Source organism: Pseudovibrio denitrificans JCM 12308, from assembly GCF_001310815.1.
Lineage (GTDB): Bacteria > Pseudomonadota > Alphaproteobacteria > Rhizobiales > Stappiaceae > Pseudovibrio > Pseudovibrio denitrificans.
This window is the reverse complement of sequence record NZ_BAZK01000002.1, coordinates 57672-173014: the sequence shown is the minus strand read 5'-3', so window position 1 is coordinate 173014 and position 115343 is coordinate 57672. Positions and strand designations below refer to the sequence as shown.

The 115343-nt window shown below is 52.9% G+C and carries 92 protein-coding genes, 2 tRNA genes, 11 pseudogenes and 1 riboswitch (2 of these 106 cut by a window edge); of the genes and pseudogenes, 55 read left to right on the top strand and 50 right to left on the bottom strand.

Annotation, left to right across the window (positions count from 1 at the left end; genetic code table 11):
- A protein-coding gene (locus JCM12308_RS02445; RefSeq protein ID WP_008547501.1) for a flagellar basal body-associated FliL family protein crosses the window boundary here: on the bottom strand, positions 1 to 268 show its 5' portion. 230 nt of this gene lie to the left of the window's left edge; the window shows 268 of its 498 coding nt (coding positions 1-268); its start codon is at positions 266 to 268; the stop codon falls past the left edge of the window.
- A gap of 278 nt (positions 269 to 546) precedes the next feature.
- On the opposite strand from JCM12308_RS02445, the gene flgF reads away from it, so the two are divergent.
- From flgF to flgH, 4 genes are read left to right on the top strand one after another with little or no spacing between them, the layout of a single operon-like run.
- Positions 547 to 1287: a flagellar basal-body rod protein FlgF gene (gene flgF, locus JCM12308_RS02440; protein WP_054782754.1), complete on the top strand. Its 741-nt coding sequence runs from the start codon at positions 547 to 549 to the stop codon at positions 1285 to 1287.
- 11 nt (positions 1288 to 1298) lie between these two features.
- A complete protein-coding gene (gene flgG / locus JCM12308_RS02435; RefSeq protein ID WP_008547920.1) occupies positions 1299 to 2081 on the top strand; it encodes a flagellar basal-body rod protein FlgG in 783 nt (260 codons plus the stop codon).
- A 12-nt stretch (positions 2082 to 2093) separates the two neighbouring features.
- Positions 2094 to 3062, top strand: coding sequence for a flagellar basal body P-ring formation chaperone FlgA (gene flgA / locus JCM12308_RS02430; RefSeq protein WP_054782753.1), 969 nt, complete (start codon positions 2094 to 2096; stop codon positions 3060 to 3062).
- Positions 3062 to 3823 (top strand): flagellar basal body L-ring protein FlgH, encoded by a 762-nt coding sequence (gene flgH / locus JCM12308_RS02425; protein WP_054782752.1) that lies wholly within the window; start codon positions 3062 to 3064, stop codon positions 3821 to 3823. The genes flgA and flgH overlap by 1 nt, the downstream gene beginning before the upstream one ends.
- Positions 3824 to 4065: 242 nt before the next feature.
- On the opposite strand, the gene dksA is transcribed toward flgH, so the two are convergent.
- Both dksA and JCM12308_RS02415 read right to left on the bottom strand, forming a co-directional pair.
- Positions 4066 to 4482: an RNA polymerase-binding protein DksA gene (dksA, locus tag JCM12308_RS02420; RefSeq protein WP_008548072.1), complete on the bottom strand. Its 417-nt coding sequence runs from the start codon at positions 4480 to 4482 to the stop codon at positions 4066 to 4068.
- Positions 4483 to 4640: 158 nt separating this feature from the next.
- The gene (locus tag JCM12308_RS02415) at positions 4641 to 5078 is read right to left on the bottom strand and encodes a flagellar assembly protein FliX (RefSeq protein ID WP_051125942.1); all 438 of its coding nucleotides are present in this window, start codon (positions 5076 to 5078) and stop codon (positions 4641 to 4643) included.
- Positions 5079 to 5328: 250 nt separating this feature from the next.
- Between JCM12308_RS02415 and JCM12308_RS02410 the strand changes: the two genes are divergently transcribed.
- The 4 genes from JCM12308_RS02410 (at position 5329) to JCM12308_RS02395 (ending at position 7894) form a co-directional block, all read left to right on the top strand.
- Complete coding sequence (locus JCM12308_RS02410; RefSeq protein ID WP_054782751.1) at positions 5329 to 6447, top strand: flagellar basal body P-ring protein FlgI; 1119 nt, start codon at positions 5329 to 5331, stop codon at positions 6445 to 6447.
- A complete protein-coding gene (locus JCM12308_RS02405; RefSeq protein WP_054782750.1) occupies positions 6447 to 6776 on the top strand; it encodes a rod-binding protein in 330 nt (109 codons plus the stop codon). Before JCM12308_RS02410 ends, JCM12308_RS02405 begins: the two co-directional genes overlap by 1 nt.
- Positions 6773 to 7273 carry a hypothetical protein gene (locus JCM12308_RS02400; RefSeq protein WP_014286466.1) on the top strand — a complete coding sequence of 167 codons (501 nt, stop codon included), beginning with the start codon at positions 6773 to 6775 and terminating at the stop codon, positions 7271 to 7273. The genes JCM12308_RS02405 and JCM12308_RS02400 overlap by 4 nt, the downstream gene beginning before the upstream one ends.
- Positions 7274 to 7465: 192 nt before the next feature.
- On the top strand, positions 7466 to 7894 hold the full coding sequence (locus JCM12308_RS02395) for a hypothetical protein (RefSeq protein ID WP_208978197.1): 429 nt from the start codon (positions 7466 to 7468) through the stop codon (positions 7892 to 7894).
- A gap of 235 nt (positions 7895 to 8129) precedes the next feature.
- Here JCM12308_RS02395 and JCM12308_RS02390 read toward each other — a convergent pair whose 3' ends face one another.
- On the bottom strand, positions 8130 to 9674 hold the full coding sequence (locus JCM12308_RS02390; protein ID WP_054782749.1) for a flagellin N-terminal helical domain-containing protein: 1545 nt from the start codon (positions 9672 to 9674) through the stop codon (positions 8130 to 8132).
- Between the two features lie 446 nt (positions 9675 to 10120).
- On the opposite strand from JCM12308_RS02390, the gene JCM12308_RS02385 reads away from it, so the two are divergent.
- Both JCM12308_RS02385 and JCM12308_RS02380 read left to right on the top strand, forming a co-directional pair.
- Positions 10121 to 10576, top strand: coding sequence for a flagellar biosynthesis repressor FlbT (locus JCM12308_RS02385; RefSeq protein ID WP_054782748.1), 456 nt, complete (start codon positions 10121 to 10123; stop codon positions 10574 to 10576).
- A complete protein-coding gene (locus JCM12308_RS02380) occupies positions 10497 to 10883 on the top strand; it encodes a flagellar biosynthesis regulator FlaF (RefSeq protein ID WP_083416685.1) in 387 nt (128 codons plus the stop codon). The genes JCM12308_RS02385 and JCM12308_RS02380 overlap by 80 nt, the downstream gene beginning before the upstream one ends.
- A gap of 33 nt (positions 10884 to 10916) precedes the next feature.
- Here JCM12308_RS02380 and JCM12308_RS02375 read toward each other — a convergent pair whose 3' ends face one another.
- The 3 genes from JCM12308_RS02375 to JCM12308_RS02365 all read right to left on the bottom strand — a co-directional run bounded on the left by JCM12308_RS02375 (position 10917) and on the right by JCM12308_RS02365 (position 16076).
- Positions 10917 to 12440, bottom strand: a complete 1524-nt coding sequence (locus JCM12308_RS02375; protein ID WP_054782746.1) for a hypothetical protein — start codon at positions 12438 to 12440, stop codon at positions 10917 to 10919.
- A 62-nt stretch (positions 12441 to 12502) separates the two neighbouring features.
- On the bottom strand, positions 12503 to 14347 hold the full coding sequence (gene flgK / locus JCM12308_RS02370) for a flagellar hook-associated protein FlgK (protein ID WP_054782745.1): 1845 nt from the start codon (positions 14345 to 14347) through the stop codon (positions 12503 to 12505).
- A gap of 55 nt (positions 14348 to 14402) precedes the next feature.
- Positions 14403 to 16076: a flagellar hook-basal body complex protein gene (locus JCM12308_RS02365; RefSeq protein WP_054782744.1), complete on the bottom strand. Its 1674-nt coding sequence runs from the start codon at positions 16074 to 16076 to the stop codon at positions 14403 to 14405.
- A gap of 325 nt (positions 16077 to 16401) precedes the next feature.
- Here JCM12308_RS02365 and JCM12308_RS02360 point away from each other — a divergent pair, with 325 nt between their 5' ends.
- The 8 genes from JCM12308_RS02360 (at position 16402) to JCM12308_RS02325 (ending at position 25206) form a co-directional block, all read left to right on the top strand.
- Complete coding sequence (locus JCM12308_RS02360; protein ID WP_008547796.1) at positions 16402 to 17238, top strand: AAA family ATPase; 837 nt, start codon at positions 16402 to 16404, stop codon at positions 17236 to 17238.
- Positions 17239 to 17286: 48 nt separating this feature from the next.
- On the top strand, positions 17287 to 17886 hold the full coding sequence (locus JCM12308_RS02355; RefSeq protein ID WP_208978196.1) for a hypothetical protein: 600 nt from the start codon (positions 17287 to 17289) through the stop codon (positions 17884 to 17886).
- Positions 17887 to 18276: 390 nt separating this feature from the next.
- On the top strand, positions 18277 to 18807 hold the full coding sequence (locus JCM12308_RS02350) for a SixA phosphatase family protein (protein ID WP_008547393.1): 531 nt from the start codon (positions 18277 to 18279) through the stop codon (positions 18805 to 18807).
- Positions 18808 to 18900: 93 nt separating this feature from the next.
- Positions 18901 to 20397, top strand: a complete 1497-nt coding sequence (locus tag JCM12308_RS02345) for a YcjX family GTP-binding protein (RefSeq protein ID WP_054782742.1) — start codon at positions 18901 to 18903, stop codon at positions 20395 to 20397.
- A complete protein-coding gene (locus tag JCM12308_RS02340; RefSeq protein ID WP_054782741.1) occupies positions 20394 to 21455 on the top strand; it encodes a YcjF family protein in 1062 nt (353 codons plus the stop codon). Before JCM12308_RS02345 ends, JCM12308_RS02340 begins: the two co-directional genes overlap by 4 nt.
- Before the next feature lie 82 nt (positions 21456 to 21537).
- On the top strand, positions 21538 to 22062 hold the full coding sequence (locus tag JCM12308_RS02335) for a GrpB family protein (protein WP_054782740.1): 525 nt from the start codon (positions 21538 to 21540) through the stop codon (positions 22060 to 22062).
- A gap of 71 nt (positions 22063 to 22133) precedes the next feature.
- Positions 22134 to 23309, top strand: a complete 1176-nt coding sequence (locus JCM12308_RS02330; protein WP_054782739.1) for a vWA domain-containing protein — start codon at positions 22134 to 22136, stop codon at positions 23307 to 23309.
- 343 nt (positions 23310 to 23652) lie between these two features.
- Positions 23653 to 25206, top strand: coding sequence for a DUF3011 domain-containing protein (locus JCM12308_RS02325; RefSeq protein ID WP_208978222.1), 1554 nt, complete (start codon positions 23653 to 23655; stop codon positions 25204 to 25206).
- Positions 25207 to 25209: 3 nt separating this feature from the next.
- On the opposite strand, the gene JCM12308_RS02320 is transcribed toward JCM12308_RS02325, so the two are convergent.
- On the bottom strand, positions 25210 to 25995 hold the full coding sequence (locus JCM12308_RS02320) for an AraC family transcriptional regulator (protein WP_054782738.1): 786 nt from the start codon (positions 25993 to 25995) through the stop codon (positions 25210 to 25212).
- A 108-nt stretch (positions 25996 to 26103) separates the two neighbouring features.
- On the opposite strand from JCM12308_RS02320, the gene JCM12308_RS02315 reads away from it, so the two are divergent.
- The gene (locus tag JCM12308_RS02315; protein ID WP_054782737.1) at positions 26104 to 27321 is read left to right on the top strand and encodes an MFS transporter; all 1218 of its coding nucleotides are present in this window, start codon (positions 26104 to 26106) and stop codon (positions 27319 to 27321) included.
- A 75-nt stretch (positions 27322 to 27396) separates the two neighbouring features.
- Here the strand turns inward: JCM12308_RS02315 and JCM12308_RS02310 are convergent, their stop codons facing one another.
- Positions 27397 to 27717 carry a 2Fe-2S iron-sulfur cluster-binding protein gene (locus JCM12308_RS02310; RefSeq protein WP_008547474.1) on the bottom strand — a complete coding sequence of 107 codons (321 nt, stop codon included), beginning with the start codon at positions 27715 to 27717 and terminating at the stop codon, positions 27397 to 27399.
- A gap of 121 nt (positions 27718 to 27838) precedes the next feature.
- Entirely contained in the window at positions 27839 to 28123 is a 285-nt protein-coding gene (locus tag JCM12308_RS02305; protein ID WP_054782736.1) for an Hpt domain-containing protein, read from the bottom strand.
- Positions 28124 to 29140: 1017 nt separating this feature from the next.
- Between JCM12308_RS02305 and JCM12308_RS02300 the strand changes: the two genes are divergently transcribed.
- From JCM12308_RS02300 to JCM12308_RS02285, 4 genes are all read left to right on the top strand, one after another.
- Positions 29141 to 36277 carry an apolipoprotein A-IV repeat region-like domain-containing protein gene (locus JCM12308_RS02300; RefSeq protein WP_054782735.1) on the top strand — a complete coding sequence of 2379 codons (7137 nt, stop codon included), beginning with the start codon at positions 29141 to 29143 and terminating at the stop codon, positions 36275 to 36277.
- Positions 36278 to 36530: 253 nt separating this feature from the next.
- Entirely contained in the window at positions 36531 to 37547 is a 1017-nt protein-coding gene (locus JCM12308_RS02295; RefSeq protein ID WP_054782734.1) for a DUF5671 domain-containing protein, read from the top strand.
- Positions 37548 to 37912: 365 nt separating this feature from the next.
- A complete protein-coding gene (locus JCM12308_RS02290) occupies positions 37913 to 38854 on the top strand; it encodes a 3-hydroxyacyl-CoA dehydrogenase family protein (RefSeq protein ID WP_054782733.1) in 942 nt (313 codons plus the stop codon).
- Positions 38855 to 38944: 90 nt separating this feature from the next.
- Positions 38945 to 39253: a cupin domain-containing protein gene (locus JCM12308_RS02285; RefSeq protein ID WP_054782732.1), complete on the top strand. Its 309-nt coding sequence runs from the start codon at positions 38945 to 38947 to the stop codon at positions 39251 to 39253.
- 6 nt (positions 39254 to 39259) lie between these two features.
- Here the strand turns inward: JCM12308_RS02285 and JCM12308_RS02280 are convergent, their stop codons facing one another.
- The 4 genes from JCM12308_RS02280 to JCM12308_RS02265 are packed head-to-tail and all read right to left on the bottom strand — an operon-like array spanning position 39260 to position 43974.
- The gene (locus tag JCM12308_RS02280) at positions 39260 to 40048 is read right to left on the bottom strand and encodes an ABC-type transport auxiliary lipoprotein family protein (protein ID WP_208608818.1); all 789 of its coding nucleotides are present in this window, start codon (positions 40046 to 40048) and stop codon (positions 39260 to 39262) included.
- A 10-nt stretch (positions 40049 to 40058) separates the two neighbouring features.
- Positions 40059 to 41996, bottom strand: a complete 1938-nt coding sequence (locus JCM12308_RS02275; RefSeq protein ID WP_054782730.1) for an MlaD family protein — start codon at positions 41994 to 41996, stop codon at positions 40059 to 40061.
- Positions 41951 to 42796 (bottom strand): ABC transporter ATP-binding protein, encoded by an 846-nt coding sequence (locus JCM12308_RS02270; RefSeq protein ID WP_208978195.1) that lies wholly within the window; start codon positions 42794 to 42796, stop codon positions 41951 to 41953. The genes JCM12308_RS02275 and JCM12308_RS02270 overlap by 46 nt, the downstream gene beginning before the upstream one ends.
- 29 nt (positions 42797 to 42825) lie before the next feature.
- Positions 42826 to 43974, bottom strand: coding sequence for an ABC transporter permease (locus JCM12308_RS02265; RefSeq protein ID WP_054782729.1), 1149 nt, complete (start codon positions 43972 to 43974; stop codon positions 42826 to 42828).
- A 108-nt stretch (positions 43975 to 44082) separates the two neighbouring features.
- Between JCM12308_RS02265 and dgcN the strand changes: the two are divergent.
- Together dgcN and dgcA are read left to right on the top strand one after the other, a co-directional pair.
- Positions 44083 to 45095 (top strand): annotated as a pseudogene (dgcN, locus tag JCM12308_RS02260) (N-acetyltransferase DgcN).
- Positions 45092 to 46074: pseudogene (gene dgcA, locus JCM12308_RS02255) on the top strand (N-acetyl-D-Glu racemase DgcA). Before dgcN ends, dgcA begins: the two co-directional pseudogenes overlap by 4 nt.
- Before the next feature lie 41 nt (positions 46075 to 46115).
- On the opposite strand, the gene JCM12308_RS02250 reads toward dgcA, so the two are convergent.
- Positions 46116 to 47288, bottom strand: coding sequence for an MFS transporter (locus JCM12308_RS02250; RefSeq protein ID WP_244271823.1), 1173 nt, complete (start codon positions 47286 to 47288; stop codon positions 46116 to 46118).
- Positions 47289 to 47466: 178 nt separating this feature from the next.
- Between JCM12308_RS02250 and JCM12308_RS02245 the strand changes: the two genes are divergently transcribed.
- A complete protein-coding gene (locus tag JCM12308_RS02245) occupies positions 47467 to 48597 on the top strand; it encodes a protein phosphatase CheZ (RefSeq protein WP_208608816.1) in 1131 nt (376 codons plus the stop codon).
- A 66-nt stretch (positions 48598 to 48663) separates the two neighbouring features.
- Here JCM12308_RS02245 and JCM12308_RS02240 read toward each other — a convergent pair whose 3' ends face one another.
- The 3 genes from JCM12308_RS02240 to JCM12308_RS02230 all read right to left on the bottom strand — a co-directional run bounded on the left by JCM12308_RS02240 (position 48664) and on the right by JCM12308_RS02230 (position 51657).
- A complete protein-coding gene (locus JCM12308_RS02240) occupies positions 48664 to 49683 on the bottom strand; it encodes a threonine ammonia-lyase (protein WP_054782727.1) in 1020 nt (339 codons plus the stop codon).
- A 91-nt stretch (positions 49684 to 49774) separates the two neighbouring features.
- Complete coding sequence (locus JCM12308_RS02235) at positions 49775 to 50854, bottom strand: glycosyltransferase family 4 protein (RefSeq protein WP_054782726.1); 1080 nt, start codon at positions 50852 to 50854, stop codon at positions 49775 to 49777.
- Entirely contained in the window at positions 50851 to 51657 is an 807-nt protein-coding gene (locus tag JCM12308_RS02230) for a UDP-2,3-diacylglucosamine diphosphatase (protein WP_164845249.1), read from the bottom strand. Before JCM12308_RS02230 ends, JCM12308_RS02235 begins: the two co-directional genes overlap by 4 nt.
- Before the next feature lie 266 nt (positions 51658 to 51923).
- Between JCM12308_RS02230 and JCM12308_RS02225 the strand changes: the two genes are divergently transcribed.
- Entirely contained in the window at positions 51924 to 52703 is a 780-nt protein-coding gene (locus JCM12308_RS02225) for an SDR family oxidoreductase (protein ID WP_054782883.1), read from the top strand.
- A gap of 61 nt (positions 52704 to 52764) precedes the next feature.
- Here JCM12308_RS02225 and JCM12308_RS31250 read toward each other — a convergent pair whose 3' ends face one another.
- From JCM12308_RS31250 to JCM12308_RS02205, 5 genes and pseudogenes are all read right to left on the bottom strand, one after another.
- Entirely contained in the window at positions 52765 to 53676 is a 912-nt protein-coding gene (locus JCM12308_RS31250) for an OmpP1/FadL family transporter (RefSeq protein ID WP_280138353.1), read from the bottom strand.
- A gap of 161 nt (positions 53677 to 53837) precedes the next feature.
- Positions 53838 to 54032, bottom strand: a pseudogene (locus JCM12308_RS32080) (outer membrane protein transport protein); the annotation flags it as partial.
- A gap of 293 nt (positions 54033 to 54325) precedes the next feature.
- Positions 54326 to 55429 (bottom strand): TRAP transporter substrate-binding protein, encoded by a 1104-nt coding sequence (locus JCM12308_RS02215; protein WP_008547949.1) that lies wholly within the window; start codon positions 55427 to 55429, stop codon positions 54326 to 54328.
- A 12-nt stretch (positions 55430 to 55441) separates the two neighbouring features.
- On the bottom strand, positions 55442 to 56245 hold the full coding sequence (gene thiD, locus JCM12308_RS02210) for a bifunctional hydroxymethylpyrimidine kinase/phosphomethylpyrimidine kinase (protein WP_014286501.1): 804 nt from the start codon (positions 56243 to 56245) through the stop codon (positions 55442 to 55444).
- Positions 56245 to 57000, bottom strand: coding sequence for a hydroxyethylthiazole kinase (locus JCM12308_RS02205; protein ID WP_054782724.1), 756 nt, complete (start codon positions 56998 to 57000; stop codon positions 56245 to 56247). The genes thiD and JCM12308_RS02205 overlap by 1 nt, the downstream gene beginning before the upstream one ends.
- Positions 57001 to 57039: 39 nt before the next feature.
- Positions 57040 to 57148: riboswitch (TPP riboswitch) on the bottom strand.
- Positions 57149 to 57357: 209 nt separating this feature from the next.
- On the opposite strand from JCM12308_RS02205, the gene JCM12308_RS02200 reads away from it, so the two are divergent.
- A complete protein-coding gene (locus tag JCM12308_RS02200) occupies positions 57358 to 57594 on the top strand; it encodes an Lrp/AsnC ligand binding domain-containing protein (RefSeq protein ID WP_008547452.1) in 237 nt (78 codons plus the stop codon).
- A 70-nt stretch (positions 57595 to 57664) separates the two neighbouring features.
- Here the strand turns inward: JCM12308_RS02200 and JCM12308_RS02195 are convergent, their stop codons facing one another.
- Positions 57665 to 59968 carry a xanthine dehydrogenase family protein molybdopterin-binding subunit gene (locus JCM12308_RS02195; RefSeq protein ID WP_054782882.1) on the bottom strand — a complete coding sequence of 768 codons (2304 nt, stop codon included), beginning with the start codon at positions 59966 to 59968 and terminating at the stop codon, positions 57665 to 57667.
- Between the two features lie 404 nt (positions 59969 to 60372).
- Here JCM12308_RS02195 and JCM12308_RS02190 point away from each other — a divergent pair, with 404 nt between their 5' ends.
- Positions 60373 to 61347, top strand: a complete 975-nt coding sequence (locus JCM12308_RS02190) for a DMT family transporter (RefSeq protein ID WP_008547450.1) — start codon at positions 60373 to 60375, stop codon at positions 61345 to 61347.
- Between the two features lie 73 nt (positions 61348 to 61420).
- On the opposite strand, the gene JCM12308_RS02185 is transcribed toward JCM12308_RS02190, so the two are convergent.
- Together JCM12308_RS02185 and ade are read right to left on the bottom strand one after the other, a co-directional pair.
- Positions 61421 to 63088 (bottom strand): long-chain-fatty-acid--CoA ligase, encoded by a 1668-nt coding sequence (locus JCM12308_RS02185; protein ID WP_008548061.1) that lies wholly within the window; start codon positions 63086 to 63088, stop codon positions 61421 to 61423.
- A gap of 241 nt (positions 63089 to 63329) precedes the next feature.
- Positions 63330 to 65045 carry an adenine deaminase gene (gene ade / locus JCM12308_RS02180; RefSeq protein WP_054782723.1) on the bottom strand — a complete coding sequence of 572 codons (1716 nt, stop codon included), beginning with the start codon at positions 65043 to 65045 and terminating at the stop codon, positions 63330 to 63332.
- A gap of 483 nt (positions 65046 to 65528) precedes the next feature.
- Between ade and zwf the strand changes: the two are divergent.
- The 6 genes and pseudogenes from zwf to JCM12308_RS02150 all read left to right on the top strand — a co-directional run bounded on the left by zwf (position 65529) and on the right by JCM12308_RS02150 (position 72474).
- Positions 65529 to 66999, top strand: a pseudogene (zwf, locus tag JCM12308_RS02175) (glucose-6-phosphate dehydrogenase).
- A 239-nt stretch (positions 67000 to 67238) separates the two neighbouring features.
- Positions 67239 to 69111, top strand: a pseudogene (gene edd, locus JCM12308_RS02170) (phosphogluconate dehydratase).
- A complete protein-coding gene (gene eda, locus JCM12308_RS02165; RefSeq protein WP_054782722.1) occupies positions 69111 to 69752 on the top strand; it encodes a bifunctional 4-hydroxy-2-oxoglutarate aldolase/2-dehydro-3-deoxy-phosphogluconate aldolase in 642 nt (213 codons plus the stop codon). Before edd ends, eda begins: the two are co-directional and overlap by 1 nt.
- Before the next feature lie 231 nt (positions 69753 to 69983).
- Positions 69984 to 71626 (top strand): annotated as a pseudogene (pgi, locus tag JCM12308_RS02160) (glucose-6-phosphate isomerase).
- Between the two features lie 115 nt (positions 71627 to 71741).
- A complete protein-coding gene (locus JCM12308_RS02155; protein WP_037036170.1) occupies positions 71742 to 72017 on the top strand; it encodes a YMGG-like glycine zipper-containing protein in 276 nt (91 codons plus the stop codon).
- Between the two features lie 193 nt (positions 72018 to 72210).
- Positions 72211 to 72474 (top strand): YMGG-like glycine zipper-containing protein, encoded by a 264-nt coding sequence (locus JCM12308_RS02150; RefSeq protein WP_008547901.1) that lies wholly within the window; start codon positions 72211 to 72213, stop codon positions 72472 to 72474.
- 12 nt (positions 72475 to 72486) lie between these two features.
- On the opposite strand, the gene JCM12308_RS02145 is transcribed toward JCM12308_RS02150, so the two are convergent.
- The 3 genes and pseudogenes from JCM12308_RS02145 to ald all read right to left on the bottom strand — a co-directional run bounded on the left by JCM12308_RS02145 (position 72487) and on the right by ald (position 74739).
- Complete coding sequence (locus tag JCM12308_RS02145; RefSeq protein WP_208978193.1) at positions 72487 to 73128, bottom strand: hypothetical protein; 642 nt, start codon at positions 73126 to 73128, stop codon at positions 72487 to 72489.
- Positions 73129 to 73160: 32 nt separating this feature from the next.
- Positions 73161 to 73433, bottom strand: a complete 273-nt coding sequence (locus JCM12308_RS28825; RefSeq protein WP_208978192.1) for a hypothetical protein — start codon at positions 73431 to 73433, stop codon at positions 73161 to 73163.
- A 173-nt stretch (positions 73434 to 73606) separates the two neighbouring features.
- Positions 73607 to 74739, bottom strand: a pseudogene (ald, locus tag JCM12308_RS02140) (alanine dehydrogenase).
- Positions 74740 to 74895: 156 nt separating this feature from the next.
- Between ald and JCM12308_RS02135 the strand changes: the two are divergent.
- Together JCM12308_RS02135 and JCM12308_RS32920 are read left to right on the top strand one after the other, a co-directional pair.
- Positions 74896 to 75363: an Lrp/AsnC family transcriptional regulator gene (locus tag JCM12308_RS02135; protein WP_008547557.1), complete on the top strand. Its 468-nt coding sequence runs from the start codon at positions 74896 to 74898 to the stop codon at positions 75361 to 75363.
- Positions 75364 to 75489: 126 nt separating this feature from the next.
- A pseudogene (locus JCM12308_RS32920) lies at positions 75490 to 76364 on the top strand (SMP-30/gluconolactonase/LRE family protein).
- A 599-nt stretch (positions 76365 to 76963) separates the two neighbouring features.
- Here the strand turns inward: JCM12308_RS32920 and trhO are convergent.
- The 11 genes from trhO to JCM12308_RS02075 all read right to left on the bottom strand — a co-directional run bounded on the left by trhO (position 76964) and on the right by JCM12308_RS02075 (position 82932).
- Complete coding sequence (trhO, locus tag JCM12308_RS02125; protein ID WP_083416676.1) at positions 76964 to 77782, bottom strand: oxygen-dependent tRNA uridine(34) hydroxylase TrhO; 819 nt, start codon at positions 77780 to 77782, stop codon at positions 76964 to 76966.
- A 169-nt stretch (positions 77783 to 77951) separates the two neighbouring features.
- A complete protein-coding gene (locus tag JCM12308_RS02120; protein WP_037036168.1) occupies positions 77952 to 78278 on the bottom strand; it encodes a RebB family R body protein in 327 nt (108 codons plus the stop codon).
- A 139-nt stretch (positions 78279 to 78417) separates the two neighbouring features.
- Complete coding sequence (locus JCM12308_RS02115; protein WP_008547907.1) at positions 78418 to 78738, bottom strand: RebB family R body protein; 321 nt, start codon at positions 78736 to 78738, stop codon at positions 78418 to 78420.
- Between the two features lie 158 nt (positions 78739 to 78896).
- Entirely contained in the window at positions 78897 to 79193 is a 297-nt protein-coding gene (locus JCM12308_RS02110) for a RebB family R body protein (RefSeq protein ID WP_054782881.1), read from the bottom strand.
- Between the two features lie 357 nt (positions 79194 to 79550).
- Entirely contained in the window at positions 79551 to 79847 is a 297-nt protein-coding gene (locus JCM12308_RS02105; protein WP_208978191.1) for a RebB family R body protein, read from the bottom strand.
- 118 nt (positions 79848 to 79965) lie between these two features.
- Positions 79966 to 80619 carry a hypothetical protein gene (locus tag JCM12308_RS02100; protein WP_054782720.1) on the bottom strand — a complete coding sequence of 218 codons (654 nt, stop codon included), beginning with the start codon at positions 80617 to 80619 and terminating at the stop codon, positions 79966 to 79968.
- A gap of 23 nt (positions 80620 to 80642) precedes the next feature.
- On the bottom strand, positions 80643 to 81059 hold the full coding sequence (locus tag JCM12308_RS02095; RefSeq protein WP_054782719.1) for a hypothetical protein: 417 nt from the start codon (positions 81057 to 81059) through the stop codon (positions 80643 to 80645).
- A gap of 30 nt (positions 81060 to 81089) precedes the next feature.
- Complete coding sequence (locus JCM12308_RS28175) at positions 81090 to 81263, bottom strand: hypothetical protein (protein WP_164845248.1); 174 nt, start codon at positions 81261 to 81263, stop codon at positions 81090 to 81092.
- 19 nt (positions 81264 to 81282) lie between these two features.
- A complete protein-coding gene (locus JCM12308_RS02085; RefSeq protein ID WP_083416675.1) occupies positions 81283 to 81999 on the bottom strand; it encodes a hypothetical protein in 717 nt (238 codons plus the stop codon).
- 14 nt (positions 82000 to 82013) lie between these two features.
- A complete protein-coding gene (locus tag JCM12308_RS02080; protein WP_008547676.1) occupies positions 82014 to 82274 on the bottom strand; it encodes a RebB family R body protein in 261 nt (86 codons plus the stop codon).
- A gap of 76 nt (positions 82275 to 82350) precedes the next feature.
- On the bottom strand, positions 82351 to 82932 hold the full coding sequence (locus JCM12308_RS02075) for an RNA polymerase sigma factor (protein ID WP_054782717.1): 582 nt from the start codon (positions 82930 to 82932) through the stop codon (positions 82351 to 82353).
- A gap of 638 nt (positions 82933 to 83570) precedes the next feature.
- Here JCM12308_RS02075 and JCM12308_RS27630 point away from each other — a divergent pair.
- On the top strand, positions 83571 to 84341 hold the full coding sequence (locus JCM12308_RS27630) for a hypothetical protein (RefSeq protein WP_128647315.1): 771 nt from the start codon (positions 83571 to 83573) through the stop codon (positions 84339 to 84341).
- Between the two features lie 249 nt (positions 84342 to 84590).
- Here JCM12308_RS27630 and JCM12308_RS02070 read toward each other — a convergent pair.
- Positions 84591 to 84666: transfer RNA gene (locus tag JCM12308_RS02070), tRNA-Lys, on the bottom strand.
- 17 nt (positions 84667 to 84683) lie between these two features.
- A tRNA-Lys gene (locus JCM12308_RS02065) sits at positions 84684 to 84759 on the bottom strand.
- An 860-nt stretch (positions 84760 to 85619) separates the two neighbouring features.
- Here JCM12308_RS02065 and JCM12308_RS02060 point away from each other — a divergent pair.
- From JCM12308_RS02060 to JCM12308_RS02050, 3 genes and pseudogenes are all read left to right on the top strand, one after another.
- Positions 85620 to 87391, top strand: a pseudogene (locus JCM12308_RS02060) (acetolactate synthase 3 large subunit).
- Positions 87392 to 87412: 21 nt separating this feature from the next.
- Positions 87413 to 88006, top strand: a complete 594-nt coding sequence (gene ilvN / locus JCM12308_RS02055; protein WP_008547637.1) for an acetolactate synthase small subunit — start codon at positions 87413 to 87415, stop codon at positions 88004 to 88006.
- Between the two features lie 105 nt (positions 88007 to 88111).
- A pseudogene (locus tag JCM12308_RS02050) lies at positions 88112 to 88869 on the top strand (pyridoxine 5'-phosphate synthase).
- A gap of 71 nt (positions 88870 to 88940) precedes the next feature.
- Here JCM12308_RS02050 and JCM12308_RS02045 read toward each other — a convergent pair.
- From JCM12308_RS02045 to JCM12308_RS28490, 3 genes are all read right to left on the bottom strand, one after another.
- On the bottom strand, positions 88941 to 90347 hold the full coding sequence (locus tag JCM12308_RS02045) for a glutamine synthetase family protein (RefSeq protein WP_054782716.1): 1407 nt from the start codon (positions 90345 to 90347) through the stop codon (positions 88941 to 88943).
- Positions 90348 to 90866: 519 nt separating this feature from the next.
- A complete protein-coding gene (locus tag JCM12308_RS28495; RefSeq protein ID WP_174519167.1) occupies positions 90867 to 91016 on the bottom strand; it encodes a hypothetical protein in 150 nt (49 codons plus the stop codon).
- A 204-nt stretch (positions 91017 to 91220) separates the two neighbouring features.
- Positions 91221 to 91472, bottom strand: coding sequence for a hypothetical protein (locus tag JCM12308_RS28490; protein WP_174519166.1), 252 nt, complete (start codon positions 91470 to 91472; stop codon positions 91221 to 91223).
- A 227-nt stretch (positions 91473 to 91699) separates the two neighbouring features.
- Here JCM12308_RS28490 and JCM12308_RS02035 point away from each other — a divergent pair, with 227 nt between their 5' ends.
- Both JCM12308_RS02035 and JCM12308_RS02030 read left to right on the top strand, forming a co-directional pair.
- Positions 91700 to 92281 carry a DJ-1/PfpI family protein gene (locus tag JCM12308_RS02035; protein WP_054782715.1) on the top strand — a complete coding sequence of 194 codons (582 nt, stop codon included), beginning with the start codon at positions 91700 to 91702 and terminating at the stop codon, positions 92279 to 92281.
- 30 nt (positions 92282 to 92311) lie between these two features.
- On the top strand, positions 92312 to 92689 hold the full coding sequence (locus JCM12308_RS02030) for a ribbon-helix-helix domain-containing protein (RefSeq protein ID WP_054782714.1): 378 nt from the start codon (positions 92312 to 92314) through the stop codon (positions 92687 to 92689).
- Positions 92690 to 92728: 39 nt separating this feature from the next.
- Here the strand turns inward: JCM12308_RS02030 and JCM12308_RS33275 are convergent, their stop codons facing one another.
- Positions 92729 to 93064 (bottom strand): hypothetical protein, encoded by a 336-nt coding sequence (locus tag JCM12308_RS33275; RefSeq protein WP_506344894.1) that lies wholly within the window; start codon positions 93062 to 93064, stop codon positions 92729 to 92731.
- Positions 93065 to 94561: 1497 nt separating this feature from the next.
- On the opposite strand from JCM12308_RS33275, the gene JCM12308_RS02020 reads away from it, so the two are divergent.
- From JCM12308_RS02020 to JCM12308_RS01990, 7 genes are all read left to right on the top strand, one after another.
- Positions 94562 to 95083: a YeeE/YedE thiosulfate transporter family protein gene (locus tag JCM12308_RS02020; RefSeq protein ID WP_014286567.1), complete on the top strand. Its 522-nt coding sequence runs from the start codon at positions 94562 to 94564 to the stop codon at positions 95081 to 95083.
- A gap of 11 nt (positions 95084 to 95094) precedes the next feature.
- Positions 95095 to 95697 carry a YeeE/YedE thiosulfate transporter family protein gene (locus JCM12308_RS02015; protein ID WP_054782713.1) on the top strand — a complete coding sequence of 201 codons (603 nt, stop codon included), beginning with the start codon at positions 95095 to 95097 and terminating at the stop codon, positions 95695 to 95697.
- A 255-nt stretch (positions 95698 to 95952) separates the two neighbouring features.
- Entirely contained in the window at positions 95953 to 96582 is a 630-nt protein-coding gene (locus tag JCM12308_RS02010; protein WP_008547454.1) for a TetR/AcrR family transcriptional regulator, read from the top strand.
- Positions 96583 to 96635: 53 nt separating this feature from the next.
- A complete protein-coding gene (ilvC, locus tag JCM12308_RS02005; RefSeq protein ID WP_008548157.1) occupies positions 96636 to 97655 on the top strand; it encodes a ketol-acid reductoisomerase in 1020 nt (339 codons plus the stop codon).
- A gap of 362 nt (positions 97656 to 98017) precedes the next feature.
- Complete coding sequence (locus tag JCM12308_RS02000) at positions 98018 to 99223, top strand: MFS transporter (protein ID WP_208608812.1); 1206 nt, start codon at positions 98018 to 98020, stop codon at positions 99221 to 99223.
- Between the two features lie 135 nt (positions 99224 to 99358).
- Positions 99359 to 100564, top strand: coding sequence for an MFS transporter (locus tag JCM12308_RS01995; protein ID WP_054782711.1), 1206 nt, complete (start codon positions 99359 to 99361; stop codon positions 100562 to 100564).
- A gap of 13 nt (positions 100565 to 100577) precedes the next feature.
- The gene (locus tag JCM12308_RS01990; protein WP_054782710.1) at positions 100578 to 101018 is read left to right on the top strand and encodes a GNAT family N-acetyltransferase; all 441 of its coding nucleotides are present in this window, start codon (positions 100578 to 100580) and stop codon (positions 101016 to 101018) included.
- A 161-nt stretch (positions 101019 to 101179) separates the two neighbouring features.
- Here the strand turns inward: JCM12308_RS01990 and JCM12308_RS01985 are convergent, their stop codons facing one another.
- The gene (locus JCM12308_RS01985; RefSeq protein WP_054782709.1) at positions 101180 to 104194 is read right to left on the bottom strand and encodes a tetratricopeptide repeat protein; all 3015 of its coding nucleotides are present in this window, start codon (positions 104192 to 104194) and stop codon (positions 101180 to 101182) included.
- Positions 104195 to 104406: 212 nt separating this feature from the next.
- Here JCM12308_RS01985 and JCM12308_RS01980 point away from each other — a divergent pair, with 212 nt between their 5' ends.
- Positions 104407 to 106452, top strand: coding sequence for an alkyl/aryl-sulfatase (locus tag JCM12308_RS01980; RefSeq protein WP_054782708.1), 2046 nt, complete (start codon positions 104407 to 104409; stop codon positions 106450 to 106452).
- A 110-nt stretch (positions 106453 to 106562) separates the two neighbouring features.
- On the opposite strand, the gene JCM12308_RS01975 is transcribed toward JCM12308_RS01980, so the two are convergent.
- Entirely contained in the window at positions 106563 to 108068 is a 1506-nt protein-coding gene (locus JCM12308_RS01975) for a tetratricopeptide repeat protein (RefSeq protein WP_128647314.1), read from the bottom strand.
- Positions 108069 to 108400: 332 nt separating this feature from the next.
- On the opposite strand from JCM12308_RS01975, the gene JCM12308_RS01970 reads away from it, so the two are divergent.
- The 3 genes and pseudogenes from JCM12308_RS01970 to JCM12308_RS01960 all read left to right on the top strand — a co-directional run bounded on the left by JCM12308_RS01970 (position 108401) and on the right by JCM12308_RS01960 (position 112625).
- Positions 108401 to 109498, top strand: coding sequence for a GNAT family N-acetyltransferase (locus JCM12308_RS01970; protein WP_208978190.1), 1098 nt, complete (start codon positions 108401 to 108403; stop codon positions 109496 to 109498).
- 137 nt (positions 109499 to 109635) lie between these two features.
- Positions 109636 to 110549, top strand: a pseudogene (locus tag JCM12308_RS01965) (PhzF family phenazine biosynthesis protein).
- 519 nt (positions 110550 to 111068) lie between these two features.
- Positions 111069 to 112625, top strand: coding sequence for a 2-isopropylmalate synthase (locus JCM12308_RS01960; RefSeq protein ID WP_008547692.1), 1557 nt, complete (start codon positions 111069 to 111071; stop codon positions 112623 to 112625).
- A 58-nt stretch (positions 112626 to 112683) separates the two neighbouring features.
- Here the strand turns inward: JCM12308_RS01960 and JCM12308_RS01955 are convergent, their stop codons facing one another.
- Positions 112684 to 113220, bottom strand: coding sequence for a GNAT family N-acetyltransferase (locus tag JCM12308_RS01955; RefSeq protein ID WP_208608811.1), 537 nt, complete (start codon positions 113218 to 113220; stop codon positions 112684 to 112686).
- Between the two features lie 611 nt (positions 113221 to 113831).
- Positions 113832 to 114791: a tRNA (adenosine(37)-N6)-dimethylallyltransferase MiaA gene (gene miaA, locus JCM12308_RS01950; protein WP_054782706.1), complete on the bottom strand. Its 960-nt coding sequence runs from the start codon at positions 114789 to 114791 to the stop codon at positions 113832 to 113834.
- Between the two features lie 16 nt (positions 114792 to 114807).
- Between miaA and serB the strand changes: the two genes are divergently transcribed.
- Positions 114808 to 115343 carry the 5' portion of a phosphoserine phosphatase SerB gene (serB, locus tag JCM12308_RS01945; RefSeq protein WP_054782705.1) on the top strand. The gene runs 358 nt beyond the window's last position, so only the first 536 of its 894 coding nucleotides appear in the window; the start codon lies at positions 114808 to 114810; its stop codon lies beyond the right edge, outside the window.

Below are 115343 nucleotides of genomic sequence, written 5' to 3'. Positions count from 1 at the left end.
CTTTCAGATAGGTTGTGCGACCCTGAGTAGAAAGGTTCACCGTCATTTCTGGCAGGTCGTAGAAAACGACAGGCTTGGTTTCAATCTGCTCCACCGTACCATCAGCTCGTTTGACGGTCGCAGTGTCACCCAGATTGATCCAGTCCATTACATATGCACCGCCCACACCAAGGGTTAACAGCAAAACGCCAGCAATCGCACCGATCACGATCTTGCGCTTGCCGGATTTACCCTCATCCTCGGTATTTTGCAGTTCTGCATCTGCCATTTTTGCGTCCCGGTGAATCGCAATCAAAGGTTTAACAATTGTTAATATAACCTAATTGGTTAACAAAGATTACCAAATGGTTAATACGTCATTACTAAGCAATTTTTGCCCACTAGGAAATTAAAGTAGGCATATTTTATCAGATACTTAACAGATATTTTGCCTCCCACTCCATCAAAACAGCAGAATTCAGCCAAAGTCTCAAACTGGCACAACTCCTGCAAGAACCTTGGCGCTGCGGGTCTGGGGAGACCTGTCGCAATGCTGGGGAGCATAAAATGGAAAACGCACAGCTGATCGGCTTGTCACGTCAAAGTGCCCTTCGTCGGAACTTGGATGTGGTGGCCAACAATCTGGCTAACATCAATACGACTGGCTACAAGGCTCAAAGGCTCATCTTTGAGGAATACCTGATGCCAACCGCACAGGCGACTGAGTTTCAGCGCCCGGACCGCCCTCTATCCTTTACGCAGGATGTGGGCACGGCAACAGTTCTGACTCAGGGCTCAATTCAACTGACCGGCAATCCGCTGGACGTTGCAATTGAAGGTGACGGCTATCTTGCTGTGACTGGAGCCGAGGGCGAGCAGTTCTATACACGCGCCGGTAGCCTTGCGATTGACCCTGAAGGCACACTCGTGACGGACGGCGGCCTGCCAGTTCTGGCTGATGGCGCTCCAATCCAAATCAATCTTGAAGATGGTGAAATCACCATCACCAAAGAAGGCGTTATCTCCACGGGTCAAGGCGAAATTGGCCGCTTGGATGTTTACACCTTCGACAACCGCCAAGAGCTCAAGCACGTTGGCGTAAACCTGTTTTCCGGCTTGAACCCGATCCCAGCAAACAACCCGACCGTCATTCAGGGAGCTCTTGAAGGCTCCAACGTGGAAGGCGTTCGCGAAATCTCCCGCATGATCGAAATCACCCGTCAATATCAAAGCGTGTCCAAGATGATGTCGCAGCGCAACGAACTCCGTCAGCGCTCCATCCGCGAACTTGGATCGGTTGAAGCTTAAGGAGCAGGACCATGAAAGCCCTACACATCGCCGCAACCGGCATGAAAGCACAGGAACTAAACGTCGAAGTCATTTCAAACAACGTGGCTAACATGCGCACCACTGGCTACAAACGCCAGCGCGCAGACTTTCAGGATCTGCTCTACGAAAACCAGCGTCGCATGGGTACCGAAACCTCTGATGCAGGTACCATCGTTCCAAACGGTGTGCAGATTGGCTCAGGTGTACGCACCGCTGCAACAACCCGCATCATGTCACCGGGCTCCGTCACCCAGACCGGCAACGAATACGATGTAACCATCCGCGGTGAAGGCTTCTTCCAGATCCAGCGCCCGGACGGAACAATCGGCTACACCCGTGACGGCTCCTTCGCCCGCTCTCAGACCGGCCAGCTGGTGACAAAAGACGGCTATCCCGTTCAGCCAGGCATCACCATTCCAGACAACGCTCGTGATGTAACCATCAACGTTCAGGGCCTCGTGCAGGCTATGGACGACAATGATCAGGTTCTGAACCTCGGCCAACTGGAAACCGCCCGTTTCACCAACCAGGCAGGCCTTGAGGCAATCGGCGACAACCTGTTCCTCGAAACACCAGCAAGCGGCCCACCACAGCTCAACAACCCGGGCACCGCTGGCTTCGGCAATATTTTGCAGCGCCACCTGGAATCATCAAACGTTGATGCTGTGACCGAACTTTCCAGCCTGATCTCCGCTCAGCGCGCCTACGAGATGAACTCCAAGATCATCAAGGCAGCCGATGAGATGTACTCCACGACAACGAACCTTCGCTAAGGAGTTGATCTGATGAGAAAGCTGGCAAGCACATTTTTCGCAGGCCTGATCGCACTGGCAGCTGGCAATGCAATCGCCGCTCCAACCCTGCGTCCAACAGTGAACGTCACCGGCCCAGTTGTGACCATCGGTGATTTTTACACCGAAGCTGGAGACTTGGCCCAAACACCAATCTTCCGCAGCCCAGATCTGGGAACTACAGGTAACGTTTCAGCGCTGATCATCGCGCAGCAGGCACAAGCAGCTGGCTTCATTCAGGCAGACACCAACGGCCTCACCACCGTAAGCGTGCACCGCCTGTCCATTCCGGTTGATGAAGTGCTGATCACAGACATTCTGCGCAATGCATTTGCTGAGCGCGCCAGCGTACAGCCGGATGAAATCGAGATCTCCTTCAGCTCACCACTTCCGGTGAACTTGCAGGCAGACGCAAACGCCATTTCACCGCTGACCATTGGCCACATCAACTGGACACCACGAACAGCACGCTTCAAAGCGATTCTGAACGTCGTACAGGAAGGCCAGAGCAAGCCGATTTCCGTTATTGGCAACGCTTCTCAAATGGTTTCCATCACAACACTCGCTCGCAATCTGGATCGCGGCGCGATCATCACTGCGAAGGATGTTCGCCAGGAACGCAAACCAGCATCTCGATATGCAGGACGTGAGTTTCTTGCTGCTGCCGATCTCATCGGCATGGAAGTGCGCCGCAACATGCGCTCCGGCTCTACAATCACCCCACGCGACGTCAGCACACCTGTTCTGGTAAAACGCGGCGCGAAGGTGACTGTGCTCTACAAAATCCCGGGCATGAACATCTCCACGCAGGGCAAAGCCAAATCAGAAGGCGGCAAAAACGACCTGATCGAGATTCTGAACCCAACCTCAAAGAAAACAATCCTTGCAGAGGTGATTGGCAAAAACATTGCCGTTGTAACCACCTCCAACACGCAAGTCGCGGCTGTACTGGGGAACCGTTGATGTCCAGAACTTCTTCAGCACACAAACTCAAGCAATACGCAGCTGTTGCGATTGGCTTCCTGGCTCTTGCGGGCTGCGAAACAGCTGACAAGCTTTCCAAGGTTGGTCAGGAACCTGCATTGACTGCAATTCAGGATCCACGCACCCAGCCGGGCTATCGCCCTGTTCAGATGCCGATGCCAGTGAAGGAAACGGAACGCTACAACGCCAACTCACTCTGGCGCACAGGCAACCGTGCATTCTTTCAGGATCAGCGCGCAAAGCGCATTGGCGATATCGTAACAGTCAACGTCACAATCTCTGACGAAGCAGCTTTCGAGAACTCCTCCAGAAGCTCCCGCAGTGATGCAAAGAACTCCGGTGCTGGTGGCGCACTGGGCGCAGCGATCAACACACTGGCCCTTCCTGCGAGCGCATCTGCTGATGCCCTCGCCTCCATCAACAGCTCTGACACGTTTCAGGGCAGCGGCTCAATCGACCGCACGGAGAGCTTGAAGACAACGGTCGCCGCTGTGGTGACACAGGTTCTGCCAAACTCAAACCTTGTCATCGAAGGCCGTCAGGAAGTCCGCGTGAACCATGAAGTTCGCGAGTTGATCGTAGCAGGCGTCATCCGCCCACAAGACATTGCATCAGACAACACAGTTGAGAGCACAAAGATCGCTGAAGCACGCATCGGCTACGGTGGCCGCGGACAGATTTCTGTCGCGCAGCAACCACGCTATGGCAGCCAGGTGCTCGACATCGTTCTTCCATTCTAAAGTTCAAAGAACCCAACGCCGCTCAATAAGCTCCCCGGCTTGAGCGGTACATAAAGCGAGCTCGGCACAATGCTCCCCAGCATGCCGGGCTCGTTTTCTTTTAAAGGCACCAGCCCCACCCCAAAAACGAAACAAGGGAAGCACAGCAGAGCCATGCTTCCCTCGTAAAGTCATACTTCAAGTAATAGTGCCTACAATATTAGGACCACAGCTTGAAAGGCGATATCCTGTCTCCCAGAGGATCAGTCATCCCGATAGATTTTCTCGCGACGCTCGTGGGCTTCCTGGGCCTCGATAGAGAGCGTAGCGATAGGTCGCGCATCCAGTCGGCGTACAGAGATTGGCTCGCCAGTCTCTTCACAATAGCCATAGGATCCGTCTTCAATGCGAGCAAGAGCAGCGTCAATTTTGGAAATCAACTTTCTCTGCCGGTCGCGCGCACGTAACTCAATCGACCGATCGGTTTCAGAAGAAGCACGGTCAGCCAGATCTGGATGATTTGTGCTCTCTTCTTGAAGCGCAGCAAGGGTCTCCTTGCTCTCTTTCAGAATATCTTCCTTCCACGCAAGCAGCTTTCTACGAAAGTACTCGCGCTGTTGGTCGTTCATGAATGGTTCATCCGGAGATGGACGATAATCAATTGCGACATCAACTGCCATCTGAAACTCCGCCTATTTATATTGGCGGCTGGAATATAACGAGAGGAACCTGAAACAACAATCTACTAAAAAGATGAAATTGTCTAAGAACACAATTATTCAGTGTATTCAGCAACTTATGCGGTTGGAAACCTTCATAACTACCGTAACTAGATAGGCTATTCTACGTAGTGACCAAGCTTTGCAAGCTCGATTCTTGCACGCAATTCAATATCTTCGACAACCTTGTCGAGGCCAGGATTGCCGCTCTTCACCTGCATGGACAAGTTACCAACAAGCCGTTCCAGACGCTCTGGTTGCACCTTACCCTGCAGCAAATCAATCCGCAGCGCATCCAATTGATCGAGCAGCTTGTTTCCATGCTGAACAGCACGGCGCTTGTCATCAACCTGCACGTCCATCTGCTGAAGCGCGAGAAGGGAATCAACACCCTGAAGTGAAGGGGTTGGGACACCAGCCTGAGACTGCGCAACAGTCGTGGTTTCTTCTTCGACAGCAAACGCACCCGCCTGCTCGCCTTCAGAACCCTTACGACGTTTTGTGCCCACTTTACTCGTGGAGTTCAAACCAGAAACTGGAGTGCTGCGTACAAGCAAAACCTTACCCTCAGAGTTTTATTATTGGACAACAAGTTAAACCCGAACGCATTTGCCGAGCTGATCACGCAAAAACTTTACCAAGCAGGCAACAATTGCCGCATTAAAATTTGCAGTGCTTTAACTTTTATCCACCCCCTACTAAAAATATCTAGTAAATTCAGCAGGTTAAAAATTAGCAAACAACGCCCGGCAACTGGCACAATTCTCGCATAATTGCGGCAAGTGTGAATTGTATAGCCGGGTACCAATGCGCTCTTTCGCAAGTTTACGTAGAATCGCCGCAACGGCATTGCTGATCCTTTTTGGCGCGACCTTACAGGCAAACGCCGCCTCCAGGATCAAGGACATTGCCGATTTTGAAGGCATCCGAGACAACCAGTTGATTGGGTACGGCCTTGTCGTCGGCCTTCAGGGCACAGGTGACTCGTTGAACGCCTCACCGTTCACTCGGCAATCTTTGCAGGCCATGTTGGAGCGTTTGGGCGTCAACACCAACGAAGCCGACCTGAACACCAAAAACACCGCTGCCGTCATGGTAACAGCCAACCTCCCTGCGTTCTCGACACAAGGTACCCGCATTGATGTCACCGTGAGCGCATTGGGGGACGCCAAGAACCTGCAGGGCGGCACACTGCTGGTAACCCCACTGATGGGCGCTGACGGTGAAGCCTACGCCATCGCACAAGGCCCACTGGCGATTGCTGGCTTTGCAGCACAGGGCGAAGCCGCTTCTGTCGTTCGCGGCGTCCCAACATCAGGCCGCATTCCAAACGGCGCACTTGTTGAACGTGAAGTTGAATTCAAACTCTCTTCACTCAGCTCCATTCGCCTTGCTCTGCGCAACCCGGACCTGACCACGTCACGCCGCATCGCAATCGCAGTCAATGAGCTGATTGGTTTGCCTACCGCCGAACCCTTGGATCCAGCGACTGTTCGCCTGACTCTGCCAAAGCAGTTCGATGGCAACATTGTTGATCTCATCACCGATATTGAACAGCTCATCGTGGAACCAGACCTGCCTGCAAAAATCGTCATCGACGAAAGCTCCGGCATCATCGTCATGGGACAGCAGGTAAAAGTCTCAACTGTCGCTGTCGCACAAGGCAACCTGACCGTAACAATCGCAGAATCGCCTGAGATCGTTCAGCCATTGCCATTTGCGCAAGGGGACACGGCAGCCGTACCGCGCTCAGATGTTCAGGTGACCGAAGACAACCGCCAGCTCGCACTGGTCAATGAGACAATCACACTTCAACAACTCGTAGATGGCCTGAACGCTCTGGGCATTGGCCCAAGAGATCTGATCTCCATCCTACAGGCAATCAAAGCCGCTGGCGCCCTCCAGGCAGAAATTGAGGTTCTCTAATGCTGCAACAAGCGCAACTCCCCTCGCCTGCTCTGGCAAGCTCAGCTGAGCTGATCAACGGCGCTAAGGCAAATGGCAACGCACCCGCAGGCAAAGACCCGCTTTGGGAAAAAGCTAAGGAATTCGAGTCTGTATTCCTCAATGAGATGCTGCAGAACATGTTCACCGGCCTGGATGAAGGCGGAACATTCGGCACTGAAGAAGGCTCAGATGCGTGGAAATCCATGCTGATCAATGAGTACGCCAACACAATGTCTCAATCTGGCGGCATTGGTATTGCAGCTTCAGTTCATTCGCAATTACTACAACTTCAAGAGACCGCAGTATGACCAATCATTACGAGGCTGAAACTGTTCAGAGTACAGTATCGTTTGAAGAAGAACCGATCCAAACCCGGCTGCAGGCTGAGGTCTTCTGCGAAAACTTTGAAACGGCGATGGACAATCTGGTCACCATCATCGAAGCAGAAACAGAACTGCTTCGAGACGGCCAGATTTCAGAGCTTCCAACAGTTGCCCCCAAGAAGCATGCCGCGATCGAGTCTTACCTCTCCGGCATTCGTGTCGCGAGCGCCAATGCAATTGCACTGGGCAATCTCGCTCCTCAGTCCATTCAACGTATGCGCGAGCGCCACGGCAATCTGAGACCAATTCTGCAGACCAACCTGCAAGTTGTCTCAACGGCACGCTCGGTCACTGACAACGTTATTGAAACCGTTGCTAAGGCTGTCGGATCACAAATGAAAACAAGAGGTTACGGCGCAAACGGCATGATGAGCGCACCGCAAAGATCCGCCCAGGGCATAGCTGTTAACCAAACCCTCTGATCCACGCTATATTAAGCGTGCATATTAACGAAATACCCTGAAGACCGCTCAAACGCTCCCTGAAAAATAAGAGTATTTGGCGGTTTTCAGTACTATTTCTCTAAATATTTAGTAAATTTCGAGCGTTAAGATTAATCTTATTTAAGAACATTCCCCATAAAGTTGTCCGAGAATGAAAACGTGGGGGACATTATGGAAATAGTCGCACAAAGACCAACACTCTTACATCAAGCACTAACAACACAGGCCGCACCTGTGAAGTCGGATACCGAACAGGTCAAAACTGAACTCGCCGGTGCACAGGCCGTCACCGCTTCCTCAGAATCCTCCGAAAACTCAACCGCCTCCGAGAAATCTTATCTCTCAGACTCTCGCTTAGGCATCATCCCGAGCAAACCAAAGGGTGAAGAGAGCCGCGTCGAACGCGGATACAATTATGATGAGGAATCCGAAGAGCTGATTTATGCGATGACACAGCAGCCAGAAGGCGAAGTTATTTATGAACTTCCCTCTAAAACGCTCGCCGCATTCAGGCCTTCCTGGACGAAGTGCTACAAGCACAGGAAAAGCGTAATCTGGGTGGCGAAGCAAAAGCTATCGAGCCAACAGCCTACGAAGTGAAGCAAGCAACTGCACAGCAAGAGCACGCCGCTTAAGCTGAACGCGTTCTACGCCCCAAAATGACTTAAACTAAGAGCCCTGCCGCCCCCGCTGCACGGCTCTTTTTTGTGTGCGATAACACAACATAAAAACGGCCCACCCGCTATGCAAACGCAAAACAACGCACACACCAACTCAAAAGAAAAACGCGCCCAAAATGAGCGCGTTCTCCCAAAATCTAAATCTGAAACGAAGCTTATCGGATAAGCTGCAGTACAGACTGACCAGCCTGAGTTGCCAGAGACAGAGTAGAAGTAGCAATCTGGTTCTGAGTGTTCAGAGCAGACAAGTTCGCACCTTCAAGGTTGCTATCTGCCAGTGTCAACTTACCAGCACCAACTTCCAGCGTATTGATTAGGTCACGAGTGAAGTCCTGACGGTTAGTCACAACGGACAAGTTGGTACCGAAGGTAGAGGCCTGAGCGCGTAGATCCAACTGAGCTTGGCGGATCTGTTCAAGAGAATCCTCGATAAGGCTATCGTCGCCCCAACCGCTACCGACACGCTGCTGTTGCGCTTGAGTGTCTTTATCTACAGTCACGCCACCACCAGAGCCGAGTTCTGCACCATTCGTGGAATTACCAGACCCCTGACGGAAGCCAATCTTAAGATCAACGTCATTAGCGTCAATTTGTAATCTATTGCCTGCCACCTGTACATCGACATCGCCGACACTTTCAAGCGCTGCTTCTAAATCACTAACCTTTACGCCATCTTCAACCTTCAAAACTTTTTCTTCGCCATTATCGGCTTTATAAGTAATGAGGTCACCGTTAGCAAAACCCTCAAGGCTGTTGAGATCAGTACTATCAGTCAGTGTTCCAGCAGTGAGTGAGGCACTACGAATTGCAGCACCGTCACTAGTACCGCCATCAAGTTCCGTTACATCAAATGCGATGTCATTGTCAGAGCTAATTTCAATTGTCCCAGACAGGCCAGCAGATGCAGAAACGCCATCAATATCATTTAAATATTGAGCCAGATCATCTACAGAGTCGCCATCGGTTCCAATTTTAAACACATAATCTTGGCCATCGACAGTAAATTCTAGGTCATCACCAGCGGCAAGCCCCTCAAGACCAGCAAGGTCAGATGACTGACTAGTCGCGCCCGTAACGGCAATGCTACCCGTAAACTTCTCAGCCCCGAGACCTAGCTCAACAATATTATGAGCAAAATCCACTTCTTCTTGAGACTTTACAGTAGCGCCAATACTGTCCAGTTTGAAAGATGCGTTATCTGAATCAAGATCAGTATAATCAACCGCAGTGATATTCAGATCTGAAGACCCATCTTCGTTGAACTTAACTTTTAGGTCGTTACCGTCACCACCGAGAAGGTTTTTACCTTTGTAGCCAGAATCTTTAGCGATATCTTCAATTTGAGTAAGCAGCTCGTTATATTCTGCAGCATACTTAGCTCGGGTATCGGTATCTTTGGTCTGCAGCGCCTGATTTGCTTTACCTTTTGCAGCATCAAGCAACTTGTCGATCCCGTTAATACCTTTATCAGCAGCTTCCAATGTAGAAACAGACTGTCCGATATCATCTTGAAGGTTGCTCAGGTCAGATGCACGAGAGTTCAAAGAAGATGCGGTGAAGAATGAATTCGGGTTATCAAGAGCAGAGTTAACTTTCTTACCAGTGGAAAGACGCTCTTGAGTATCGCTGATCAAAGAAGCAGTGCTCTGAAGTGTGTTCAGGTTCGTGCGCACCGCTGCGGTGAGTGTAATATCAGCCATTTTATAATTCCCTTCTAGGATAATGAATGACCCTTTCTGGGTCACAAACGCAGCAAATAATTACTGAGTTTTAATTGGGTACAATTACCCGTCCTGCGAGTAAAGGGGGAACGTGTTAACAAGCGCTTAATAAATCAGGGATTGTAGTGGTGATCACAGTGCACATCTTAAAAATGAAAATTTTACTCAATTAATTCAGCTAGATAACTCAGCGGGTAATTTAGATACCACGCCAATATTGTCTGTGCATATTTCTTGGGTCAGTACTTTGATAAACCTCGCAAACAACTCAATCTGTCATGTATCAAGTCGGGTTCAGGAAATTCAATTCAGAAACGCTCTAAACTTGATCAAAATTCGAAATAAATCGCTGAATAACTCGTAAGAATTAACTAGATTAACCTTTTGGTTGCTATCATAGTTAAGAGTGCTTTGAAGGAGGCTGCATGGCACTAAAAGTAGAACTGAAACCCGGAGAAAAATTGATTGTTGGTGAAACACTTATCACCAACGACAAGCAGCGTGCACGCTTTTTCATACAAGGCGACGCACCGATCCTCCGTGAGAAAGATATTCTGCTGCCTGAAGACGCTAGCACAATGGCACAACAGGTCTACCTTGCAGTCCAGGTTATGTATTTAAAGCAAGACATAACGGTTACTCAGAAAGAGTACTTCGACGTTATTGGGAAGATCTTGCAGGCCGCACCAAGCACGCGCGACCTTATCAGTGATATCAGCCAAGCAATATTGCGGGAAGAGCTCTATCGCGCCCTGAAGCTCGCGAAGAAACTGATTGAATATGAAAGGACTTTGATAAGTCATGTATCAACAAGCAACTCAGGCATATCAGCAGTCCGCGAACACCTCGGCCTCAGCGGATCCGAGGGCTCTGGAAGCTGAAGCTCTGATGAAAGCTGCAGCACGCCTTTCTGTGCTGCAACGTGAGTGGGATACAGTTTCGCGCGAAGAACGCAATGAAACACTCATATTCAATCGTACGCTTTGGACAATCTTTGTAACTGAGGCAACAGCACACCACAGCGAGTTGCCGCTTGAGCTCCAAAACAACATCGCAAATCTAGCGCTGTTTATGTTTAACAGAACTATCGAAATGATGGGTGGAGCAGAGCCTGAAGCGCTAGAGACCATGATCAGCATTAACAAGTCTCTGGCAGCTGGCCTTAGAGGGCAGAAAGCAAACATCTAAAGTAAAAAGCCTCCGTTTTCAGGAGGCTTTTTGTTATCTCAAAAAGTTCGTCATGCTTAAGTTCAAGAGCATCGAAGTCGCCTGATAGGAGGCTTCCAAATCGGTACTCAAGACAGCTATCTCTGTACCAACTTCAGTTTTATCGACGTTCTCCAAGCCCGTCAGCGTATTCTGGTAGGTCAGTAACTCTTGCTTCTGACGCTCCACAGTGCGGACCACAGTGGTGTTCACAACGGACATTTCAGAGGCGACACTCTGAATTCCCGAGTTACGATCTCCAGCCACAGAAAGTGCATCATCACTCTTGCTCGCCAAAGCAGCGTAGTAAGCTTTAGCTTCCGCTTCACTAGCAGCAGCATCAGGCGTCTCTGCAGTGAAGTCTGCCGCAACAAATACAGCTAGGTTTTGCAACTGCTCGGAGAAGGCTTTCTCATTTGCACGAGCACCGTATTCAACACGTACGTTGTCATCAATCTGAACAACCTTGTCAGCACGCGGATCATCATCATTCTCGGTGCCAGTATACCAATCCACCAGAAGATCCGTTCCTGTCTCATAACCAGAACCATCTGCTTTCGGCACTTTTGGCGTTGGATCGGTACGCCCATGATTGCCAAAGAACTCCTCACCAGCCTGAACATCAGCAACCGCTCGAAGTTCTGTCTTAGCTATACCGCTAATAGCCTTATCAAAAGCAGCTTGAGCATTCTGGGCACTTTCAAGAGTAGGGTTGGCACCTGTGCCGATCAGAAAAGTCCCTTCGCCTGCGTCCGGATCATCCGTGGCAGTGAGTTTGATTACTGATATGCTGCCATCAGGAAGTTCAAGCTCAACTTCAATCGTATCACCAACCACAGGCGTATCATTAAAAGCGAACGTCCCTTGCTTACCCTGAAGGTTGAGTGGATCAGAAACATCTTCGGGCACAACAGCGGTAGTCACGTCAGTAGAGGATGCAGTGACGGAGTTGATCTCAAAACCAAATCCCTCAACGTTGTCTTGTTGCAACGTGAGTGTCGGCACGCCAGCAGGGCTCGTTACGCTAGACTCAATTCGTCCATTTTCAGAAGCACCGATATGTGCGTTTTCGTAGCGCTTCATCAACTCTTTGAGGCCAAGCTTACCACCTTGCCCATCCATAATTGCGTCAAGCGACGCTACAGGAGGTTCAGTCGCATCCTTGCCACCAAACAGATAGTAACCATTCACTTCTGAGTTTAGCTGCGAGATCGTCTCATGCAGCATGATTTCGGTTGCTTGCTGACTTGTAGTTTGGCCATCAGTTGTCAGCGTATAGTTATTCTCATCGATAGCGCTCACACTCTCAGCACGCATCTTCTCCATGTGCTCAAGAGACTTACCCATCAAATCCAGCTGAATACTCGCGATCGCATTCGAATCCTCATAGATCCCAATGTTTGAGATCTCCCGACGCAACTCCAATGCCATGCGGGAATCTGAACTAATTCCGCCATACGTCTGAGACTTCAACCCTGAGCTCAGCTGAATGGATTTATTCTCCAGCTGCGTTTTCTGCTGCATTAGGAGATCGACCATATAACTATGTGACTTTGAATAACCAATTGTATTCATTTGAGTATCCAGTTCCTAAAACAACATTATCTGATACTGAATAGAGTATCGTAAAGCTCATCGATGGCTGACAAAACACGCGCATTAGCGGCATAAGCATTTTGCAGTTCAGTCAGCTTAACCAGCTCTTCATCTACATCAACCTTATAGCTGTTCTCATAAGCATTTTTAGCAATGCTCGTGACAGCCTTGGAGTTGCTTTCAGCTGAAGTTGCAGCACTCGCAATCTGACTCTGCTTTACGACCGTTTCAATGCCAAAGTCAGAAATCGTACCCACATAAGGCGCATTTTTCGCACCCACGCCTGAGCTCGGAGAAAACGTGTACTCGGTCTTAGTCAACCGATCTTTCAGAAGATTTGCGCGCTCAGAGCTTTGCTTGTCCGTTTCGCCAGCCAACAGACCAGGATCATCCAGAACCGCCTTATTGACTGTAATCCGTTGCGCAAAACCGGTCTTCTGCCCACCCTCTTCAAGGGCCCCTGTATATGGAACACCACCATCATTTGAGTCTACAAAAAGAGGAATCTCAGACCCATCCGCTGCTGTAACTGTTCGTGTATTTTTCGCAGTAAGCCCGGTAACTTCAATAGTCCCAGGGCTCGTTGGAGCCAAAACCTTCAGCTCCCCACCGGCATCTACCGACACGTCAAACCCACCCCCAAGAGCACTGGATATTTGGCTTTGGAGAGATGCAGACGTTGCAGGAATGACAAGACCATGAACAATGTCGTTTGAATCAGCCGTCACATCTGGAGAAAGCGGCAACAAACTCGGATCGGTAACAGCTACAAACGTAACCTTCCGGCTCTCACCATTAACGTTGAACTCAAGCTCAATAGTGTCGCCAGAAGAATTGAGATTAGATGTATCAACACTTAAACCCGTTGCAGCAGGAGGGGCACCGCCATCATCCGCCGCAACACCTTCAGATGTCTGCTGAGACAATGAAAGCGCCATTTGACTAGCCAGTTCATCCAGCCGGGCTTGCGTTTCTGGAAGAGTATTGTCCCGCAGCTCGACAAGAGCTCCCATACTACCACTTTTCAGGTCATGGCTGGAGAGCTCCATGACAGCACCAGAGCGCGACTTCACCTCAATCGGGTTTCCTTCAACACCAACCCCAAGAGTAGGCTTAGGCGTGAACTGAAGCTCTGAGGCTCGATCGTTGTAAAGAGTAATCCCAGATTGCGTTGAGATGCGGAGCAATCCGTCATTACCCTGATCAATCTCAACATCCATCTTCTCTGTGAGAGCTTCCAGCTGGCGATCCATCTGGTCCTGTAAATGAGCTGTCTCACGCCCAGCAGAGCGCTCAACAATAATGCTATCTTCCAGGCTCTCAATTTCTTTGAGGATCGCATTCACCTGATCAACGTCATCTGCAATTGCAGCATCCGTATCACGACGCATTTCCTGCACTTGCTCGGCAGAACTGTTTATACTCCTAGACAGCTCTTCCGCAGCATTTACAGCAACTTCCTGCGCACTTTGAGAACTTGGATCTGTTGCCAGTGACGTTAGTGCATTTGTGAAATTGTTCATCAAGCTCGGGATGGAATTGGGATCTCCAACTTTCCCGAACATCTGATCAAGCTGTTTGATGTACTCGTTGTATTGGGTCGAGTAAGCTGAATCGCTCAAGCTCTCCCAGTAAGCAGATTGAAGTTCGGTGTTGACTTGCCGCTTAACTTGATTGGTCAGCACAGACGATGAGGACGTCGAGGTATTATGAACCTCAGTTCCAACAATGGTCTTGAGTGTGTACCCATCAACATTTGCGTTCGCGACGTTCTTAGACGTAACCGCGAGCTGAGCTTTTGTGAGCGACAAACCCGACATCGCTGCATTAAGAGCCGCACCGAGTGTCATATTCCAAACTCCTTAAAGCAATGAGAGGCAGGCGGTTGCCTACCTCATCACCAAACTATCGAACAATGTTAAGGACCGAATCCAGCATCTGGTTTGCAGTGGAAAGAACCTTAGAGTTTGCAGAGTACGCCTGCTGAGTAATAATCAGCTTCGAAAACTCTTTTGCAATGTCAGCGTTCGAACTTTCAAGCGCCTTCGCTCGAATGGTTCCACCATTACGGAAATCTGGCTCACCAGAAGTCGACGTTTCAGAAAAAGCCGCACCATCCACACGCTGCAACTCCTGCTCGGCAGCAAAGGTCGCTACAGGAATTTTAAAGAGCTTCTGTGATTTATCATTGGAGTACTTACCAATCACATTGCCTTCAGCATCGATGGAAACATCCTGCAATGTACCGGATGGGAAACCATCCTGAGACAAATCGATGCTGGTCGCGTTACCAATAGTGTCTTCGTACTGCGTCAGGTTTTCTTGACCAAACTTGAATGTGATGTCGCCCATTCCGACGCCATTTACTTCAAGATCAGGAATCTCAACCAAACCAGAAGCTGGAGACGTCAGACGGCCTGCAGCATCAAAAGTCATGTCACTGACTTTTTTCCAAGCCACCTCATCACCGGTTGCTTTGGTGTTCGTGTTGTAAAACAGCGACCACTTGTTCTCAGCATTCAGAGCCCAACGCAGCTCCACGTTAACTGGAGTACCGTTTTCATCGTAAACAGTCTCCTGACCACCAGCGATGGATGATTTGATGAAGTCATCAGCTTTATCGCCAGTTACAACTGTGCGATCAACCGAAGTAGCTGGTGCGATCGGCTGAGCGGTCAATGATACGTTGATTGGAGTTGCGCCGCCTGTAAATGTCATATCTTCGAGCGAAGAAATACTAATCGCACCAGTAGACAGCATTTCAGCGCTCACTCCGTGCATACTATTCAATTTATCAAGCAAATCTTGAACTGTAGTATCAGCACCAACAGTAAACGTTTCAGCAGAATGCGCGCCAACAGTTAATGTTATAGTATCACCTGGACTAAATTCATCTGAATCTTGAAGCAAACTAGTTGCAGTTAAGATGGTTGCTGGTGAACCACCATCATCCAATACTGGAGTAGCCTGCGTATCCTCTGTCGAGAATACACTCAAATCCACATACTGTGAATTTGGCGCACCGTCGGTTGTGTCATAGTTGTCCGTGGTAGGCGTAGACGGCAAGTTTGCTTGATAGTCAATCTGAGTTGATGGCTTGGCAGGCATCGGCGCATCGGAAACCTGAATAGGTTCCGGGCGATCGCTAACAGCGCCTGTTGCAGGATTGATTGGGTACCCCTGCAAGAAATACCCAGCAGAGTTGACCAAGTTACGCTCAGTATCCAACTCAAAATCACCAGCGCGCGTGTAGTAGCTCTCAGGCGTTTGCTGAGTAAGTCCATCCCGGTTCGTTACGAGAAAGTATCCAGGACCATTGATCGCCATATAGGTATTACGATCAGCGGATGTGATATCGCCAGACAAGTAATTCGTCGCGCGTGACGTTGCGAGAACTGTGCCCGAGACCTGCTCACTCTGACGACTGCCAGTGCTGGCAACGAGATCAGAGAAGCTTGTGTCGAGGCGTTTGTAGCCGGTGGTCGAGGAGTTCGCCACGTTACCGGAAATATTCTCCAACGCCTTGGACTGTGCATCCAGACCGGTCGTTGCAGAGTTGATTGCACCATAAATACTCATCGAGCCCACCTAAAATTCAAATTCGCTCAAACTTGCGCAGATTTTTGAACACTCAATGCAACTTGCATGCCAATTTAAAAAACTTAATTTATTCAGCTATTTCAGTAATTTACAATTTTAACTTATTGTTAAATATAAAAAATTCCACCTAGACCCGGCAATTAACTCGCCACACCCGGCATATAATTCCCATAGACACAAAAGAAGCTCACTCAGAACCGAAACCACTAGATAAGCCCAATGGCGCAACCCTGCAGGGATTGCCCATTGCCTATCGAGAGATTAGTGTTTTCGCCAAATCACGATGTTCAAGCAGGATTTAGCAATGAAATTTGAAGGGACTTCCCAATACGTTGCCACAGAAGATCTTCGGATCGCAGTCAACGCAGCAATTACCCTTGAACGCCCCCTGCTTGTAAAAGGCGAACCGGGAACCGGCAAAACTGTCCTAGCTCAGGAAATCGCGCAAAGCCTTGGCGTTCCATTTCTTGAGTGGAACGTGAAATCAACGACAAAAGCACAACAAGGTCTGTATGAGTACGATGCTGTTTCCCGCCTGCGAGACAGTCAGCTCGGCGACGAGCGCGTAAAGGACATCCGCAACTACATCCGCAAAGGCAAACTCTGGACTGCCTTTGAGATGGACGAGCGCCCGGTTCTGCTGATCGACGAGATTGATAAGGCTGACATCGAGTTCCCGAACGACCTCCTTCAGGAACTGGATCGCATGGAGTTCTTCGTTTACGAGACCGGTGAAACTGTAAAGGCCAAACAGCGCCCAATCGTGATCATCACCTCCAACAACGAGAAAGACTTGCCGGACGCCTTCCTGCGCCGTTGCTTCTTCCACTTCATCAAGTTCCCAGATGCAGAGACCATGAGCGAGATCGTCAACGTTCACTTTGGTCAAATCAAAGATCGCCTGCTCAAAGAAGCACTAAACGCCTTCTATAACCTCAGAGACCTACCGGGCCTAAAGAAGAAGCCGTCTACCTCTGAACTGCTGGACTGGATCAAACTGCTCCTCAACGAAGACATTGATCCAGAGACACTGCGCGAAACCGAAAGCCGGAAGATTATTCCGCCTCTGCACGGCGCCCTTCTTAAAAACGAACAGGACGTTCACTTATTTGAGCGCCTGGCTTTCATGAACCGCCGTTGACGTCGATTGCGTGGCTTGAAAATGAAACAATACAAAAAGCTAAATTTTTTGAGCCTCGCAGCACGCATGCACGCATCTCTGGTGGCACTGATGGGCTGCACAGTCCTATTGAGCAGTTCTTTCACCACTATCGCTCAGGCAAACAGCACCATTTCTGAAAGCCTTCTCTACCAGCCACACACGTTACACAATGGCTGGCGGAAAGACGTTGATGCGCTAACCCACTTCACCGGCATGTTTTGCCCGGACTATATCAGTCAGCTCTCCAGATCTGCTTTGGTGCCGGATTTGAAGGAACTAGGCACCGGCTGCGTGTACGAGACAGAGAACGGCGAGATCAAAGTTATCTTTCGTCGTCACAAGAAAGATACGGCCGCCACACTCATCAATAACTTCAAAAGCGGTTATCGCCAAAGTCACTTCAAACCGCTGAACCTGAAGACACCGCAGAACGAAGTCGCTTTCAGAACCGAGACAACAATGAACATGGGACGTGTTGAGAGCTTTGTCGCCTACACAGCCCCAAGTGCAGATTATACCGTCTGGACATCCATCTCTGACGATCTGCCTGTGAGCGAGCTTGAGAAAATCAGAGCCCTGTTTAAGAGCCTTGCAGTGCGCATTGAGAAAGAGCAGCAGCGCAACTAATCTCCCCTCAAATCGTGCGGGGAGTTTATACAATGCAGACCACACATCACTCACCCTTCATGCCAACTCCCTGAAGCACTGAAGCAAAGCCCCAAGCAAGCTTCCACATTCTCGTTTAAAAGATGAAAATGCTGCATTTAATAATGCATGCATCACCAATAAATATTTCAGTAATTATGAGATAAAAACCCCATACTATTAGGGGAATACTATCGACTTCCAAATCACAGAAAAAGCATGTAGGTTTCAAACAGAGACAAAGCAAGTAATAAACAAATAAGTCCATCCAACATTGCTGCACCGCAATATCGCATAGCAGCATCAATACAACTTAGAATGTTTCTACCTCTTAGGAACATAAAGTAATAACGTATAACTGGAGGGTAACATATGCTTCGCCTAATGCTGTTGCGACATGCAAAATCCGACTGGAGTGACGCAGGCGTCCACGATCATGACCGCGCTCTAAACTCCAGTGGCTGGAAAGCCGCAGCACGGGTCGGAGCTCACATCCACCAGCACCAACTTCATCCCAAGCTCATTCTGTGTTCAACTGCTTTGCGCACCCGGCAAACACTCATGGAGGTGATGCCTTATCTGCGCTGCGATACCCGTATCCAGTTATTGCGAGATCTCTACAACTCCAGCGAAGGCGACTACACCGATGCTATCCGGGCTTACGGCGGTGGGTTCGATACCATTCTTGTTGTCGGGCACAACACAGCCATTCAGGACACGGCTCTTGAACTGGTTGGCAAAGGCAACCCAGAGTATATCCATCAGATGGAGGCCAAATACCCAACCGGCGCACTAGCTGTTATAGACTTTGAAGCCCACCGCTGGTCAGAGGTAGAACGTAGACAAGGACGGATTGTATCCTTCTTCCAGCCGCGACACTTACAGGCTGTCTCCGGCTCCTGACTAGGAAAATTTTGCTTTACTCTACAATTATTGGGGCATTTGCGATTGCATTCCTCCAAAGAACGCACCACATCGTTCCTTGGAGGATGATCTGTGAGCCCACTGAATTCATTATTTAAAAACGCGAAGCTGGCCCTGAACGATGCGCAAACCGCATTGGACAATCTGACGGATTCAGCAATTGATCTGACAGTCCCAACTGTACGTCTGGGCGTCACCGGTTTGGCACGATCCGGTAAAACCGTCTTCATCTCTGCCCTCGTCCATAACCTCATCGCAGGTGGTCGCTTGCCTCTGTTGGACGCTGCAGGCACAGGAAGATTGGCCCGCGCTTATCTCCAACCGCAACCTGATGATGACGTGCCGCGCTTCAACTATGAGCAGCATGTCGAAACGCTCACAAAAGATCGCCTCTGGCCTGAATCCACGCACCAGATCTCAGAGCTGCGCCTGACAATCGAGTACGAGTCAGCAACATTCCTGAACCGCCGTCTAGGTGGTGGCAAATTACATCTCGATATTGTCGATTACCCCGGCGAGTGGCTTCTAGACCTTGCTTTATTGAGACAGGATTTCCGCCGCTTCTCAGAGGAAGCGCTCCGCCGCGCCAAGGCAAGACCAGATCTTTCAGAGGAGTTTCTGGAAACACTTGCTCGCTATCAGGACAAACTCCACGATGAGTTCTCTGAGGAAGTCGCCAAAGAGTTAGCCAGCACATTCACAACATACCTGAGCCGCTGCCGGGATGATGAGAACGCGCTCTCCATGCTGCCTCCGGGCCGCTTCCTCATGCCTGGCGACATGAAAGAAACTCCGGCACTCACATTCGCGCCGCTGGATCTGGGCAACACGCAGGTTAAGCCCAAAGCAGGCACGCTCCTTGCCATTATGGAGCGCCGCTATGAAGCCTACCGCAAACACGTCGTCAGACCATTCTTTAAGAACCACTTCGCGCGTCTGGATCGGCAGATTGTGCTAGTGGATGCGCTGACTGCCATCAATGCCGGGCCAGAAGCCCTGGACGATCTGAGCCGCGCACTTACGGAAATCATGGGTGCCTTCAGACCCGGTAAGTCCAGTTGGCTGTTCTCGATCCTTTCACGCAAGATCGATCGTATCTTGTTTGCAGCAACCAAAGCAGATCACTTGCGCCGAGAAGATCACGATCATCTTGAAATGCTTCTGAAACAGCTGGTTGAAAAAGCAATCAACCGTGCAGAGTTCTCCGGTGCATCCGTCAAAACTCTTGCGCTCGCCTCTGTCAGGGCAACACGGCAAGCAACCGTCCATCACGATGGCGTGGAGACACCTGCGCTGCTCGGCACGCCAATGCCCAATGAGACCATTGGCACCATGAAGTTTGACGGCGATGAAGAAGCCGCAATCTTCCCTGGTGACTTACCAGATGACCTGAGCGACCTTTTCACGGCAGAACAAGACCAGGACAAACCAGAAGATCAGACCGCACTGAAGTATGTTCGTTTCCGCCCTCCCAAGCTGGAACGAACTGCAGAAGGACTAACATTATCACTCCCTCACATCCGCTTGGACAGCGCTATGGAGTTCTTGCTGGGAGACAAACTCGCATGACCAACAAGAAGACACATCAGCACAAGCCACAGGCGCGCCGCGCGCCCAAGGCATTCAAACTGGATGACAGCTCCGTCCGGCTGGAAGGAGAGTTCGCCCATGAACCACTTTCTTCTGAAGCTGTAATCTCAGAGGAAAGTGAAAGCGCGCTGGCGCTACCGCAAAGCGCTATTGCACCGGAGCCCAAACCAGCAAAAAGCCGCTGGAGTAAGATCATTGCAATTGGCGGCGGCGGCCTCGTCTCACTTGCCGTTGGTCTTGCTGTAGACAGCCTCATCAGAGACCTGTTCGCCCGCTATGACTGGCTAGGCTGGACAGCTGTTGGCCTGACAGCACTGGCATTCCTCGGTTTGATCGGCCTGTTCTTCAAGGAATGGCGCGCACTTTCGCGGCTGGAACAGATCGACCATATCCGAGATGATCTGCAAACCGCTGCCGACAACGACAGCGACAAAGAAGCCCGCGAAGCCCTGCACAAATTGATGACGCTTTATGCTGACCGACCTGAAACAGCCCATGGCCGCACTCAACTGAAAGGGCATATGCAGGAGATCATCGACGGCAGAGATCTCGTTAAACTCGCGGAACGCGATCTGATGGCCCCATTGGATGCCCGCGCTCGCCTGATCGTTATGGAAAGCGCAAAGCGTGTATCTGTGGTGACTGCCCTGTCCCCGCGCGCGCTCGTCGATATTTTGATCGTGCTCTACGAAAACCTGCGCATCGTGCGCCGTGTTTCCCGCCTCTATGGCGCCCGTCCCGGCGCTTTGGGCTTCTGGAGACTGGCACGAGATGTAGCTGCTCATCTTGCCGTAACAGGCGGCATGGCTGCAGGTGATAGTTTATTGGAGCAATTCATCGGCCAGGGTCTGGCGGCAAAACTTTCCGCCCGTTTGGGCGAAGGTTTGGTCAACGGCTTCCTCACCGCCCGCATTGGTGTAGCCGCCATTCAGACCTGCCGCCCGGCTCCGTTCATCGCAACAAAGGGCCCATCTCTGACCGAGCTCATGAGTGAGATAACAAAATCTGCCCCAGATGAGGTTGTAGACCAAGATTAACGAGGATCTGACAGAACCCTGCACACCTCCTAGGCATTTGCTATGCTCGGGCTCACAAGGCACAACAACGACAGGCAGAGCGATGATCACACGAAAAGTCAAAGTGGTAGATGCACAGGCCCGATGGGCTGAGGATTTCCAACAAGAACAGGAGGTCCTGTACGACCTTCTCGGAGACATCGTCGAAGGCATCCACCACATAGGCAGCACTTCCGTGCCAGACCTTGCAGCCAAACCGATCATCGACATCCTGTTAGAAGTCTCAGATATCGAGGCGCTTGAAACTCAGTCCGCAAAGCTCATCAACATCGGCTATGTCGCGAAGGGCGAACACGGCATCAAAGGTCGTCGCTATTTTGAGAAAGGTGGAGACGACCGCACACATCACCTCCACGCCTTCAAAACCGGCGATCCGCACGTCTATCGCCATCTCGCCTTTCGTGACTACCTGAAAGCCCACCCGGAAGTGCGTGAAAAGTATGCGCACCTGAAGAAGAAAACGGCACAAGACGTCAACGGTGATGTAGTCGGATACCGTGAAGGCAAAAGTGACTTCGTGGAGCTCCATCTGGCCAAAGCAATCGATTGGGCCAGAGGCTCTTACTGATCCCTATGCTTTTGCCTAAGGTGTCAAATGCACTCTCGACACCACACAGCCCTATCGCATAGTGTAACCCCATGTTTATTCAGTTTTTCGAAGAGCTCAAATCCGCTGGCCTGCCCGTCTCCGTACGCGAGTATCTAACGCTTATGGAAGCGCTGGACGCTGACCTTGCCTACAAGCGCGTCGAGGATTTCTACTTCCTCGCTCGTGCCACGCTGGTCAAAGACGAAGCCAATCTGGACAAGTTTGACCGGGTCTTCGGACACACGTTCAACGGCCTTGATCTGATGAGCGAAGTGCCAACCACGGAAATCCCTGAGGAATGGCTGCGCAAACTCACCGAAAAACACCTGAGCGAAGAAGAAAAGAAACTCATTGAGTCCATGGGTGGCTTTGAAAAGCTCATGGAAACGCTACAAAAGCGGCTCGAAGAGCAGAAAGAACGCCACCAAGGCGGCAACAAGTGGATCGGAACGGGTGGCACATCCCCGTTTGGTGCTTATGGCTATAACCCGGAAGGCATCCGCATTGGACAGGATGGCAGTCGCCACCGACGCGCAGTCAAAGTCTGGGACAAGCGTGAGTTCAAAGATCTGGATGACACCGTTGAACTGGGCACCCGCAATATCAAAGTTGCCCTGAAGCGCCTGCGCAAGTTCGCCAGAACTGGCGCAGCAGATGAGCTGGATCTGGATAACACCATCAAGTCCACGGCTCACAAAGGCTTGCTCGACATCCATATGCGTCCGGAACGGCGCAATGCAGTCAAGGTGCTGTTGTTCTTTGATATCGGCGGCTCGATGGACGACCACATCCGCGTCTGCGAGGAGCTGTTCTCTGCTGCCAAGACGGAGTTCAAGGTGATGGAGTACTTCTACTTCCACAATTGCCTCTATGAGTTCGTTTGGAAGAACAACCGCCGTCGCCATACTGAGCGCATCAACACCATGGATGTGCTCCACAAATACCCAAGTGATTACAAGGTCATTTTCATCGGCGACGCATCCATGAGCCCCTACGAGATCACATATCCGGGCGGTTCTGTTGAGCATTGGAACGAAGAAGCCGGCCACACGTGGATCAAGCGCGTCACGGATCTTTACCAAAAGGCCGTCTGGCTCAATCCGGTACGCGAGAAGCATTGGGATTACACCCATTCCATCGGCATGATGAAAGAACTGTTTGATCAGCGTATGTATCCACTGACGCTGGAGGGGCTGGATTCTGCCATGAAGGAACTTGTACGCTAACAACACTGCGTATTTAACTTCCCTCTTTTGTACTTTTACAACTAGACTGCGAATAGCTTTGAGATTTAGACAGCACCGTATGCTCAGCTGCAGAGCGTTTCCTTGCCATTTTGGAGAAGACGAAACGCAAAGCTTTAAGCTGGGCGCAAGCTGATTGCGTTAGGCAACAAATGCACCAGACGAGCTAAGAGAGGCTATGCTGTGAGCAAATCTAATATGTGGCAACTGTTCACAAGGAAATCTGCGGGCACTCTCGCCCTCATTGCACCCTTTCTTGTAGCCAACGCCAACGCAACAACTATCCCGCCGATCAACTCACTCATCCCGCGCTGATTATAGAAAGCTGCTGGATAAGACAGATGCATCGCTGGATAGCCCGGAGTTTATCGACTGCCTGACCAATACACTCACCCAGCAACATGATGGGGAGAATGTTCATCGCAGCGATCCAACACATCGGCCATCAACGGCAAACCACGTTGCCAACACACCAGACCGTCTGGACGGAACCAACGTCGTCGTCTGCGCTTCTGAGAACGCTGCTTACACCAAGTGCAGAATCTCGAACGCCAACCGCAACTACGTCCAACTTCTGCGCCAGACATCCAATGCATTGTGTAAGCTCAACGAGAGTTGGGGCGTTGTCCCCTCACACCTTTGGACAGACAAAGGCTGTGCGGGCATCTTCTATGTAGGCAACAAACCTTATTCCCGCAAAAGTGTGAACACAGTCAGCGCAACATCATCTGCGCTCAAAACACCAGTCAAGTCAGCAAGCTCTGGCGGTGTGATCACCCCGATCCCGCAGCTTCCCGAGTTTACCAAAGATGGCTGGCGCAAGTGCGCACTGGAGTTTCAGGTCTGCGAACTGCCATACCCAACCACTGTTCGCTTTGGCAGACCCGGCGCTTTCTACGAGAAGACCGCTGAGGGCGATGTTCACTGCCGAACTGACTTCTTTGGAGATCCAGACCCCGCAGCCCGAAAGGCCTGTTACTACAAGCTGAAACGGGACAGCAGCTCTCCGCAAGCCGCACCTCCAACACAGGTCGTGACACAAGACCTGCCACCACTGAAAAACAGCGAGATCGCTCCGGAAGATGATCTTGTGATCAGCGTGGCAGAACCTCTCTGGAACGCACGCCGCGCCTGTTCCAAGCTTGGCAGCAAAATCATTGCCACCAAGAACTCCCTTTCAGAACTGCCGCCCGTCTATCTGGGCCTTGGTACGTTCACAAATGATCAGTTGAACCAGAAACCTGTGCTGGTGCGTACGGGCGACAAGCTGGCGGGCCGCGGTGTTTATCAAAGTCAGGGCATGTATGTGCCCTTCAACTTCTCCTGTGCACTCAACAGCAGCGGCAGAACCGCTCAGCATTTTGTATTCCACGAGCAAAACACCGACCTCATTACTCAAGACCTTCTGCCAAATCCGGACAAGTTCCTGAATGAAAAAGCTCCGCTGAATGGTTTTGACGGCGCGTATGTTTGGGTATCTGGACTACCAACAGGCGATAACAACAAAGTACTTGTTCACGGCGTACCAGAAACAGACGACACCGACTTTTATGCCCGTTGCATAGCTGGTAGCGGCGATATCGAAATCATGTTCCAGTCAACGGTTCCAGCACTTAAACCCGGTGACAGCATCCTGATCTCGCTAAGCACCAAACGCTTCAAGGAAAGCTATGTCGGCGTCGGCAGCGCACTGGATCCGGAAGCCGGTATTTCCCTACCGCTTCTCACCCTAAGCAACGGCTCCTCACTCTGGAACCGGATGGCACGGGACAACGAGCTCAAGGTCAACCTGGGCGGTTACGCGACTTACAACGTCAGCCTCAAAGGCAGCGCAAAGCCAGTTCGTGACTTTATCCGCGCCTGCAGCAGTGGCAAGTAACAACTACTGCGGCTTGAAGTACTTGCCCGGTGTCGTACCAAACGCCTTGCGAAACTGTGAGATAAACGGACTTGGCCCCTCATAGCCAAGCTTGAAGGCCACATCACCCACGCTTCGCCCTGCTGAGAGCAACTCCAGCGCACGAAACAACTTCGCCTGCCCGCACCATTTGCGATAACTCCAGCCCGTCTCATCAAAGAACCGCCGCTCAAACGTCCGCTGAGACATGCGCGTCCGCTCCGCCGCATCTGCAAGACTTGGCAAATGCGCCGGGCAAGACAGGATCGACTGACAAAGCTCTTTCAGCAGCGCATGATTGACCGGCATAGGCAGCTGTAACGGCGCATCCGGCAAACTCTTCAGCTGATCAACAATCACCTGAGCAATCCGCGCAACAGGCCCATCAAGCGCATAATCCCTAGGCGCTGCCATGAGCTCCTGTATCAACTCACGCAGCAGCGGTGTTACCTGCACCACCACTGGCTTATCAGAGAGTCGTGCAGACCAATCTTCACGCAAGTACAGACTTCGGAATTGGGTTTTGACAGGGTAGACCGTTCGATGCATCATCCCACCCGGAACCCACACTGCCCGCTCCGGCGGCACAACAAACGTACCCTCCTCGGTGAACACCGTGGTCGCGCCTTGCATGATGTGAACCAATTGACCACGCGCGTGTGAATGCGGCTGCCCCTGCCCTCCAATGGGCATATCTACCGCATAAGCAACAATGGGTTGCGGGCGATCCACCTCATGCGGGTCCATGTAAACATCAGCGTGAATAGGCATCGAACACCTCTTGGCGACTCCAAAACATTTTTTGGCAAACTAGTGCTATCACGTAAACAAACTTTTCGCTTACTTAATTGCAAAACCTTTTCATAAGAACGAAGCACCATGTTGAATATCATTAAAGACATCAGAGCCGACTGGCGCTCACCCTTTGTATTTTTGCTGGTTCTCACGGTCGCCTCACAGCTTTCATTTTCTGTGTGGTGGAACCTCATCAACAACTTCGCAGTGAACACGCTTGGCTTTACCGGTCAGGAAATTGGTATTCAGCAATCCATCCGCGAGATCCCGGGCCTATTGGCGTTCACCGTTATCTTCATGCTGCTCATCTTCAAAGAGCAGACCTTCACGCTGATTTCATTGGGCCTGATGGGCTTCGGCATTGCGATTACGGGCTATTTCCCATCCGCAATCGGTTTTTATGCCACCACCCTCATCATGTCCTTCGGTTTCCATTACTACGAGACACTCAAGCAGTCTCTGTCTTTGCAGTGGTTGCCAAAGAAGGATGCGCCAGCCCTGCTCGGCAAGATCATCGCCGTCTCATCTCTGGTATCTCTGTGCATCTACGGCACGATCATGCTCAGTTGGAAGACCTTTGACCTAGCCTATGAGCAAGTCTTCCTCTGGGCAGGCATTGCCGGCATGGCGCTGACCATCTTCGCAGCAGTTGCCTTCCCAAAATACAAAGCCCACGTAGAGCAGCACAAAAAGCTGATCCTGCGCAAACGCTACTGGCTGTACTACGCCCTCACCTTCATGAGTGGCGCGCGCCGTCAGATCTTCACCGTCTTTGCAGGCTTCCTGATGGTGGAACGCTTTGGCTACGAAGTGCATGAAGTTGCAGCCCTGTTCCTACTGAACGGCGCCATCAACATGTTCCTCGCTCCGAAGATCGGCGCCTTTATCGGTCGCGTCGGCGAGCGAACTGCGCTGACCTGCGAATACATCGGCCTGATCATCGTGTTTCTCTCCTACGCCTTCGTCACAAACGTCTGGGTTGCAGGCGCACTCTACGTGATCGACCATGCATTCTTCGCAATGGCCATCGCCATGAAGACTTACTTCCAGAAGATCGCAGATCCGGCAGACATTGCACCAACGTCCGCCGTGGACTTCACCATCAACCATATCGCTGCAGTGGTGATCCCGGTTGTCTTCGGCACCATCTGGCTGTTCTCGCCTGCTCTGGTGTTCATCGCAGGCGCATCCATGGCTGCCATCAGCCTGATCCTGAGCCGCATGATCCCTCGTCATCCGGAGCCGGGTATGGAAACCGTGTGGGTCTCAGGCCGCCAACCACAGGCCGTCGGCGCCGAGTAAGCCCTTCACGACACGCAACAAAAAAGGCTGGCCCAATCGGACCAGCCTTTTTCATTTAAACTCTGAAGCTGCAGCTTAGCTCTGGCTCTCAGGGATATGAACCACCAGACCATCCATCTCGTCTGTTACACGGATCTGACAGGAAAGACGGGAAGTGTCACGAACGTCCTGAGCGAAGTCGAGCATATCCTCTTCCATTGGCTCAGGTTCGCCAGTCTTGTCATTCCATGCTGGGTCCACGTACACGTGACAGGTCGCGCAAGCGCAGGCACCACCACATTCCGCTTCAATTCCAGGAACCATGTTCTTGATCGCGTTCTCCATAACGGTAGAACCAGCAGCAGCATCCACCTCATGGCTTTCACCTGATGAGGTGATGAAAGTAATCTTTGGCATATTTAAAGTCGTCCCGACCCTGATTGGCTTATTCTGTTGTCTTCAGATACATGCAGGCGCCCAGCTATTCAAGAACTTCTGAGCCAGACCTTATGGTCAAACCCGCGCAGCCAGTTTCACGTCACGATTTACGCAGCACCTGAAGCTCAGCGGACACAGCATCAAGGCAAGCCTCTACAGTTGCAAGCACTGGCACCTGCCCTCCAGCAGCCTCAAGCTCAGCATGCTCCAGCGCATCGCCCAGAGCAAAGGCACCAACACCGCGCGCTGATCCTTTAAAGCGATGCAGCACAGCTTTCAGCACCTCAGCACTTGACGAACCTTGTAAGCCCCGACGGAACTCATCGATCTGCTGCTCAAACATCTCCAGGATCTGACCTTGCAAATCCGGGTCATCAAACGTCACAGATGAGAAGTGATCCCTGCATATAGCACTTGTAGTTTTATGTAGTTCCAGTGCCAAGTTGACGCCACGCCTCCAAACACAGCCAAGTGACTCAAAGTTATCAAGCTATTCGGAAAGTTGATTCGCTTGAGTGACTCAAAACCCGCCGCCGCTATGACTCTGCAGTGACTCTACCCCTCATTTCCCATAGGCAACGGAATCTATTCCCCAAAAGAAAACACAGGTTTTTATTTTATGGTTAACAACATCCTACTGCCCAGATTCAAATCTAGACTCGGAGCCCTGCCACCAGCCTTCACTGCCATCACACGTTAAAATTGACAAGGTGCTCTGTTAAAGATGGTTAACAAGATTTTTCGAATTACCATCCCGCTCCAGCATCTCGCGTCCCTTGTCAGTCAGCTTGCATATAAGCCAATCGGGCTTCAATGGGTTGGAAAACCAAGGCTCCGCCCACCCTGCCGCAACACACGCCCGCACAGTTGCAGCTGGCACTTGTCGACCGCTCTCATCAAACAGCGGCAACTTTCCACCTGCTTCGTTAAGACCTCGCCTTAACCATTTGAGTTGTGTAGGACTCGGCCGATTGGGACCTTTAGAACTGACTGGAGAATTTTCGCGATTAGCCATAGTGAGTTCCCCCCAAAAATGCTGCCTGTGACTTATCGTAGGGCACCTAAAAATCCCGGCAACTTCTGTTGTACAGTCCACCGGATTGTGCCATTAGGTTAAGGGTAGCTGCAAGGTGGGGAAATCTAAATCTTAATGCACCGTTAACATTAACGGTCCGCTTTGATTCTGAAAACTCCCTGTTTTTGGCCCTAGAAGTTCGGCGGTGCTCTCAATTCAGAGCTGTCGGATTGTATGGGGCCAAACCCATTGTTGTCTGAAATGCGTTTCTGTTTGGGAGGAGCGCTTTTCGCGTAAGGCAGACACCTTGTGGTGACGGCGCCGGCACAAAAGGCGAAATGATGTGCTGACGACCGGCAAGTAGAGAGTACGGACGCGAGGCGAGATATGGCGAACACCCCGAAGGCGAAAGCACCATCGGAAGTGGCTCTGTCAGCGGTAGAAGAAGCCCTTCAGGCTGATTTTGGCGCTCCACAGGAGTCAATGTTATCCAGCGAACAGGAAAGCACGAGTGCGGACACACCGCAGATGTCGGCTAGCCCTGCAAAGGAGGCCGCAACCACTGCGCCTTCCACTGATAAAAAACTGGCTCAGCTTGTAGAAGAAAATCAGGCACCGAGACAGGTTCGCAAGCGTGGCCGTGGTGGCCGCCCGCCAACAGCAAGCAATGATGATCGCCAGTCCATTGGCTCTTTGATGTTTGCTCTGCAGCGCAAGCCGTCTGCAGCTCCGTTCTGGTTCGCATTTGCAGTCTCCGTTGTCTGGGCCAGCCTCGGCCTTGCAATGTCCTGGGGCGCATTTGCTGAGCAGCTCGAAAAGTCATCTTCATTCGCAGGCGTATTCGAAAACCCGACACTGGTTCTCGTTTCCGTCTTTATTGTTGTTCCAATCGCTTTTGTCTGGGTTATGGCCCTCATGTTCTGGCGCGCGCAGGAAATGCGCAACGTCGCACGGGGCATGACAGAAGTTGCGCTTCGTCTGGCTGAGCCGGAAGATGTTGCAAAAGAAAGCATCCTCAACGTTGGTCAGGCGATCCGCCGCGAAGCCGCTGCCATGGGCGACGGTATCGAACGCGCAATTGCCCGTGCCAGTGAGCTGGAAGTTCTCATCCATAAGGAAGTGTCTTCCCTTGAGAACTCATATAATGACAACGAACTGAAAATTCGCCGTTTGGTGGAAGAACTCGTCAGCCAGCGTGAGGCCATTCAGGCCAACGCGGAACTGGTGCGTGAAACTATCTCCGGCTCCCACGAAAACCTTGCTTCACAGCTCGCAAACACTTCAGAGGATTTCGCCTCCTCCGTTGATCGCGCCCGGGAACGCCTCACCGGTTCGATCGACTCTATGCTTGAGCAGATGAACAGCAAGCTGGAAACCCGCGTCTCAGAAGTCACCGACAGCTTCACGGAAGCCGGAAGCGAAATGGTCTCCTCGCTGACCATCCGTTCCGACGACTATGTCGAGCGTCTCACATCAACCGGTTCCGAACTGGTTGAAACTCTCTCTGAAACCGGTTCCAAGCTCTCTGAAACACTTCACGAGCGAGGCTCTTCTATCAATGAAGAGTTCTCCTCAACTGCAAACTCCTTCATCGACAATCTCACCGAGCGCGGTTCTGATCTGAACAGCCGTCTCTCTGAGACATCTGAGGAACTTGTCAATAACTTGGCAAGCCGCAGCGATGAAATCACCGCAACCCTGTCCACCACTGGCACCGAAATCGTTGAAGGCCTCTCTGCGCGCGGCAACGAAATCAGCGACTTGCTGGCAGAACGCGGCGACGCACTGAACGCAACACTCGGCGCAGCTGGCGCAGAACTGTCTGCAACCATCACTGACCAGACAGAAGCCATGAAAGGCGTTCTGCAGGCGCAGGGTACTGAACTGACCGCCTCCATCGAAGAGACCGTCTCTTCCGTAACTGCCCAGTTCGTGGGTGCAAGTTCCGAACTGACTGAAACTTTGGTCACCACATCCGGCGAAGTTGTTGGCCAGATCAGCGCTGCAAACACAGAGCTGAACTCCACACTCACCAATGGTCTGTCCGAGTTCACCACCAGCGTTTCCGAAACCAGCTCCGAGCTGGCGCAAACTCTGGTCATCACCACATCTACTGTCAGCGAGCAGCTCACCGAAGCAAATGCGACCCTCACAGAAACCCTCAATGTTTCTGTACAGTCCATCAGCTCCGCAGCAGAAGGCGCAAGCTCTCAGGTCAGCACCGTTCTTTCCAACGGCGTAACCGAGCTGACCACAAGCGTAACAAGTGCAAGCACCGAGCTCTCCGAAGCTCTGGCAGCGACTACCTCTACTGTTACAGACCAGATTAACAGCGCAAACGATACTCTGACCGAAACAATGAACCTTGGCGTTGTTTCCATCAACCAGAGCGTCGAAACCGCAGGTTCTGAGCTGACAACAACACTTCTCACCGCTTCCAACGAAGTCACCGAGAAGATCACAACTGCAAACGACAACCTGACCGAGACCCTGAAGGGCAGCGTCGACACCATCACCCGCACAGTTGATGGCGTTAGCGGCGAACTCTCCCAGTCTCTGGACAGCGGTGTTGAGCTTCTTTCTCAGACTGTCACCAACAGCACTGCTGCCATTGCAGAAACGATGGAAAGCGGCGTAACCAATCTCAACGAGAGCGTTTACGGTGCATCCGCACAGCTGACAGAAACTCTGGACGCAAGCGCATCCAACTTCACAGCTTCTGTTTCCGGCGCAACCGCCAACATCACAGACGCTCTGGAAGACGGCGTTTCCAGCCTCAGCAGAACTGTTTCTGGTGCAAAAGAGCAGATCTCCGAAACTCTGGACGGCGGCGTTGTTACGCTCAGCGAAACAGTCAATGCAGCTGGCTCCCAGATCTCCACTGTCATGGACAGCGGCGTTGGCAGCCTGACAGATGCCGTCAAGACTGCAAACACCATCATGTCCGAAACACTGGACGCAGGTGTTGGCAGCCTCAACGAAACTGTTGGTTCTGCAAGCTCCCAGATCTCCACGATCATGGACACTGGCGTCAGCAGCCTGAACGAGACCGTCAACACGGCCAACACTCAGCTGACCGATACGCTGAACCTGACAGTAACAACGGTTTCCGATCAGTTCGGCAGCGCAAACGCGCAGCTGCATGAAACTCTGGAAACATCCATTTCCGGCATCACCGAGCACTTCTCCTCCGCAAGCACTCGCCTCTCCGACGAGATCCTTACACGCGGCGAAGAAATCAATGCCAACCTGTCTCTTACAAGTGGCCGCCTGATCGACACGATCACTGGCCGCACCGAAGAGATGATGGGCGTTGTCGACGAGCGTGTGACCAACCTGGACACCGCCCTACGCGCAACCGGCGAACAGGCAGCAGAAGGCATTGCAAACCGTGGTCGCGAGATCAACGAAGCAATCGCTGTTCAGTGCACCGACTTCATCGACACCCTGTCCAACCGCTCCACCGAGGTTTCCGAAGTGCTGCGCGGTGCAGGTGAAAGCATCATTGCTGACCTCTCCCTGCGTGGTGGCGACATCGCGACCCGTCTGGACGAGACTGCAAACACACTCGGCACCACCATCACTGTCAGCGGCGGCGAGCTGGCTGATCGTCTTGGTAACGTCAGCACTCAGATCTACGAAAGCATCACCATCAACGGTGCTGAGCTGGATCAGCGTCTGGCAGAGCGTGGCGCAGAAGTGGCTGACACCATCAGCAAGCAGACTTCCGCCTTCAAGACCGCTCTTGAAAGCACAACATCCGACATCACCGGAGCACTTGGCCTGCGCACTGAGGAACTGGCTGACAAACTGGCTGACACCGGTACACAGCTGGCCTACCTCATCGGTTCTCGTGGTGAACGTGTAACGGCAGATCTGACCGAAATCGGCGATCGCATTACCGAAACCCTCGACATCCGTGGCCGTGCCCTCAACGACGGTCTGGCAAGCAAGCTGGCAGAACTGGAGCAGGTTGTTACCGAAAGCGGCTCCGATCTCGTTCAGTCCATCGACCTGCGCAGCCAGAACATCGGCGCATCCTTCGACAGCCGCATCGAGTCCCTCGACGCGAAACTGGAAGAACGCACCTCCACCTTCGAACAGAGCTTCGATACCCGCGCAGCAGCCCTTACCGAAACCATCGAAAGCCGCACCACCAAGCTGGCCGACGCTGTGGAACAGGGCACCGGCATCATCGCAAGCACTCTGGAAGAGAAAACCCAGTCCATCTCCAAGATCCTCGAAGATCGCACCGACATCATCGCGGTCAATCTTTCCGAGCGTGTGGAACAGGTTGGCGTTTCCCTCTCCAACCGTGCAGAGAAGATCGGCGAAATCCTCGCTCAGCGTTCCGAAGCAATCGAAGAAACCATCTCCAACAGCCTGTCCACCTTCGATCAGGCTGTGGGCGACAAGGTCGAGGCAGCTGCGACAGTCATTACTGACCGCGCAGAGCATCTCTCCGAGTCCCTGTCCTCCGGCACCGAGCGCATTGATCAGGCTCTGGACGCACGCGCCAAGCAGATCTCTGAAACTCTGGTTTCCCGCACCCGTGAGATTGCAAAAGCATTCCACGACGGTCAGACAGAGATCAACGAAGCACTCGACAGCCGTCTGGAAGAAGCTGGCAGCATCATCGTTCAGCAGTCTAAGAACCTCACCGACGCTCTCTCCGAGCAGGTGGCAGAGATCAACGTCTCTCTCGGTTCCAAGGTCTTCGAAGTTGCAGAAACCCTCGACAGCCGCTCCAAAGCTCTCGAAACGATCCTCACCGATCGCCTCGAAGCTATCACCACCACAATGGGCGACGAGAGCGAGAAGGCAGCAAGCACGCTTACAACAGCAATGGCAGAGGCTACCTCTTCCCTTGGCTCCGAAAGCACCCGTGTTCGCGACCTCATCCTCGAAGTCGTTGGTCAGGCATCCGATCGCCTTGCTCAGGAACGTGACCTCACAACCGAGAAGGTTGTCAGCTCCGTAGAGCAGCTTTCCGGTACACTGAGCAAAGAAGGCGAGCGTCTGCAGGAAATCGTTTCCAACTCCATCGGCGAAGCCCGCAATTCTCTGGAAGGCGAAGGCGAGAAAGCAGCAGCAGCTGTTTCCGATGCCATGGCAAACGTCCGCGGTACGCTTACCAAGGAAGGTGACGAGGTCGCGCAGCGCGTTCTGGCAACTGTGGCACAGGCAGCGAATGCACTGGCCGTGGAAAGCGAAAACGCCCGCGCCATGTACACCGCAACTCTTGCCGAGATGTCTGGCGCCCTCACCGGCGAAAGCGACAAGGTCCGTGGCGACCTGTCCCAGACCATCGAGCTGGTCACTGGCCGCCTCTCCGCAGAAAGCGAGCGTTCCAAGACGATCCTTGCAGAATCTGCAGAAGACGTCCGCAAGCTTCTGGCAGGCGAAACCGACGAAGTTCGTGCCCGCGTCTTCACCACCATCGAAGAAGCAGCTGGCACCCTGTCCACCCGCGTCAAGTCCGTGGCAGACGAGCTGCTGGTTAAAGCCGAAAACCTCAACGATGCCTTCGGCAGCCGCTCCTCCGAGCTCTCTGAGATCATTGGTAAGGACGGTAGCGAACTTATCCTCGCTATCGAAAACCGGGCCCACGACCTCACCACACGCGTCAACGAAGTTCAGAACGCAATTCTGGATGCTGTGACCGTGAAGGGCCGTGAAGTCTCCGACCGCTTCGCACAGAACGGTCTGCAGGCAACCCGTGAGCTGGTTGAAGCTGGTGAGAAGATCGTCACCGCAATCGACGAGCGCAGCACCATCGCAACCACCCGTATGGATGACAGCCGCGAGCGCATGCAGGCCGACATGAACGTCCTGCTCAACGCAGTCTCCACGAAGGGTCAGGAAGTTGCAGATACCGTGACCCGTCAGGGTGCAGTGGCAACCGAGGCGCTGACACAAACCATCGACGGCATCGGCAACACCATCGAAGATCGCACCCGTATGGCTGTGAACGTGATGACAGGCACCAAAGAGCGTCTTGAAACAGATGTCTCTGAGATCCTGACACGCCTGAACGCATCCAACGGCAGCCTCCGTCAGATCCTTGCTTCTGCAAGCGAGAACCTGTCTGAAGTTGAAACCAACCTGGCAAACCGCGCAGGTGAGTTCAGAACCGCGATCGATCGTGCAGTCACCGAAACCGAAGCTGCAAACGCCACCATCGAGGCGCAGGTCGGCCAGCTCCGCAACACAACACACACCGTGCTTGCAGACGCTGCGAAGATCGCAGGCCGCATGGAAGACCAGAACCAGCTTCTCGGACAGGCAATTGCAGATCTGGAAGCAACCAACACCCACGTGGACAGCCGCTTCTCCGATCGCCGCATGGCAATCGAGATGGTCGCAGACACCCTGATCAAGAAAACTCAGGATGTCGAAGTGCTCATGGCGAACTACACCAACACCCTTGGTGACACGCTTGAAGTTGCTGACGACAAGGCGCGTGAAGTTTCCGGCATGCTCCGCGCTGCTGCTGAAGCGGCAACCAAGTCTGTGACTGAGCAGTTCGAAAGCATGCGCATGACTGCTGGCATGGAAGGTCAAAAGGCACGTGACGCAGTTCGCGCGGCCCATGACGAAATCCTCCATGACATGAAGTCCACCGTCACCGAGGCATCTGAGCGCTTCACCGACGCAACGGCTCGCATGCGCGATGTGGCCCGCTCTGTTCATCAGGAACTGGAAGCAACCCGCTCTGAGCTCAACGCAGGCATTCTGGCTCTGCCGGATGAAGCAGAAGCATCCACCTCTGCACTGCGTCGTATCGTGAGTGAACAGGTCAAGGCACTGGAGGAACTCTCCGGCATCGTGTCTCGCCAGTCCTCTCAGTTCGATGTGTCCACGCCAGCTGAGCCAGCACGCGCAGTCAACGCTGCTCCTGCAGCAGTGGCAGCAGGCGGCCAGTACGCAGCAGCTGAAGCACCAACCCTGCAGCAGGTTGCTGCAACCGGTGCAAAGCCAGCACGTATGTCCCCGTCTCCACGCCGCATGGAAGCCCCTGCCCCGCGCGCTAAGCGTCCGCAGGCAACTCCGGCAGCAGTACAACAGGGAAACGGCACATCCAAGGGCTGGATCAGCGACCTGCTCCGCCGCGCTTCCGACGATGAAGACGGCATGGGCGGACACGCACACGACACAGCAAACGCACGCACCCCGCAGCACATGGTGGAATCCCTCAACTCCCTGAGCATGGATATTGCTCGTGCAGTTGATCATGAAACCTTTGTGGACTTGTGGGAGCGTTACAAGCGCGGTGAGCGCGACGTCTTCACCCGTCGCCTGTACACCCTGCAAGGTCAGCAGACCTTCGACGAGATCCGCCAGAAGTACGGTCGTGATCCTGAGTTCCGCAGCGCTGTAGAGCGTTACATTCAGGACTTCGAGCAGCTCCTGTCTCAGGTCTCCAGAAGCGACAGCGACAATCAGCTCGGTCAGACATACCTGACCTCTGATACCGGCAAGGTCTACACCATGCTCGCCCACGCCAGCGGCCGCTTCGACTAAGCTGCAAGCAAGCACTAGAAATCAAAAAGGCTCCTGAGATTTTCAGGAGCCTTTTTTGTTGGGCAGGTCGCATAAGTTATTGCATCTCCGCTGTGAACTATCGGAGTCAGCAACAAGTTTAGGCCCGGAGAACCTTGAACAGCATGAAAAGACGTGCACATGTAAAATGAAAAGGCGTATTACCCAGACAAAATTGAAAATTCCAAACTCAGGCACGCGTCTACTTTACTCTTGATTTTCAAAGGATTTTCAGATGCAAATCCCCGCTTCACTCTCCGAGTTCGTGCGTGATGCGCTAAACAAGGGCTTCTCTAAGGATGACATCCGTACAAGCCTGAGCCCGTCAGACTGGACTGCTATTGAAATAGATACAGCTCTGAAAAGCTGGTCCTACGTTGAAACGATTGGGGCAGTTCCTCAACCACAGCGCTCTACTTCAGCATGGGATGCCGTCTTCTACGCGCTTCTCTTCGCAGCCTTTGGGATGGTCATTGGCAACACTTTGATTTTGCTGCTTGGGCTGATTACCCTCTGGATACCAGAGGTTGGAGATAGTTTTTCCCGCAGTGGCCTACGCAGCCTTCGCTGGTCTATGGCTGCATTGATTATTTTTACTCCAGTTTTCCTCTGGCTTCATCTCAAAGATGAGCGTGACAGCTGCGCAAATCCAGCAAGCAAATATAGCAGTGTCAGACGCTGGCTCACCGCCATTGCGATTTTTGCAGCTGCAATGACACTACTCTGCGATGCCATTTATCTGATCTACCGTTTCCTTGATGGAGATCTAACAGCCCGCTTTATTGCTAAATCTTGCGCAGTCGCACTCCTCTCACTCGTAGTCATCCAGTACTTTTATCAGGGTCGACAACTTCAGGAAAATATCAGCAGACTAGACAGCTTATTTGCAACTTGGATACCAAGTGGGCTGGCAACACTTGTGCTGGCCTTATCATTCTGGACCGTTGGCGGACCAATGCAAGGGCAATTGGAACGCAGAGATCAACTACGTATCTCTGATATCAATCAGCTTCAAAAGGGTATCACGTTTTGCAAGGCCACCCGCAACAAAGACCTTCCAGAAGAGTTAGATCCTATGAGCTGCGCACGTAGTCCTCATTTACTCACTGGATATGCATCTCAAGTCACTTACAAGAAGCTTTCCGCTAAGCAGTTCCAGCTTTGTATCGAGGTTGAAGCACCAGAACGTCTACGCACATACAATGCAGAACTCAAAGGCAACCTGTACTGCATCACTGATAAGATTAGATGATTAAAGCCCGCGAATGTGAGAGCAACAACAAAGCAGTTTAGGCAGTACGGAGGTAACTTCTGCTGTCTTTACCGTTCTACCGATCACATCACCATCTTTTTGACCTGTAAGTTGGAAATCGCTCTGCAAGCAAGCCTTAGAAATCTAAAAAGGTTCCTGAAACTCTCAGGAGCCTTTTTTGCTGGCAGTGTTGTTTGCCTTCAACTTTGCTATTCGGAGAGCTCCTCGTAACCTTCCTCCAAATTGCCAAATTGACCCAGAAAACAACATCATAGTAGTTCTGCTTACCTGCACTGGTGTATCGGGCAATCTCCGCACCTGACTGAGCAGCTCATTCAATTCGGGCAACAACAGGAAAAGCTGACATGAAGTACCCAAACATTGCAATTCTCGGGGCCGGAACAATTGGAATGAGCTGGGCAGCGCTGTTTGCTGCCACGGGTCGGCAGGTCACTGTTTACGATCCCTCCCCGGAAACGGAAGACCGGGTCACCACTCTGGTAAAGAACGCTTCAGAAACGCTCGCAGCCCTTGGATGGGAGCATGCAGGCGATACGTCTAAGCTGAAGTTTACGAATGATCCGGTAGCAGCTGTGTCAGATGCTGACTTCATTCAAGAGAGCGTCCCAGAGCGTCTGGAGATCAAGCACGGGCTCTACAAACAGATTGAACCGCACCTGAAGCCAGAGGTCATCATTGGCAGCTCAACCTCAGGCCTGAAGCTTTCCGATATGCAGGCAGGGTTTAACAAGCCAGCACGCTTTATCCTCGCCCACCCCTTCAACCCACCACACCTCATTCCATTGGTGGAACTGATGGACAACGAGAAGACAGATGCAGATGTGCTCCAGTCCGCAAAAGACTTCTATGAGAGCATCGGCAAAGTCTGCGTCCGCCTCAACAAAGAAGTCCCCGGACATATCGCAAACCGCCTGCAAGCTGCAATCTGGCGTGAGACCATCCATCTGGCAATGGAAGGAGTTGCCAGCGTTGAGGACATCGACAAAGCCGTTGCGTACGGCCCTGGCCTCCGTTGGGCAGCCATGGGGCCAAACACACTCTTACATCTGGGTGGAGGGGAAGGCGGTATCCGCTCCTTCTGCGATCACCTTGGTGGTCCGTTCCAAAGCTGGTGGGACGACCTCGGCACCCCGCGGATCACACCAGAAGTGGTTGACACCCTCGAAGACGGCGTGAAAACCTCACTGGAGAACACGTCCATGCAGGAGCTTGCCAAACGACGGGATGATCTTGTTCTGCAATTTGTTCTCTCCGGGCAAACCAAGACAGAAAAAAGCCCCGCTTAGGTTAGCTGACATCCATCCACCACGCGCTGGCTCTATACCCTCTTCCACACCGTTCCTAACATGAGCACACGCACAACAGAGGAGAGTGCAATGTGCTCATCAACCGGCTCAGCCAAGCCGACAGTTCTGATTGAGAATGACCGTGTCAGAGTAACTGAATGGCGATTTAAGCAGCGCGGAGACAATACCGGCTGGCATCGCCATTCCTACGACTACATTGTCGTTCCGCTCTTCACCGGCACATTAGAGATCGATCTGGGAGATGGAGAAAGAATGGAAGCCGCCATGCAAAACGGCATCCCTTACTTCAGAGAGACTGGCGTTGAGCACGATGTCATCAACGCCAACACCTTCAAATGCGCATTCGTAGAGATCGAACTGCTGGAAGCCCGCAGTTAACCGCGCCTAGTTGCCCTTCGCTGCCTCAGTCATGGCTGGCGCAACAGCAGCAACCTGTCTGTTGCCAGCGGTTTCCTGAGTGTTCAACTCAGCACGCTTAGCAGCCGCCTTGGAGCGAGGAATACGGCCAACGGTGTTGACGGACCAGCTGGCGATCTGAGAAAGCACATTGTCCGAAGCCGCGTTCAGCGCCGGGATGGCATCCGTTACAGTATCACCCGTTGTCGGAACACTTGCCGCAAACATGCGCATGCCGATAGAGCGTCCGTCACGATCATCTACGATGCGAGCAGCCACTTCCACATAGGCCTTGTCACCACCGTCTACCTGAAGCTCAAAAGCCCGTAGAGTGGTTTGCAGCTGGTAGTCGATCAGAAGGCCCTGCCCCGGTTGGGAAACACCACGCAGCTTGCCAGTGTTCTCCAGCGTCTCAACAAGCTTAGCCTGGAAGACGCGTGGCAGCGTGTCAGTCCACGCCACTTTCGGGAAGTACGAGTAAATCGGACCGCCGCCTTGGGTCACCGCAATGTTGCTCGTATCCAGCGCCTGCAAAGCAACCGGCGTTGCAACAAGCACCTGATAGTCGGAAGCTCTCACTTTGACAGGAACATCGCGCGGCGCAGTCAAACCATACAGAGCTTCAGGGCCACTTGCCCCACACCCTGCCAGACCACCCAGCAGAACGGCACCAACAACCAATTTTTTAAGTGTCGAACCGAACACGCCGAGCTCCAGCTTACTGCCATTGGCAACCCGTGGGTTTTCGAGTCGCTTCCCTATAGTTTTGTCAAACATTTCCAAAAACTCAACGCCGCTGCGCCCCATTAAATACAGGTGTGTCCGATCCGCCAAAAATCACACGATTTGGGTTGCGGTCAAAATTATTCACGGCCCGTCGAATTTCAATAAGTGTCTGGTTTAATTGCTGCATTGCCGCAGTAAAGTCCTGTCCGCCTTGCTGGCTCAATTTCAACAGGGCCAACGAAATTGGCTCTGCCCGCTTAGCAAAAGCATCTGCAACCTTGCGAATGGAAGCCGCTGCATCAGTCGCTTCCTTGATGAAGCCCTGTCCATCAGCAGAAACCATGCCGTCCACTTTCTCCAAAATGGTGTTCACACGCACAGAAGCAGCATTCAGATTTGTGGCTATGCTCTTCGCCTGATCGATCACCTTATCAACGTCTGGAACCTTCTTCTTCAGCTCGGTTGTCATGTCGTTGACGGACTTGGCAGCATTGCCGATCTCATCAATCGCCTTGGAAAGCTCTGGTGTCTTTTCAGCCAGCGTGGTCGTAACTTTGTCCGCTGAAGCCACAATGTTGGAAACCTTGGCCGGATCAATCGCTTCCACAATGCCGTTGGTGTTGGAGATCAGCGTATTGGCGTTATCCATGGTTTCGCTCAGCTGATCAGACGCCGCACTCAGGTTGGTTCCAACCTCGCGCGCAGAAACAATCACACTGTCGATCTCTTTGTTGCGCCCGGCAATGGTGTTGCTCACCTCACGAATGTTGGCCGTCGCAGCACCCGCATCCTCAATGGCTTTCGCGATCACCTGATCCTTGTCAGAAAGTGTCTTGGTCACCTTCTCAACCGAAGTCACAATGTTGCTGACCTGATCAGACTTCACCATGCTCAGGATGCGGTTGGCGTTTTGAGTGGTCAGTACAATCTCGTTGGAAGCTGTCTCTGCATTCTTCACGATGCGGTCGATCGCTTCCTTGTTCTTGGTCAGCTCAACAGTCAACTCACGCGCATTCTCGGCAACAACAGAAGCTGAGGACAGCATGGTGTTGATGTCCCCACGGCGCTCCGTCAGCACACCGCCCAGATCCGAGGCGCCTTTCAGAATACGCCCAACTTCTTCAGGCTTGACCGCAGCAATCACCTTCTCCAACTGCTCAAGCTCATCATTCAGCTCTGTGGTGAAGTTCACCAGCTGATCAGAAGCCAGCTTGCCATTGGCGATGATCTCACCAACACCATCTGTAGAAGCTGACAGCTTGTTGGTCATGCTCTCCACATTGGTCACGATCTGGCCCAGCTTGTCCGGCGGCACATTCGCCAGCAGGTCATCTCCGCGATCCACCAGATTACCGATCTTACCGGAAAGCCCGGTCAGCGCCTTGCTTGTCTCGGTCACACCAGAAAGGAAGTCATCCACGCCCTTGGCATTGTTGGCCAAAGCCTGCGTGAAGACCTCAACGTTCTGAATGGTTTTCTGCACATCCGGTTGGGCATTCATCACCAGCTCATCAATATGCGTCAGCGTGGAATCCGCTTTGCGCATGATGTCCTTGGCCCCTTCCAGCAAATCCTCAAACTGAGACCTGCGCGCATACATAACCGGAACAGTATCAGTCGCTTTGGAGAACAGCGGCGGAGACTCCGAAGACCCACCGGAAAGATCCACATAGGCAACGCCCGTCAAACCCGTAAACCCAAGGGAAGCAACCGTGTCGCGGCGCAGCGGAGCATTGGCATCAACACGCACAGTCGCCACAACGAGCTTCGGGTTTTCGGCATCATACGTGAGCGCACTCACGTCACCGATTTTGATACCGTTAAACAGCACCTGACCACCAATCGGCAGGCCGGTTACAGCACCAGGAAAGATAATCTTGATGTCACGACGGCTCGAGCGATCACCCGCGCTCAAGAGCCAAAACGTAAACAGAAAGGCGATGCCAACAACAGTTAGAACGAATGCACCGATAGCGATATTATTTGCGCGGGTTTCCATGCATCCTCCTCACACCCGATTGAGGCACGCGCCCCACGGAAATAGGACTTAACCCAAGGGTGCTCCACCTGCATCATATCCTCAATGGTTCCTTCAACCAAAACCTTGCGTTCACCCAGCACGGCAATACGATCACAAATACTATGAAGACTATCCAGATCATGGGTGACCATGTAAACCGTAAGTCCCAGAGTTTCTTTCAGTTTTACAATAAGATCATCAAAATCAGCCGCCCCGATCGGATCCAGACCGGAAGTGGGCTCATCTAGGAACAAAAGATCAGGATCCAGCGACAGCGATCGTGCCAGCGCGGCCCTCTTGATCATACCGCCGGAAAGCTCCGAAGGCAGCTTGTCTGCCGCATCCAGAGGCAACCCAACCATCTCAATCTTCAGCAGTGCCAGTTCATCCCGCAGCCGCGGTGAAAGCTTCAGATGCTCGCGCATCGGCACCTGCACGTTCTGCTTCACCGTCAGCGAGGAGAACAACGCCCCTTGCTGAAACAACACCCCCCAGCGCTGCTCAATTTCACGGCGCATGGAATCCGTGGCTTCATCAAAGTCCTGCCCAAACACCTCAATGGTACCGGACCGCCGCCGTGTCAGCCCCAGCACAGCACGCATGAGAACGGACTTACCCATGCCCGATGCACCAACAAAGCCAAGCACTTCGCCGCGGTACACATCAAGGTTCAAGTTTTCCAGAACAAGCTTATTGCCAAAGCCAACGGTAACATCCCGAACCCGAAGCAGCACTTCCCGATCATCAGCAGATTGGTGACCCGAGCCTGATCCGTTCATCGGCCCTGTTTGCCCTTGTCCCATACTGGTTAAAACCCGATAGACGCGAAGAACACAGCAAAAACTCCATCCACCACGATGACCATAAAAATAGATTTCACAACAGAAACAGTCGTATGACGTCCAAGCGACTCCGATGAGCCCTCAACCTTCATACCTTCCATGCACGCAATAAGCCCGATGATCAGCGCCATAAACGGCGCTTTCACAATGCCGACCATCAGTGTATCAACAGTAACAGCAGCCTGCAGTTGTGCAATAAAGGAATGAGGCACAATGCCCAGATACCACCAGCAAGTCAGCCCGGCACCGAACAAAGCCGCAATATTCGCCAGAAACACTAGGATCGGCAGGGCAATCATCAACGCCACTAGACGCGGCAGGATCAACACTTCCGTCACCCGCAAGCCAGTCACCTGAAGCGCATCAATCTCTTCCTGCATCTTCATGGATCCCAGCTCAGCCGTGTAAGCAGAACCGGACCGGCCAGCCACCATAATGGCGGTCAAAATAACGCCAATCTCACGCAGCACCAGAATACCGGAAAGATCCACCACGAAGATCTCAGCACCAAACTGCTTCAGATAAAACCCGCCCTGCTGCGCGATGATGCCACCTATCAGAAAGCTCATCAGGCAAACAATCGGCACCGCGCCCATACAGGAGCGCTGGAACTGAACACCAATGGAGATAGGCCGTAACCGGCTTGGATGGGTTGCAGCTGCCGTGATTGTCGCTGTCAAGCTGCCAAGCATCGCCAGAATATCGCGCGTATCACGCCCCAGCTGGCGAGTCGCTTCGCCCACGGCTTCGAGGTAATTGAGGAAAGAGTTACCAGAGTGTTCTTCGGTTGGATTGTCGACTTCCTGCCGGTCAACCTCTTTCAGCAGGATGTCGAACCGCTCGTCTTCATAAAAGAACTTGACCTCCCGGCCCTGCTCCGCTTGCTCCATCTGGAACCGCTGCAGCAGCCAGGCACCAGCGGTGTCGAGAAAACTAACCGCCTTTAAATCCACGCAAATTACAGAGTGAGTGAGAGACGCTGCCACTTGATTGATGAGATTTTCGCAAGTGGCCCCTTGCCGGATGCCCCAGGCACCGGAAGCCGTAAGCAAAAGTAACGCCCCGTCTTCAGCAGTTACCAGGTCCGGCGCATCAAATTTATCACTCAGCTTCATCTCGGGACCCTGCGCCCTATAATCCAAAAATCCTATTGATCCTATACAGGTTTCTGTAGTGTGTCGTCTAGTAATCCTCATTCAGCCACAAGTACAACGGATAAAATAATGTCTATTTCTAAGCCATATCTATTATTTCTTGGGGACGTAAAAGACGAGCTCGCAGCAAAAACTGCGCATGGCGTACTTGATTGGCGACCGGAGTGGTGTCTGGGTCAAATTACACTTCCCGGCTGCAAAGCCCACACCAGCCTTCCTGAAATGAGCCTGACTGAAGCATCTGAAGCTGGCGCCAAAACTATGGTAATCGGCTGCGTGAATGCAGGCGGTGTTCTGCCTGACCATTGGATCGCCACTATCGTTGATGCGCTCAACAATGGTCTCGACATTGCAGCAGGCCTGCATATTCAGCTTGGCAGCATCCCGGCCATTGCGGAAGCTGCAGCAAAGAACAACCGCAAGCTCCATGATCTGCGCTTCACCGACTTCACCTTCCCAACCGGCAAAGGCGAGAAGCGCTCTGGCAAACGTCTGCTGACCGTTGGCACGGACTGTTCTGTTGGCAAAAAATACAGCGCAATTGCCCTGCAACGTGGCCTGGCAGAACGCAAAATCAGCTCAGACTTCTGCGCCACCGGCCAGACCGGCATCCTCATCGCCGAGCGCGGCATCGCCATCGACTCCGTTATTTCAGACTTCATCTCTGGCGCCGCGGAGTACATCAGCCAGCCACCAAAGACGACCACTGGGATGTGATCGAGGGTCAGGGCTCCCTGTTGCATCCATCCTTTGCAGGCGTCTCTCTGGGTCTGCTCCACGGCTCCCAGCCAGATGCCTTTGTGGTTTGTCATGAACCAACCCGCTCCACCATGCGCGGCGTCTCAACACCAATCCCATCCATTCAGGAAATCATCGACCTGAACATACAGTTTGGCCGTCTGACAAACCCGGACATCCGCTGTGTCGGCCTCGCCATCAACACCATGATGCTTTCTGAAAATCATGCAAAAAACCTGATTGAAGAGCTGAGCGAAGAGCATAAACTGCCCGCAACTGATCCTGTCCGCTTCGGGACCGATCCAATCATTGATCATATTTGCGCGGAGTTTAAACTGGTTTGACCTGTCGCCTATCTATTGAAGCTGAAACATTCCCAATTGCGGGAAGCTTTACCATTGCCCGCGGTTCCCGAACCGAGGTGAAGGTTGTCACCGCCAGCCTTACACAGGATGGCCTCACCGGTCGTGGCGAATGCGTGCCTTATCCCCGTTACGGCGAGAGCGTTGAAAGCGTCACCGCGCAGATCGAGGCCGCCCGCGCTGCTATTGAAGCTGGCGTCTCAATTGAAGAGCTGCAAAGCCTCATCCGGCAGGCGCCGCCCGCAACGCAGTGGATTGCGCCCTCTGGGATCTGACAGCGAAGCGCCAGAGCACCACTGTAGCTGAACTTGTCGGCATCAAGTCCCAGCGTATTCTGGAAACCGCCTACACCATCTCCGTTGGCACACCTGAGAAGATGTCTGAGGATGCAGCAAAAGCAGCCAGCCGCCCTCTCCTCAAGGTCAAGCTGGCAGGCGATGGCGATGTGGAACGCATCGCAGCCGTCAGACAGGCAGCACCAAACAGCAAGCTCATTGTCGACGCCAACGAAGGCTGGTCAGAAAGCAATCTGGAAGCCAACATCAAAGCCTGTCAGCAGGCAGGCGTTGGTCTGGTGGAGCAACCTCTAGCAGCAGGCAAAGACGCTGTTCTGGCAGAGGTGGAACATCTCATCCCAATCTGTGCGGATGAAAGCCTGCACACCTCAAAAGATCTGGAAAGCCTGCGTGATCGCTACTCAGCCATCAACATCAAGATCGACAAAACCGGCGGTCTGACAGAAGGCCTGAAGCTGCTGCGCAAGGCAGAAGAGATGGACTACGTCATCATGGTTGGCTGCATGCTCGCCACGTCTCTCGCCATGGCACCAGCCATGCTGCTGGCGCAAAACGCTGACTTTGTAGATCTGGATGGACCACTGCTGCTCGCAAAGGACCGCGATCATGCGATCCAGTTTGAGGGCAGCCTGATGCACCCTCCTTCCCCGCAGCTCTGGGGTTAAGAACAAGAAAAGGCGGCTCTCTCAGAGGCCGCCTTTTTCATTTATACGCGCTTTGTCACAAACATCAGTGTCACCACACCGGCAACACAGATACTTGCCATCAGATAGAAGGCGTAGGCCTGCTCAATCTCGTAGAGCCAGCCACTGGCAATGCCGCTCACGCCCATCACCACACCAAAGGCCGTCTGAGAAAGCCCCTGTGCAGTGCCAAGGCGTTTGCTGGAAACCAGCTTGGACGTGTAGGCAACAAGCCCCAGGAACACCATGCCGAAGCTTCCAGCATGCAGCAGCTGCAACAGCACGGCAGACCAGGTTTCAGTGGCATACGGGAACAGCAACCAGCGAATGATGCTCGCCACACCACCCGTCACCATCAGGCCCCACGCACCAAGGTGGCGCATGAAGAACGAACCCCACACGAAGATACCAATCTCTGCCAGCGTACCAAGCGCCCACAAGCCGCCGACCATGGCATCGCTAATGCCAACGGACAGCCAGAAGATACTGGCAAAGGCATAAAGCGCCGAGAAACTGCCCAGCAACAAACCACCAGCCAGCACCACCAGCAGAAACTGCGGATCACGCAGTTCTTCCGCTTTCCAGATGCTCTCTTTGGTGGAGCTGCGGCTTTCAGAAGGCATACCCGGCAGCAGAACAGATGTCAGCGCCAGCACGCCAAGCGCGCCGACAGTCAGGAACAACAGCTCTGCAGGCTCACCAAAGGACAGATACCAACCACCAATCAGCGTAGCGACCACAAACGCAATGGAGCCCCACGACCGCATCGGCCCGTAATTGAGGCCAAGCGTGTGCACGGTTTCATATGCGTATGCATCCTGCAACGGCTGAATGGGCGTGTAAAAAATGGAAAGGAAAATCACGAGGCCGATGACCACCCAGTAGTCACTGGAGTAAATCATGACCCAGAACGAGATCAGCGCAATCACACTGAACAGCGCCATGGAATGACGCCTGCGCCCCGCCCGGTCAGAGATGCTCGTCATCACCGGAGTTGCAAAAATCCGGACGATGTTCGGCAGGGCAATGGCAAATGCGATCTGCACAGGAGTGAAGTTAATATCCTCGAGAAAAAGAGGAAAATACGCAAGAAAGAATGCGTTCGCAAAATTGAACGCCGCAAACAGACCACTAACGCCTGTGGCGATCCAGAATAGATTATGGGCTTTCCCTAAAGGGGAACTGCTTCTGGGCATAGTCATTGGAAAACACTACAAATGGGGGTGGAGAGTACCCACAAATAAGGATGGGAAGGGATACTCCTATTACTTGTGCTAATAGGGACTATCCAAATCAATGTAAACCAATTATTAGCCGTAGGATCTGTTATATAAACTTGTAGTATATTCTTAGTTAGTTATGAAGGAGCCACTTATGGCTGGCAACAACCGAAAGGTCCTTTTGAGCCCCGAGGAATTTGATGCCATCAAAAGCGCACTCTCTGAGACAGAAAGAGGCCGCGCTTTCCTTCACGATCACCTCACTCTGAACAGATCAGTCGAGACAGCAGACCTTCTGGAAGCTGTGAGAAGACTTGAGAAAACATTGGTTGAGCGCGAACTTCCATCAGAGATGGAAAGCTATCGCCTGCACACCTATGAAATGTATGAGGCGATCGAGCGGACCAAAGACGAGATCTCCAAGATCAAGCTTGAGAACGCCGACAACAACCGCTTTTCAGCAGCCTCTGACGAGCTGGATGCAATCGTCACATCCACCGAAAGCGCGACTCAGGTCATTCTGGAATCATCTGAAGCTATTCAGGATCTGGTGGACAAACTGCGTGCATCCGGCGCTGAAGATGCGCCATGCGATGCCATTGAAGAGATGGCCATGGAAATTCTCATGGCCTGTTCCTTCCAGGATCTCACCGGCCAGCGCATCAACAAAGTGGTCAAAGCCCTTCATTACCTTGAAGGTCGCATCAGCAAGATGATCCGCATCTGGGGTGTGGACCTGACAGACGAAGAGCGTCCGAACATCAACCTTGATGATCCGCATGACGAGGACGACCGTCACATCGACAAACGCCCGGATGCGCACCTTCTCAACGGCCCACAGATGGATGGCGAAGGCGTGGATCAGGCAGACATCGATGCCATGTTCGACACAACACCGGCCTCCTCTGAAGAATCTCTCAATGAGAACGTCGTCCAGTTCGCTGCCGAGGCACGCGCAGACGCCCCCTTTCAGGAAGCGAAAGCTGAGCTGGAAGAGGAAGCAGCTGAAGTTGTTGAGCTCGATGATATGGCAGACGAGCCGGAAGTGGTCGAAACTTCTGAAGTCGCGGTTCTTGATGATGAAGAAGACGATGATCTGATCGCGACTGAAAGCACTGTGCCAGCAAATGACACTGAGCCGCTGGCGGCAGAAGCAAAGGTAGAAGAGGAAGAGAACCCGATTGAGATCGAAGGAGAATCTCCGCCTCTGACAGCACCGCGCAGCAGCAACTCAGACCCGCTGCACCACCTCTCAACAGGTGAGCGCCTCGCCCTGTTCTCCTGATCAGAAACGAGACACCAAAGTTTTTAAAAGCCGTTTGCGCCTTATCCTGCGCAAACGGCTTTTTTCTTAGGCCGGAACTGTTTCCGCAGAATACTGCTTCAGGGCAGTCGCAAAGACAGCAGGATCCACATTACCGCCAGAAATGGTGATGACCGCAGTCTTCCCGGTAAGATCAATCTTCTTGGAAAGCACGGAAGCAAGCGCAACGGCTGCACCCGGTTCCACAACCAGCTTCAGCTCAAAGTAAGCAAAGGCAACCGCATTCAGCGCTTCCTCATCGCTCACGCTCAAACCTTTGGCATGACGTCGGCTCAAAACGGAAAAGCCCTTGTCACCAGGCGTTTCTGTTAGCACCGCATCACACACGGAGCCACCCAGCGCCGGATTACTCATCCGCTCACCAGCCTCTAAAGAGCGTGCGTAATCATCAAACCCGTCTGGCTCCGCTGTATAGATCTGGACCTCAGGCAGCTTCTCTTCCAGCGCCAGCGCAATCCCGCTGGTGAGGCCACCGCCACCCGTACAGCTGATCACCAGATCAGGCGTCACGCCCAGCACTTCACACTGTTCAGCAATCTCAAGACCCGTAGTCCCCTGCCCAACAATCACGCCGCTGTCGTTGTAAGGATGGATGAACGTTGCACCGCGCTCCTCACAAATGCCTTTGGCAATCGCTTCACGGTCCTCAGTTTCACGATCATAAAGCACCACCTCAGCCCCAAGCGCCTTGGTGCGCTGGATCTTCAGCTCCGGTGCATCTTTCGGCATCACGATCGTGGCCGGGAAACCCAGGATCTTCGCCGCAGCAGCCACGCCCTGTGCATGGTTGCCGGAAGAACAGGCCACAACACCCGCAGGCCGCTTGTCCTCCGGAATAAGAGAAAGGCGGTTGAACGCTCCACGAAACTTGAAGCTTCCGGTTCTTTGCAGGTTTTCCGCTTTGATGAAAACGCGGCCATTCACCCGCTCATCCAACACCGGAAAGTTCAAAAGCGGTGTCAGGCTGGCATAACCCTGCAGCCTTGTCTTAGCTTTTTCAATTTCGGAAACGGTGAGTTCAACGGGACTGGAAACATCTAAAACCATAAGAACCTCGATAACTGCAATATGAGGCTATCTATAACACGCAAAATTACGCAGGCTGCTCTTAATCTGAAACGCCCCCAAGGAGATCCGCTCAACCATTCAGGTGATTTCCGACAGATCTCTGACCTGCACCAGCCCCCTGCCGAAACCCGGCAGGCATCGCCGGATCATACGCATGCTCAGCATTTGCCAGAAACTGCTCAGCACTCGCCCGCCATGTAAATCGCAGGGCAACATCCCGGCAGTGATCACTGGAAATCTCCAGCGCTTCCAACGCTGCCGCCTGAAGGTCATTCTTCAGCACCCCAGCCCCGCTGTTACCGATCACATCAATCGGCCCCATCACAGGAAACGCCGCAACAGGCGTCCCGCAGGCAATCGCTTCCAGCAACACATTGCCAAACGTATCCGTCAGGCTGGGGAACACAAACACATCCGCATTGGCGTAATACTCAACCAGCTCATCCCCCTCAACAGGCCCTGTAAACAACACCTCAGGATACGCCAGCCTCAACTCCTCCAACTGCGGCCCACCACCAACAACAACCTTGGTGCCTGGCAAGGCCAGTTGAAGAAACGCCTCAATGTTCTTCTCAACGGCCACACGCCCCACATAAAGAAACCGTGGCCCCGGTAGATGGTCCAGCAGCGCAGTCCGTAAAGGCCGGAACCGCTGATGATCCACCCCGCGCGACCACCGCAGCAGGTTCTCAAACCCCCGCATCCGCAAATCTGCTTCCAACGTCCCCGTCGCCACCATGCATCCCTGCCCACTGTTGTGGAACCGGCGCAGCCAGGAGTAGCTGAAGGACAACGGCACCGGATAGCGCGCCTGCAAATACTCCGGAAAACGCGTGTGATAGCTCGTGGTGAAAACCCGTCCATCCCGCTTTGCCACCTGCCGCGCCATCAACCCCAGAGGCCCTTCAGTCGCGATATGCAGATGATCACAGTCGTACTTTTCAATAAACCCACGCACGATATGAGGCAGCGTTAGGCTCAACCGGATCTCGCCGTAAGATGGCATCGGCACACTGTGAAATGACTGCGGTGTCAGAAACTCAACGCGAATACCCATGCGGCGCAACTCAACAGCCAACCGCTCCAGCGTCCGCACAACACCGTTGATCTGAGGCTTCCACGCATCGGTAACAATCAGGATCGAACTCATGCCGCCACCCGACTGCCGGAACTCTCCCTCGAAGGCTCAGTAGCAGCCCGCTTGCCATCCCCCCAACGGATCAACTCAAAGGTCCCGTCAAAGTTCTCGGCAACAGCGGTGCAGCTTTCCACCCAGTCACCCGTATTGATGTAATGAATGCCGTTGGTCTCATGATCCGCAGCATGGTGGATGTGACCACAAATCACCCCGTCCACTTTCTGTCGCTGCGCTTCAGAAACCAGCGTCTCCTCGAACTTACCGATGAAGTTGACCGCGTTCTTCACCTTCAGCTTCGCCCAGGCAGACAAACTCCAATAGGTCAGACCCAGTTTGCGGCGACAGTAATTCAGCACCGTGTTTAGGTTCAGCGCTGTCACATAGGCCCAGTCCCCAAGGAATGCGAGCCACTTGGCGTGCCGCACCACCACATCAAACTGATCGCCATGAATAACCAGATACTTCTTGCCGTTGGCTCCCTCGTGGATGAACTGGTCCACCACCTCCACCCCGCCAAAGTGGATGCCAAAGAAGTCCCGCAGGAACTCATCATGATTGCCGGGAATGTAAACAATACGCGCACCCTTGCGCCCTTTGCGCAACAACTTCTGCACCACATCATTGTGAAGTTGAGGCCAATACCAGGACCGTTTCAGACGCCACCCGTCGATGATGTCTCCAACAAGATAAACCGTGTCAGCATCGTTGTGCTTTAAAAAGTCCAGCAGTAAATCGGCCTGACATCCGCGCGTGCCCAGATGTACATCAGACAGAAACAAGCTTCTGTACTTTTTGCTAGTAGAATCCCCGGTCACCACAAAGCCTCCGGAATAAGAAAACCTTCTTTCCTTTAAATTGATTCACAAGAAACAAATATGACAGGATACATATACTCAAACTTTGCAGTTTCTTGCTTGAACCTCAAGCAACATTACTCCCCGTTTATTAGGGGAGAGAAAAGCAAGCCCATGCAATTCAAATGATTATTCTATTCGCTTGCTAAGCTTGATGGTCACTGGCTCAATTCCCTCAGAGCCAGTAAGCTGCCTGCCAGAACGTATTGATTCAGTGGGATATTCATATGAACTTGGGAATTGAGGGGCGCAAAGCCATCATCTGCGCATCCAGCCGTGGCTTGGGATTGGGTACAGCAAAAGCACTGGCAGAAGCCGGATGTGATCTGGTGATCAACGGACGCAATGAGCAACTGCTCGATCAGATCGCCAAGGATCTGGCTGCAAAGCACTCAGTCTCTGTCACTCCGGTCGCCGCTGACATCTCCTCTCCAGAAGGCCAGCAAGCCGTCCTCAACGCCTGCCCAAACCCGGATATCCTCATCAACAACAACGGTGGCCCACCGCGCCGAGACTTCAAGGAACTGGATCGCCAATCCATTCAGGATGGTGTTATCCAAAACATGATCACCCCGATTGAGCTGATCAAAGCCGTCATTGATGGCATGGCAGAGCGCAAGTTCGGTCGCATCGTCAACATCACTTCCATGTCCGTGAAGATGCCCATTGAAGGTCTGGACCTGTCCAGTGGTGCCCGCGCTGGCCTCACCGCGTTCCTCGCGGGTGTCTGCCGTCAATACGCACAGCACAACGTCACCATCAACAACGTCCTGCCCGGCAAGTTCGACACCGACCGCCTGAAAGGTGGCTTTGAACGTCAGGCAGAACAGACCGGCATCTCCATTGAAGAAGCAAAGCGCCTGTCTTCAGAAGAGATCCCAGCCAAGCGCCTCGGCAATCCTGAAGAGTTCGGCAAAGCCTGCGCCTTCATGTGTTCCGCCCATGCTGGTTACATCACCGGCCAGAACCTGCTGCTCGACGGCGGCCTCTACCCAAGCGCATTCTAAAACAAAACCGCCTCCCCAAAGTATCACTCTGGGGAGGCGGCCAGATGAGCGAACAAAGCTCTTAGAACTTCAGACGAGCACCCAGACTAACAATATCCACGTTGGTGTCATTCACCGGCCCCTGAATGGTAATCCCTTCATAGAATGGATGATCCGGGTTGATGTTGATACTCTCGCTTTCCGGGAACAGGTGCGAGTAACCAATATCCACTTCCAGCCAGTCCTCATAGAAGTAACTCAGACCCGCACTGATCCAGAACCGGTTCGCATCCGGCAGACGCGGCGTCCGGTTGGCTTCATCAATCGGCGACCACTCGTAAGCCAATCCAAACCGACCCGTGAAGTTCTCCGTGAAGTCATACTCCGTACCAAGCGAGATGAAGTAGCCATCGTTGTATTGGAACGGCAGTTCAGAAACCACCTGATCCTGCAGGTTGAACACTGGGAAGGTGCCAAACCGGGACCAGTGCGTCCACTCAAACGTCCCCATCCCACGCCAGCGCTCATTCAGCTCCTGCTGGAAGGAAACCGTCACCGTCTCCGGCATGATGATGTTTGCGCGAATTGGTGTTGGCGCATTACCGCCAACCACAAGCCGACCTTTGAGGTTGTGTTCAATGGGCGAGCGATAGCCAATGCCAAGCTGTGTGCCTTCCCACGGCTTGAAAAGAGCCCCGACGGTGGCACCAAATCCCAAATTATAGTCCTCACCCCGCAGCTCCGCTGTAGGAGAGTTTGCAGCAATTGGTGGAACACCCGTCGCTGACTTCAGCCTCACCTGCAAATATTGAAGCTGCCAACCAACCCCAACGGAGAATTTCTCGGTAAGCTCATAAGCTGCCATCGGCGTAATATTGACAGAAAGCACACGGGAGGACCGCGCATAGACCTGCCCCGCCCACTCAATTTGTGGTTTCGTTTCAAAGCCATAAGGTGCATTGGAACTGACACCGAGAGTGAGGCGCTCATCCACTTTCCAGGTGCCATACCCCGCAGGCACCCAGCATCCACGCCAATATCACCTGAGGAGTAAGGAACCCCCGTCACTGGTGTCGGAACCGCATCAATGGTCGCCGTATCCAGATCAATCGTGGCACGAGGAAACACAACGGTCTGGGAGGTTTCCACCTGAATACCGTCATGTCCTGTCATCGTTGCCGGGTTCCAGTACATGCTGGAAAGGCTTTTTGAGACTGTCGCATTTCCGGCAAAGGAAAGGCCCTGGAACCAGGCAGATTGCTCACGAACAGCAAAAGCACCGGCGAGGGCATCAGAGGCAATCAGCAGCGTGGAGAGACTGGCGATCGTAATGGGCAGATATCTGGACATGCACGGTACTTTCTGTTCTCAAGAAAACAATCAAGCAGCGCCATGATCAAGTTACGAGTTACTTATTGATTCGGCTCTTACAACTAGAATTCCAAATATTATCAAATTCTTGCACTGGTAGTTTTAAAGGTTTACCCGCCCACCTTCACAAAACATCAATGGCAGTAGATGATCCATGCATTTAGTTATGCGTATTTCGTGCAAGTAAACTGAAACATTTTCTGTGGCAAAACCTCCACATAACAAAAGACCCTCCAAGTGGAGGGCCTTTTAAACGCGGTTTGATGAGCCGGTTAGCTTCTTGCAGCGATGTTTTTGCCCAGCGAAAGGGCGCTCCAACCTGCCAGAAGCCCCTGCGCTTCTATGTAACTCTCATAAATCTTGCGAGCCATTTTGTCTTTCTGGGTATAGATATCCAGCACCTCAATGCTGGTTTCCTTCAAGGCAGCAAGAACCTCTTCAGGGAACTCACGCACCTCCACACCATGCTCTTCCTGCAGCACCTTCAGGCTCGCTGCATTCTGTGCATTGGCCTCAGAAAGCGCCAGATCAGCTTCCACACGGCAAGCCTCTTCAACCACCGCCTGAAGCTCAGGAGAAAGACCTTCCAGCGCAACTGCATTCACAATCGCTTCTCCAGTGCCGTTTGGCTTGTTAAAGCCCGGACCGTAGTAGTATTTGACCAGCTTGTGGAAGCCCAGCGCACTGTCAGTCCAGGGTCCAAGAAACTCTACACCGTCCACCACATGGGTCTGCAAGCTGGTGAAGATTTCGGCAGCTGGAATGTTGACCGGGGTAACACCAAGTTTGCGCAGGATCTCACCACCAAGACCAACCATGCGCAATTTGCGACCTTTCAGGTCATCCAGCGTCTCAACAGGCTCACGATACCAGCCCGCCATGGTCGGGCCGGCATTACCTGCCATAAACGGCTTCACGCCAAACGGTGCGTAAAGCTCATCCCATAACTCCTGACCACCCATCTGATCCACCCAGGCAGTATGCTCCTGAGGCAGCAGACCGAAAGGAACGGTCGTAAAAAACACCGAGCCCGGCATCTTGCCAGCCCAGTACAAAGCAACGGAATGGCCCATCTGTGCAGTGCCGCTTGAAACAGCGTCAAACACCTCAAAAGCCGGAACCAGCTCACCAGCAGCAAACAGGCGCACACGCATCCGACCATTACTCATGATGTTGATGCGGTCACAAATGCGTTGCGCAGACATTCCTGGGCCCGGCAAGTTCTTCGGCCAGCTGGTCACCATGCGCCATTCAATCACTGGTTCAGCATCCTGAGCCAGAGCAGGTGCAGCAAGTGCAGCGCCACCGGCAACCGCCCCAGCGGTTAACCCCAGCGCCTGTCGGCGGGTCAGATTATTATCTTTGTTCTTGGTCATTATCTCCGCCTTTTATTCAGACCAGAATTCGTGGAAATGGTGCACAGGCCCATGTCCCTCGCCTACGTCAAGCGTATCTGCAGCTTTAATCGCCTGACTAATATATTCTTTCGCTTCGCCAATAGCATCTTGTAGCGCCAGCCCCTTGGCCAGTTCCGCTGCAATCGCAGAAGACAGGGTACAGCCAGTCCCATGTGTGTTCTGCGTTTCATGTCTTGGCGCCGTATACCACCTCTCCACATCGCGGGAGAGGAAGAGGTCATCACAGGTATCATCAGACCCGTGCCCGCCTTTCAGCAGAACCCCGTTTGCGCCCATGTCCAGCAAAAGCAAAGCTTGGCTGTGCATGTCTTCACGGGATCCGGCCACCGGCTGATCCAGCAAAAAGGCCGCTTCCTGCATATTCGGCGTAATCAACGCCGCCATGGGAAACAGCTTCTGCTTCAGGACCGAAACAGCGGAGGTTTGCAACAAAACATCACCAGAAGTTGCAACCATCACCGGGTCAAGGATGACGCGCTTAACATCATATTCCGCCAGCTTTGTGGCAATAACATCGATAATCTCTGGCTGTGAAAGCATGCCGATTTTCACGGCATCCACCTTCAGGTCAGAGAAAACAGCATCCATCTGGTCCGCCACGAATGCTGGCGGCACATCATGAATGGCTGTCACACCTTTGGTGTTTTGGGCCGTTAGCGCAGTGATCACACTGGCCCCATAAACACCGCGAGCCGAAAAGGCTTTCAGGTCTGCCTGAACGCCAGCACCACCGCCTGAATCCGAGCCCGCAATTGTGACTGCAATCGCACTCATTAGGCCAATACCCCACCTTTATTATTCATTGTTTCGAGCTTGAGGCGCTCGTTGAATTGGTCAGCCTTCAAGCCATAGAGGGTATCGATGAAAGCTGGAGTGAAGCTTCCCGGCCCATTTGCCTGCTCTGCGGCAATCTCGCCGCATACACCATAGACAGCCAGCGCCGCAACCACGGCAAGTTCCTGATCCGGCTCAACAGCCGCAAAACCCGCCAGGACTCCCCCCAATGCACAGCCGATGCCGGTCACCTTGTCCATGTAAGCATGCCCGTTGCCGATGGTGTAGGTTGCCTCCCGGCCAAACACAGCATCTTCATTTCCGGTGCGTACAAGCAGCGTGTCCTCACGAACCGCCCCACTCAGCCCAGCGCTTTCAGTCATGTTCGCTTTCAGGATGGAGATGTTTTCCTGCAAAATGTCCTTCGCAAACTCCATGCGAATGTCAGTACGATCCACTTTAACCGGGTCCAGCACCACGGGGATAGATTTCTTCGCAGCATTCTCCAGCCCCAACCGGATCCCATGCCGACGCTTACCATCCAGCGTCCCAAGGTTGACCAGCAACCCATCGACACCTTCAACAAATGCAGGAATTTCATCATGAGCGGCTGTCATGGACGGTACAATGTTACAGGCCAACATAATGTTCGCGGTAATGCTCTGCGCAACGGAGTTCGTCAGACAGTGAACCCGCACACCACGCTCACGCAGGTTCTCAAACACTTGCCAGAGATCTTCAGCTTTGTAGGACATTTTTTCGCTCCCCTATTGATTACGGCGGGAACGATTACCTTGGTACTCATCCCAATTCCCTCCGCCGGCACGACCCGGATCAGGTTCTAGGAGTTGGCCTTCCGCCTCTCAGCCCGGCAGTCACTGCCGAGCACCCCCATTGGTTAGAATTTTTTGCTAGCAAACCAGTAAGCGAACTGCAAGGGGAAACGAGAGACCGCGACAATAGGCAACTGGGGGTAGATTTCGCTTAAAAAACGCAAAAGCTTGCAAAAAAACGCAGCTTCAACGCAAAATGCTCACAAAACAACGCAAACTCAATTTTGAGCGCACCCGTAAAGACAAAACAGGCTTACGGGACAGAAGGATAGCAGATTAATGATTCCGTTCTTTGTACAGATCAAATGCCAGCTCGGAAAAACCTATCAGGTTGCCAACGCCATCGCAGACGCGGAAGTCGCCTCCGAGATCTACTCCACCTCCGGGGATTTCGATCTGCTGGCCAAGTTCTACATCAACGACGATGAAGACATCGGACACTTCGTAGCAAACAAGGTACAGGTATTCGAAGGCATCCAGGACACCAGAACCATCATTACCTTCAAAGCATTCTAATACCTACGAAAACAGGCGGGACACCAGCCCGCCTGCACAATCTCGTTTCAATGTCTGGTAATAGCTTCGCTCAGCCCTGAGCATCCTGAATAGCACTCCACACAGCAACCGGCGTCGCGGGCATATCTATATGCTCAACCCCGGCATTCTTACGCAGCGCATACTGCACAGCATTCATCACCGCTGGCGCCGCCCCAATAGAACCAGCCTCACCAGCCCCTTTAATGCCCATCGCATTTGTCGTGGAAGGAACGTTGCTTGTCGAGAAGTCGAAACTCGGCAAATCATCAGCACGCGCAACATGATAGTCCATGAAGGATGCTGACAGCAGCTGTCCGGTTTCATCATAAACCGTGTTCTCGCACAGCGCCTGAGAGATCGCCTGCCCGGCACCGCCATGCACTTGACCAGCAAGAAGCATCGGATTCACTGTGACACCAAAGTCGTCCACGATCACATAATTGACCACGTCCGTCTTCCCGGTTTCCGGATCAATCTCCACTTCGCACACATGCGTGCCATTTGGATAAGTACACTCGTCCTGCATGACTTTTTCCGCAGCACTCAAAGTATCTGGCTGTGATCCCGCCACATCAGCAAGGCTGATCTGCTGGTCGGTTCCGACCACACGCACCTGCCCATCTTCAAGCGTCAGATCCGCAGCACCAACCTCCAGCTTCTCACTGGCAATCTCCTTGATCTTTTTAACCAGCGTCTCAGAGGCCGCTTTCACAGAAGGCAATCCAATCGGGATCGAACGTGATCCACCAGTGCCACCACCGGTCGCCACACGGTCCGTATCCCCCTGCACCATCTCAACCTGATCAAGCTGCAAACCAAGATACTCGGCAATCACCTGACCGTATGCAGTCGCATGGCCCTGACCGTTGCTCTGCGTTCCGATCAGCAATGTCACAGTGCCATTCTTGTTCAGCTCAAGTTTGGCCTCTTCACCACCCGCGAAGGCACAGGCCTCCACATAGGTCGACAGGCCGATACCACGGTACAAGCCCTTGGCTTTGCTCTCCGCTTCTCGCTCCGCAAAAGTGCCGTAATGGATCTCGTCCAACGCCTTGGTCAGATGAGCACCGAAGGAACCAGTATCATACATGCGTCCGAGCGCTGTTGTATAAGGTAAGGCGTCATCGGGGATAAAGCTCTTACGGCGGAACTCCGCTGGATCCATGCCCATCTCATGCGCAGCCTTATCAGCAAGCCGCTCCATCAGATAAAGCGCCTCAGGACGCCCTGCCCCGCGGAAGGCATCCACCGGCACCGTATTGGTATAAACGCCAGTCGCTTCCACCCATGTGGCGGGGATATCATAGAGGCCAGAGGTCATCGTGATACCAACCTGAGGGATACCCGGACCAAACTCGTGCAGATAAGCGCCCATGTTTGCAAGCACATGCACCTTGAGGCCAATCATCTTGGCATTCTCGTCGAGCGCAAGTTCTGCCGTGGATACATTATCCCGGCCATGCGCGTCAGACATGAAATGCTCAGTCCGTTCCTGAAGCCATTTAACCGGACGGCCAAGACGTTTCGCAGCGATCAGACACAGCGGATACTCAAGATAGGTGAACATCTTGGTTCCAAATCCACCGCCCACATCCGGCGTCACAACGCGGATATCTTTTGGGTCGACGTTGAGTATGTTCTTGGCAATCAGATCACGCATGGCATGACCGCCCTGCGTTCCGGTGGTCAGTGTGTAACGGCCACTGTCGCCATCAAACTCACCAATACAGGCCCGCGGCTCCACTGCATTGGATACCAGACGGTTATTGACCACCTTGATCTTGGTAACATGGTGCGCATTCTGGAAAGCCTCTTCCATCGCATCCTTGTTACCCATCCCAATGTTGAAGGCTTCATTGGACCCATGCTCTGGCCAAACCAGCGGTGCACCATCCTCTAGCGCAGCCTCGGTTCCAATTGCAGGATCGACATCTTCATAATCGACCTCAATCATCTCCATGGCCGCCCGCGCCTGTTCAACAGTGTCGGCCACAACAAAGGCCAGCGCATCGCCAACAAACCGGGCTGTATCAGAACAAAGAACTTCGCGATGAGGCACCCAGTGCTTCGTGCCATCCAGCTGTCGAAGCACAGCTTTACACGGAATGGAGTTCGTCCCTTCAATGTCCGCCGCAGTCAGAACCAGCTGCACACCATCCATCGCCCGCGCATCATCCAATCCTCCCAGAGTGAACTTTGCAAACGCCAAAGAAGACCGCAAAACAACGGCATGCGCTGCACCTTCCACTTTCAGGTCATCCGTATAATGACCCTTCCCGGAGATAAAAGCGGCATCTTCTTTACGGCGAACGGGAGCACCAACTCCAAACTTCGGTGTAGCAACCTGATTCATGAAAACCTCAAAAATCTGGAGAGCGACCCAACACCGCACCTCCCAATACAGCTTTTTACGTATCAGCAGAGAACGTACAGTGGTTTTCTCAACCTGCAAGTGTTTTCTGGTGCACCACAGAGGTGTTGTTTCCAGAGTAACTTAACGTCACTAACACATCATCTGGAGCAAAATGCGGAGAGATATTTGTAGCTCTAAGTTGTCAGGAGCTTCGCGCTCTCTGTCGAAACTCTCAATCTAAAATTTGTTTTAGAATTTGACCAAACCGCGAACATTAGGTTATTTAAGTCATACACCCATCTGATCCTTGTTACATTTGCACGCCGCTCAGGTGCGCACCATTTTGCACCGGACATCGGGTCTGGTCCTTTTGCCGGTAACAAGGCAGCTTCGAAAGCAGTTACATGCCTGTTCCTTCAGCAGAGCCTGAAGGCAGCTCATCACCTGCTGCGTTAAAAACAAGGTTTTCCGAAAAATGGCAAAGCCTGTCTAACAATACACGCGGCATCTGCTGGGCCCTTCTGGCAACATTTCTTATGGCCGTTATGAGCACAATCATTAAGCTGCTCGGCGACCGTCTACACGTTACTCAAATCCTTATGCTTCGCCAGTTTTTCATGCTGGTGATCTCAGCACCGGTCATCATCAGAGGTTTTCCGGGCTCACTCAAAACACAGGCTCCACTGCTTCATCTGGGACGCATCCTGCTTGCTTCCTCAGCAATGTACTTCGGGTTCACAGCCGTCATTCACCTGCCACTTGCCGAAAGTACAGTGATTGGGTTTGCACGCACATTTTTCATCACAATATTCGCTGTCTTCTTTCTGAAAGAAGTCATCGGCGTTCACCGTATCTCCGCAACCATCCTAGGGTTCCTGGGGGTGATGATCATCGTTCAGCCCGGTACCGGCGCGGAAATGAGCATCTACAGCTTCATGGCGATCCTCGCCTCAGCGTGTGCAGCACTGGTCGGCATCATCCTGCGCAAGGTCACTCAGGTAGACCAGCCAATCACGATCCTCACCTTTCAGGCAACCTTCGTCGGCCTGATCATGGCTCCGTTCGGCATCTACAACTGGGTTTCCATCGACCTGAACGACGCAATCCTGCTGCTCTGTCTGGCTGGCGTCAGCTGGGGCGCTCAGATGAGCAACATTCAGGCTCTGAAGTTTGGCGAAGCCTCCGCAATCGCACCATTCGACTACATCCGCCTCGTCTACGCAGCGATTATCTCGGTTGTGATCTTCGGTGTTTGGCCGCTCTGGACCACTTACCTCGGCGGCGCAATCATCGTTGCAGCTTCTCTTTACACCCTGCACCGCGAAACAGTGCTGGGCAAGAAAGTGGCAACCGGTACAGCTCCGTCTAAAACGCACTAGCGCAAAGCTGTTGCTTTAACAAAAAAAGCCCTCGCAAACTGCGAGGGCTTTTTCTTTGTTTATTAGCAGAACATCAGGTCGCGGTTTCAGCTGCGCGCGTCTTAGCAGCTTCTTCTTCAACCAGCTCTTTCTTGGAGAGCTTGCCAACCATGGTCTTTGGCAACTCATCACGAAACTCAATCGCTTTAGGCATCTCGATCTTGGAGATATGCCCCTTCAGGAACTCTTTGAGTTCATCTTCAGTCGCGCTCTGACCATCCTTCAGCTTCACAAAGGCCTTCGGCGCTTGACCACGATATCCATCCGGGATCGCAATCACGATAACCTCAGCCACAGCAGCATGCTGATAAAGCGCTTCCTCAATCACACGCGGATAAACGTTGTAACCAGAACAGATGATCAGATCTTTGATACGATCCACGAGGAAGATGAACCCGTCCTCATCCATGTAACCAACGTCACCGGTATGCAGCACACGGCCACCTTCCAGCGTCTTGGCAGTTTCATCCGGACGGTTCCAATAGCCCTTCATCACTTGCGGGCCAATGATGCAAAGCTCACCCTTCTCACCCGGAGCAACAACCTTTTCAGGCTCATCCAGATCACGGAACTCAACAGTCGTACCCGGCATAACAACGCCGATTGAGCCGTCTTTACCTGTTCCGTCCATCGGGTTCGCAGAGGCCACAGGTGAGCTCTCGGTCAGGCCATAGCCTTCCACCAGAACACACCCAGTCAGCGCTTCAAACTTCTGCTTCACTTCCACAGGAAGCGGCGCACCACCAGACATACAATAGCGGATTGACGTCAGATCGTAGTTCTTGGTCAGCTCACTGTTGTTGATCGCCGTGTAAAGCGTTGGCACCGCAGCAAACAGTGTCGGCTTCTTCTTGGCAGCGAGATCCAGTAGATCTTTCAGATCAAACCGCGGCATCAGCAGCATTTCTGCTGCACCAAGGATAGAAAGGTTCTGCAGCACGGTCATCGCAAACACATGGAAGAACGGCAGCACACAGAGCGTCTTCTCGTAACCGCGCTTCAAACCACCGTAATGGCTTTCCAGCATCTCCATGTTGGAGGTGATGTTGTAGTGCGTCAGCATCGCGCCCTTCGGCACACCGGTCGTACCACCAGTATACTGCAGGATCGCTACATCTTCCTTAGGCTCAATCGCAACCGGCGTTACGCCTTTGGACTTTGCAAGGAAATCCTTGAAGCGAATATGAGCGCTGTCAGCAGGAATGTTGGAAACGTCTTTGCGTTTGAACAGTTGGAACAGCAGCTTCTTGGGCTGAGGCAGGATGTCAGCCATTGGACAGACGATGATGTTGTCCAGCGCGCCTTCCTGACGAACAGCTTCAACACGATCATAGATCACGGAAAGATCCATGGTCACCATGATGCGTGCACCAGAATCCCGCGCCTGGAACGCAATTTCGCGCTCAACATAAAGCGGGTTGAAGTTCACGACGACGCCGCCAACTTTCATGATCGCAAAATAGAAGATGGTGTAGTACGGCGTGTTTGGCAGACAAAGGCCAACCTTGTCGCCCTTCTTTACGCCCATCGCCTGCAGGGCACCCGCAGCACGCTCAACGAAATCTCCCAATTCGCCATAGCTTGTTGTCTTGCCCATGAAATAGATAGCAGGACGATGCGCATAGTTCTTTACGGTATCATCCAGATAGCTATCGATAGTACGAATTGGAAATTCCACTTGTCCCTCACGACCTGTCGCCATGCGCAGATCTCCTCCCCGAATTATTATAGTTCTTCAGACGAAGTTGACAGGAAACCGAAGCTGAGCGCCAAGGTTCATGTGCGCAACATATCAGAAAAACCTTATTTCATCATGCTTTGCGTGGAATTTGGGATAGGCTGACCATTACGTCAACCCAGACATACGATTGAACTTCAATGCGACACTTTCTTCCATTCCACTGATTTTTTCTAGAGAAACTCAGAGATATCAACGCCCTGCTCTATTGTATGAGCTGAAAACTCGACACATCAAACAAGCCAAAATCTGTAATTTTAAGGTGGGGAATAACCGGAAGAGGCAAGAATGCGACCTGCAAAAACGGCTCCGGCAGCACACAATTGAGCGATTTTGCGGCAGCCCGCAGCTCTTCCAAACGCTCTTTGACCACCTCAAATCGCTCCAGACTCATCAATCCAGCAAGCGGCAACTCCATCTCCGCCAGCACCTGATCACCATCTGCAACAACAAAGCCACCACGCAGTGCAATGCATCTGTTCACTGCTGTGGCCATCGCTTCTTCATCAGCACCCACCACACAGATGTTGTGACTGTCATGCCCAACAGAAGATGCAATTGCCCCGGCTGTCATGCCAAAGCCATTCACGAACCCGGTCGCGATGTTACCAGTCTTGCCATGCCGCTCCACGACTGCCACTTTGATGGCATCCTGCCCCAGGTCGATCTGAGAGAAGTTATGCTCAACCGGCAGATCCACCTTTAAATGCTCAGTGATGATAAGCCCCGGCTTCACCCCAATCACGGATGTTTCCCGCTGCGCAGGCACACGGAAGCTCTCAGCATGCACCGGCTCTGCATGGCAGCTATCCAGCAAGCCTTCCGGCTCAACCAGCTTTCGGCCCGCAAACAACGCATTGGTCACAACACGGCCACCACTGATCACCTGATCTACATCACAGCTTTCCAGATCATTCAGCAGAACGATATCTGCACGCCATCCCGGCGCGAGCAGGCCACGATCACGAAGTCCAAACGCATTGGCCGCAGACCAACTCGCCGCCCGATACACATCACGCGGCGCACATCCATGCGCAATCAAACGCTTGATGAGACTGTCCAGATGTCCCTCTTCCGCAATATCCAGCGGGTTCCGGTCATCCGTACATAGAGCCACAAAGCTTGCCCGTTCAGGCGTAAGCACCGGAGCCAGCGCATCCAGATCCTTGGAGACAGACCCTTCACGGATCAAAATTGTCATCCCCTTGGAAATCTTCTCCAGCGCCTCTTCTGCAGTCGTCGCCTCATGATCTGTGCGAATTCCCGCAGCAAGATATCCGTTCAGCGCCTTGCCGCGCACCAGTGGAGCATGGCCATCAATATGCTCACCATCAAACTCCGCAATCTTTGCCAAAGCATCAGGATCACCTGCCAGAACGCCCGGAAAGTTCATGAACTCCGCAAGACCAATGACACTTGGATGATCTTTGAACGGCATCAGGTCATCAATCTCCAACCGCGCACCCGCTGTTTCAAACTGGGTCGCAGGCACACAGGAAGACAGGTTCACCCGCAAATCCAAAATGGTTTCCAGCGAACTATCGAGGAAATACTTGATCCCTGCAGCACCAGTCACATTCGCAATCTCATGCGGATCACAAATCGCAGTCGTCACACCATGGGGCAGCACACATCGGTCGAACTCAAAAGGAGTAACTAAGGATGATTCCACGTGCAGATGAGTATCGATGAAGCCGGGAACAGCGATCTTGCCGCTACAGTCTATCTCTTCTAGCCCTTCATACGTATCATAGGTGCCCACAATCTTCTCGCCTGAGATTGCAATATCGGTCTTGGTCAGGCTGCCGTCGATTACACTGAACAGCTCAACATTTTTCAGCACAAGATCAGCAGGTGCATTGCCCTGCCCCTGATCGATGAGTGTTTTTAAACCGGCAATCTTCTGCTGGCGAGATCCCATGTGATGTCCTCCCGGAGGAAGCACTTGGGCTGCTCCCTCACTTTTATTTCCCTAAGGGCAAGCCTAGCAAAAGATTGCGGGCTCCCCAATGCCGCCAATACAAATGCTTGTTGGAATTGTACAAATCATGTCAGTGAGAAAACAAAACCCACAGAAACAAGATTTTTTTAGTCTCCAGATCCCCTTTCGGCAGTCTGATTTGCCTACTTTCTAGGCACATTCGTATTTTTGCTTGCAATTTGATGAAACCCGCATCAAACAGAGGTGCAATTTCATAAATGCAACCTTTGTATGAGTTTTGACGCACATAAGAGCAGCCCAGCTGCCGAGCTTACGGCCCCAGATCCGCGCCTCTCGCAACTCTACAATCAAATTTAATTCAGTTGGCCTGCGGGCTTGCTCTTGCAATTTCTCCAACTGAAAAACGCATGCCAAGCAATTGAAGTCGGATATCCGATACCGGCTCACGACTAAGGGAACTCCATGGCGAACCGTCCAACTCAATCAGACCCATTTGATCTCGTTGTATTTGGAGGCACCGGCGACCTTGCACACCGCAAGCTGCTGCCGGCTCTCTATCACCGTGAACCAGTCGGTCATCTGGGTGAGGACGCTCGCATCATCGCCGTCTCCCGCCGTCAGCTCAGCGACACCGAATACCGCGACTGGGCCCGCAAGGCCATTTGCGAGCATGTGGCAGAGGTTGATCAGGAAGCACTCGAACGCTTCCTCGCTCGTATCCAATACGTTGCTGTAGACGTTGCGCAAAACACTGGTTGGGAAGCGCTGGAAGAAAAGCTCTCTGGCCGCGAAGACGTTGTTCGCGCTTCTACCTCTCTGTTTCTCCAGACTTCTTCGGCCCAATCTGCTCCGCTCTCGGTGAGCACGATCTGGTGACAGAAAAGTCCCGCGTGACCATCGAAAAGCCAATCGGCAAAAACGGCAAGTCCGCACACGAAGTCAACGAGACCATCGGTTCTGTCTTCAAGGAACACCAGATCTTCCGTATCGACCACTACCTCGGCAAAGAAACCGTACAGAACCTCATGCTCTGCGCTTCGCCAACGTACTGTTCGAACCGCTCTGGAACGCAGCTCATATCGATCATGTTCAGATCACCGTGGCTGAAACACTGGGCGTCGAAAGCCGCGCCGGCTATTACGACACCGCAGGCGCTCTGCGCGATATGGTGCAGAACCACCTGCTCCAACTCCTCTGTCTCGTCGCAATGGAACCACCTGAGTCCATGGCACCAGACAGTGTTCGCGATGAAAAACTGAAGGTTCTCAAAGCCCTGCGTCCAATGAGCGCTGAAATGGTGGAACGCAACACCGTTCGCGGTCAGTACCGCGCAGGCGCTTCCGCAGGTGGCGCAGTAAAGGGCTATCTGGAAGAGCTGGGCCGCGATGATTCAAGCACCGAAACATTCGTAGCGGCAAAGGTAGACATCGAGAACTGGCGTTGGGCCAACGTTCCATTCTACCTGCGCACCGGCAAGCGTCTTGCTGCTCGTGTTTCTGAAATCACCATCCAGTTCAAAGACTTGCCGCATTCCATTTTCCTGCCAGACGCGGGCCGGATCGCAGCAAACAAACTGGTCATCCGCCTGCAGCCTGATGAAGGCGTGAAGATGCAGGTGATGATTAAAGACCCGGGCCCAGGCTCCATGCGCTTGCGTGAAGTGCCGCTGGACATGACTTTTGCGGAAGCCTTCAGCTCCCGCCACCCGGATGCATATGAGCGTCTCATCATGGATATGATCCGTGGTAATCAGACCTTGTTCATGCGCCGCGACGAAGTGGAAGCTGCATGGAAGTGGATTGACCCGATCCTTGAGCACTGGTCCCAGATCAAAGAAGCTCCAAAGCCTTACACCTCAGGCACCTGGGGCCCATCAGCCTCCATCGCCCTCATCGAGCGTGATGGCCGTACATGGCATGATGAAACCTACTGATTAAGCATCAGGTGCCGGTCCACCGGCACCTCATCACCCAAGCAAGTATTTCTCCCACTTGCGCCAATCCCCGAAACAATCAAAGTTGCCTATGGGCAGAGTTGTCAGAATAAAAATTAGGCTCATAATTTAAATCGATTAAAACGGCTAAATACAGGGATTCTCCTCCTCCCAATCCCGCTAAGGGCCGTTCGGTTTGGCTAATGAAAAGTCAAAGAACAAAAGGCAGAGCACAAGACATGGTTCATCCTCGCCTCAAAGAGATTACAGATCGCATAATCAAGCGCAGCGCTACGAGCAGACAAGACTATCTTCGTCGCATGAAGGCGCAGCACACCAACGCACCACAACGCACAAACCTTGGCTGCACCAACCTCGCGCATGGCTTTGCGGCCTGCCCAGCAGCAGATAAGCAGCACCTCGCCACAGACAAGCAGCCAAACCTCGGTATTATCACCGCTTACAACGACATGCTCTCAGCGCATCAACCCTATGAGAGCTACCCGGAAATCATCCGCGAAACAGTCCGCAAAATTCAGGCAACCGCTCAAGTCGCTGGTGGTGTACCAGCCATGTGCGATGGCGTCACACAAGGTCAGCCCGCCATGGACTTGTCCCTGTTCTCCCGTGACCTGATCGCCATGTCCGTCGCCGTTGGCCTGTCCCACGGAATGTTCGACGCCGCCGTATTCCTCGGCGTTTGCGATAAGATCGTTCCCGGTCTGCTGATCGGCGCACTGTCTTTCGGTCACCTGCCAGCAATCTTCCTCCCTGCTGGCCCAATGACCTCCGGCATCGCCAACGATGAGAAAGCCCGCATCCGTCAGCTGTTTGCTGAAGGCAAAGCCACACGCGAAGAGCTACTGGCATCAGAGAGTGCCTCCTACCACTCTCCGGGCACCTGTACTTTCTACGGCACAGCAAACTCCAACCAGATGCTCATGGAGATCATGGGCCTGCACATGCCGGGCAGCTCCTTCATCAATCCGCTGACACCACTGCGCAAAGCACTGGTCGAAGAAGCAGTTGCGCAAGTTGTTGAGCTTACTGCTCAACGCAGCACCCCTACGCCGCTCTATGAGATCATCGACGAGCGCGCGATTGTTAACGGCGTTGTCGGCCTGCATGCAACAGGCGGCTCCACCAACACACCATGCACCTTGTTGCAGTAGCAGCAGCAGCTGGCATTCAGCTCACATGGCAGGATATTTCAGACCTCTCTGAAATCATCCCACTGCTGGCACGCGTCTATCCAAACGGCAAGAGCGATGTGAACCACTTTGAAGCTGCTGGCGGCATGGGCTTCCTCATCCGCGAACTGCTCAGCGCTGGCCTGCTGCATGAAGACGTCAAAACCGTCAACGGTACCGGGCTGGATGGTTACACAGTCAACGTCTTCCTGAATGATGACGGCAGTGTTCTTCGCAAACCGGCACCAGCAAAAGCTTTGGATGAGACAATCCTCGCGCCAATGTCCGCTCCGTTTAATAAAGACGGCGGCCTTAAAGTCCTCAAAGGCAACCTTGGCGCTGCCATCATCAAAAGCTCCGCCGTTGCCCCTGACAGACACATCATCGAAGCTCCCGCTCAGGTCTTCCATACGCAGGAAGATGTTGAAGCAGCCTTCAAGGCAGGAGAGCTCAACAAAGATGTGGTTGTCGTGCTGCGCTACATGGGCCCGCAAGCCTGCGGCATGCCAGAGGCTCATAAACTAACACCACCACTCAGTGTTGTGCAGAACCGAGGCTATAAAGTCGCACTTGTAACTGATGGCCGCATGTCCGGCGCAAGTGGCAAGATTCCAGCTGCAATCCATGTTACTCCCGAAGCGAAGGACGGGGGCCTGATTGCCAAGGTAAAAGACGGCGACCTGCTGCGCCTCGATGCAGTTAACGGCACTCTGGAACTGCTTGTTCCAGCTGAAGAATTAGCCTACGTGAAATCACCCCGGCAGATCTGCAAAGCTGCCAGAGTGGAACGGGACGAGAATTATTCGCAAGCTTCAGAGCGAACGTGAGCTCTGCCGATACTGGCGCACGCGTTTTCAATCTGGAGCAGACTATCAAAACCCAAAGGAATGCTGACGTGGTCAGCGCAATGGAGACAGTGTAATGGCTCAGAATATCGAGCGTGTAGAAGCAATCATGACCGCCGCCCCGGTGATCGCAGTTCTCATTGTGAATGACCCTAAAAAAGCAGTTCCAATGGCAGAAGCGCTCGTCCGTGGCGGTATTCCGGGCATCGAGATTACGCTTCGCACTCCAAACGCACTGGACTGCATCAAAGCCGTGGCTGACAATGTGGAAGGCGCACTGGTTGGCGCCGGCACAGTCCTCAATCATCAGCAGTACGAAGCCTCAGTCAAAGCGGGCTCTACCTTTGTTGTTTCACCGGGTGCAACAGACAACCTGATCGCAGCAGCTGAAGACTTCCCGCAAGCTCCCCTCCTGCCGGGCGCAGGAACCGCTTCAGAAGTGATGAAGCTTCTGGAAGCTGGCTATGAGCGCCTCAAGTTCTTCCCGGCAGTACCAGCCGGTGGCACTCCAATGTTGAAAGGTCTGTCTTCTCCACTAGCTGCGGCTAAATTCTGCCCAACTGGTGGTATCAACCTTGGCAATGCACGTGACTTCCTCGCGCTGCCAAACGTTCTCTGCGTTGGTGGCTCCTGGATTGCAGATGCAAAAGCAATTGAATCTGAAGACTGGGCAGGCATCGAAAAGCGGGCTCGCGAAGCTGCTGCATTGACTGTTTGATCGCGAACCATCACGATTGATTGCATTGAATATCTTACCCGGGGTCTTACATCAAAGACCTGCCAACATTCTCGATAAGCAGACACCGGCTTTCGGGTAAGAGTACGCATAAAAACAAAGCTTTAAAGCAGTTTGCACGCCTTACAAAGCGCGCAGGCTGCTTTTGGGTAAATTGCAAGGCGCGATACTCGCTGCCAGCCAGAAGCTATTACAAGAATAAATGGAGCTTTGATGCCGACCGCAAATCCAAAAGATATCTTTAAGCGCCTTGAAGAGCACGCTCAGGCCATTCATTCCACCAAGATTACTGATCTCTTCGCTGCAGATCCTTCTCGTTTTGACAAGTTCTCCCGTTCTGCTGATGACCTGCTCTACGATTTCTCCAAGAACAAGCTAACCGAAGAAACTCTTGAGCTCCTGCTTGAGCTTGCACGCGCTGCCAATGTGGAAGCAAAGCGCGATGCCATGTTCGCAGGTGAGCACATCAACACAACTGAAGACCGCGCTGTTCTGCACACCGCTTTGCGCAATCAGTCCGAGAACCCTGTTCTGGTCGACGGCAAAGACGTGATGCCAGACATCAACGAAGTCCTCGTCAACATGGGCGACTTCGCTGAAGGCATTCGCTCTGGCGAACTCACAAGCCACTCCGGCGAGAAGTTCACCGATGTTGTCAACATCGGCATTGGCGGTTCCGACCTTGGTCCTGTCATGACCACCTTGGCTTTGGCTCCATACCACGACGGCCCGAACCTGCATTACGTCTCCAACGTTGACGGCGCTCATATCGCTGACACACTGGCTAAGCTGAACCCGGCAACCACGCTGTTCATCATCGCCAGCAAGACCTTCACCACGATTGAGACCATGACCAATGCGGCAACCGCACGCAAATGGATCGCAAAGCACTGCGGTGAAGAAGCAGTTGGCGCACACTTTGCAGCAGTCTCCACCGCTCTGGACAAAGTCGCAGCCTTTGGCATCTCCGAAGAACGCGTCTTCGGGTTCTGGGACTGGGTTGGCGGTCGTTACTCCATCTGGTCAGCCATCGGTCTACCACTCATGATCGCCATTGGTCCGGATGCATTCTCCGATTTCCTCGGCGGTGCACATGCCATGGACAATCACTTCCGCACCGCACCGATCGAAGACAACATCCCATTCCTGATGGGCCTTGTCGGCGTTTGGCATCGCAACGTACTGGGTTACGACACCCGCGCTGTGCTGCCGTACGATCAGCGCCTCTCCCGCTTCCCTGCTTACTTGCAGCAGCTGGATATGGAATCCAACGGCAAGAGCGTCACCAAAGACGGCACTGCTGTTGAAACTGAAACCGGCCCAATCGTCTGGGGCGAACCTGGCACCAACGGTCAGCACGCATTTTACCAGCTGATCCACCAGGGTACGAGCATCATCCTTGCGAGTTCCTCGTTGCTGCCAACAGCCACGAAGACGACCTGCAGAACCACCACAACCTCCTGCTTGCCAACTGCCTTGCCCAGAGTGAAGCCCTGCTCCGCGGTCGCTCTTTGGAAGAGGTTGAAGACAAGTTTCGTAAAGATGGCAAGTCTGAAGAAGAGATTGCCAAACTAGCTCCACAAAAGGTGTTCCCGGGTAACCGGCCTTCAACCACCCTCATCTATGATCGTCTCGATCCATTCACACTGGGTAGATTGATCGCGTCCTATGAGCATCGCGTCTTTGTTGAAGGCGCAATATGGAACATCAACTCCTACGACCAGTGGGGTGTTGAACTAGGAAAAGAACTCGCGACTCAACTTTTACCAATGGTTGAAGGCAGTCAATCCGCAGCGAACAAGGACAGTTCGACCCAAGGTTTGTTGAAATACCTAAAGAAGGCACGGAACCTCTAATTTTTAACAAACTTTAACCATGTTCTTTTTGTTAGCTCGTTCTCACAAAACACGAGCTGCCAGGAGGTATCGGGGTCCGGTCAAATTGGGATTGGCAGCAAAAGGAGACTGGAAAATGAAGAAACTTGCTCTCGTGGGCGTAAGTGTAGGTCTACTGGCTCTGGCTGGCTGTAACTCAACTTCAAGCACAGACCGTACGCTCGTAGGCGGTGGCCTTGGTGCCGCAACAGGCGCAGCTATCGGTGCTGCCACAGGCGGTGGCGTAGGAGATGCTCTCGCAGGCGCTGCAATCGGCGGCGTTGCTGGCGGTATCATCGGTAACGTCACCACACCGAAGAACTGTACAGCTTACGATCAGTATGGCCGTCCTTACCGCGTGAAGTGCCCATAAGCCTCGCAAAAAGATTTGGTTCTACCATTCCAAAGGCCCTGCACCCGCAGGGCCTTTTTGTTGCATACCTACAAGTTGCAACAGACAGAAAGCTTCCGCTTAACCACGCTCCCATCTCATCAGCTGCATTCATTCATCCGCAACAGGTCCGGCACTACCGTGGGTTTCAAACAATCAGACCATGGATAGGACCGTGAGAAAAACAATAATAATAACAGCCACCCTGCTCACACTCGGTGCTTGCAGTGAGTACAACAGAACAGACCGCGCCCTCGTCGGCGGTGGCCTGGGCGCTGCAACTGGTGCTGCCATCGGTGCCGCAACGGGTGATGTTGGGGCCGCATTTGCAGGCGCAGGCATCGGAGCGCTGGCAGGCGGTTTGATCGGCGTAGCAACCACGCCGCGCCGCTGTGTTGGGTACGATGCGTATGGTCGTCCCTATTACTATCGCTGCTGACAGCACTCCGCTTTAAAGATCAGACATAAAGTCCGGCGCGGCCATATCCAGTTTGAAGCTGCGCGGGCTCTTTGCAGTCGCTCCTGAACGCACCATCTTCTTGTAGATCATCTTGTGCGCAGCCGCCAAAGCCATCTTGGCGTACTTCATAGCCCCGAGGCTGTGCCGACTACCGGAAATCCCAGCAGCTCTCAGCAAACCATTGGCGTAGACGATCGCGTAAAAGTCTCGGATCTCCTTGGTGAAGTGCTCAGTCGTCACCGAGATGTTCACCTCATCATGGTTCTCCACCCGATGCGGATTGTTGAGCGGCCAATGCGCCATCTCACCCGGGCTCAGCGTCACCTTTGTGGCAAACTCATCATACCAGGGCTCAAACCGGATCTCCTCCTCAGTCGTACCAAGAAAGATCCCTTCCAGCTGCTCACCAGAAAGAAATGGATCACTGTTCTCGTAGATGTAAACGTCCTTATGGCCCTTCACTTGCCAAAGAGACTGACCGGGTACATCAGCATGATAGTACACCTGAGCACCGGGGGAAGAGATTAGCATCCCTGTTTTGTGCTTGAAGGTCTCAAAGCCCGGTACCTTCACCTCAAGCTCATCAAAGATTTTCGAGGTAATCTGCCGGAAACCTTCATCCCATTCCTGCAATGCACGCAGGGAAAGCCAGAAGCGTCCCTCTTCTACAGCACGAAGTACATCCTCGCCTTTGGCACCTTCAATGCTGCCCTGAAGCCATTGCGACTTCTTAGTGCCAATCGCACCGGGACGTACGAAGTCATAATGCTCAGAGGGAGTACCTCAATCAGACGCGCCAGATTTTCCGGCAAAAAGACCGGCAGTTCGTGCAATCGGTTTTTCAGCAGCAGCGTATGCTTGCCGAACACCTCTTTGTAGTGCTCTTTCCATTCAACAATCAAATCATGCTGAAGAACCAATGCCAAATCATGATACATGATGCCGCCTAACCCGAAAAATACTAGTAAATTTTGACAAGTATATCGAAGTCAGCCCTGCAAACTCATTAACACGGCGGCAAACACGGGACAGGGTAAACAGATCCTTTACCGACGAAAAACGGGAGCCCGAAGGCCCCCGCTCTCAAAACTCATCACGTCCAGTTGGACTTTCAGGCAGCTTCAGTTTCCTGAGCCAGTGCTGCTTCTGGAGACACGTAGGTGTAACCCAGGTTTTCAGCTACTTCAGCAACAGTCACCTGACCTTTGTACACGTTCAGACCTGGCATGAAGCTGGAATGTCACGCAGTGCAGCGGCATAACCTTTGTCAGCCAGTGCCAGAACGTAAGGCAGTGTTGCGTTGTTCAGTGCGTAGGTTGAAGTGCGAGCAACAGCGCCTGGCATGTTAGCCACGCAGTAGTGAACCACTTCATCAACGATGTAAGTTGGATCCTGGTGAGTTGTTGCGCGGGAAGTTTCAAAACAACCGCCCTGATCGATTGCAACGTCAACCACAACAGAACCCGGCTTCATCGCCTTGATGTGTTCTTTGGTCACCAGCTTCGGTGCAGCTGCACCAGCAACCAGCACAGCACCAACAACCAGATCAGCTGCCAGAACTTCTTTCTCAAGCGCTGCACGGTTGGAGAACACTGTCTTCAGACGGGAACCGAAGCGAGCGGAAAGAGCGTCGAGCACATCAACGTTTCTGTCCAGAACGGTCACGTCGGAACCAAGGCCGATTGCCATTTCAATCGCGTGGGCACCAACAACGCCGCCGCCGATCACAACGGTTTTCGCAGGCGCTACACCTGGTACGCCGCCGAGAAGAACGCCAGCACCGCCATTTGCTTTCTGCAGAGCCGTTGCACCAGCCTGAATGGAAAGACGACCAGCAACCTGAGACATAGGCGCCAGAAGGGGAAGGCGACCTTTTTGGTCAGTCACTGTTTCATAAGCGATGCAGACCGCGCCGGAGGCAACAAGGTCAGCAGTCTGTTCTGGGTCCGGAGCCAGGTGCAGGTAGGTGAACAGCAGGTGGTCAGGACGGAGCATCTTGCGCTCAACAGCCTGAGGCTCTTTCACCTTCACAATCATTTCTGCTTTTGCGAAGACTTCAGCAGCGGTTGGCAGGATGGATGCACCTGCTGCTTCATAGTCAGCATCGCTCGCGCCAATGCCAACGCCGGCATTGGTTTCAACAACCACTTCGTGGCCATGAGCAACAACTTCACGCACGCTGTCTGGTGTCAGACCAACGCGGTATTCGTGGTTCTTAATCTCCTTAGGAACACCTACAAGCATGTTTTTCTCCCAATCAGCTTCGGACCTGTGTTTCTACATAGCTTATGGAAATCTCTGCGGCAGATGCTTGCAATGTGCGCTCTAAACGGTACATTTTAGCAAACTTCTACGAATAAACATCATCTAGACACAATAATCTGCGAAAACGGCAAAGCTATGAAACTCGACAAGCTTGATAAAAAGATCCTTCGCGCTCTGCAGGACAATGGCCGTATTTCCAATTCTGACCTGGCAGATCATGTGGGCCTTTCCGCCTCTGCCTGCCTGCGCCGTGTCCGCACACTGGAGTCAGAAGGCGTTATCGAAAAGTACGTCGCTCTGCTCAATCCCAAGAAGCTCGGCAAGCGTATGAGTGTCTTTGTCGAGATCTCCCTTGGCTCCCAATCAGAAGAAGCCCTCTCCACATTTGAGAAGGCCGTGGACCGCTCCGCCGAGATCATGGAGTGCCATCTGATGGGCGGCGATGCGGATTACATCCTGCGTGTCATGGCAGATGATCCGGTCGATTTTGAGCGCATTCACCGCGACCACCTCACCCGCCTGCCCGGCGTTGTTCGTATGCGCTCCTCTTTTGCAATTCGCTCCACCAAACAAGGCAGCGCTCTGCCGATCTCTGAAGGCTAGACCGCTTCATAAACCTTGCGTTTTTCTCACAGGCATACTCGACGCTTCTGCCAAACCACACTATAACAACGCTCAATTGTATATTGCCTGCGGCTCTCCCGGGCTGCATGAGTATGGAGCACGACTTTGACCCCAATTATCACTTGCTTGCTGGACGGTCGCTACGAGCTGGCCGAAGGTCTCCTCTGGGATGAACTGACAAAACACCTGTTCTTCTGCGACATCCTTGGAAAACAGATCCACGCAATGCATTGGGATACCAAAGAAGTCACCACATGGGACTTCCCGAAAGTCGTCGGCTCCTTCGGCCTCTGCAAGGATGGCCGCCTCATTGTGGCAATGAAGGACGAGATCATCCTGTTCAACACCGTGACCAAAATCTACGAGGTCATCGCAAAGATTGAGCCGGACAATCCACGCACCCGTCTCAATGACGGTAAGGTTGGACCAGACAGCGCGTTCTGGGTGGGCACCATGATGATATCAGCCCAAGAACCCCAATCGCCAGCCTTTACCGCGTGGCACCAGACGGCAATGTCACCCAGATCGCCACAGAAATCCGCACATCCAACGGTCTGGCATGGTCCCCGGATACCAAAACCATGTACCACTCCGACACCGGCTCAGGTGAAGTCTTCGCTTATGACTTTGACCGCGATTTCGGTGCAGTCACCAACCAGCGCAAGTTCGCACAGCTGGATAACACCGTTGGCAGACCGGATGGTGCAACCACTGACACAGATGGCAACTACTGGTCCGCAGGCGTTTCTGCTGGCAACGTCAACTGCTTTGCACCAGATGGCCAGCTGCTGCAGTCCATCGCAATGCCAGTGCCGCGCCCGACAATCCCGTGCTTTGCAGGTCCAAACCTCAATACGCTTGTTGTCGCCAGCCTGCGCCCGCATGGTGATGACGAACTCCTCAAAGAGTTCCCTAAGTCCGGCGGCATCTTCGCAATGGATGTGGAACACAAAGGCCTGCCAACCTACCGCTTTGGATAAAGCATCCTGCCGAAAGGCAAACTGGCACACAGAGACAAACACTTTTAGCACCGCTGGTTCATGGCCGGCGGTGTTTTCGTTTGGCCCCAGGTACGGGGTGAGCAAGGCGAGCAGGCAGTGCCTGCGCATTGTAAATAAGTTAGTTTCTTCGGCATTGGCTGCTCGCCTCGCCCGGGCGTTTTTGTATGAAACAAGGTCTCCACCGAAAGGCATTGGGAGCAGGTGCCTACCCATCAGGATCAGTCCTCACAAAGCACAAGGCTTTGCTTGGAACCTCCCCGTCTGGGCAGTTGCTATCCGGAACAGTTTGATCTGCCCGTGACAGCTGCAGCTGCCAGTGTAGACGCCCATCGGGTGACCAGCTTCCGCTTGGTCCCTGCACTAAAGACTTTCAAGGGGTGTTTCAACGGACCCGCCAGATGATGCGTTACTTCATCCGATAGCCCCGCCCAGCCCACGCCGCACTGACGGTCGGTCCCCCAGCTGCCCGTTTACGTGAACATGAGTTAAGTATGGGTCATGCGCTGGCAGCGGGGATAAGTTTTTCTGCAGCCGGAACGAAAAAGGGGCAGTCAAACTGCCCCTCAAAACTCTCAGCTTCAGCCTTCGCTTGGCTCAGACGACTTATCGTCAATCTGATAAGGCGCAAGAACCTTCTTGGTCTTTTCAGGCAGGTTCTTCCCCCAGCCTGCATCCAGTTTGTGATCGACAGACACACGGTCATCAAACACAAAGCACTCACCTTTCCAGAGACTGTCCTCTTCAGGCACTTTCTCCAGATAGTTCAGAATGCCACCTTCAAGGTGATAAACCTCATCAAAGCCCTGCTCCAGCATCAAGCCTGTCGCCCGCTCACAGCGAATGCCGCCGGTACAGAACATGGCAACTTTCTTCTTGGCGCGCAGAGAGTTGTCATTGCGTTTGACCCACTCAGGAAACTCGTTGAACGTTTCCGTTTCAGGATCAAGAGCCCCCTCAAACGTGCCCAGCGCAAACTCATAGTCATTGCGCGTATCAATCACGACCGTCTCAGGGTCGGAGATCAGCGCATTCCAGTCCTCAGGCTTCACATAGGTGCCAACAAGATCATTCGGATCAATGTGATTGAGGCCCATGTTCACGATGGCTTTCTTCAACCGCACCTTCATGCGCTTGAACGGAAGCTTCTTCGCCCAGCTTTCCTTGACGATGATATCGTCAAAACGTGGATCATTGCGCAAGTACGCAATCACTTCACGCATCTGCTGCTCTTCACCAGCGATGGTGCCGTTAATGCCCTCACGGGCAATAAGAAGACTGCCGCGAATGCCTCGCTCCTTACAGAATGCAAGCAGCGGTTCGCGCATGTCTTCATAGTCTGCAAACTCAACAAACTTATAGAGCGCACAGACCAAAATGGGGGTCAGTGTAGGTGTCATTCTCAGCCTTTTGGCATTATTCGTGAGAATACCTATACTCATTTCCCCCCTGTCTGTCAGCAAGAGAGACTCTCCCAAAACGACAAAACCTCCCCTACCGAGGCAGGGAAGGTTCCGGGGCAAACCGCCCATTGTGTCGTCGAACTCCAGAATTTCCGAAATGCGGAGATTACCGCGGACGGAAAGCTTCCAGGATCGTGAGCAGAGTTTGCAACTGATCTGGCGTACCAGACTGAGCAACCTTTTCCGTTGCCCCAGCTGCAGCCATGGTGTCCATGGAGTAGATCTGCATGACACCCTGGTTGGTTGCAGCCTGTGCCAGCGTATTCTGCTGCTGAGAGGCAGCTACGTTATTCTCAAAGAGAATTCCGGTGGAATGCGCCATAGTCTGAAACAGCGACCCCATTGCCATGGCAGGTGCTTCTGCAACCACCTTCACATTCGCCTGGGTCACAGCGTCTGTGATCATTGGACTAACCGTATCTGGCATAGTCATCATCCTTCAATACAAAAGAGAGAGGTCGTGTCCGGTGGCCTTGCAGAGAACCACCAAGGGCATGCCCAACTGAAAACCAACCGGACACCATTAAACAGCAGTTTGAGAAAACGCCGCCGGACGGCGACGCCAGAACCTATTAGGTCGGGTTGAATACGCGCAGAATTGTCAGCAGCGTGTTCAGCTGATCTGGTGTGCCGCTCTGAGCAACTTTTTCGGTAGCACCAGCACCAGCCATCGTATCCATGGAGTAGATCTGCATAACTCCCTGGTTAGCTGCAGCCTGAGAAAGAATGTTCTGCTGCTGTGCTGCAGAAACATAGTTCTCAAAGAGAATTCCGGTGGAATGAGCCATTGTCTGATAGACGCTGCCCATTGCCATTGCAGGGGCTTCACCAACCACCTTTACGTTGGACTGGGTAACGGCATCAGTGATCATTGGGCTAACAGTAGTTGGCATTCTAATAGTCCTCTTTCATACAGTTCTGGTCAAAATCCGGTTCTGCTTTTCCTTGAACTGGCTCCAAAGGAGTACGCACTACTACAACTGAAAGGATGCATCAGAACCATTCTCATCGCTCTGGCCTTGCACCAGAAAGCGAAGCTCGAAAGTTCCGGTTATTGATTGAGACTACGCAAGGTAGTCAGCAGCGTGTTCAGCTGATCAGATGTCCCGATCTGAGCAACCTTTTCCGTGGCCGATGCCCCGGCCATTGTATTGACTGAGTAGATTTGCATGACGCCCTGATTGGTCGTCGCCTGCGCAAGAGTTGAAAATTGAGAAGCCGTCGCAACAGAGTTTTGAAAGAGTATGCCCGTCGAATGAGCGAGAGATGTGTAAAGGTTCCCCATTGCAATAGCCGGCGCAGCTCCAATCACAGATACATTGGTTTGCGTCACAGCATCCGTCACCATGCCATCCTCTGGTATTACGGGACCAATCCCCGGTAGATCCGCCATAAAGTCACTCCCACCTAGAGCGCGTTCCGTTTGATTGAGTTCAATCAAACGACAAGAATTCGCTCAACTAACAATGTTTGAGCATGATGCGTGAATGCGAATGAACGCGACATGCTCTAAACAACCGAACTCAAGAGCAGTTCGGTAAAACGCAGCCCTGCTTCACCCCTGATCAGGCACAGGCAGTGCACTGACCAGAGGCAAACTCTCAATGATTTAGAAAACTGGAAAAGCCTTCCCGAAATGTGGGAGTGACCTCTCAATAGCTTTAACGCGAAAAGTACCGACGCAATGTTTCAAGCAAACTCTCATTCACCTGCTCGATCTCTTGCGGATCCATATGCGAAATGCTGTTTGCAGCAGCCATGGAACCAACAGAATAAGTATGCAAAATTCCCTGCTTAACGCCGTCTGTGCAATGATGTTCTGGCGCTGTGCATTCGCGACAGAATTCTCAAAAAGCACCCCCGTTGATTGCGCCGCTGTCAGAAAGGTGAGCCCCAGCGCAAACGCTGGCGCTACTCCCAGAAGGGCAATGATATCAGCATCAACGGCTCCGCCATCGGAGGGTTTTGTTGAGCCACATTGTTCCTCAATAGTCTTTGGCATTTTTTCTCCAATATGCTTGTTATTATTGCCATTTACAGACTATTGACGCCGCTCCCCCTCATTTGTGAACTCTTTCCTAAGAGCCCCAGCCTTCGCTAAGGTTTCCTTCACACTTCCCTTAGCGATCACGGGATCGCTGCTGCAGATATCCAATCAGAAGCTCTGAGAGCTTTTCATTAAGTGGCCCAATCTGCTTGGAAATCTCCGAGTTGATCTCCTTCTTCAGATAATCCCTCAAAGCTTCCGCCACCTGCACGGCCATCATTTCCTGATTGGCAACACCGCCCTGAACCGGCTGCCCAGTCATCGGAAACTGTGCCATCCCGGCCCCAGCCTGAGCTGGAGGCACGCCCTGCCCAGGCGCCAACTGTGGTGGCGGCTGGACCGGAGGCGTCTGCGGTGTTTGCACCTCCGCCTGCTCACTCCCTGTACCAATCACACTCTTGATCGTATTGATCTCTTCATCAATGGAAGTACACAGTTTGGCCGCCGCCTGCTCCACCTCCGACACAATGCTCTGAGCAGATGTCGTGGCATCTTCACAGGCCCTGTTAATCTGTGCCTGCTGCTGTCGGATCTCCGCCACCACCTCGTTGTAATTGGGAATGCCCTGACGCAGCTGAGCGAACTCACTCGCCGCCTGATCCACATTCTCCTTCACCTTGGTGAGCTGCACCACAGCATCATCCAGCGCAGAGTTGAGCTCCGGCCCCGGCGTTGCCGTCACCTTCTGCGGACCAGCGTCTTGCGTTCCATTCACGGCTGTACTCATCGCCCCACTCCTCACGTCCTGCCTTACCAGTTGTAGTCAGAGTTCCGGTCCGGCCCACGATCCTCGTTCCGCTCTTCAAACTCGATGTCGCCAGTCGAGGTAAACCGGGCAAGGAGCTCCTCTTCGACCCCGTCCTGCACCAACCGCTCTTCATCATCCCGGTCGTCATACCGATCAGCATCTTCCTGAAGCCGCTCGTCCCGGAACCCAAGCACCAGATCCGCTGCCGAAATCTCACCCTCACTGCCAAGCATCCCTTCAGCCTTCACCAAAGCATCCCGCGCCAGGCTCAGATGACACAACATCCCTGGCAGACCTTCAACGCCGGACCGGGACAATGTTCGCACTTCTTCCTGCTCGATAACCCCTTCCCAGCGGCGCAACTGATTGAGGATCACCTCCTCCAATTCCTCTCGAATGTATGTAACGTCCCGTTCCATATCTCACCTTTTGAGCTGACAGGGGTCTGCCTATCGCGTCAGAGCCCGAAGAAAAGTCGCAAGCAAAATGTAGTCTCGTTGAAACAACCGTGTGACCTCCCGAACCAACTCCGCCAGTTCATCCACCTCCACATCATCCGGTTCAGACCGAACATCTGCAGCAGCTTCAAAGCCATAACGGGGCCGTCCAGCACGAGCGCTCATCCATCCTTCTCCCGGCAGATCACTCACTCACCTCTTGAAAGGCAGAGATCGCGTTGGTCACCATGGTGTTGAGCTCAGTCAGCGCCGGCGTTGCCGCAAGTGCGGGATCCTGCGCAATCTTCGCCGCCACAATTGCCTGCGCGGCCATAGAGATCTGCATAACCCCGTTCATGTAGGTCTCTGCATCCTGCGAAGCATGTCCACTGGACTGCTTGGTCATCACGTCTTCAGGCACCGAGATCATGGTCTCCAGACCCTGAAAGTTCTGGAAGTTCGTGAACTGCACAGCCTGAGTGATCTGATCATTCAAAGCAGGTGTCGCGGGCGCTGTGGTTGGCAACGGAGGATAGGATGGGCCTGACGATTTTTCCGATCCCTGGCCGGCATCTACGCCTTGCGACTGACCGCCTATACCGCCAGCACCAGTGGCAGCCTCAAAGCCAGCACCGCCAGCAGGTCCCTTTTCACTATCCATGATCATGGTTTGTTGCGCTCCGGATTGACTGTTGCTCTCACTTGCTGGGTTGACGGCTTGCTGCTCCGCCTGTGAGGACATTTTGACTGCCGGGGAGGATTGCTTCACATCCTGTGTTCTGGATGCAGCAGTGGCCTGAGTAGAGGAACGCAAACTATTATCACTCACAGGCCCTTGGAGCAGAGAGATCATGCGCCGACGACGCGTAATCGCATTCTCATACTCTTGAGAAGCTGTACTCTCACCTCTCTCCCTCACCATCAAATTCCCTCAAACTAGCCACCTGATGGGGTAGATTCAGAGCCAGACGTCGGGCCGATCTCCATAATGAGCTGCACGCCCTTGGAAACCACGGCTGTCGAGATCTGGTTCATGGATTGCTGGGCATGGGTCGCATTCTGCACCGAGAGCCCCGTTGCATTGCTAACCACCTGATACAAATTAGCGATTGCCTGAGAGGGCGCCTCGCCCACCACCTTCACATTTGTCTGGGTAACGGCATCCGTCACCTGAGCATTTACAGTCTCTTCCGCCATGCTAGTGCCCTCGCAGTCTGAAATCGTTAACTATTCGGAGAGACGCACTCACATCTCTCCTGTGAACACAATCTGATCAACTGAACCGTCTGCGCTTCTTCTTGCGCGCATCCCGCAGCTTTTCACGCAGGAACTGCACCCGCTTACGCGCCAGCGCCTGAGAGATGTTCAGCTCCTCCGAGATATCGCTGTAACTGCGATCCTCGGCAAACTTGAGAGAAAAAATCTGCTGGTAGATAACTGGCAGCCGCTCCAGCGTTTTGCCAATCAATGCAAGCTCTTCCTTTTGCACCAACAGAACTTCTTGCGGTGCCGCTTCCACTTCAGCGTTGGCAAGGTGCTCATCATAAACATCCTTTTCGCCATCCCTAAACTGATACTCATAGCGCTTCTTGCGATACTGACTGATGAACTCGTTCTTGAGCGCATACATGAAGAACGCAATCGGCTCCCGCATATTCAGGGGGCGCTGTTCAAAATGAGACGCCACCTTGATGATGGTTGCTGACATCAACTCCTCGGCAGCATCCATGTCACCACCCGTAAGGTGAAACGCCCTGCCAAAAATCTTTTTTCTATGCTCGTTCCAGTATTTCCAAACAGGCGTTAAATCCTGACGCCCATCAAGATGTTCAAGTCGTGTATTCTTGTAATACATCCGCCACACCTCAATGTATTACAGACAAACCTCCAGATAATTTCAGCAGCACATCACAGCGGGCACAGTAGAACTGCACCAGAACTCTGACATCAACTTTAATTCGAGAGAAATTGTCCGTTTCGATACGATTGACGCTACGGATATTCTTGTTTTTGGAAAACCAACGCAATTTTATGGGTTGTATAAATTGAAGCTTACAACCTTTAGTAACAACACTCAAACCAACTAAAAAAGTTTGATATGCTCCAGATACTTACACCACTTCACCGTACACACTTTGCAGATTTACAACACAACCTGAAACGCGATGCGCGCCTGTTAACAACCTATAAGGTGTAATTCTAAACCTCACACAACCCGGAAAAGGCATAAGGCCAATCTCATAGACCGAGTTTCACCCTGCCCTTAATAGACAGCCCAGCTCTCTTTTTGTGACATGGCCGATTCTGGAAATTAAGTCTGGAGTACACTTCAAGATCTCTTTACAAGGTGAACACGCCAGATGAGCAACGAGACAGAATACTATGAAAGTAAGTTTTCACACCTATCCAAAAGCATATCCATGGCCGTGGGGCTGGAAACGTTTACGTCGAAAATGGTATAGTTTCCGTTCAGGACTGGCACTAAGGCGCGCAATGTCCAAAGACGGTGTCATCACAAGGCGCGGTAGGGGTAACAAGCCCACAAAAGCAGATGTTGCGGTGATGTGGTCATGGAAGCAGAGAAAAATTATTGCTGATATGACTGAAACTGGACGCAAAATTATTGTGATAGAACGTGGATTTATTCAGCCTCGAAATGAATGGTATAGCTTAGCTGTTGATGGCTTCAATAATCGAGGACGCTTTATCAAAGCTCCCGATCACGGAAAACGTTGGCAGCTGCATTTTTCACATCACCTCAAACCTTGGCGAAAGAGATCAGGCAACATCGCGCTTCTAATCGGGCAAGTACCCAGCGATGCTTCACTGATGGGGACAGACTTTATTACTTGGGCTCAAGAACAGACCGACCGACTGATAAAAATGGGTTTAGAAGTAATATATCGACCTCACCCGGAGTCCTCAACACCTTGCCCAGTCGGAGCCAAATTATCTGAAAACAGTCTTCAACATGATTTTGATCATGCTGATAGAGTAGTAACATTCTGCTCAACTACAGCAGTAGAGGCAGTATTAGCAGGAATACCAACAGTTGTGTGTGATATAGGATCTGTAGCCTGGCCTATGTGCTCTCATCAAGTTGAAGATCCTTTAATAAGACCGGACAGAACTCAATGGTGCCACGATCTTGCGTGGCGCCAATGGCGGCTGGCAGAGCTTGAAGACGGAACTGCCTGGAGGGCGATCAAACCTTTACTGACAACAAGTAGTAATTCAACATCAAGCTTTTCAAACGGCAACTAATTGGGGAAACCTACTTCATCGATGCATTCTTAAAGGCAATAAGAATGCATCACATAACACATGCTTTTAACGCAAAGCCTTAAACCACCAGTGATAACAAAACGCGGCATGAAACCTCGCTAAGACACGATCAGCAAAATTCAAATAAGGAAATTTGAGAGAAAGAGGCGAGCAGTTGAAATAAGCTACGCACAAGCATCACAGGCTTATAAGCCTTTGTGAAACAGTCACCAATTTTCGGGGAGAAAATGGTGAGCCCGCACGGGTTCGAACCGTGGACCTACTGATTAAAAGTCAGTTGCTCTACCAGCTGAGCTACGGGCTCACATGACGTGATACGCTTGGTGGGTGCACAGGGATTCGAACCCGGGACCGTCTGATTAAGAGTCAGATGCTCTACCAACTGAGCTATACACCCAAACGTTTCCCGCCGAAGCGATGGCGGGTGTATATAAAGCCTTTTGCGAGAGCGCAAGGCCCTAACTGCAACTTTTCAAAAATGTCTTGTGTAAAGTAAACTTATCCCAGACTAACCTATGCAAATCTACGAATTTTGGCAGCACAAATACAATTCCAGAGTGTGAAATGCGAAAAAACAATCCAATTTGAGGTTGTTAGCCCTGTTAGTAATTAGTCCAACTCCCACTCCACGCCAAAATTGTACTGCTCCCTCCTACACCTGCAAACAGGAGAGGTAGAACACTGCACTGCAACCGAAAGACATAAGACGCCACCGCACTGCAAAATCGCACAATTCTGCGGGTTCTCTAAAGCGCACCAAATGCACCGGCAGAACCTGATGCAAACACAACGAGCATCTTCTGACGTTGCGCAACTTTCGCAAAGCACCCCGACACTTGCAGATAACTCAAGAAAACAAGAGGTCATTGCGGCGCAACATTAAGAAGAAGCCACTTGACGCTTTTACGTATCTAAGCCTAATCTCACCCCGAATTTTAGAGTTTACCTGAGCGATTCAATGGTGAAGCGCGGTAATCTCTTACACGGTTGGAATTATGTTAAGGGAGAGTGGAGCCCTGAGGCTCCCAATACCAGAATGCAAACTTCAATTCTTCTTATCGTGGTGGGAAGCGCGTCGCCGGAGTGAGCTAGCTCACTCGGAACGGTTAGACGCGCACAAGGAGCCAAACGGCTCCTTTTTTTATGGCTAATTCGCAGAGATGTTCAAAAGAGCAACTCTGCAAAACAAACAGCTGGATTGATTGCACACCCTTCAATCGGGCGAAACGAGCAGATACAGGCAACAAGGACTTGATGATGCAACGGGAGATGACAGGCGCTGAAATGGTTCTCCAGGCGCTGAAGGACAACGGGGTGGAACATGTATTTGGATACCCTGGTGGTGCAGTCCTACCCATTTATGATGAGCTGATCCAGCAGGACTCGATCCAGCACATCCTCGTCCGTCATGAGCAAGGTGCAGGCCACGCTGCTGAAGGCTATGCACGCTCCACCGGTAAAGCCGGTGTTGCTCTGGTAACCTCTGGTCCGGGCGCAACCAACATGGTCACCGCGCTGACAGACGCGATGCTCGACTCCATCCCGATGGTTTGCATCACCGGTCAGGTTCCAACCAATCTGGTTGGCTCCGACGCCTTCCAGGAATGTGACACCGTTGGCATCACCCGCCCTTGCACCAAGCACAACTGGCTGGTGAAGGACGTTAATGATCTGCCACGCATTCTGCATGAAGCCTTCTACGTTGCTCAGTCCGGTCGTCCGGGCCCTGTTGTTGTTGACATTCCAAAGGATGTTCAGTTTGCAACCGGCACCTACGATGGCCCTCAGGCAAATCCAAGCAACCATAAGAGCTACCGCCCACAGCTGAAAGGCGACATGAACGCCATTCGCGCGGCTGTTGAGCTGATGTCCAAAGCCAAACGCCCTGTGTTCTACACCGGCGGCGGCGTCATCAACTCCGGCGCGGCTGCAAGCCAGCTGCTGCGTGAACTGGTAGATCTGACTGGCTTCCCGATCACCTCAACCCTGATGGGTCTGGGCGCTTATCCGGCATCTGGCGAACAGTGGCTCGGTATGCTGGGCATGCACGGCACCTATGAACCAACATGGCGATGCACGACTGTGATCTGATGATCTGTATCGGTGCACGCTTTGATGACCGCATCACAGGCCGTCTGGACGCCTTCTCTCCGAACTCAACCAAGATCCACGTGGACATCGACCCATCGTCCATCAACAAAATCGTGCACGTTGATCTGCCAATTGTTGGCGATGTTGCTCACGTTCTGGAAGACATGGTTCGCATCTGGCGTGCGTCCAGCTTCCATTCCCAGCCAGAGCTGAAGGGATGGCAGACGCAGATTGCCAAATGGCGTGCCCGAGATTGTCTGTCCTATCGCCACAGCGATGACGTCATCATGCCTCAGTACGCTTTGCAGCGCCTGAACGAAGCCATCAAAGGCCGCAAAGACGTTTACATCTCAACCGAGGTTGGGCAGCATCAGATGTGGGCTGCTCAGTACCTGGGCTTTGAATCTCCAAACCATTGGCTGACTTCAGGCGGCTTTGGCACCATGGGCTACGGCCTGCCAGCAGCCATCGGTGCTCAGGTCGCTCATCCGGGCGCACTGTGCATCAACGTTGCAGGAGATGCCTCCATCCTGATGAACATTCAGGAAATGTCGACCGCCGTTCAGCACGGTCTCGCACCAAAAACGTTCATCCTGAACAACTCTTACATGGGAATGGTTCGTCAGTGGCAGCAGCTGCTGCATGGCAACCGCCTCTCCCACTCCTACACCGACAGTCTGCCTGACTTTGTAAAACTGGCAGAAGCGTATGGTGCAAAAGGCATCCGCGTGACCAAGCCGGGTGAACTGGATGATGCTATTCAGGAAATGATTGAATCTCCTGAACCAGTCCTCTTCGATTGCTGCGTCGCTCAGCTGACCAACTGCTTCCCGATGATCCCGTCAGGCAAAGCCCACAACGAAATGTTGTTGCCGGACGAAGCAACTGATGAAGCCGTCGCAAATGCCATCGACACCGCAGGCAAGTCATTGGTATAGGATAAAGCTGGGAGATTCATTATGAACGCACAAAAAACTGACGCACTATCAGCTTACTTCCTAGCTGAGACCAGCGATGTTTTGGAAACACATACTCTATCAATCATTGTAGATAACGAGCCGGGTGTTCTTGCCCGCGTGATCGGCCTGTTTTCTGGCCGTGGCTACAACATTGACAGCCTCAGCGTGTCTGAAACAGAACACGAAAAGCACGTGTCCCGCATCACCATCGTCACCACCGGTACTCCGCAGGTAATTGAGCAGATCCGCCACCAGCTGGACCGCCTCGTACCGGTTCACATCGTCCGCGACCTGACAGTGGCTGCAAAGAACTCCAATCAGGAAAAGCCGCTTGAGCGCGAGCTGGCCCTGATTAAGGTGCGCGGTGAAGGTGAAAAGCGTCTGGAAGCACTGCGCCTGTCAGAAGCATTCAAGGCAACTGTTATTGACGCAACCATTGATCACTTCGTTTTCGAGATCACTGGCCGTACAAATAAAATCGATCAGTTCATTGAAATCCTCACTCCACTGGGCCTCGTAGAGGTTTCGCGTACGGGTGTTGCCGCACTTGCACGTGGTGGTCAGGGTCTCAAAGATCTTCACGACGAAATTTAACAGTTAGAGGACAATTTTGTCCTATTGATATTAAGCGGCGTCTTTTGCAAGTCTGTGAAGACGCCGTTTTATTTTAAAATACAAACTCAATAAAGAGTAGCCCCCATGAAGACGCCAAGTCGCTTATCCGTCAACGTAAACGCTGTAGCTGTTCTGCGAAATCGCCGCGACGTTCCGTGGCCAAGCGTGACGCATCTGGCAGCCCTCGCCCTCAACGCAGGAGCCAAAGGCATCACCGTGCACCCACGCCCGGACGAGCGCCACATCCGCCGCACGGATGTTGAAGACATCTCCAAGATGCTGCGCGAGGAACTGCACGGCAAGGAGCTGTGCCTCGAAGGCTATCCGGATGAGCGCTTCATGGAACTGGTGAAAGAAGTCCGCCCAACACAGGTTCTGTTCGTACCGGACGATCCATCCCAGCAGACCTCAGACCATGGCTGGGACTTTTCTGAGAACATGGATCTTCTGAAAGACGTGATCGCTCAGGCAAAGTCCTGGGGCGTACGCACATCGCTCTTCGTCGACCCAGAGCCAAGCCAGCCACCGCTCGCAGCTGAAGCAGGTGCAGAGCGGATCGAGATCTACACCGGCCCTTACGGCGCGTGCCATTCTGACAAAGAAGCTGAAAAGGTTGAGCTGGAGAAAGTGGTCGCAACAGCAGAAGCTGCAAAAGCTGCTGGCCTCATGGTCAACGCAGGCCACGACCTCACCGTTGAAAACCTGCCAGCCTGATCGAGCGCGTACCTTACATCTCAGAGGTTTCCATCGGCCACGGCTTCACCGCCGATGCTCTGGAACACGGCTTCACCCAAAGCGTCCGCCGTTTCCGCAAAGCGCTTGGAGAGCCAGTCGAGCTATAAGAGCCTATCAAGTTTCAAAGGAAGCCTGCTGTGCCCCGCACCGCAGGCTTTTTTAGTGCCTGGGCACAGCTTCAAACACCTTCGAAATATCGCAGGAACTCAAAACTGGTGATGTCCTTCTCAATCCACGCCCGGAACGCCTTCAGCTCATTCTCCCGGCTCCGCGCATATTGATCTGCCAAAGCTACCCCAAGCGCTTGCTGCACAAACTCGCTTTCCCGGAAGAGCTCAAGCGACTCCTCCAAAGAGCGCGGCAGTTTCACAAGATCCTCATCCTTGCCCGGATCTCCAATCAGCATCGCTGGCGGTTCCTCCCGCTGCTGAAGACCATCCAGCCCAGCGGCACCAATCAGTGCCAGAATGATGTAGGGATGCGTATCAGCACCTGAGCACCGATGCTCCAACCGGATCGCCTGAGGATCAGGGCTGGAGATCACCCGCACCGCACTCACCCGGTGCTCCTCCCCCCAACACACCTCTTCTGGACATCCCGTAAACCGTGAAAGCCGCCGGTAGGAGTTGATCGTTGGCCGAAACGCCAGATGCGACGCCTTCATCTGCGCCAGAAGGCCCGCCACAAAATACCGGCCCTGCTCACTCAACGCAGCGTCCTTATCATAAAAAATGTTGTGCCCCATCTCATCGTAGAGGCTCACATGCACGTGGGTGCCATTGGCTGAATCCTGCCCCATCGGCTGATAGCGCGCCATGAAGGTGGCAATCAGCCCCCGTTCCCGGCACAGCTCCTTCAGGTGATGCCGCGCCCGCACTGCATTATCAGCGGCTTGCAACGGAGTCGCAGGTTCAAGTGCAACCTCATACATCCCCCAGCCAATCTCACTCTCCATGGAAGACACACCAATCCCAAGCCCTTCCATCCGCTCCCGGAAATCGTCCATCAGGTCCATGTAGTCAGGATCACGATTTACGGAATCATATTGCAAGGAATGCCCGAATGGCTTCAGCTTGTGATGTTCTCCAGCCTCCACCAGCGCCCGGTCAAAATGGAAAATCCCAAGTTCAAACTCCAGACCAACCTTCATGGTCAGCCGCATCTCAGCAAGCCGCTCCTCCAGCATCTCAAGAGGCCGACGCACATCCAACACAAAGCGCGTCCCATCCCGGTTAAAGCAGTTGAGCAAGACCTCACTGATCCCAGGCCGCCAGCCCAACTGGAACAACGTATTGCTGTCCGCCAGACTGTGCAGATTGCCAAAGCCGGTGTGATACCAGACATGCGGAGACTCGTAGATCAACTCCCCCGCTGGCTGTCCATCACCATGAGGGATGAGATAGAGCGAGGAGTTAGTGGAGCACCCCTTTTCCAGACCATCCAGCGGCTGAAGCCGACAGCGAAGCAGTCCATTCATATCCGGCACCTGCGTGATAACCGAATGCACACCCCGCTGCTTCAGCTGCCCGATCTGCTTGGCCAGCGCGTCTTTTGAGGCAGACTGCATCTGAGAAAACTGCGTCATGTCTGATCTACTCCAAGATGTACCAAGCACCTTAAAGTCAACGCAGAGTGCAAACCGTAGAAGAAATCAGCGACCTTTGAACTAAATCACCCGCTCCGCATAGGTTGCAAAGAACACAAGAAGACTACCTAGACAGTAACTTTCATACACAGACAGAAAATCAGAGATTATCGACCAAAATCACATCAAGCCTATGAAACAATGAAAATAATGGCGCCTGAACCCACCGTGCAAATTGGCAACACTCCGTAACGATAACTAATAGTTTATTACCCTCAAATTGCCGAGGTAAGGATTTCTGCTAAGTTAGACATTCCCTAAGGATACCCCCATCAAGAATAATAGAACCATGCGTCATTTGTATCTCGTAGCTTTGCCACTTGCCCTCGCCGCACATCCCCTCAGTGCGCAGGAAGCCGCGCCACAGACCTCAGCACCAACAGAGCTGCAGGCTGGCGGCTTCGTCGGCGTCAACGTTGGCCGCACATATCTTGAGGCTGATCAGGTTGACACCAAAGATCACCAGCCAGAAACCTCGGGTTTTACGGTTCCTACGCCATCCCATTCTTCCAGCATTTCAGCCTGCAGGTAGACGGTGATATCGAATTTTATCAGTTCGACGCCAAAGACGGCGACAACACCCTGCGCGACGGTCTGGGTGCTGTTCATTTCTCCTACAAAGACCCGCAGCAAGGCCTGTTTGGCGTCTTCGCAGGTGGCGGCGCAACTGTTGACGGTGGCGACGACGACTCCAACAAGACCTTCCAGTTCATCGGTCTTGAAGGTCAGTACTACATTCAGGACATCACCCTGTTTAGTCAGGCTGGCTTCCTTGATGGCGACGATGATCAGTACGAAACCATCGACAATGGCCTATTCGCACGCGGTGGTGCAAGCTACTACTTCACGCCAAACACCAAGCTGACCGGCTCTCTGTCTTACGTCAATGGTGACCGTTACAACCGTCCAAACCCGGGCGATGCACGTGACGGAGAAGTCAACATCTTCAGCTGGGGTGCCGAGTTCAAGCAGAACTTCACTGCTCTGCCAGTTGGCCTCAGCGCATCCTACAACGGTCATGACTTCCAGATCAAAGGGGATGAGTCCGATGAACCAGTCGTCCATGAATTCCGCTTTGGCGCATTCTTCCAGTTCGGTACATCCACCTTGCAGGAAAATGACCGCACCGCTGCAGGCTCTGATCTGCCAGAGTTGAAGCGCTGGATTTCACTCTCCACCAACGAAGTCGACTAAGACCTCAAGATGTGACTGGGCTATGTAGTAATACGTTATTACCCGCTCAGTCCCATCCCTTGCTAAGTTTCCCTCACAGCGACATCTGGGAGGGAAACATGTCCGCAAAGAAAGTTCTTATGATCACCGGTGACTTCACCGAGGATTACGAAACCATGGTGCCATTTCAAACACTAGGCGCCGTTGGTCATGATGTTCACGCCGTTTGCCCGGATAAAAACGCCGGTGACACCGTCGCAACATCCATCCATGATTTTGAAGGTGACCAGACCTACACCGAAAAACGCGGTCACAACTTCACTCTCAACGCCACCTTCAGCGACATCAATCCAGCAGACTATGACGCACTCGTCATTCCAGGCGGCCGTGCACCTGAATACCTGCGCCTGAACCCGGCAGTACTGGACATGGTCCGCCACTTCTTCGCTGAAAACAAACCCGTCGCCGCCATCTGCCATGGCGCACAGCTTCTGTCTGCGGCTGGCGTTCTGGAAGGCAGAACTTGCTCCGCTTACCCAGCCTGCGCACCTGAGGTCACCATGTCCGGCGGCAAGTTTGCCGATATCGATGTGGCAGATGCTGTCACAGACGGCAATCTGGTGACAGCCCCTGCATGGCCAGCTCACCCAGCATGGCTCAAGCAGTTCCTTGCCCTGCTCAACCAGCCTGCCTATGCTTGAGGCATAGCACGAGATAAGGCGGAGGGGACCATGTGCGAGCTGTTCATCAAGGCAGATTCTGACCTATGGGAGAGCACCACACGCTCCCTTCGCATTGACCGCATGGTCACAAGCGTGCGGCTTGAAACCTACTTCTGGACCATTCTGGAAGAAATCGCCCGGCGAGATGACATGTCTGTCGGCCAGTTGCTGACCCGTTTGCACAACGAGTCCATTGAAGCCGGACATGACCTCAGCAACTTCACCAGCTTCCTACGTGTATGCTGCCTTCGCTATCTCTCATTGCAGGTGACCGATGACATCCCGAAGGACAAATCCGTCCCCATCAGCACCCTCAACGCTCCTCAGTTACTGAAGAACGAACGGGCCTATCGGGCTCAAACAAGAGCCTCTGCGACTGTGAGTTAGGCTTCCCTCGCCCAATCAGCGAGAGAAGCCTGTTGTTGATCAGGCAAACACGAAGTCTTCAGCACTCAGGCTGTAGGTGAACAACCACCCTGTATCCACCTCCAGCACATCATTGCCGTAGGAGATCGTGATCCAGCCACCGAGCAGGCTTTCGTCGATATCGAGCTGTGAGAACGAACTTACCCCAGCTGCTGAAAGATCGATGGTATCTTCGCCAACCTTGAAGTCGTCAATCACATCCTTCACGCCATCATCCGCAAAGCAGAATATATCTGCACCATCCCCCCCAACAAGGAAGTCACGGCCAGCTCCATCATGGAGGACGTCATTACCGTCCCCGCCTTCCAGAACATCATCACCAGCACCACCCAGCAACCGATCGTTCCCATCTTCGCCGCGCAGATGATCATTCCCGGCAAAGCTTCCAGCGCATCATCACCATCGTTGCCGCGCAACAAATCGTTGGAAGTTGACCCAAGAATATAGGCATCCTGCCCATGGTGTCCGGTCGGATCTAGCGGGATCTGAATATCCTCAACCCACGTATCATCGCGTTTCTGATCGGAAAGCCCGGAGATGATCACCACACTGTCTCGGTTCATCTCGCTGTAAAACTCAGAGGCGTTTATGGCGTTAAACGCCGTGCTGTAGTTGAACGGCAAATGCGCTGACCAGCTTGGCAGGTTGAGCAAACCACCACCATCCCAGAACAGCGGCGTATCATACCAATCATTGAAGATGACGATATTGCTGGTGTCGTAGCCATAGTCTGTGTCATTGCCGGTCAGATCCAGACCATCGGAAGAAATCGTCGATGGTACCGGATCATTCTCCAGATCAAAACTGAAGAGCTCAGCTCCGCTGCTCAACACCGCAGCACCATCCTCCGGCGCATAGTGGCTGGCGAACGCCATGTAATTGGCATTCACGAAAAACCCATCCAGCCAGTCGTTGCTGCGCTCTGCCATGTTGGCAACAGCACCACCACCCAGAGAATGCCCGGTGACGATCAGGTCACTACCATCCAGACCATGCCCCACCATGAGGTCTTTAAGCGCAGCAAGCAGCCCACCAAACGCCTCTTCCACGTAATGCGGCTCATCCTTAAAGAACTCAAGATAGTCGATCACGTCCCCAATGGTGTCAGTAACGATATTGTCCAGAGTTCCCGTCGTTCCACGAAACGCCAAGGCCACCTGAGTAACATTGCCATGCTCATCATACTTGGCCAGCACGTCTGCCTGCGCATCCTTGAACTTGAACGTCTCACCCTGAAACGTCCCATTGTGATCAACGAGAGCACCCTCGTAACCAAGGTCTTCAGCAGAAAGGACCGTCCACCCCTTCTCCTCAATCCGGTCACGTGCAGCTTGCTCACTCTCCCCGCTCAGCAAGCCTGCCTGATCTTCAGTGCCCCAAAGGGTTCCAACCAGCGTTGCCAGCGAAAAGCCATTGGCCTGATACGCACTCCCAAGCGCATCATCCAACCCATGATAGCTATAAAGCATCAAATCCAAAGCATCGGACATAAGCTGCCGAGCATCATTTCCCTTATACTCAAATAAAGACATTATCCCTCCCAAATGCAAAGCAGCTACATCCTGAAGGAAAACGCAGGTCTCACAATAACCAATACTCGGAGTATGAATTTCATATTTCCAATATTTAAAATCACCGGAGAACTTCATCACCTGCTCATCAAACAACCTAACCAACGCATTTGATTGCATTGAGCAAAGGCTGGAAAATCTTGCGAAAACGATAAGTTCAGCTGTCCGAGCGAAGCCACAATTTCTTGCAAACTCCTCTTGTATTTTAGTTTATTAGTATATATTAATATTCTAAATTAAAGAGAGATCGGAGGGCAATCAATTGGATCTTCTCAGGCAAAACGTTTGGTCCCCCTATCTGGCGGGCATAATTATTGGGCTCCTGCAAATCCCGGCTTTCCTGCTGGTTGATACCGCACTGGGCGCTTCATCTTCTTTCGTCACCGGCACCGGTTTCATCTTTTCACTCTTCGATTCCAGCATCACGGAGATCAAGTACTTCGCCAAGTACATGTCCAAGGACAAGTACTTCTGGCAAAGCGCACTGGTCATCGGTATCGCTCTGGGAGCGCTGATTTCTTATAAAGCCAGTGGCCGGAAAGCCAGCTTCTCGTCTCCAAGCTGGAAGACCATCGGCGCAAGTTCAGCACCAGTCATCCGACTTCTGCAAGGCTTCATCGGCGGCTTCGTTCTGCTGGTTGGTGCCCGCATCGCAGGCGGTTGCACATCAGGTCACGGCATCTCCGGCCTCGCACAGCTTGGCGTTGGCTCCAGTGTTGCTGTTGCAGCTATGTTCGCAGGCGGCATCGTCGCAGCCAACCTTCTTTACAAACGCGCATCCTAAGGAGAGGTCACATGGAAATCTTCTGGCTTGTTATCCTCGGCCTCACCATGGGCATCATCTTCGGCATCGCACTGGAAAAGTCCCGTGTCATGGAACCCGGCGTTCTCATCGGTCAGTTCCTCTTCAAAGACTACACCATGCTCAAGATGTTCCTCGCAGCCACAGCCACCGGTCTGGTCGCCCTTTCTGGCCTGACGGCACTCGGCCTTGCTGAACTGCATCCAAAGAGCTTCGTTGTCGGCAACATCATCGTCGGCGGCACCATCCTGGGTGTTGGCATCGCCATCGCTGGCGCCTGCCCGGGCACAGTCTTCGCCCAGATTGGCCGCGGCTACAAAGACGCATGGCTTACCGTCATCGGCGGCATCATGGGCGCAGCGTTTTATGGCTACAACAAATCCCTCATCGACGGCGTGCTGGACATGGGCAGCTTCGGCAAGATCACCTACGCTGATCTGTTCCCATCCCTGCCCTTCTGGATGCTCGGCCTCATCACCGCAGCAGCCCTCGTCGTCGTCATGATCGCACTGGAAATGTATCGCCCATGGAAAGTGGATCGCGGCATGGATCAGAACAAGGAAGCATCCGTCAACTCAAACGCGGCGCATGCTTAACTTAAGAGCCCCCAACTGAACTGACTTTGGTTCAGATCAGCAATGCCCCGGAGGAGCACAGACCTTCGGGGCATTTTTTTGCGTGCTTTTGAAAGGATCAAACCAAGCTCACCTAAAGACACCTAATTTTATTGCGTCAACTCTGCATTTCCCCTCACTTTCCTGTTGCATCCATTTCGATTCTGCGTCATAACCGAACCGTACCGTACGGTACAGAAAATCAAACAAGCCAAACCGCTGGAATTAGAACCGCATATGTCCACTGAGCCAGAACAACCAGACTTTACAGACCGCCAGCGTGCGGTGCTGGACAAAGCTTTGGAGCTGCTCGTGGAAGGTGGCGAAAAAGCGCTGACAACAGCTGCGATCGCCCGTGCTGCGGGATGCTCCAAAGAGAGTCTCTACAAGTGGTTTGGAGATCGCGATGGATTGCTGGCCGCAATCGTCACCCGTCAAGCCTCCAAGGTTATTCCGGGTGCTGATCCTGCAGCCAACATGAGCGAAGACGGCCTGCGTGCCGCATTGGAAGAATTTGCCAGAAACCTGCTGGAGACCATCTCCGGTGACGTCTCTCTGGCCCTGAACAGACTTGCCATCGGGCAAGCCAGCAAATCTGAAACCGGTCTCGGCGCCATCCTCGAAAAGAGTGGCCGCGCCCGCATTGGCAGACAGACCACAGCTTTGCTGGAAAAGGGATGCACACTTGGCTACCTGCACTGCGAAGACCCGCAGGAAGCCTACAGCACACTTTACGGGCTGGTTGTCCGCGACCAGCACATCCGCATGCTTCTGGGCGGCACCGCTCAGGCATCAGCAAAAGACTTGGAATTGGCTGCCCAAACAGCAGTCAAACAGTTCATACAGCTCTACGGAGCACGGAATTAGAAACAAACCATACGTGCTTTGGGAAAGGCACGAGGGAAACAAGGGGTAATACCATGCGCGTTTATTACGACCGCGATTGCGATCTGAACCTGATCAAAAACAAGAAAGTCACCATCATTGGCTACGGTTCCCAGGGCCGTGCACACGCAATGAACCTGAAAGACAGTGGTCTGACCGACATCACCATCGCTCTGCGCGAAGGTTCCACCACGCGTCTGAAAGCTGAGGCAGACGGCTTTACCTGTAAGACCGTTGCAGAAGCTGCAAAAGACGCAGACCTGATGATGATGGCTACTCCTGATGAGCTGCAGGCAGACATCTGGAAAGACGAAATCGCAGGCAACATCCGTGACGGCGCTGCAATCGCATTCGCACACGGCCTGAACGTACACTTCGGTCTGATCGAGCCAAAAGCTTCCATCGACGTTCTGATGGTTGCACCAAAAGGCCCAGGCCACACCGTACGCGGTGAATACCAGAAGGGCGGCGGCGTACCATGCCTGATCGCTGTTCACCAGGACGCAACCGGCAACGCAAAAGACCTCGGCCTGGCTTACGCATCCGGCGTTGGCGGCGGTCGCTCCGGCATCATCGAAACCTCCTTCCGCGAAGAGTGTGAAACCGATCTGTTCGGTGAGCAGGCAGTTCTCTGCGGTGGTCTGGTTGAGCTGATCCGCGCAGGCTTTGAGACCCTGACCGAAGCTGGTTACGCACCAGAAATGGCATACTTCGAGTGTCTGCACGAAGTGAAGCTCATCGTAGACCTGATCTACGAAGGCGGCATCGCGAACATGAACTACTCCATCTCCAACACTGCTGAATGGGGTGAGTACCAGACCGGTCCACGCATCGTGACCTCCGAGACCAAAGCAGAAATGAAGCGCGTCCTGGAAGAAATCCAGAACGGTACCTTCACCTCTGAGTGGATCCAGGAATACAAGGCTGGTGGCGCGAAGTTCAAAGCAACCCGCCGCCTGAACGACGAGCACCCAATTGAAGAAGTTGGCGCAAAGCTCCGCGGCATGATGCCTTGGATCTCCGCTGGTCAGCTGGTCGACAAGTCCAAGAACTAAGCACTATCCGACAGAACTGCTCAGCAGTTCCCGGATAAGACAACGCGAAAAGCAAAACTCGAAGCGGTCTGAATGCACAGGCAAATCAAGCTGCTTCGAGGTTGAGCTGGCCCAAAGGCGGCCTTCCAAGTCAACCCTACGGAATGCAACCTTAATCCAGCTCAGCTATACTAAGTCAGCAATAATCAATAATCTTCCAGAGGCTTAGATATACGCGATATCCAGAAAAACCCGGTCCAGAACCGGGTTTTTTTGTGCTTAAAATTGCTCACTTTACACGCATAGCCCATCAGGTAATTTACGTAGTATTAGAGCAATTAGCCCGAAACCAATATTTGCAAGGTCAGGGCGTGGAGTTATTCTTGAATCCTATTAGCGGTCCCTTACAAAGACTTGATAAGTTTCCGATTTTATTCTTTGCAGTGATGTTCTTTGGCGCATTTTCGATTGCCTTCGTAATCCCTTTGCTGAGCACTTACATCATTGAGGAATTGGAAGAACCAGCGTTCAACCTTGCGCTGGTCATCGGCGGCTTTTCTTTGGTGTCTCTCGTCACCAACCGCGTCTTTGGTGGGCTCATTGATGCCGGCAATCGGGTCAAGCCGCTGCTCCTCATCAACATCTGCGCCTTCACGCTCCATGCGCTCATCCAGATCGCAGCCCCGTCTTATGTAACCCTCGTCATTCTCGGCATCCCACTCATCGGTATCAGCGCTGGCGCGTTGTCGACCATGTACTCCACGGGCCGCTTGTTTGCAGAACAGACCGGGCGCCATCCGGGCACCTTCAACCTCCACATGCGCATCTGCCTGTCATTGGGCTGGGTGTTCGGTCCACCAGTAGCCTTCCTGCTCTACGGCACCTATGGCTTCAGAGAAATCCACCTTGCTGCAGCTGCCTCTGCTTTCATTTGGCTCACTCTCTGTCTTCTGTTCATTCCGGCAACGCTCAAAACACACATCAAAAAGCAAACCCAGCAAAGCAACACTGCTGATACAGTCCCAGCCATGCTGCTGATCGCCTGTGTTCCTGTGTTTGCCTTATCAGCAGCCAACAGCATCTTCTTCTCAGCCGGACCAGTCTATTTCATCAAAGAGATGGGTTTGCCAGCCTCTGTTCCCGGATGGGCAGTTGCCACCAAAAGCCTGTTCGAAGTCGTCATCATCTACTTCGCCATCAAACCAACAGAGCGCATTGGCGAGCGCAACATGATGCTGCTTTCCGGTTTGGGCGCCTTGCTCTTCTTCGCCACCATCACCAGCGCCACCTCCATCAATCAGGTTCTGATGCTTTGCATCATCGAGGGCATGTACTATGGCATTTGTGCCAGCGTTGGCATCACGTTCATCCAGAACTACGCTCGCCACAAACCCGGCATTGCAACCTCGTACTTCGTCAACGCCATCTTCGTTGGCGGGCTGGCCGGCAACATCCTCACCGGTATCGTCGCGTCTTACACCAGCTTCCAGAACACGATCCTGAGCAGCGTAGTCCTCTCAGCCTTAGCCACCCTGATCCTGCTGGTGATCAAGCCACCACAAAGCGAGCAGCTCGCACAAACCTCTTAAGCTCACACCCGCACCCAACACGCACGCAAAAGAGCTCTCCAACATCTCCCTGCTTGCATTTCCTGCAAGGAGATGTATCAATACGTACATCCCCTCGTTTCTCGTTAATCTTTTCCCATCACCCGTGGATTTCCCATGCGCTCTATTCCCGCTGCTCTGGCAATGCTGGATCGCTTTCCCTTTTTGATTCATGCGTACATGCTCATCGGCTCTCTGGCCGTGGCCTGTCTCATTCCGCTGTACAGCTCTTATGTGGTGACAGAGCTGGGCGAACCAGCCTGGAAGCTTGCCATCTACATCGCCAGCTCCACCATTGTGACCTTGTTTTCAAACCGTTACTTCGGCGCGCGCATTGATGCGGGTGCCCGTCTGAAGCCAATTCTGATCCTGTGCACCACGCTTTACATGCTCAACATGGGCCTGCAGTCCGCTATTCCGTCCTACTGGATACTGCTGCTTGGTGTGCCGCTTATGGGAGTCTCTGGCGGAGTGCTCTCCACCATGTTCTCTTTTGGTCGCCTGTTTGCAGAGCAAACCAATCGGGAGCCTGCCAAGTTCAACTCCCATCTGCGCATTTCCATGTCTTTAGGCTGGATGATCGGCACACCGCTGGCCTTCACGCTCTATGGCATCTTTGGTGTCAGCTCCATTTTCCCAACCGCTGGCGTGCTCAGCGTTCTGTGGCTGGCCATGGGCGCCATGATCGTTCCCAAAGACTTCACCACACACCATCCGATAAAAACCAGCAATGGCGGCGGTATCGAGCCCGTGCCGTTTGCGCTCATCTTTGCCTGTCTGCCGATCTTTGCGCTCACAGCCGCCAACACCACCTTTGTGTCAGCAGGGCCAGTCTTCTTCATTGAGGAAATGGGCTTTCCAACCGCAACACCAGGGCTGGCATTCTCAGTAAAGTGCTTTGTGGAGGTGATTGCGATCTTCTTCGTGGTCAAACCTGCTCAAAAGATCGGGCAGAGAAATGCTATGCTGTTTTCAGCAATGCTCGGCACACTCTTCTTCTTGCTGATCGTTCGGGTAACTGACCCAACACAGGTCTATCTGCTCTGTGCACTAGAAGGGCTCTATTACGGCATCAACGTTGGGCTTGGCCTCACCTTCATCCAGTCTTACGCGCCCCACAGACCCGGCATCGCCACGGCTTACTACACCAATGCGCTCTTTGCCGGCGGCTTGATTGGCAACATGACCACAGGCACTGTGGCCAGCATCACTTCCTTCGGAAACACGATCCAGTTTTCCGCGCTCCTTACCCTCCTCTCCGCAGGCATCCTCCTGATGATCCGTGCACCCAAACCGGAAACCAGCCTGCAAGCTTCCTCCTAACTAAGCAACTGAAATGACAGAAATTCTTGAACTTGAAATCTCAACCGATAAGAACAAACTACAGCTGAACAAGATCTACCAGTTTCTTTCAGAAGAGGCCTATTGGAGCAAAGGTCTGCCAAGAGAGACGTTTGACAAAGCCATTGCCAACTCCATCTGCTTTGGCGCCTATCTGGAAAACGGAGAACAGGTGGCCTTCGCCCGCGTGGTGACTGATCAAGCCACCTTTGCATATCTGGCGGACGTTTTTGTCACCCCGGCCCAGCGTGGCAAAGGCATTTCCAAAAAGCTCATGAAAGCGATCGACGCACACCCGGACCTGCAAGGCCTGCGCCGTTTCATGTTAGCCACAGCAGACGCGCATGAGCTTTACAAACAGTTCGGCTTCACCCCATTGAGCACACCAGATCGAATGATGGAGCGCCACAACAAAACGGTCTACCAGACCACCTAGAAGCACCAGTCCGCACGATTACTCGGTCTTTGTTTGCCGGGTGCTAACCACCCGGCAAAGAGTTGAAGCCCACGAACTTTTCAGTCAGTTCGGGTTTGTCAGAATGGATCCCTCAGAACGTCTGATGGTCCGCTTCAACAAAAACACATAAGCCACTACGTTTAAGAAGACGGACCGCTCAATGCTTTATACCGGCGCGTCCATCGCTTGTGCTCATAGCCATCAGGCTCTTTGTCTGCCCAATACTCAATCAGCAACTCAATCGCCAGCAAGTCTTGCTGCTCAGCCGCACTCGTCAAAATGTCCAAGGCATCTTCACCATAGTTGGCTTCTACTTTTCCATTGAGGATCAACCTTGCAACATGGATCTTAAGGGACGGGATTTTGGAGGAAGCAATGCGATACCACATACCCGCTTTACGATAGTTCTGCTCAACATGGCGCCCTTCTTCATAAAGCTCCGCCAGCTTTCTTTGCGCACTGATGTAACCACTGTTTGCGGAGATCTCCAAAGCCTGCAGGGCTTCCTCAACTTCAGCCTGAGCAGGTGTCTGCTTGGAAAAAACAATATTGGCAAGGGTATACCGCGCTTCTGGAGAATACACCCAGCGATCCGGATCAGAGCGAACCAGTTTCTCTGCCAACTCAACGTTTTTCGGCACTGTTAGACCATAAAACAGGTTCACTGCTGTCAGATGCTTCCTGTCCCAGTCTCTGCTGATGCCATCCGTCTTCAGCATCTCATCAACCGTCATCCCACCGGAAAGCCGATGGGTGATCTCGTAGGCTTGCGCAGGACCATGAAGGCCAACTGCCTCCCGCAATATCTCAACGCCTCTTTCATAGTTGCCGGGGAACTCAGAGCCATAGATGTACTTCCTGGCAAGGTCCAGTTGCGCCTGTAAAAGACCAGCATTTGCCGCAACAGTGTATAGCCGCTCCTGCAGTTTTAAGTCCTGATCAATCTGGCTGTATTCCAGATCCTGCGCCGCCTCCAGCGCTACAACAGCATCCCCATTCAGCCCCTGCACCTGACGCCAATGGGCCAACTTATCTGGACGTTCACCATCAGGGGGATTGTTCTCATAGATCCAGACCAGTCGCTTTGCAGCATAGTGGCTCCCAAGGCCCGCCGCTTTGCTAAACCATTTGACGGCATGCTCCACTGCATTGTCCTGCTCTGGGCTCACCTCATCGTAGTACGCCCCCATGTAGACGTAGGCATCTGAATAGCCCTCGTCCGCGAGCTCCTGCAGCAACTGCTTTGCAGCCTCGACATCCTTGTGTTTGTCCGATGAGAACAAGTAAATGCTGGCAAGTTCAAGCTTGGCGGCTTGACTGCCTTTTTCCATCGCAGCTTTATAGGCCGCAACATGCTCATCCTGTTTTAAGTCCAGAATGTCAGCTTCATCTTCCATACGAACAAGGTGGAAGCGCGCTTCTGAGTTGATCTCGCTGCTTTCCTTGTAAAGACGCTTGGCGCGGGCTTTGTTCCGAGGTCCACCAAGACCATCCTCTTCCAGAAACGCCAGATCGATCTTCACATCATCAATACCGGCAGCAAGCGCCGCATCGTACCAATACCGCGCCTCGATATAATCCGCCCTCACGCCCAGCGCATAATGATAGTGGTAGCCAAGATAATCGTAGGAACTTTTGCTGCCGCCACGCGTTGCTTCATGGAACATCTTCAACGAACGTGAGTAATCCTGCTCTGCTCCATCCCCATAATAGGAGATAAGACCAAGGCGATACGCAGCAAAGGTGCTTCCTCCTTCTCGCGCGACCTCATATAGCTCTATGGCTTTCTGGTCATCTTTCTCAACACCCAGCCCTTGCTGATAAAGAAACGCCAGATCCGCATTCGCGTTGGTGTACCCCTCCGCAATCGCATCCTCATAGTACTGCCGAGCCTTCAGATAATCTTTCTCAACGCCAAGGCCTTCATCATAAACATTCCCCAGCCGCACCAGAGCCAGTGAAGACCCCACCTCCACCGCTTGCAGATAATACTCCCGCGCCTTGGCATGATCAGTCTCAACGCCGTAACCATCGCGGAAGCAATCCCCCAGTCCAACCATACCAGACCGGGCACCTCGCAGGACACTTTCCTCATAAAGTGCAATCACTTCCTCAGGAGTGCTGTCCTCAGGCGTCAAATACCTCTTGAGATAGGCTAGATAGCCCGAAGCCGTTCCATTCCCCCGCTTACGGGCAAGCTGATAGTACTCCTCGGCCTTCCCATAATCGGGCTCCCCGAGCGTACCTTCCTCGTAAAGCTCACCAATCCTCACCAGCGAGTAAGAGGAGCCCCACTCAGCTGCCAGCTCAAAATACTCAACCGCCTTGGCAACATCCTTGGGAACATCGTGCCCTTCCAGATAGATATCCGCCAAATCCGACGCAGCGCCGGGAGAGGAATGTCCGAGCTCTTCCTCCAGCAGGCTGAGCACGCGCTCAATATCAACCTCACCCAGATGCCCGTCATAAATCAGCTCAGCCAATCGCGAGGCGGCTACATCGCTCCCCGCCTCCCGGCCACGCTCGTAATACTCAGCAGATTTTTCGTAATCCGGAGAGCCATCCAGGATCCCCTCCTTGGCAAAGTCACCAAGAAAATCCAACGCCACGTAATACTCAAGAGAGGCAAGCTGTTTCAGGATCTTCAGTCCGTAGGCGACATCCTTACGAACGCCTTCGCCATCCACATAGAGCCGCCCCAGCTGCGCCTGTGCCCAATCATCACCCAGTTGTGCAGCTTCAAAGTAAAGCTCCGCCGCCCGCTCAGGATCCGGCACCACAAAGTGCCCACGCTCATAGATGATCGCCAACAGGACCTTGGCATCAACGTGCTGCTGTTCAACCGCCTTCGTCAGCCAGTAATGCGCTTGCTCGTAGTCCAGCGCAATACCGTCTCCCAGCCAGAACGACTCCCCCAGCTGGTACTGCGCATTCACATCGCCCTGCTCCGCCCGCAGCCGCAACTCATCAAAGTCGATGCTCTCCACTTTGCTGCGATGCTCTTCCAGAACGGAGCGCTTATAGCCGCGCTGTTCCAACACCTCACGCAAACCCGCCACACGTTCCTGTTCTGCATAGGGAGCCGCACAGACGCCTTGCGCAAAACCCATGCAGACACTGGTCAGGAGAAAGGCAGAAAGAACGCGCGAAATCATTGAAACAGCACCCTTAAATATAACTAGGCAATCATTCACTCCCCTCAAATCGGAAGTCAATCAAAACCACACAAACCCTGAACTTAATAACCCAAGGTTGCGACGCGTGATTAGGCCTTCAGCAACCAAAAACCTCATTTCAAACAGTGGTTGAGCCTCCCCCTTAACTGCAACGCGATAAGGAAGGGGCAACTCTACTCCGGAGGTCGGGAATGACGCCCAACAAAACCAAAAAATCCTTTGCCCGCCAAATCCTATGCACATCCCTTGGTGTCAGCGTGGCCTGGTCCCTGTCCCTCACAGCAACCATGGCTGCAACCGTCACCAACCCGGCAACGCGCTTCACAGGTGAGATCTATGAGAACATCTTAAAGCAGCTGCCCTTTGCTGATGAGGAAGACTTCAAGGATGCGCAGGCCGGCTATCTCGCCCCTCTGCCAGATGGCGGTGTGGTGAAGAATGCCAAGGGCGAGATCGTCTATGACCTCTCCAAGTTCGATTTCATCATGCAAGGCTCCATCGCCCCGGAAACTGTCAACCCAAGCCTCTGGCGTCAATCCCAGCTCATCCTGCTCAGCGGCTTCTTCCAGGTGTCGGAGCATATCTTCCAGGTCCGCGCGGCAGACCTGTCCAACATCACCTTCATTGAAGGCGACGAAGGCATCATCATCGTGGACCCGCTGATCTCCGAGGAAACCGCCCGCTACGCTCTGGAGCTCTACTACGAGCAACGCGGCAAGAAGCCGGTCAAAGCCATCATCTACACCCACAGCCATGTCGATCATTTCGGCGGCGTGCGCGGCGTGGTGGATGAGCAGGACGTGATCAACGGCAAAGTGAAGGTCTACGCCCCGGAAGGCTTCATGGAACACGCCGTCTCGGAAAACGTGATGGCCGGTAACGCCATGAGCAGACGTGCCTCCTACATGTACGGCAACCTGCTGCCCCATTCCCCACAAGGACAAGTAGGGGCAGGCCTCGGTCCAACCACATCAACCGGCACCGTCACCCTCATTCCGCCAACGGACATCATCAAGGACAATGGCGAGACCCACACTATCGACGGCCTCACCTTCGATTTCTGGATGGCGCAGGATTCTGAAGCCCCTTCTGAGTTCTTCTTCTACATTCCAGAGCTCAAAGCCCTGTGCACGGCTGAAGATGCCACCCACACAATGCACAACACATACTCATTGCGTGGCGCAAAACTGAGAGATCCTCTGGGCTGGTCCAAGTACATCAACGAGGCCATCTACAAGTACGGCAAGGATGTCGAGATCCTCTTTGCCCCGCACCACTGGCATCTGTCAGGCAATGACAAGATAATGGAGCACCTGCGCAATCAGCGTGATCTTTACCGTTACATCAACGATCAGCCTCTGCGCTTGGCAAACCACGGCTTCCGTATGACGGAGATTGCAGAGATATTGGAAGTGCCGGAAACCCTGCAGCACGACTGGAGCGCACGCGGCTATTACGGTTCGTTCAACCACAACGTCAAATCCACCTACGTGCGCTATCTCGGCTGGTTCAACGGCAACCCGGCCACCCTGCACGAGTATCCGGAACGCATCTCTGGCCCTAAGTACGTTGAGTTCATGGGCGGTCCAGCCGTCCTCCTGCAAAAAGCCCAGGAATCCTATGACGAAGGCGACTATCGCTGGGTTGTGGAAGTGCTCAACCACTTGGTCTTCGCCCAACCGGACAACAAAGATGCCGCAAAGCTGCAGGCAGATGCACTGGAGCAGCTCGGCTATCAAGCAGAGTCCGGCCCATGGCGCAACTTCTATCTGTCAGGTGCACAGGAGCTGCGCAGTGGCATTGAAGACTTGCCCGCTGTCGACACCGCCAGCCCCGATATCATCCGCTCCATGGATATCGACCTACTGTTCGACTATGCGGCCATGCGCCTGAACAACACCAAGGCAGGCAACCAGCAAATCAAACTGAATTGGGTCTTCCCGGACACAGATCAGAAGTACGCCATGGAACTGCAGAACGCAGCACTCAGCCACATCGCAGGCTATCAGCTGGAAAATGCAGACGCGACCGTCACCATGGACAGAAGCACCCTCGACAACATCATGCTTGGCATGGAAACCTTTGAAGAAGCGATCCAATCCGGCATGATCTCAGTTGATGGAGAAGCCTCCAAACTCACCGATCTGCTCGGCATGTTGGATACCTTTGACTTCTGGTTCAACATCGTTCGCCCAGTGCCCTTGGACAAAGCCAATCAGGGCGGCACCAGCAAATAACATTCACCTCTCCCGATGAAGCAAAAGAGCCGGTTTGAAACCGGCTCTTTTTGTCTATGCTTCTGCGTATCTTTATCTGAAAACCGGCCACCACTTTTCAGCGATACGCTTTAATTGTGTGGCTGGGTTCGCAACCGCCACTCAAGCTGGTTAAGCGCCCGCTCCGCATCCCGATAACCCTGCTCTGCCGCCATCTTATAAAAATCACGAGCCTTCACCAGATTGCGGTCCATACACCGCCCGCTCTCATGGCAATAACCCAGCAGATAAAAGGCTTCGGGCACGCCTTTGGAAGCTGCAAGCAAAAACATCCGCGCCGCTTCACTCGGGTTTGGCTCTTCATCAAAGCCCTGCAAATAGACTTTGCCCAGCAGCACATCCCCCACGGGCTCACCGCGCTCGGATGCCTCCCGGAACAGATCCTTGGCCCGCTCAATATCCTGCGGCACACCGCGCCCATTGAGATAGAGCAGCCCCGCATTGGTCAGCGCAAACGGAAACCGGGCAGAGGACGCCGTATAAAACTCCAGTGCCAACTCGTAGGATTGCGGAACCCCGCGACCATTTTCATAAAGCACACCTAGATCATTCAATGCCTGCGCATTGCCCTGCTTGGCAGCTGCTTTGTAAAGGCCAATGGCTTTCTTCAGGTTCGGCTTCGTTCCCTGCCCAAGCAGATAGAACCGCCCAAGAGCAAACTGAGATCGGGCCAACCCACGCTTCGCCGCCCGCTCATAATGATAAAACGCCAGCTCCAGATCCCGCTGAACGCCAACACCATCCTCATAAAGCGTGCCGAGATAATGGTTCCCCAGCAGGTGCCCTGCATCAGCGGCAACCCGGTAATGACGAATGGCCCCCATCAGATCAGCCTTCCCGCCATCCCCATTCTCAAGCAGTTCGCCCAGCGGCACATGCGCATCAATGGAACCCAATGCAATCGCCTTTTTATAAAGCGCACGAGAGCGCATCGCATCCCGCTCAACACCAACACCGTCACGATAAAGGCCAGCAAGGTTCTCAATACCCTGCATCAGCCCTGCCATGGCTGCGCCCTTCACCCAATAAAAGGCCAGCTTCGGGTCACGGGCAACACCAATGCCATGCAGATACAAAAGACCCAGATTGTTCTGCGCCCAGGCATCTCCCCAATCCGCTGCAAGCTGGTACAGCTCTCGCGCTTTCACAGGGTCAGCTTCACCATGCTTCCCCTGCCGGTAGATTTCGCCCAAATTGTTATAAGCTGCGGCAAGCCCCATCTCACCCGCTCGCTCATAAAGCTCCATGGCAACCGGCAAATCACGCGGCACCCCATGGCCCATCTCATGCGCAACAGCCAGTCCAAAGACAGCCTGCGCATTGCCCGCAAGGGCCTCTGCACTCAGTGAGTTGATGAGCGCACTCTTGGACATTTCTGCCCGGGTGGAACGATGGATCTTCCCCGCCCTGTTATGCAGCAGCGTCAAACCACCAACGCCCTTGGTCAGCAACAGTTCCTTTTCACTCCCGGTCGCCTGCCAGCTCACGGCATAAGCAGGCAGCCCTTTGGCAACCGCAAGCAAGCATAGGAGTGAAACCAGAATGCGCATGAGAACCTTCTCAACTGTGATTGTCACGGGTCACAAAGAGCGCCATGCGATAAGGGCAAACAGGGTCTGCCTGCGGTAAGCTCTTGTCAGCCAACGAACCTCATGCAAGTAGTTAATCGTTAATCTTTTCGGGTTGGGTATCCTTCAAATCGCGTTGGTCACTTGAAACCATTTCCTCTTTTGGGCCACTATTGGCTGGTTGTTTCAACTAGACCGAAAAGAAGACTGGCGAATCCAGAGCTACGACTTCCTCGGGCACTATTGCTTTTCGTCATAAGTTGTTTTTTGGAGAACCAAGAAGAATGCATTGCCAAATGCGCCCGGCTGAAAAAAGCCAAGCCATTGCCCTCACAAACATAATGCACGCAGCCAAAGGCCACTGGGGCTATGATCCTCAGGACATGCAGGAGTTCCGCGATCACTGGAAGATCACGCCGGAAATGATCGACAAAGATCCGATCCTTGTGATCTTGGAGGAAGATCATCCCATCGGTTTTGCCCGTGTTCTCAAAGAAAGCACGGAGGTTGCGCTGCTCGATTGTCTGTTTGTGTTGCCAGAGGCACACGGAAAAGGCCATGGCGCATGGCTGCTGGAAGGCGCAGAGGAAACCGCCAAACGCATGCAATGCACGCAGCTGCGCCTTGAATCAGATGCAAATGCAGCTCCGTTCTATGCTCATCACGGCTATCACAGCACCAGCAGCAGGCCGAGTGCTTTCCAGGGTGCTGGCCCGATTGAGCACATGCAGAAGGATCTCACGCCTCAGATCCACGAGATCTCCGAAATTGACCTGAAGCTCGATATGGCCGCCACCTGGGACTTTGCGACCCACAACAGCGAGGCTATCAAAGCCAACTGGCAAACCCTGATCTCTGATAATCCGGATCTTTGGGATGGCAAAGTCCTGTCACTCTATCAGTACTCCTTGGACAACGCCCAGTTCACTGGCGAACTGGTAGAGATCAACTACTCCGAATTTCTGGCGTGGCGCGACTGGGGCTTCCCGGACAGAAGCGCAAAGGATCTGTTCGGCTGCACTGTGCTGCACTCCAGAGAAGGTCACTTGGTCTTTGGTAAAATGGCTGGCAACACCGCAACCGCCGGTCAGGTTTACCCGCCAGGTGGAAATCTTGATCTCAATGATATCACTCCCTCCGGTGAGGTGGATATCTTCGGCTCCATTGCTCGTGAGCTGGAAGAAGAAACCGGTCTCACACTCGATCAGGGTGATCTGGGTGAGGTCCTTGCCATTGAAGATGGACCACGGCTGGCCATTGCCCGTATTTTAACATTGCAACTCAGCTCAGACGAAATCCTTTCAAAAATCTCACATTTCAACGCAAACCAGGAAAAACCTGAGTTGGAAGAAGCAGTTATCATTACATCACCAGAAGATCTGAAAGCCTATCGCGTGCCACCTTATGCAATCGCGCTCACCGCACATCTGTTAAATTAACGAGCTATATTCATTTGCAGACTTGTATTTGGTGCCAAAACAATCTTGAGTAGCGCTCAAGCTAACATTTTTCGCATGCTGGGCTCATGCTCCAAGGCCATCAGCCCAGCACCAAACTGAGATAATTGGACTTTAAAATGGCCAGACCTTATGCCCTGCTAGACGTTTTCACTGATAAGGCGCTGGCAGGTAATCCGCTTGCAGTCGTTCTGGACGCAAAAGGATTATCAGACTCTCAGATGCAGCGGATCGCCTGCGAGTTCAATCTCTCTGAAACCGTCTTCGTTTTGCCGCCGGAAAACCCGGCTCATAACGCATCCATCCGCATCTTCACACCATCCATGGAACTGCCATTCGCCGGTCATCCAACAGTTGGCACTGCAGTGCTGCTGGCTGAGAACCGCTTTGGCGCACCGGATAACGACATGGATATGCTGGTACTGCTGGAAGAGAAAGTCGGTCTGGTTCGCTGCGCTGTCGCCCTGCAAAAAGGCAAAGCCACTTCCGCTGAGTTTGATGTGCCAAGCTACCGAAGCCAGCGCAGAAACTGGGCGACAAAGATGTAATCGCTGCAGCGCTCTCGCTGGAACCAAATGAAATCACTTTCGAAAACCACAAGCCGAAAGCGTGGGAAGCAGGTGTTCCATTTGCATTTGTTCCTGTGGCTGACATGGACGCCATCAACCGCATCCAGCCCGTACACAAGTACTGGGACGAAGCGTTCGGCGATATCGCGCACAACAACGCCTTCGCCTATTGCCGCCAGACCATCCATGTAGACAGCGCCTTCCACGCCCGCATGGTCTACTTGGAAAACAGCCTGCCACGGGAAGACGCTGCGACCGGATCTGCCGTCGCCGCCTTCGCCGGGTCCATTGCCGAGTTTGATGCCCCGCTGGATGGCACACACAAGTATCTCATTGAGCAGGGCTTCAAGATGGGTCGCCCCTCCTCCATCTCACTGGAAATGGAGATGCAGTCCGGCAAAATCCACGCGCACCGCATTGGCGGACAGGCAGTTGTCCTCGCACGCGGCGAACTGCTGCTTTGATCGATTATTCCGCAGGAGCGCTTCAAGCCTCCTCCGCTTTTCCGCTGCGCTGTGAACCAATTGAGATTATCTCAGCGTGAGCTGCATATACTTTTGAGTAATCAGAGCCCTGTCTTTGAGTAAAATTCTTGCGTTTCCACCTCATATCCGCTAGGAAAATTACAGATTTGGCAAAAACGAGACTTACTCGGTAACGCTTAAAGAAGAATTGGCTAGTAATTTCAGACGAGTATCTGACACCTAAGTGATTAGAAACGTTTGATTCTGAGCCATAGCGACGAAAAGGCAGCTGACAGATAATGATCGCGAACCGCGACAATCTGAATGAAAACAGCACCATGCGCCCGCATGGCGGCCTCTTCCTACGCACCCTCCTTCTACTTAGATGCCCCTAGGCGTCGGCTGCCCCGTATCTGGGCGGGCACTTAGGGGATCATCTAAATATCTGAGATTGAAGGAAAATCCCCAGGCGCTATTCAGGACAAGCAAGCTGTCGGGGCAAAGTTGAAGGCATCACCAATGACCGCATCCGCTAAAGACCAAGTAGTTATTTTCGACACCACCCTGCGCGACGGAGAACAATCTCCAGGCGCGTCCATGACATTGGAAGAAAAGCTGCAAGTCGCAGAATTACTTGACACAATGGGCGTTAACATCATTGAGGCTGGCTTCCCGATTGCGTCTCAGGGTGACTTTGAAGCGGTCAGTGAAATCGCCAAACGCTCCCAGAACTCCATCATCGCAGGTCTGGCCCGCGCAATTCCGGCAGACATCGATCGCGCTGGAGAAGCGATTAAGCTGGCAAATCAAGGCCGTATCCATACTTTCGTCTCCACCTCTCCGATCCATCTGCAGTTCCAGATGAACAAGACCGAAGAGCAGGTTCTGGAGATCATCACCAAAACCGTGACACAGGCTCGCAACCTGATCGATGACATCGAGTGGTCCGCCATGGACGCCACCCGTACCTCCATCGAATACCTGAGCCGCTGCGTGGAAGCCGCCATCAACGCTGGTGCAACCACCATCAACCTGCCAGACACCGTTGGCTACGCAACACCTGCCGAATATCAGAGCATGTTCGAGCAGATCATTGCGAACGTGCCGAACTCAGATAAAGCAGTATTCTCAGTACATTGTCACAATGACCTGGGTCTGGCTGCTGCAAACTCTCTGGCTGGTGTCGCAGGTGGTGCACGTCAGATCGAATGTACAATCAACGGCTTGGGCGAGCGTGCTGGTAACGCGGCTCTGGAAGAAATCGTCATGGCCCTGCGCACCCGCAGCGATGTGTTGCCATATGAGTGCTCCATCGATCCAGCCTATCTGACCCGCGCTTCCAAGCTGGTTTCCGCCGTTTCTTCCTTTCCCGTCCAGTACAACAAAGCCATCGTAGGCAAGAACGCATTTGCTCACGAGAGCGGCATTCACCAGGACGGCATGCTGAAGCACGCAGAGACCTACGAAATCATGCGTCCGGAAGACGTAGGAGTTCGCGCAACTTCCCTGGTCATGGGCAAGCACTCCGGTCGTCATGCGTTCAAAGACAAGCTGTCTGAGTTGGGTTACGAGTTGGGCGACAACGCTCTGCAGGAAGCCTTCCGTCGCTTTAAAGACTTGGCAGACCGTAAGAAAAACGTCTACGACGAAGACATTGAAGCGCTGGTGGAAGATCAGATCACCATCGAAAGCGAAAGCGTCAAGGTTATCGCTCTGACCGTGATTGCAGGTACCGGCGGACCACAGAAAGCCATCCTGACCATGGATGTCAACGGCAAGCACGAGACCCGCGAAGCCACTGGCGACGGCCCTGTCGATGCAACCTTCAATGCCATCAAGGCAATCTGGCCACACGATGCAACCATGTCCCTCTATCAGGTACATGCAGTCACCGAAGGCACCGATGCACAGGCTGAGGTTTCTGTACGTCTGGAAGACAACGGCAAGATCGCAACTGGTAAAGGTGCCGACACCGATACTCTGGTCGCATCCGCCCGCGCCTACGTTTCAGCTCTGAACAAACTGGCCATTCGCCGCCAGCGTCAGGTGAACGTTGAAGATGCGATCAGCGTTTAAGCCTATGTAATTTCAAGGAAAGAGCGCGGGTTGAATGCCCGCGCTTTTTTGTGCCTGCTTAGGCAGGAACAGCCAGCTTCTGGCAGCTTGGGCTCAGCACCTGATAGAACTCGCAGGGCATGCCATCCACCATCCGTGTCTCACGGAACTCAAAGCCAGCACGTATCATCACCTTCTTGGAGGCATGGTTCTCCGGATGCGCAAAGGCAAGCAGATGGGAGTAATAGGTGTTCTCAAAGAACCACTCCACAAGCGCCTGCGCGATCTCACTGCCTAGCCCTTGGTTCCAGTAATGCTGATGCAGGGTGTAGCCCATCTCGACTTCAGCGGTCTTCTCATAAAGAGAGAAGCCGGCTCGTCCAACGAACTCACCATCACGCGTAGACAGATGCCACTTGCTGAAGCCCATCAGTTCCTGTGTTTCAATGAAACCAGCCAACCGCTTTTTCACGGTAGAGATGTCCCAGGCCACATTGGTGGGCTGCAGATACCGGTTAACGACTGGGTTACTATGGAGGCAAACTAGATCTGCCAGATCATCAGAGGTAAAAGGACGTGCCCGGAGCCGTTTGGTTTCCAGAATTGGGAGTGTCACGCTCGCTTCCTCCATTATAATCACACGCCAGCCAGTCCGTGAAAACAGGCCACGTGAGACCAACAGCCTCTGGTCATTTTCGGAACTAACTTTCCCGACGAAAGACCACTTTTAATGCATGCGCTATGCTTACAAGCATGGGCGAAACTTAAAGGCGAGTGCTTGATGGCACTTTAATATGTCTAAAAAGCGTCAGAACCCATGTTTCATGCAATCCTTTGAAATTCAGTAGGATTTTCTCGAAGAAAGTATGCAGACAACATTTATTACGGCAAAATTACGTTCTCAAATTACCATAGATTTGCCGGATAACGCTATTTATGCGATCCGCACAATGACTTAAGGTAAACCTACCCTAACAGCACCCATAACAATCACTTAAAATTAGTACTGGTCGGTGGAGTAATCTCACACCGACCAGAGCTCTAAGGAGCCTCAGCTCCGCCGCATATTTAAATTCTCGGAAAAAAGTATGGCTTGTTTGGCGGCCTCTGCCAAACGTGCGCCTCTCTTTAAAGAAACCATAGAAAGTTGTCACTCAGAAATTCATTCGTAAAACTATCTATCTGCTAATTTTAACAGGGAATTTCGCCTATCAATAAAATCGGGCGTCACGCTTTCTCTGAGAAAGCTGTCTTCACAGTTTCGACAAACTCGGCGACATCATCCGGATTCAGCGGATCAAGGTTCGGCCAACTGGAAAGTTGTCCCCTGAAGAACGTGGATTGTCGCTTAGCGTAGCGGCGAGTCTCCGTCTTCGCTTTCTCAATCGCCCATTCCATCGTGGTGTGTCCATTCGCAGCTTCCGCTAGCTGCTTCACCCCAATCGCCTTCATCACCTGTAGGTTGGGATCAAGCCCCTTGGCCCAGAGCGCACAAACCTCTTCAACAGCTCCTTGCTCCACCATCATATCAAACCGGCGATGGATACGATCATGCAGCACCTTCCGGTCCGGCGAGAGCACAATGGTGACAGCTTCATCAGCAGCAAGCAAAGGTGTGCTTCGCTCATTCTGCCAAACAGAGAGTGACTTGCCTGTCCCCTCAATGACCTCCAGAGCCCGCACGATGCGCTGTGTGTCTGACGGATGCAACCGCTCCGCCATAACCGTATCACGCTCCCCAAGCGCTGCATGAAGCTCCTCAGAAGTAGCTTTATGCGCAAACGTGCGCCAACGCTGGCGAATGTCCTCTGGAATATCCGGCAGCAAGGAGAGGCCTTCTAAAGCTGATTTGAAGTACAGCCCGGTTCCACCAACAACCACCAGCGGACGATTATCCTCTCGAGCCCTCGCCAACAGCTCACCAAACTCGGTCAACCAGTTCATCACACTGTAAGGCTGCTCACTGGCCACATGACCGAACAGGTAATGAGGTGCTTGCGATTCTTCTTCTGCACTCGGGCGAGCGCTCAATATGTGCAGATCAGAATAGATTTGCATGGAATCTGCATTAACAACCCACGCATCCAGCTCTTTTGCCAGTTGAATGGAAAGAGCTGTCTTGCCGCTGGCCGTCGGTCCGGCTATCAACACGGCAACAGGCCTTTTCCCAGTGCCATTCACTTGCACAGTTCGAGAGCTGCTTATGTCGTTTGTTGTCACGCTCATTTCCAATCCAGCCAAACCTGCTGTCACTGAAGACCTTATCGAAAAGATCAGTGCCCTTCTGCCCGCAACGCCTCAGGTTAAAGTTCTCCGACCACAGATCGCAGTTGATCTGGCGGTTGAAGCACCTGCAGATGCTGAAGAGCTCGAAAGCTCTATTCGCACAAACCTTGCAGATGCACCAGTTGACGTTTTCATTCAACCCCAGAATGGCCGCAGAAAGAAACTCCTGATCGCAGACATGGATTCCACCATGATCCAGCAGGAATGCATCGACGAACTGGCAGCAGAGCTGGGCCTGAAGGAAAAGATCTCCGATATCACCGAACGTGCCATGCGCGGTGAGATCGAGTTTGAACCTGCTCTGCGTGAACGCGTTGCACTACTGAAAGGCCTCGGCACCGAGGTGATCGGCAAGACCATCGAGAACCGCATCACCCTGACACCGGGTGGCAGAGAACTCATCCAGACCATGAAAGCCAACGGTGGCTACGCAGCACTGGTCTCTGGTGGTTT

What these genes read in the sequence shown, in the direction of transcription:
- flgF (WP_054782754.1), top strand. Translation starts at nt 547, where the DNA reads ATGGAAAACGCACAGCTGATCGGCTTGTCACGTCAAAGTGCCCTTCGT.
- flgG (WP_008547920.1), top strand. Translation starts at nt 1,299, where the DNA reads ATGAAAGCCCTACACATCGCCGCAACCGGCATGAAAGCACAGGAACTA.
- flgA (WP_054782753.1), top strand. Translation starts at nt 2,094, where the DNA reads ATGAGAAAGCTGGCAAGCACATTTTTCGCAGGCCTGATCGCACTGGCA.
- flgH (WP_054782752.1), top strand. Translation starts at nt 3,062, where the DNA reads ATGTCCAGAACTTCTTCAGCACACAAACTCAAGCAATACGCAGCTGTT.
- dksA (WP_008548072.1), bottom strand. Translation starts at nt 4,482, where the DNA reads ATGGCAGTTGATGTCGCAATTGATTATCGTCCATCTCCGGATGAACCA.
- JCM12308_RS02410 (WP_054782751.1), top strand. Translation starts at nt 5,329, where the DNA reads ATGCGCTCTTTCGCAAGTTTACGTAGAATCGCCGCAACGGCATTGCTG.
- JCM12308_RS02405 (WP_054782750.1), top strand. Translation starts at nt 6,447, where the DNA reads ATGCTGCAACAAGCGCAACTCCCCTCGCCTGCTCTGGCAAGCTCAGCT.
- JCM12308_RS02400 (WP_014286466.1), top strand. Translation starts at nt 6,773, where the DNA reads ATGACCAATCATTACGAGGCTGAAACTGTTCAGAGTACAGTATCGTTT.
- JCM12308_RS02395 (WP_208978197.1), top strand. Translation starts at nt 7,466, where the DNA reads ATGGAAATAGTCGCACAAAGACCAACACTCTTACATCAAGCACTAACA.
- JCM12308_RS02390 (WP_054782749.1), bottom strand. Translation starts at nt 9,674, where the DNA reads ATGGCTGATATTACACTCACCGCAGCGGTGCGCACGAACCTGAACACA.
- JCM12308_RS02385 (WP_054782748.1), top strand. Translation starts at nt 10,121, where the DNA reads ATGGCACTAAAAGTAGAACTGAAACCCGGAGAAAAATTGATTGTTGGT.
- JCM12308_RS02380 (WP_083416685.1), top strand. Translation starts at nt 10,497, where the DNA reads ATGTATCAACAAGCAACTCAGGCATATCAGCAGTCCGCGAACACCTCG.
- JCM12308_RS02375 (WP_054782746.1), bottom strand. Translation starts at nt 12,440, where the DNA reads ATGGTCGATCTCCTAATGCAGCAGAAAACGCAGCTGGAGAATAAATCC.
- flgK (WP_054782745.1), bottom strand. Translation starts at nt 14,347, where the DNA reads ATGACACTCGGTGCGGCTCTTAATGCAGCGATGTCGGGTTTGTCGCTC.
- JCM12308_RS02365 (WP_054782744.1), bottom strand. Translation starts at nt 16,076, where the DNA reads ATGAGTATTTATGGTGCAATCAACTCTGCAACGACCGGTCTGGATGCA.
- JCM12308_RS02360 (WP_008547796.1), top strand. Translation starts at nt 16,402, where the DNA reads ATGAAATTTGAAGGGACTTCCCAATACGTTGCCACAGAAGATCTTCGG.
- JCM12308_RS02350 (WP_008547393.1), top strand. Translation starts at nt 18,277, where the DNA reads ATGCTTCGCCTAATGCTGTTGCGACATGCAAAATCCGACTGGAGTGAC.
- JCM12308_RS02340 (WP_054782741.1), top strand. Translation starts at nt 20,394, where the DNA reads ATGACCAACAAGAAGACACATCAGCACAAGCCACAGGCGCGCCGCGCG.
- JCM12308_RS02335 (WP_054782740.1), top strand. Translation starts at nt 21,538, where the DNA reads ATGATCACACGAAAAGTCAAAGTGGTAGATGCACAGGCCCGATGGGCT.
- JCM12308_RS02330 (WP_054782739.1), top strand. Translation starts at nt 22,134, where the DNA reads ATGTTTATTCAGTTTTTCGAAGAGCTCAAATCCGCTGGCCTGCCCGTC.
- JCM12308_RS02320 (WP_054782738.1), bottom strand. Translation starts at nt 25,995, where the DNA reads ATGCCTATTCACGCTGATGTTTACATGGACCCGCATGAGGTGGATCGC.
- JCM12308_RS02315 (WP_054782737.1), top strand. Translation starts at nt 26,104, where the DNA reads ATGTTGAATATCATTAAAGACATCAGAGCCGACTGGCGCTCACCCTTT.
- JCM12308_RS02310 (WP_008547474.1), bottom strand. Translation starts at nt 27,717, where the DNA reads ATGCCAAAGATTACTTTCATCACCTCATCAGGTGAAAGCCATGAGGTG.
- JCM12308_RS02300 (WP_054782735.1), top strand. Translation starts at nt 29,141, where the DNA reads ATGGCGAACACCCCGAAGGCGAAAGCACCATCGGAAGTGGCTCTGTCA.
- JCM12308_RS02295 (WP_054782734.1), top strand. Translation starts at nt 36,531, where the DNA reads ATGCAAATCCCCGCTTCACTCTCCGAGTTCGTGCGTGATGCGCTAAAC.
- JCM12308_RS02290 (WP_054782733.1), top strand. Translation starts at nt 37,913, where the DNA reads ATGAAGTACCCAAACATTGCAATTCTCGGGGCCGGAACAATTGGAATG.
- JCM12308_RS02285 (WP_054782732.1), top strand. Translation starts at nt 38,945, where the DNA reads ATGTGCTCATCAACCGGCTCAGCCAAGCCGACAGTTCTGATTGAGAAT.
- JCM12308_RS02280 (WP_208608818.1), bottom strand. Translation starts at nt 40,048, where the DNA reads ATGTTTGACAAAACTATAGGGAAGCGACTCGAAAACCCACGGGTTGCC.
- JCM12308_RS02275 (WP_054782730.1), bottom strand. Translation starts at nt 41,996, where the DNA reads ATGGAAACCCGCGCAAATAATATCGCTATCGGTGCATTCGTTCTAACT.
- JCM12308_RS02270 (WP_208978195.1), bottom strand. Translation starts at nt 42,796, where the DNA reads ATGAACGGATCAGGCTCGGGTCACCAATCTGCTGATGATCGGGAAGTG.
- JCM12308_RS02265 (WP_054782729.1), bottom strand. Translation starts at nt 43,974, where the DNA reads ATGAAGCTGAGTGATAAATTTGATGCGCCGGACCTGGTAACTGCTGAA.
- JCM12308_RS02250 (WP_244271823.1), bottom strand. Translation starts at nt 47,288, where the DNA reads ATGCCCAGAAGCAGTTCCCCTTTAGGGAAAGCCCATAATCTATTCTGG.
- JCM12308_RS02245 (WP_208608816.1), top strand. Translation starts at nt 47,467, where the DNA reads ATGGCTGGCAACAACCGAAAGGTCCTTTTGAGCCCCGAGGAATTTGAT.
- JCM12308_RS02240 (WP_054782727.1), bottom strand. Translation starts at nt 49,683, where the DNA reads ATGGTTTTAGATGTTTCCAGTCCCGTTGAACTCACCGTTTCCGAAATT.
- JCM12308_RS02235 (WP_054782726.1), bottom strand. Translation starts at nt 50,854, where the DNA reads ATGAGTTCGATCCTGATTGTTACCGATGCGTGGAAGCCTCAGATCAAC.
- JCM12308_RS02225 (WP_054782883.1), top strand. Translation starts at nt 51,924, where the DNA reads ATGAACTTGGGAATTGAGGGGCGCAAAGCCATCATCTGCGCATCCAGC.
- JCM12308_RS02215 (WP_008547949.1), bottom strand. Translation starts at nt 55,429, where the DNA reads ATGACCAAGAACAAAGATAATAATCTGACCCGCCGACAGGCGCTGGGG.
- thiD (WP_014286501.1), bottom strand. Translation starts at nt 56,245, where the DNA reads ATGAGTGCGATTGCAGTCACAATTGCGGGCTCGGATTCAGGCGGTGGT.
- JCM12308_RS02205 (WP_054782724.1), bottom strand. Translation starts at nt 57,000, where the DNA reads ATGTCCTACAAAGCTGAAGATCTCTGGCAAGTGTTTGAGAACCTGCGT.
- JCM12308_RS02200 (WP_008547452.1), top strand. Translation starts at nt 57,358, where the DNA reads ATGATTCCGTTCTTTGTACAGATCAAATGCCAGCTCGGAAAAACCTAT.
- JCM12308_RS02195 (WP_054782882.1), bottom strand. Translation starts at nt 59,968, where the DNA reads ATGAATCAGGTTGCTACACCGAAGTTTGGAGTTGGTGCTCCCGTTCGC.
- JCM12308_RS02190 (WP_008547450.1), top strand. Translation starts at nt 60,373, where the DNA reads ATGCCTGTTCCTTCAGCAGAGCCTGAAGGCAGCTCATCACCTGCTGCG.
- JCM12308_RS02185 (WP_008548061.1), bottom strand. Translation starts at nt 63,088, where the DNA reads ATGGCGACAGGTCGTGAGGGACAAGTGGAATTTCCAATTCGTACTATC.
- ade (WP_054782723.1), bottom strand. Translation starts at nt 65,045, where the DNA reads ATGGGATCTCGCCAGCAGAAGATTGCCGGTTTAAAAACACTCATCGAT.
- eda (WP_054782722.1), top strand. Translation starts at nt 69,111, where the DNA reads ATGGCTCAGAATATCGAGCGTGTAGAAGCAATCATGACCGCCGCCCCG.
- JCM12308_RS02155 (WP_037036170.1), top strand. Translation starts at nt 71,742, where the DNA reads ATGAAGAAACTTGCTCTCGTGGGCGTAAGTGTAGGTCTACTGGCTCTG.
- JCM12308_RS28825 (WP_208978192.1), bottom strand. Translation starts at nt 73,433, where the DNA reads ATGTATCATGATTTGGCATTGGTTCTTCAGCATGATTTGATTGTTGAA.
- JCM12308_RS02135 (WP_008547557.1), top strand. Translation starts at nt 74,896, where the DNA reads ATGAAACTCGACAAGCTTGATAAAAAGATCCTTCGCGCTCTGCAGGAC.
- trhO (WP_083416676.1), bottom strand. Translation starts at nt 77,782, where the DNA reads ATGACACCTACACTGACCCCCATTTTGGTCTGTGCGCTCTATAAGTTT.
- JCM12308_RS02120 (WP_037036168.1), bottom strand. Translation starts at nt 78,278, where the DNA reads ATGACTATGCCAGATACGGTTAGTCCAATGATCACAGACGCTGTGACC.
- JCM12308_RS02115 (WP_008547907.1), bottom strand. Translation starts at nt 78,738, where the DNA reads ATGCCAACTACTGTTAGCCCAATGATCACTGATGCCGTTACCCAGTCC.
- JCM12308_RS02110 (WP_054782881.1), bottom strand. Translation starts at nt 79,193, where the DNA reads ATGGTGACGGATGCTGTGACGCAAACCAATGTATCTGTGATTGGAGCT.
- JCM12308_RS02105 (WP_208978191.1), bottom strand. Translation starts at nt 79,847, where the DNA reads ATGCCAAAGACTATTGAGGAACAATGTGGCTCAACAAAACCCTCCGAT.
- JCM12308_RS02100 (WP_054782720.1), bottom strand. Translation starts at nt 80,619, where the DNA reads ATGAGTACAGCCGTGAATGGAACGCAAGACGCTGGTCCGCAGAAGGTG.
- JCM12308_RS02095 (WP_054782719.1), bottom strand. Translation starts at nt 81,059, where the DNA reads ATGGAACGGGACGTTACATACATTCGAGAGGAATTGGAGGAGGTGATC.
- JCM12308_RS28175 (WP_164845248.1), bottom strand. Translation starts at nt 81,263, where the DNA reads ATGAGCGCTCGTGCTGGACGGCCCCGTTATGGCTTTGAAGCTGCTGCA.
- JCM12308_RS02085 (WP_083416675.1), bottom strand. Translation starts at nt 81,999, where the DNA reads ATGGTGAGGGAGAGAGGTGAGAGTACAGCTTCTCAAGAGTATGAGAAT.
- JCM12308_RS02080 (WP_008547676.1), bottom strand. Translation starts at nt 82,274, where the DNA reads ATGGCGGAAGAGACTGTAAATGCTCAGGTGACGGATGCCGTTACCCAG.
- JCM12308_RS02075 (WP_054782717.1), bottom strand. Translation starts at nt 82,932, where the DNA reads ATGTATTACAAGAATACACGACTTGAACATCTTGATGGGCGTCAGGAT.
- JCM12308_RS27630 (WP_128647315.1), top strand. Translation starts at nt 83,571, where the DNA reads ATGTCCAAAGACGGTGTCATCACAAGGCGCGGTAGGGGTAACAAGCCC.
- ilvN (WP_008547637.1), top strand. Translation starts at nt 87,413, where the DNA reads ATGAACGCACAAAAAACTGACGCACTATCAGCTTACTTCCTAGCTGAG.
- JCM12308_RS02045 (WP_054782716.1), bottom strand. Translation starts at nt 90,347, where the DNA reads ATGACGCAGTTTTCTCAGATGCAGTCTGCCTCAAAAGACGCGCTGGCC.
- JCM12308_RS28495 (WP_174519167.1), bottom strand. Translation starts at nt 91,016, where the DNA reads ATGAACAGCACCCAGACCGTCGCGCAGGGTGTTGTCGCCGTCTTTGGC.
- JCM12308_RS28490 (WP_174519166.1), bottom strand. Translation starts at nt 91,472, where the DNA reads ATGGACGACTGGTTCATCGGACTCATCCCCTTTGATCTGGAAGTCATG.
- JCM12308_RS02035 (WP_054782715.1), top strand. Translation starts at nt 91,700, where the DNA reads ATGTCCGCAAAGAAAGTTCTTATGATCACCGGTGACTTCACCGAGGAT.
- JCM12308_RS02030 (WP_054782714.1), top strand. Translation starts at nt 92,312, where the DNA reads ATGTGCGAGCTGTTCATCAAGGCAGATTCTGACCTATGGGAGAGCACC.
- JCM12308_RS02015 (WP_054782713.1), top strand. Translation starts at nt 95,095, where the DNA reads ATGGAAATCTTCTGGCTTGTTATCCTCGGCCTCACCATGGGCATCATC.
- JCM12308_RS02010 (WP_008547454.1), top strand. Translation starts at nt 95,953, where the DNA reads ATGTCCACTGAGCCAGAACAACCAGACTTTACAGACCGCCAGCGTGCG.
- ilvC (WP_008548157.1), top strand. Translation starts at nt 96,636, where the DNA reads ATGCGCGTTTATTACGACCGCGATTGCGATCTGAACCTGATCAAAAAC.
- JCM12308_RS01995 (WP_054782711.1), top strand. Translation starts at nt 99,359, where the DNA reads ATGCGCTCTATTCCCGCTGCTCTGGCAATGCTGGATCGCTTTCCCTTT.
- JCM12308_RS01990 (WP_054782710.1), top strand. Translation starts at nt 100,578, where the DNA reads ATGACAGAAATTCTTGAACTTGAAATCTCAACCGATAAGAACAAACTA.
- JCM12308_RS01985 (WP_054782709.1), bottom strand. Translation starts at nt 104,194, where the DNA reads ATGATTTCGCGCGTTCTTTCTGCCTTTCTCCTGACCAGTGTCTGCATG.
- JCM12308_RS01980 (WP_054782708.1), top strand. Translation starts at nt 104,407, where the DNA reads ATGACGCCCAACAAAACCAAAAAATCCTTTGCCCGCCAAATCCTATGC.
- JCM12308_RS01970 (WP_208978190.1), top strand. Translation starts at nt 108,401, where the DNA reads ATGCACGCAGCCAAAGGCCACTGGGGCTATGATCCTCAGGACATGCAG.
- JCM12308_RS01960 (WP_008547692.1), top strand. Translation starts at nt 111,069, where the DNA reads ATGACCGCATCCGCTAAAGACCAAGTAGTTATTTTCGACACCACCCTG.